At 49.4% G+C, this 115,343-nt stretch carries 112 protein-coding genes, 3 tRNA genes and 1 other RNA gene (1 of these 116 running past the window's edge); 61 read left to right on the plus strand and 55 right to left on the minus strand.

What is annotated here, in order from left to right; translation table 11 throughout:
* Nucleotides 1–17: 17 nt before the first annotated feature.
* Nucleotides 18–815 (minus strand): hypothetical protein, encoded by a 798-nt coding sequence (locus AAA857_RS00005; protein ID WP_338171774.1) that lies wholly within the window; start codon nt 813–815, stop codon nt 18–20.
* Nucleotides 816–897: 82 nt separating this feature from the next.
* On the opposite strand from AAA857_RS00005, the gene AAA857_RS00010 reads away from it, so the two are divergent.
* Both AAA857_RS00010 and AAA857_RS00015 read left to right on the plus strand, forming a co-directional pair.
* Entirely contained in the window at nt 898–1,926 is a 1,029-nt protein-coding gene (locus tag AAA857_RS00010) for a pyridoxal-phosphate dependent enzyme (RefSeq protein WP_338171775.1), read from the plus strand.
* A gap of 1 nt (nt 1,927) precedes the next feature.
* Nucleotides 1,928–3,079 (plus strand): PLP-dependent aspartate aminotransferase family protein, encoded by a 1,152-nt coding sequence (locus tag AAA857_RS00015; protein WP_338171778.1) that lies wholly within the window; start codon nt 1,928–1,930, stop codon nt 3,077–3,079.
* Nucleotides 3,080–3,244: 165 nt separating this feature from the next.
* Here the strand turns inward: AAA857_RS00015 and AAA857_RS00020 are convergent, their stop codons facing one another.
* Nucleotides 3,245–3,844 carry a hypothetical protein gene (locus tag AAA857_RS00020; RefSeq protein WP_338171780.1) on the minus strand — a complete coding sequence of 200 codons (600 nt, stop codon included), beginning with the start codon at nt 3,842–3,844 and terminating at the stop codon, nt 3,245–3,247.
* A gap of 172 nt (nt 3,845–4,016) precedes the next feature.
* Here AAA857_RS00020 and AAA857_RS00025 point away from each other — a divergent pair, with 172 nt between their 5' ends.
* On the plus strand, nt 4,017–4,901 hold the full coding sequence (locus tag AAA857_RS00025) for a hypothetical protein (RefSeq protein ID WP_338171782.1): 885 nt from the start codon (nt 4,017–4,019) through the stop codon (nt 4,899–4,901).
* Nucleotides 4,902–5,038: 137 nt separating this feature from the next.
* Here AAA857_RS00025 and AAA857_RS00030 read toward each other — a convergent pair whose 3' ends face one another.
* Nucleotides 5,039–6,274 carry a glycosyltransferase gene (locus tag AAA857_RS00030; RefSeq protein WP_338171784.1) on the minus strand — a complete coding sequence of 412 codons (1,236 nt, stop codon included), beginning with the start codon at nt 6,272–6,274 and terminating at the stop codon, nt 5,039–5,041.
* 266 nt (nt 6,275–6,540) lie between these two features.
* Between AAA857_RS00030 and AAA857_RS00035 the strand changes: the two genes are divergently transcribed.
* A complete protein-coding gene (locus AAA857_RS00035) occupies nt 6,541–7,656 on the plus strand; it encodes a DUF1996 domain-containing protein (RefSeq protein WP_338171787.1) in 1,116 nt (371 codons plus the stop codon).
* A 326-nt stretch (nt 7,657–7,982) separates the two neighbouring features.
* Here the strand turns inward: AAA857_RS00035 and AAA857_RS00040 are convergent, their stop codons facing one another.
* Nucleotides 7,983–9,824, minus strand: coding sequence for an ELWxxDGT repeat protein (locus AAA857_RS00040; protein ID WP_338171789.1), 1,842 nt, complete (start codon nt 9,822–9,824; stop codon nt 7,983–7,985).
* A 235-nt stretch (nt 9,825–10,059) separates the two neighbouring features.
* Here AAA857_RS00040 and AAA857_RS00045 point away from each other — a divergent pair, with 235 nt between their 5' ends.
* The 4 genes from AAA857_RS00045 to AAA857_RS00060 all read left to right on the plus strand — a co-directional run bounded on the left by AAA857_RS00045 (nt 10,060) and on the right by AAA857_RS00060 (nt 13,081).
* On the plus strand, nt 10,060–10,476 hold the full coding sequence (locus AAA857_RS00045) for a helix-turn-helix domain-containing protein (protein ID WP_338171791.1): 417 nt from the start codon (nt 10,060–10,062) through the stop codon (nt 10,474–10,476).
* Nucleotides 10,476–11,732 (plus strand): hypothetical protein, encoded by a 1,257-nt coding sequence (locus AAA857_RS00050; RefSeq protein ID WP_338171794.1) that lies wholly within the window; start codon nt 10,476–10,478, stop codon nt 11,730–11,732. The genes AAA857_RS00045 and AAA857_RS00050 overlap by 1 nt, the downstream gene beginning before the upstream one ends.
* Nucleotides 11,710–12,630, plus strand: a complete 921-nt coding sequence (locus AAA857_RS00055; RefSeq protein WP_338171797.1) for an SDR family NAD(P)-dependent oxidoreductase — start codon at nt 11,710–11,712, stop codon at nt 12,628–12,630. Before AAA857_RS00050 ends, AAA857_RS00055 begins: the two co-directional genes overlap by 23 nt.
* A 184-nt stretch (nt 12,631–12,814) precedes the next feature.
* Nucleotides 12,815–13,081 (plus strand): hypothetical protein, encoded by a 267-nt coding sequence (locus tag AAA857_RS00060; protein WP_338171800.1) that lies wholly within the window; start codon nt 12,815–12,817, stop codon nt 13,079–13,081.
* Nucleotides 13,082–13,131: 50 nt separating this feature from the next.
* On the opposite strand, the gene AAA857_RS00065 is transcribed toward AAA857_RS00060, so the two are convergent.
* The 5 genes from AAA857_RS00065 to AAA857_RS00085 form a co-directional block, all read right to left on the minus strand.
* Nucleotides 13,132–13,893 (minus strand): hypothetical protein, encoded by a 762-nt coding sequence (locus tag AAA857_RS00065; protein WP_338171802.1) that lies wholly within the window; start codon nt 13,891–13,893, stop codon nt 13,132–13,134.
* A gap of 492 nt (nt 13,894–14,385) precedes the next feature.
* Nucleotides 14,386–15,255, minus strand: a complete 870-nt coding sequence (locus AAA857_RS00070) for a hypothetical protein (protein ID WP_338171805.1) — start codon at nt 15,253–15,255, stop codon at nt 14,386–14,388.
* Between the two features lie 135 nt (nt 15,256–15,390).
* Nucleotides 15,391–15,663: an elongation factor 1-beta gene (locus tag AAA857_RS00075; RefSeq protein ID WP_338171807.1), complete on the minus strand. Its 273-nt coding sequence runs from the start codon at nt 15,661–15,663 to the stop codon at nt 15,391–15,393.
* Between the two features lie 219 nt (nt 15,664–15,882).
* Nucleotides 15,883–16,248 carry a hypothetical protein gene (locus tag AAA857_RS00080; RefSeq protein WP_338171809.1) on the minus strand — a complete coding sequence of 122 codons (366 nt, stop codon included), beginning with the start codon at nt 16,246–16,248 and terminating at the stop codon, nt 15,883–15,885.
* A 36-nt stretch (nt 16,249–16,284) separates the two neighbouring features.
* Entirely contained in the window at nt 16,285–17,022 is a 738-nt protein-coding gene (locus tag AAA857_RS00085; protein WP_338171811.1) for an RlmE family RNA methyltransferase, read from the minus strand.
* A 119-nt stretch (nt 17,023–17,141) separates the two neighbouring features.
* Here AAA857_RS00085 and AAA857_RS00090 point away from each other — a divergent pair, with 119 nt between their 5' ends.
* Both AAA857_RS00090 and AAA857_RS00095 read left to right on the plus strand, forming a co-directional pair.
* Nucleotides 17,142–18,080, plus strand: coding sequence for a thioredoxin family protein (locus tag AAA857_RS00090; RefSeq protein WP_338171814.1), 939 nt, complete (start codon nt 17,142–17,144; stop codon nt 18,078–18,080).
* Nucleotides 18,081–18,196: 116 nt separating this feature from the next.
* Entirely contained in the window at nt 18,197–18,466 is a 270-nt protein-coding gene (locus tag AAA857_RS00095) for a hypothetical protein (RefSeq protein ID WP_338171817.1), read from the plus strand.
* Here AAA857_RS00095 and AAA857_RS00100 read toward each other — a convergent pair whose 3' ends face one another.
* The 4 genes from AAA857_RS00100 to AAA857_RS00115 are packed head-to-tail and all read right to left on the minus strand — an operon-like array spanning nt 18,467 to nt 21,258.
* Entirely contained in the window at nt 18,467–19,000 is a 534-nt protein-coding gene (locus tag AAA857_RS00100; protein ID WP_338171820.1) for a hypothetical protein, read from the minus strand.
* An 18-nt stretch (nt 19,001–19,018) separates the two neighbouring features.
* Nucleotides 19,019–19,630: a vitamin K epoxide reductase family protein gene (locus AAA857_RS00105; protein ID WP_338171823.1), complete on the minus strand. Its 612-nt coding sequence runs from the start codon at nt 19,628–19,630 to the stop codon at nt 19,019–19,021.
* Nucleotides 19,631–20,302, minus strand: a complete 672-nt coding sequence (locus tag AAA857_RS00110) for a hypothetical protein (protein ID WP_338171825.1) — start codon at nt 20,300–20,302, stop codon at nt 19,631–19,633. It abuts the gene before it with no gap.
* On the minus strand, nt 20,299–21,258 hold the full coding sequence (locus AAA857_RS00115) for an NAD-dependent epimerase/dehydratase family protein (protein ID WP_338171827.1): 960 nt from the start codon (nt 21,256–21,258) through the stop codon (nt 20,299–20,301). The genes AAA857_RS00110 and AAA857_RS00115 overlap by 4 nt, the downstream gene beginning before the upstream one ends.
* Nucleotides 21,259–21,386: 128 nt before the next feature.
* Between AAA857_RS00115 and AAA857_RS00120 the strand changes: the two genes are divergently transcribed.
* Nucleotides 21,387–21,635: a hypothetical protein gene (locus AAA857_RS00120; RefSeq protein WP_338171829.1), complete on the plus strand. Its 249-nt coding sequence runs from the start codon at nt 21,387–21,389 to the stop codon at nt 21,633–21,635.
* A gap of 215 nt (nt 21,636–21,850) precedes the next feature.
* A complete protein-coding gene (locus AAA857_RS00125; RefSeq protein WP_338171832.1) occupies nt 21,851–22,741 on the plus strand; it encodes a glycosyltransferase family 2 protein in 891 nt (296 codons plus the stop codon).
* On the opposite strand, the gene AAA857_RS00130 is transcribed toward AAA857_RS00125, so the two are convergent.
* Together AAA857_RS00130 and pyrH are read right to left on the minus strand one after the other, a co-directional pair.
* Nucleotides 22,738–23,019, minus strand: a complete 282-nt coding sequence (locus AAA857_RS00130) for a DUF2116 family Zn-ribbon domain-containing protein (RefSeq protein WP_338171834.1) — start codon at nt 23,017–23,019, stop codon at nt 22,738–22,740. The genes AAA857_RS00125 and AAA857_RS00130 overlap by 4 nt on opposite strands.
* 9 nt (nt 23,020–23,028) lie before the next feature.
* Complete coding sequence (gene pyrH / locus AAA857_RS00135) at nt 23,029–23,736, minus strand: UMP kinase (protein WP_338171836.1); 708 nt, start codon at nt 23,734–23,736, stop codon at nt 23,029–23,031.
* A gap of 127 nt (nt 23,737–23,863) precedes the next feature.
* Between pyrH and prf1 the strand changes: the two genes are divergently transcribed.
* A complete protein-coding gene (gene prf1 / locus AAA857_RS00140; protein ID WP_338171840.1) occupies nt 23,864–25,111 on the plus strand; it encodes a peptide chain release factor aRF-1 in 1,248 nt (415 codons plus the stop codon).
* A 9-nt stretch (nt 25,112–25,120) separates the two neighbouring features.
* On the plus strand, nt 25,121–26,884 hold the full coding sequence (argS, locus tag AAA857_RS00145; protein WP_338171843.1) for an arginine--tRNA ligase: 1,764 nt from the start codon (nt 25,121–25,123) through the stop codon (nt 26,882–26,884).
* Here the strand turns inward: argS and AAA857_RS00150 are convergent, their stop codons facing one another.
* The gene (locus AAA857_RS00150; RefSeq protein ID WP_338171846.1) at nt 26,885–28,000 is read right to left on the minus strand and encodes a GTPase; all 1,116 of its coding nucleotides are present in this window, start codon (nt 27,998–28,000) and stop codon (nt 26,885–26,887) included. It abuts the gene before it with no gap.
* Between the two features lie 110 nt (nt 28,001–28,110).
* Here AAA857_RS00150 and AAA857_RS00155 point away from each other — a divergent pair, with 110 nt between their 5' ends.
* From AAA857_RS00155 to AAA857_RS00165, 3 genes are read left to right on the plus strand one after another with little or no spacing between them, the layout of a single operon-like run.
* On the plus strand, nt 28,111–28,554 hold the full coding sequence (locus AAA857_RS00155) for a hypothetical protein (protein WP_338171848.1): 444 nt from the start codon (nt 28,111–28,113) through the stop codon (nt 28,552–28,554).
* Between the two features lie 5 nt (nt 28,555–28,559).
* On the plus strand, nt 28,560–28,802 hold the full coding sequence (locus AAA857_RS00160; RefSeq protein WP_338171850.1) for a 4a-hydroxytetrahydrobiopterin dehydratase: 243 nt from the start codon (nt 28,560–28,562) through the stop codon (nt 28,800–28,802).
* 4 nt (nt 28,803–28,806) lie between these two features.
* Nucleotides 28,807–29,148, plus strand: coding sequence for a (2Fe-2S) ferredoxin domain-containing protein (locus AAA857_RS00165; RefSeq protein ID WP_338171853.1), 342 nt, complete (start codon nt 28,807–28,809; stop codon nt 29,146–29,148).
* On the opposite strand, the gene AAA857_RS00170 is transcribed toward AAA857_RS00165, so the two are convergent.
* Entirely contained in the window at nt 29,149–29,559 is a 411-nt protein-coding gene (locus AAA857_RS00170) for a translation initiation factor IF-2 subunit beta (RefSeq protein WP_338171855.1), read from the minus strand. It lies immediately after the preceding gene.
* A gap of 99 nt (nt 29,560–29,658) precedes the next feature.
* Here AAA857_RS00170 and AAA857_RS00175 point away from each other — a divergent pair, with 99 nt between their 5' ends.
* The 4 genes from AAA857_RS00175 (at nt 29,659) to AAA857_RS00190 (ending at nt 36,074) form a co-directional block, all read left to right on the plus strand.
* On the plus strand, nt 29,659–30,243 hold the full coding sequence (locus tag AAA857_RS00175; RefSeq protein WP_338171857.1) for an orotate phosphoribosyltransferase-like protein: 585 nt from the start codon (nt 29,659–29,661) through the stop codon (nt 30,241–30,243).
* A 9-nt stretch (nt 30,244–30,252) separates the two neighbouring features.
* The gene (gene lysS / locus AAA857_RS00180) at nt 30,253–31,857 is read left to right on the plus strand and encodes a lysine--tRNA ligase (protein ID WP_338171860.1); all 1,605 of its coding nucleotides are present in this window, start codon (nt 30,253–30,255) and stop codon (nt 31,855–31,857) included.
* An 89-nt stretch (nt 31,858–31,946) separates the two neighbouring features.
* Complete coding sequence (locus tag AAA857_RS00185; RefSeq protein ID WP_338171862.1) at nt 31,947–33,152, plus strand: hypothetical protein; 1,206 nt, start codon at nt 31,947–31,949, stop codon at nt 33,150–33,152.
* 63 nt (nt 33,153–33,215) lie between these two features.
* On the plus strand, nt 33,216–36,074 hold the full coding sequence (locus AAA857_RS00190; RefSeq protein ID WP_338171864.1) for an MMPL family transporter: 2,859 nt from the start codon (nt 33,216–33,218) through the stop codon (nt 36,072–36,074).
* Between the two features lie 27 nt (nt 36,075–36,101).
* Here the strand turns inward: AAA857_RS00190 and rnpB are convergent.
* An RNA gene (gene rnpB, locus AAA857_RS00195) (RNase P RNA component) lies at nt 36,102–36,398 on the minus strand.
* A gap of 55 nt (nt 36,399–36,453) precedes the next feature.
* On the minus strand, nt 36,454–41,448 hold the full coding sequence (locus AAA857_RS00200; RefSeq protein ID WP_338171866.1) for a hypothetical protein: 4,995 nt from the start codon (nt 41,446–41,448) through the stop codon (nt 36,454–36,456).
* A 99-nt stretch (nt 41,449–41,547) separates the two neighbouring features.
* Between AAA857_RS00200 and rpiA the strand changes: the two genes are divergently transcribed.
* Together rpiA and AAA857_RS00210 are read left to right on the plus strand one after the other, a co-directional pair.
* Complete coding sequence (rpiA, locus tag AAA857_RS00205; RefSeq protein WP_338171868.1) at nt 41,548–42,243, plus strand: ribose-5-phosphate isomerase RpiA; 696 nt, start codon at nt 41,548–41,550, stop codon at nt 42,241–42,243.
* 56 nt (nt 42,244–42,299) lie between these two features.
* Nucleotides 42,300–42,376, plus strand: a tRNA-Lys gene (locus AAA857_RS00210).
* A gap of 9 nt (nt 42,377–42,385) precedes the next feature.
* Here the strand turns inward: AAA857_RS00210 and sodX are convergent.
* From sodX to AAA857_RS00225, 3 genes are all read right to left on the minus strand, one after another.
* The gene (gene sodX, locus AAA857_RS00215) at nt 42,386–42,682 is read right to left on the minus strand and encodes a nickel-type superoxide dismutase maturation protease (RefSeq protein ID WP_338171872.1); all 297 of its coding nucleotides are present in this window, start codon (nt 42,680–42,682) and stop codon (nt 42,386–42,388) included.
* A gap of 9 nt (nt 42,683–42,691) precedes the next feature.
* Nucleotides 42,692–43,138, minus strand: coding sequence for a superoxide dismutase, Ni (gene sodN / locus AAA857_RS00220; protein ID WP_338171874.1), 447 nt, complete (start codon nt 43,136–43,138; stop codon nt 42,692–42,694).
* Nucleotides 43,139–43,202: 64 nt separating this feature from the next.
* Nucleotides 43,203–44,111 (minus strand): hypothetical protein, encoded by a 909-nt coding sequence (locus AAA857_RS00225; RefSeq protein WP_338171876.1) that lies wholly within the window; start codon nt 44,109–44,111, stop codon nt 43,203–43,205.
* A gap of 125 nt (nt 44,112–44,236) precedes the next feature.
* Here AAA857_RS00225 and asnS point away from each other — a divergent pair, with 125 nt between their 5' ends.
* Entirely contained in the window at nt 44,237–45,586 is a 1,350-nt protein-coding gene (asnS, locus tag AAA857_RS00230) for an asparagine--tRNA ligase (RefSeq protein ID WP_338171878.1), read from the plus strand.
* A 136-nt stretch (nt 45,587–45,722) separates the two neighbouring features.
* On the opposite strand, the gene AAA857_RS00235 is transcribed toward asnS, so the two are convergent.
* Both AAA857_RS00235 and AAA857_RS00240 read right to left on the minus strand, forming a co-directional pair.
* Nucleotides 45,723–46,484, minus strand: a complete 762-nt coding sequence (locus AAA857_RS00235) for an HAD hydrolase family protein (RefSeq protein ID WP_338171880.1) — start codon at nt 46,482–46,484, stop codon at nt 45,723–45,725.
* Nucleotides 46,485–46,506: 22 nt separating this feature from the next.
* Nucleotides 46,507–47,337, minus strand: coding sequence for a hypothetical protein (locus AAA857_RS00240; RefSeq protein ID WP_338171882.1), 831 nt, complete (start codon nt 47,335–47,337; stop codon nt 46,507–46,509).
* Nucleotides 47,338–47,439: 102 nt separating this feature from the next.
* Here AAA857_RS00240 and AAA857_RS00245 point away from each other — a divergent pair, with 102 nt between their 5' ends.
* On the plus strand, nt 47,440–48,381 hold the full coding sequence (locus tag AAA857_RS00245; protein ID WP_338171884.1) for a glycosyltransferase family 2 protein: 942 nt from the start codon (nt 47,440–47,442) through the stop codon (nt 48,379–48,381).
* Complete coding sequence (locus AAA857_RS00250; protein WP_338171886.1) at nt 48,368–48,700, plus strand: peptidylprolyl isomerase; 333 nt, start codon at nt 48,368–48,370, stop codon at nt 48,698–48,700. The genes AAA857_RS00245 and AAA857_RS00250 overlap by 14 nt, the downstream gene beginning before the upstream one ends.
* An 89-nt stretch (nt 48,701–48,789) precedes the next feature.
* On the opposite strand, the gene AAA857_RS00255 is transcribed toward AAA857_RS00250, so the two are convergent.
* The 3 genes from AAA857_RS00255 to AAA857_RS00265 all read right to left on the minus strand — a co-directional run bounded on the left by AAA857_RS00255 (nt 48,790) and on the right by AAA857_RS00265 (nt 50,015).
* Nucleotides 48,790–48,867 (minus strand) — tRNA-Pro (locus tag AAA857_RS00255).
* 34 nt (nt 48,868–48,901) lie between these two features.
* A complete protein-coding gene (locus AAA857_RS00260) occupies nt 48,902–49,342 on the minus strand; it encodes a hypothetical protein (RefSeq protein ID WP_338171887.1) in 441 nt (146 codons plus the stop codon).
* Between the two features lie 31 nt (nt 49,343–49,373).
* On the minus strand, nt 49,374–50,015 hold the full coding sequence (locus AAA857_RS00265) for a hypothetical protein (protein ID WP_338171889.1): 642 nt from the start codon (nt 50,013–50,015) through the stop codon (nt 49,374–49,376).
* 51 nt (nt 50,016–50,066) lie between these two features.
* On the opposite strand from AAA857_RS00265, the gene AAA857_RS00270 reads away from it, so the two are divergent.
* Complete coding sequence (locus AAA857_RS00270) at nt 50,067–50,357, plus strand: hypothetical protein (protein ID WP_338171890.1); 291 nt, start codon at nt 50,067–50,069, stop codon at nt 50,355–50,357.
* On the opposite strand, the gene AAA857_RS00275 is transcribed toward AAA857_RS00270, so the two are convergent.
* Both AAA857_RS00275 and AAA857_RS00280 read right to left on the minus strand, forming a co-directional pair.
* Complete coding sequence (locus tag AAA857_RS00275) at nt 50,358–52,262, minus strand: beta-CASP ribonuclease aCPSF1 (RefSeq protein WP_338171892.1); 1,905 nt, start codon at nt 52,260–52,262, stop codon at nt 50,358–50,360. It lies immediately after the preceding gene.
* 87 nt (nt 52,263–52,349) lie between these two features.
* Nucleotides 52,350–52,970: a proteasome subunit beta gene (locus AAA857_RS00280; RefSeq protein ID WP_338171894.1), complete on the minus strand. Its 621-nt coding sequence runs from the start codon at nt 52,968–52,970 to the stop codon at nt 52,350–52,352.
* A gap of 142 nt (nt 52,971–53,112) precedes the next feature.
* On the opposite strand from AAA857_RS00280, the gene AAA857_RS00285 reads away from it, so the two are divergent.
* Together AAA857_RS00285 and AAA857_RS00290 are read left to right on the plus strand one after the other, a co-directional pair.
* Nucleotides 53,113–53,757 (plus strand): hypothetical protein, encoded by a 645-nt coding sequence (locus tag AAA857_RS00285; RefSeq protein ID WP_338171896.1) that lies wholly within the window; start codon nt 53,113–53,115, stop codon nt 53,755–53,757.
* Nucleotides 53,757–54,395, plus strand: coding sequence for a ZPR1 zinc finger domain-containing protein (locus AAA857_RS00290; protein WP_338171898.1), 639 nt, complete (start codon nt 53,757–53,759; stop codon nt 54,393–54,395). The genes AAA857_RS00285 and AAA857_RS00290 overlap by 1 nt, the downstream gene beginning before the upstream one ends.
* Here the strand turns inward: AAA857_RS00290 and AAA857_RS00295 are convergent.
* The 3 genes from AAA857_RS00295 to AAA857_RS00305 are packed head-to-tail and all read right to left on the minus strand — an operon-like array spanning nt 54,392 to nt 57,092.
* Nucleotides 54,392–55,777 carry a tryptophan--tRNA ligase gene (locus AAA857_RS00295; RefSeq protein WP_338171900.1) on the minus strand — a complete coding sequence of 462 codons (1,386 nt, stop codon included), beginning with the start codon at nt 55,775–55,777 and terminating at the stop codon, nt 54,392–54,394. The two genes, AAA857_RS00290 and AAA857_RS00295, sit on opposite strands and share 4 nt — an antisense overlap.
* Before the next feature lie 26 nt (nt 55,778–55,803).
* Nucleotides 55,804–56,238 carry a hypothetical protein gene (locus tag AAA857_RS00300; protein WP_338171902.1) on the minus strand — a complete coding sequence of 145 codons (435 nt, stop codon included), beginning with the start codon at nt 56,236–56,238 and terminating at the stop codon, nt 55,804–55,806.
* A 17-nt stretch (nt 56,239–56,255) separates the two neighbouring features.
* Complete coding sequence (locus AAA857_RS00305; protein ID WP_338171904.1) at nt 56,256–57,092, minus strand: hypothetical protein; 837 nt, start codon at nt 57,090–57,092, stop codon at nt 56,256–56,258.
* Nucleotides 57,093–57,214: 122 nt separating this feature from the next.
* Here AAA857_RS00305 and AAA857_RS00310 point away from each other — a divergent pair, with 122 nt between their 5' ends.
* The 4 genes from AAA857_RS00310 (at nt 57,215) to AAA857_RS00325 (ending at nt 60,061) form a co-directional block, all read left to right on the plus strand.
* A complete protein-coding gene (locus AAA857_RS00310) occupies nt 57,215–58,000 on the plus strand; it encodes a lysophospholipid acyltransferase family protein (protein ID WP_338171906.1) in 786 nt (261 codons plus the stop codon).
* Nucleotides 58,001–58,167: 167 nt separating this feature from the next.
* Nucleotides 58,168–58,740 (plus strand): hypothetical protein, encoded by a 573-nt coding sequence (locus tag AAA857_RS00315; protein ID WP_338171908.1) that lies wholly within the window; start codon nt 58,168–58,170, stop codon nt 58,738–58,740.
* Between the two features lie 50 nt (nt 58,741–58,790).
* The gene (locus tag AAA857_RS00320; protein WP_338171910.1) at nt 58,791–59,585 is read left to right on the plus strand and encodes a thymidylate synthase; all 795 of its coding nucleotides are present in this window, start codon (nt 58,791–58,793) and stop codon (nt 59,583–59,585) included.
* Nucleotides 59,586–59,593: 8 nt separating this feature from the next.
* A complete protein-coding gene (locus AAA857_RS00325; protein ID WP_338171912.1) occupies nt 59,594–60,061 on the plus strand; it encodes a dihydrofolate reductase in 468 nt (155 codons plus the stop codon).
* Here the strand turns inward: AAA857_RS00325 and AAA857_RS00330 are convergent, their stop codons facing one another.
* The 4 genes from AAA857_RS00330 to AAA857_RS00345 are packed head-to-tail and all read right to left on the minus strand — an operon-like array spanning nt 60,062 to nt 63,293.
* Nucleotides 60,062–60,430, minus strand: a complete 369-nt coding sequence (locus tag AAA857_RS00330; protein ID WP_338171915.1) for a MazG nucleotide pyrophosphohydrolase domain-containing protein — start codon at nt 60,428–60,430, stop codon at nt 60,062–60,064.
* Between the two features lie 36 nt (nt 60,431–60,466).
* Nucleotides 60,467–61,318, minus strand: a complete 852-nt coding sequence (locus AAA857_RS00335) for an MTAP family purine nucleoside phosphorylase (RefSeq protein WP_338171917.1) — start codon at nt 61,316–61,318, stop codon at nt 60,467–60,469.
* Nucleotides 61,305–62,252 (minus strand): hypothetical protein, encoded by a 948-nt coding sequence (locus AAA857_RS00340; RefSeq protein WP_338171919.1) that lies wholly within the window; start codon nt 62,250–62,252, stop codon nt 61,305–61,307. Before AAA857_RS00340 ends, AAA857_RS00335 begins: the two co-directional genes overlap by 14 nt.
* Nucleotides 62,253–62,312: 60 nt before the next feature.
* Nucleotides 62,313–63,293, minus strand: a complete 981-nt coding sequence (locus AAA857_RS00345) for an SAP domain-containing protein (RefSeq protein WP_338171921.1) — start codon at nt 63,291–63,293, stop codon at nt 62,313–62,315.
* A gap of 168 nt (nt 63,294–63,461) precedes the next feature.
* Between AAA857_RS00345 and AAA857_RS00350 the strand changes: the two genes are divergently transcribed.
* The 4 genes from AAA857_RS00350 to pdxS all read left to right on the plus strand — a co-directional run bounded on the left by AAA857_RS00350 (nt 63,462) and on the right by pdxS (nt 67,653).
* The gene (locus AAA857_RS00350) at nt 63,462–63,935 is read left to right on the plus strand and encodes an RNA-binding domain-containing protein (protein ID WP_338171923.1); all 474 of its coding nucleotides are present in this window, start codon (nt 63,462–63,464) and stop codon (nt 63,933–63,935) included.
* On the plus strand, nt 63,910–66,231 hold the full coding sequence (locus AAA857_RS00355) for an aryl-sulfate sulfotransferase (protein ID WP_338171925.1): 2,322 nt from the start codon (nt 63,910–63,912) through the stop codon (nt 66,229–66,231). Before AAA857_RS00350 ends, AAA857_RS00355 begins: the two co-directional genes overlap by 26 nt.
* An 88-nt stretch (nt 66,232–66,319) precedes the next feature.
* The gene (locus AAA857_RS00360) at nt 66,320–66,595 is read left to right on the plus strand and encodes a ferredoxin family protein (RefSeq protein ID WP_338171928.1); all 276 of its coding nucleotides are present in this window, start codon (nt 66,320–66,322) and stop codon (nt 66,593–66,595) included.
* 68 nt (nt 66,596–66,663) lie between these two features.
* Complete coding sequence (pdxS, locus tag AAA857_RS00365) at nt 66,664–67,653, plus strand: pyridoxal 5'-phosphate synthase lyase subunit PdxS (protein WP_338171930.1); 990 nt, start codon at nt 66,664–66,666, stop codon at nt 67,651–67,653.
* A gap of 1 nt (nt 67,654) precedes the next feature.
* On the opposite strand, the gene AAA857_RS00370 is transcribed toward pdxS, so the two are convergent.
* Genes AAA857_RS00370 through AAA857_RS00395 form a run of 6 tightly spaced genes read right to left on the minus strand, consistent with a single transcriptional unit; the run spans nt 67,655 to nt 74,881 of the window.
* Nucleotides 67,655–67,894: a hypothetical protein gene (locus AAA857_RS00370; protein ID WP_338171932.1), complete on the minus strand. Its 240-nt coding sequence runs from the start codon at nt 67,892–67,894 to the stop codon at nt 67,655–67,657.
* 47 nt (nt 67,895–67,941) lie between these two features.
* Nucleotides 67,942–69,009, minus strand: a complete 1,068-nt coding sequence (locus AAA857_RS00375) for an NDP-sugar synthase (RefSeq protein WP_338171934.1) — start codon at nt 69,007–69,009, stop codon at nt 67,942–67,944.
* 12 nt (nt 69,010–69,021) lie between these two features.
* Complete coding sequence (locus AAA857_RS00380; protein ID WP_338171936.1) at nt 69,022–70,023, minus strand: hypothetical protein; 1,002 nt, start codon at nt 70,021–70,023, stop codon at nt 69,022–69,024.
* A 59-nt stretch (nt 70,024–70,082) separates the two neighbouring features.
* Entirely contained in the window at nt 70,083–71,618 is a 1,536-nt protein-coding gene (locus AAA857_RS00385; protein ID WP_338171938.1) for a hypothetical protein, read from the minus strand.
* 39 nt (nt 71,619–71,657) lie between these two features.
* Nucleotides 71,658–72,377: a metal-dependent transcriptional regulator gene (locus AAA857_RS00390; protein WP_338171940.1), complete on the minus strand. Its 720-nt coding sequence runs from the start codon at nt 72,375–72,377 to the stop codon at nt 71,658–71,660.
* Entirely contained in the window at nt 72,341–74,881 is a 2,541-nt protein-coding gene (locus AAA857_RS00395) for a hypothetical protein (protein WP_338171942.1), read from the minus strand. Before AAA857_RS00395 ends, AAA857_RS00390 begins: the two co-directional genes overlap by 37 nt.
* A gap of 91 nt (nt 74,882–74,972) precedes the next feature.
* On the opposite strand from AAA857_RS00395, the gene AAA857_RS00400 reads away from it, so the two are divergent.
* From AAA857_RS00400 to AAA857_RS00425, 6 genes are all read left to right on the plus strand, one after another.
* A complete protein-coding gene (locus AAA857_RS00400) occupies nt 74,973–75,491 on the plus strand; it encodes a hypothetical protein (RefSeq protein ID WP_338171944.1) in 519 nt (172 codons plus the stop codon).
* The gene (locus tag AAA857_RS00405; RefSeq protein WP_338171946.1) at nt 75,481–77,502 is read left to right on the plus strand and encodes a nucleotidyltransferase domain-containing protein; all 2,022 of its coding nucleotides are present in this window, start codon (nt 75,481–75,483) and stop codon (nt 77,500–77,502) included. Before AAA857_RS00400 ends, AAA857_RS00405 begins: the two co-directional genes overlap by 11 nt.
* The gene (locus tag AAA857_RS00410; RefSeq protein ID WP_338171948.1) at nt 77,499–77,996 is read left to right on the plus strand and encodes a GNAT family N-acetyltransferase; all 498 of its coding nucleotides are present in this window, start codon (nt 77,499–77,501) and stop codon (nt 77,994–77,996) included. Before AAA857_RS00405 ends, AAA857_RS00410 begins: the two co-directional genes overlap by 4 nt.
* 54 nt (nt 77,997–78,050) lie before the next feature.
* Entirely contained in the window at nt 78,051–78,353 is a 303-nt protein-coding gene (locus AAA857_RS00415) for a hypothetical protein (protein WP_338171950.1), read from the plus strand.
* Between the two features lie 106 nt (nt 78,354–78,459).
* Nucleotides 78,460–79,335 (plus strand): hypothetical protein, encoded by an 876-nt coding sequence (locus tag AAA857_RS00420; protein ID WP_338171952.1) that lies wholly within the window; start codon nt 78,460–78,462, stop codon nt 79,333–79,335.
* 65 nt (nt 79,336–79,400) lie between these two features.
* Nucleotides 79,401–80,558 (plus strand): formate--phosphoribosylaminoimidazolecarboxamide ligase family protein, encoded by a 1,158-nt coding sequence (locus tag AAA857_RS00425; RefSeq protein ID WP_338171954.1) that lies wholly within the window; start codon nt 79,401–79,403, stop codon nt 80,556–80,558.
* A gap of 6 nt (nt 80,559–80,564) precedes the next feature.
* On the opposite strand, the gene AAA857_RS00430 is transcribed toward AAA857_RS00425, so the two are convergent.
* From AAA857_RS00430 to AAA857_RS00455, 6 genes are read right to left on the minus strand one after another with little or no spacing between them, the layout of a single operon-like run.
* Nucleotides 80,565–80,825 (minus strand): hypothetical protein, encoded by a 261-nt coding sequence (locus AAA857_RS00430; protein ID WP_338171956.1) that lies wholly within the window; start codon nt 80,823–80,825, stop codon nt 80,565–80,567.
* Between the two features lie 9 nt (nt 80,826–80,834).
* Entirely contained in the window at nt 80,835–84,932 is a 4,098-nt protein-coding gene (locus AAA857_RS00435) for a thrombospondin type 3 repeat-containing protein (RefSeq protein ID WP_338171958.1), read from the minus strand.
* A gap of 48 nt (nt 84,933–84,980) precedes the next feature.
* On the minus strand, nt 84,981–85,220 hold the full coding sequence (locus AAA857_RS00440; RefSeq protein ID WP_338171960.1) for a hypothetical protein: 240 nt from the start codon (nt 85,218–85,220) through the stop codon (nt 84,981–84,983).
* Nucleotides 85,221–85,277: 57 nt separating this feature from the next.
* Nucleotides 85,278–85,688, minus strand: coding sequence for a biotin/lipoyl-containing protein (locus AAA857_RS00445; protein WP_338171962.1), 411 nt, complete (start codon nt 85,686–85,688; stop codon nt 85,278–85,280).
* A 4-nt stretch (nt 85,689–85,692) separates the two neighbouring features.
* On the minus strand, nt 85,693–85,884 hold the full coding sequence (locus AAA857_RS00450) for a hypothetical protein (protein WP_338171964.1): 192 nt from the start codon (nt 85,882–85,884) through the stop codon (nt 85,693–85,695).
* Nucleotides 85,885–85,893: 9 nt separating this feature from the next.
* Nucleotides 85,894–87,447 (minus strand): acyl-CoA carboxylase subunit beta, encoded by a 1,554-nt coding sequence (locus AAA857_RS00455; RefSeq protein WP_338171966.1) that lies wholly within the window; start codon nt 87,445–87,447, stop codon nt 85,894–85,896.
* Between the two features lie 135 nt (nt 87,448–87,582).
* Here AAA857_RS00455 and AAA857_RS00460 point away from each other — a divergent pair, with 135 nt between their 5' ends.
* From AAA857_RS00460 to AAA857_RS00500, 9 genes are all read left to right on the plus strand, one after another.
* Nucleotides 87,583–88,029 carry a cobalamin B12-binding domain-containing protein gene (locus AAA857_RS00460; RefSeq protein ID WP_338171968.1) on the plus strand — a complete coding sequence of 149 codons (447 nt, stop codon included), beginning with the start codon at nt 87,583–87,585 and terminating at the stop codon, nt 88,027–88,029.
* 11 nt (nt 88,030–88,040) lie between these two features.
* On the plus strand, nt 88,041–88,952 hold the full coding sequence (locus tag AAA857_RS00465; RefSeq protein WP_338171970.1) for a hypothetical protein: 912 nt from the start codon (nt 88,041–88,043) through the stop codon (nt 88,950–88,952).
* Entirely contained in the window at nt 88,936–89,559 is a 624-nt protein-coding gene (locus AAA857_RS00470; protein ID WP_338171973.1) for a hypothetical protein, read from the plus strand. Before AAA857_RS00465 ends, AAA857_RS00470 begins: the two co-directional genes overlap by 17 nt.
* Nucleotides 89,560–89,805: 246 nt before the next feature.
* Nucleotides 89,806–91,590 carry an asparagine synthase (glutamine-hydrolyzing) gene (asnB, locus tag AAA857_RS00475; RefSeq protein ID WP_338171975.1) on the plus strand — a complete coding sequence of 595 codons (1,785 nt, stop codon included), beginning with the start codon at nt 89,806–89,808 and terminating at the stop codon, nt 91,588–91,590.
* A complete protein-coding gene (locus AAA857_RS00480; RefSeq protein WP_338171977.1) occupies nt 91,587–92,789 on the plus strand; it encodes a glutamate--cysteine ligase in 1,203 nt (400 codons plus the stop codon). Before asnB ends, AAA857_RS00480 begins: the two co-directional genes overlap by 4 nt.
* Nucleotides 92,790–92,792: 3 nt before the next feature.
* The gene (locus AAA857_RS00485; RefSeq protein ID WP_338171979.1) at nt 92,793–93,833 is read left to right on the plus strand and encodes a saccharopine dehydrogenase C-terminal domain-containing protein; all 1,041 of its coding nucleotides are present in this window, start codon (nt 92,793–92,795) and stop codon (nt 93,831–93,833) included.
* Nucleotides 93,834–93,858: 25 nt separating this feature from the next.
* Nucleotides 93,859–94,533 carry a hypothetical protein gene (locus AAA857_RS00490; protein WP_338171981.1) on the plus strand — a complete coding sequence of 225 codons (675 nt, stop codon included), beginning with the start codon at nt 93,859–93,861 and terminating at the stop codon, nt 94,531–94,533.
* The gene (locus AAA857_RS00495) at nt 94,530–94,862 is read left to right on the plus strand and encodes a 4Fe-4S dicluster-binding protein (protein WP_338171983.1); all 333 of its coding nucleotides are present in this window, start codon (nt 94,530–94,532) and stop codon (nt 94,860–94,862) included. The genes AAA857_RS00490 and AAA857_RS00495 overlap by 4 nt, the downstream gene beginning before the upstream one ends.
* A gap of 14 nt (nt 94,863–94,876) precedes the next feature.
* Nucleotides 94,877–95,167 (plus strand): hypothetical protein, encoded by a 291-nt coding sequence (locus AAA857_RS00500; protein WP_338171618.1) that lies wholly within the window; start codon nt 94,877–94,879, stop codon nt 95,165–95,167.
* A gap of 70 nt (nt 95,168–95,237) precedes the next feature.
* Here the strand turns inward: AAA857_RS00500 and AAA857_RS00505 are convergent, their stop codons facing one another.
* The 5 genes from AAA857_RS00505 to AAA857_RS00525 are packed head-to-tail and all read right to left on the minus strand — an operon-like array spanning nt 95,238 to nt 101,077.
* The gene (locus tag AAA857_RS00505; protein WP_338171986.1) at nt 95,238–98,045 is read right to left on the minus strand and encodes a heterodisulfide reductase-related iron-sulfur binding cluster; all 2,808 of its coding nucleotides are present in this window, start codon (nt 98,043–98,045) and stop codon (nt 95,238–95,240) included.
* A gap of 15 nt (nt 98,046–98,060) precedes the next feature.
* On the minus strand, nt 98,061–98,927 hold the full coding sequence (locus AAA857_RS00510) for a cytochrome b N-terminal domain-containing protein (protein ID WP_338171614.1): 867 nt from the start codon (nt 98,925–98,927) through the stop codon (nt 98,061–98,063).
* A 9-nt stretch (nt 98,928–98,936) separates the two neighbouring features.
* Nucleotides 98,937–99,782 carry a hypothetical protein gene (locus AAA857_RS00515; protein ID WP_338171988.1) on the minus strand — a complete coding sequence of 282 codons (846 nt, stop codon included), beginning with the start codon at nt 99,780–99,782 and terminating at the stop codon, nt 98,937–98,939.
* Nucleotides 99,783–99,788: 6 nt separating this feature from the next.
* Nucleotides 99,789–100,232: a hypothetical protein gene (locus tag AAA857_RS00520; protein ID WP_338171990.1), complete on the minus strand. Its 444-nt coding sequence runs from the start codon at nt 100,230–100,232 to the stop codon at nt 99,789–99,791.
* Nucleotides 100,232–101,077, minus strand: coding sequence for a choice-of-anchor V domain-containing protein (locus AAA857_RS00525; protein WP_338171992.1), 846 nt, complete (start codon nt 101,075–101,077; stop codon nt 100,232–100,234). Before AAA857_RS00525 ends, AAA857_RS00520 begins: the two co-directional genes overlap by 1 nt.
* Before the next feature lie 189 nt (nt 101,078–101,266).
* On the opposite strand from AAA857_RS00525, the gene AAA857_RS00530 reads away from it, so the two are divergent.
* A complete protein-coding gene (locus AAA857_RS00530) occupies nt 101,267–101,566 on the plus strand; it encodes a tetratricopeptide repeat protein (protein WP_338171994.1) in 300 nt (99 codons plus the stop codon).
* Nucleotides 101,567–101,620: 54 nt separating this feature from the next.
* Nucleotides 101,621–102,535 carry a hypothetical protein gene (locus tag AAA857_RS00535; RefSeq protein ID WP_338171998.1) on the plus strand — a complete coding sequence of 305 codons (915 nt, stop codon included), beginning with the start codon at nt 101,621–101,623 and terminating at the stop codon, nt 102,533–102,535.
* Here AAA857_RS00535 and AAA857_RS00540 read toward each other — a convergent pair.
* A complete protein-coding gene (locus tag AAA857_RS00540) occupies nt 102,532–103,938 on the minus strand; it encodes a hypothetical protein (protein ID WP_338172001.1) in 1,407 nt (468 codons plus the stop codon). The two genes, AAA857_RS00535 and AAA857_RS00540, sit on opposite strands and share 4 nt — an antisense overlap.
* A gap of 83 nt (nt 103,939–104,021) precedes the next feature.
* On the opposite strand from AAA857_RS00540, the gene AAA857_RS00545 reads away from it, so the two are divergent.
* Complete coding sequence (locus AAA857_RS00545) at nt 104,022–104,423, plus strand: hypothetical protein (RefSeq protein WP_338172003.1); 402 nt, start codon at nt 104,022–104,024, stop codon at nt 104,421–104,423.
* Nucleotides 104,424–104,463: 40 nt separating this feature from the next.
* On the plus strand, nt 104,464–104,967 hold the full coding sequence (locus AAA857_RS00550; RefSeq protein ID WP_338172005.1) for a hypothetical protein: 504 nt from the start codon (nt 104,464–104,466) through the stop codon (nt 104,965–104,967).
* Here the strand turns inward: AAA857_RS00550 and AAA857_RS00555 are convergent.
* The gene (locus tag AAA857_RS00555; protein ID WP_338172007.1) at nt 104,956–106,422 is read right to left on the minus strand and encodes a 50S ribosomal protein L11 methyltransferase; all 1,467 of its coding nucleotides are present in this window, start codon (nt 106,420–106,422) and stop codon (nt 104,956–104,958) included. The genes AAA857_RS00550 and AAA857_RS00555 overlap by 12 nt on opposite strands.
* A gap of 187 nt (nt 106,423–106,609) precedes the next feature.
* Here AAA857_RS00555 and AAA857_RS00560 point away from each other — a divergent pair.
* The 5 genes from AAA857_RS00560 to rpoA2 all read left to right on the plus strand — a co-directional run.
* Nucleotides 106,610–106,683 (plus strand) — tRNA-Lys (locus AAA857_RS00560).
* A gap of 49 nt (nt 106,684–106,732) precedes the next feature.
* Nucleotides 106,733–107,383: a DNA-directed RNA polymerase subunit RpoH/Rpb5 C-terminal domain-containing protein gene (locus tag AAA857_RS00565; RefSeq protein WP_338172009.1), complete on the plus strand. Its 651-nt coding sequence runs from the start codon at nt 106,733–106,735 to the stop codon at nt 107,381–107,383.
* A gap of 12 nt (nt 107,384–107,395) precedes the next feature.
* Entirely contained in the window at nt 107,396–111,013 is a 3,618-nt protein-coding gene (locus AAA857_RS00570) for a DNA-directed RNA polymerase subunit B (protein WP_338172011.1), read from the plus strand.
* A complete protein-coding gene (locus tag AAA857_RS00575) occupies nt 111,010–114,195 on the plus strand; it encodes a hypothetical protein (RefSeq protein ID WP_338172013.1) in 3,186 nt (1,061 codons plus the stop codon). Before AAA857_RS00570 ends, AAA857_RS00575 begins: the two co-directional genes overlap by 4 nt.
* A protein-coding gene (gene rpoA2 / locus AAA857_RS00580; protein ID WP_338172015.1) for a DNA-directed RNA polymerase subunit A'' crosses the window boundary here: on the plus strand, nt 114,195–115,343 show its 5' portion. It continues 411 nt past the right edge of the window; 1,149 of the gene's 1,560 nt are visible here — the first part of the coding sequence; the start codon lies at nt 114,195–114,197; its stop codon lies beyond the right edge, outside the window. The genes AAA857_RS00575 and rpoA2 overlap by 1 nt, the downstream gene beginning before the upstream one ends.

Raw genomic sequence — 115,343 nt, forward strand, 5'->3', positions numbered from 1 at the left:
GCTCTGAATTGGAACCATCATTGTGCAGATGTCGCGTGGTATGTTTGGCCACCAATAGAGATCTGAGTCACGCGGTCTGTTGCCATGTTTCTGTACTCCTCTTTTTCCAGATCATATACTGTTTTCAGGTGATAATCTGATGGATTATACGCCATTTCATCACTGATCCTTTGTGGGTCAATTTCATCTCGACCTGTTTCCTTCCATACTCCGATTCTTGCCGTCATGTTTCGAAGCGTGCCTTCTCGTTTTTCAAACTGTACGTTAAAAACCGTATTCGGATGCTGAAGCGTCAATTCCAGTATACTTGACTCTGGGATAAATGCTCTACCAGAGGTTGAAGGTTGCCCGGGAACGTATGCTCTACGAGGGGGAGGTGGTGGAGGAAGTGAAGCAATCTGCTCTTTAGTGAGTATGGCATGAAGTGTCCTTGGTACTGCTGCAGAATCGATCTCAGTCCGACCTAAAAAGAGGATCATGCTGGCGATCATATCGGTGTGCAAAGGGCGGGAACGAGGATGTGTTGGACGAACACACGCATTCAGATTGTTGAGGTGAATTGGAAGATGGTCTTTGTTAAATCTCGATTTCTGTCCTAAATCCATAAGGGCGGCTTCAAGAGGAAAAATTTCAATCGTTTGTCCATTGATGATTCGTTGAAGAGAAACATTGTTTCCTACAGATATCGGGGTCCAAAGAGTCGTGTTAAGGATGGTTTCACACCAAACCAATGCGCGCAACACTGCATCGGTTCTCTTTTTGTCAACGGGAACTGTAGAGTTTAATCTTCCAAAAGGAGTTTCATGAACATTCATACGTCATTCAAGAATTCTACCCCTCATAAATGTAAAGTTGAATTTGAAAAGCCTGATGAACCTGAATTCAATGGCGTTCAACATGGCCCTCCCTCATGGCGTTTACGAAGATGTAGTTTCAGCGATTGGCCACACCCCTCTCATTCGTTTGAACAAGGTGACTGCTGACTTATCAGGCTCAGAAGTTTGGGCAAAACTCGAACGTTGCAGTCCAGGCGGCTCAATCAAAGACCGAATTGGCCTTGCTATGATTTTGGAAGCTGAAGAAAAAGGTTGGCTTAAGCCCGGTGGAACCATTGTTGAAGGAACCAGTGGCAACACCGGCATTGGACTAGCAATGGTTGCAGCACAACGGGGATACGATTGTGTCTTCACAATGCCCGATAAGATGGCAAAGGAGAAAATTGACTTGCTCCGTGCTATGGGCGCACGGGTGGAAATTTGTCCTACAGCGGTCGAAAAAGAAGACCCTCGGTCCTATTATATGGTCGCTGAACGGCTGAGCAAGGAGATTGAAGGAGCATGGTATCCTGATCAATATTCCAATCAATCCAATCCCAAAGCCCACATTCTTTCAACTGGACCAGAACTCTGGAACCAGACTCAAGGTGACATGACCCACTTTGTCGCTACCATGGGAACTGGCGGTACCATTACCGGATGCGGAAAATATCTAAAGGCGCAAGCACAAGAAAACGGCAAAGACGCTCCAAGAATCGTTGGTGTCGATGCTGAGGGGTCCATTCTCAAAGAATGGTTTGAAGATGGAACCATGGGCGTTCCTCATGGATACAAAGTTGAGGGATTTGGGGAAGACTTCATCCCTCCAGCAACTGACTTTTCTGTGATTGATGAAATTCGAATGGTCGATGACGAGATTTGTTTCCGTATGGCTCGACGTCTGGCTAAACAAGAAGGATTGTTCTGCGGTGGGTCCTGTGGTGGAGCGTTACAGATTGCACTGGACATTGCTGCTGAACACGATAAAGCAGGAGAAAAGGCAAAGATTGTTGTCATTCTCCCTGATGCTGGAAACCCATATCTTGGAAAAGTCTACAACGATGAATGGTTAAGAGATAATGGATTTGATGTCGATGGATGGGAGTGGTGAAATGACTGGAGATTCAACCCGTTGCGTCCATTCATCATTGGACCCTGAAGTGACGACAGGCTCTGTACACACACCTATTTTCCAAACATCTACCTACGTTCAGAACGATTTTGCTGACCATCTTGGATATGAATATGCACGTGGGGACAACCCCACTCGAAATGCTCTTCAACGGGCTCTAGCAGAAATGGAATCACCTCATCAAGAAGCATTTGGCTTTTGTTTCGGCAGTGGAATGGCAGCGATTACAACCATCAGTCAAATGCTCAAACAAGGCGACCATGTCATCGCATGCGACGACCTCTATGGAGGCACAGTTCGCTTATTTGACCAAATTGCTTCACGGTTCGGCATTGAAACAAGTTATTCTCCCTTGAAAAGCGGAGACCTCGGCAAAGTTGTTCGTGAGAACTCAAAAATCCTCTGGCTTGAAAGCCCGACCAATCCACTTCTCACCGTTCATGATATCAAATCACTGGCTGCAGAAGCAAAAGAACACGGTCTGATTGTCGTTGTTGATTCCACCTTTGCGACGCCTATTCTACAGCGTCCGTTCGAATTGGGCGCAGACATCATTGTTCATTCAACAACCAAGTACATCGGAGGCCACAGCGATGTCATCGGTGGATGTTTAATCACCCAAAGCAAGGAGCTTGCTGAAAAGATTTCATTCTTGCAAAATGCAGTAGGTGCAGTCCCAGCACCGATGGATTGTTTCCTCATCCTCCGAGGACTGCGAACACTGGCTTTACGGATGAACCGCCATTGCGAAAGTGCACAGGCGTTAGCAGAACGATTGCAGGACAATGAAAAGGTCACTCGACTCTTTTATCCAGGTCTGAAAAGCCACCCAACCCATGAAATCGCACAACGGCAAATGAATGCATTTGGTGGCATTATTTCCTTGGAGGTCAAAGGAGGGGAAGAGGGTGCTCGAAAGTTCGCAGCCCAGTTGAACCTGTTTGCAACAGCAGAAAGTTTGGGAGGAATCGAATCGCTCATCAACCATCCATGGACCATGACGCATGCAGCAATTCCAGAAAAGCAACGCTATGATGCAGGAATGACTCCGGGTTTGATTCGCTTGTCGGTTGGTATCGAGGATATGGAAGACCTATGGCAAGACCTTGTGACCGCTCTTGAAACGCTCTAAGCAGCATCGTTCAAGCACTGTTGGCCTTAGGAGATTGGTTCTGAATTGGGTTTTTGGTTTGTTACTACCAGGAATACTGGTGATCGTAGTTCGTTGATTTGGCCGAGTAAGACCCTTTGATTTTTGTTCATAAAAAAACGAAGAAGAAAAAGGCCGAGTCAAAGATCAAGGTTCATCTTCAAACGAAGTCTCTCGAGCCCGATGCATGGCTTCATCGCTGGTGAACCAAAAGGTAGGCGTGTCCCCCATATCTTTGTCCCAACGTTGAACAGCACGAGCGAACATTTCGCCTTCTGTGTAATTTTCGCACCACTTGAGGTACCAATCGGCTTGCTTGACCATGGCTTCGTCATCTGGGGCTGTGCGCTTGAGGACCTCGGCCTGAAGGGCGATGGTCATAAGCCAAATTGGAGCAAGAGCGTAGGTCGCAAAGGGGTTGCGCTCCATATCGACACTTCTCCACTCGGTCCACAGAGAGAACACTTGGTCGTAGAGAAATCCAATCAGGAGGACGGAAAACATCACCGTGAAAAAGATGCCTGCAAGTGCAAAATACGTACTTGAGATCCCAAGGATTTCCTCTGAAAAACATGGTCCTTGCTTGCATCCTCCCGAAAACCTCCATTCGATCAACGGCCAAACCAGCAGAGTGATGGTCGTCCCCCACAACAACAGGCTGACGACGGCTTGGGATTGTTGCATCCTCCAGTATTGCCTCATGGCCCATTTTTTGAAAAATGAACCCGCCTCAGGGCTTTCTGTCATGGTGTAAAGGCTGGCCCCATCATTAAAGAAGCAATCGCCTAAATTATTGCGGAAGGAATCAAGAGAGCCTTTTTTTATTTGTTCAAGTGTATATCTTTTAAAGAAACAACCGCAGTTGAGAAAGGATTAAGAATACGCGAATTGGCCATCAGTTAACGACGTGGTGAGAGGTATGAGAGTCCCCAATGTGAAATCATACCTCCGAAATGTACTGACCAGTATTCGAGTGCGATTGAAATTCCTTCGCCTCAGATTGAGAAACCGTTTCGCTTCATCCACCGTCCTTGACCCAGCAGGCCCTACAGTCTCCATGACAACCTACGGGCAACGCTTGAAAGATGTCCACATCGCTATCGAGACCATTGCAAAGGGGACGGTTCTGCCCTCGCGATTCATGCTCTATTTGGACGTAGAGGAGGATGTATTGCATCCGACCGAGGCCTTGAAACGACTGAAGAAACGAGGTTTGGAAATCCATCTGTCCGAAAACCTCGGCCCTCATACGAAAATTCAGTGGTGGATTCAAAACGCTCCAGAATTTTCTCGCCCTCATATTGTTGCTGACGACGATATATTCTATCCAAAATGGTGGCTGGAACGCATCCTTGATGCAGCACGACACGAACCAACATCAGTCATGGCATACCGGGCTCACAGAATGCTTCTCAGCGATGACAGGAAAGGGCTCACTCCCTATGAATCGTGGCCTCCTGGAATAAAAGGACCAAGTCATCTGAATTTCGCCACCTGTGTATCGGGAGTATTGTTTCCTCCGAATTTCTTAGAGATTATGCGAAGGGCAGGAAATGGATTTCGAGAAACATGCCCCCGAAACGATGACCTTTGGCTCACATTCCAAGCCATTGAACACGGCGTTGGAATTGGTTTAGTTACAGAGGAAAGCCTTCATTTTGACATGCTTCCAGGTAGCCAAGAAGTAGCCCTGCATTCAACCAATGTTTTTGAACAACAAAACGATGTTCAAATTCGTCAAACCTTCCTCCCGAGCACCTACGCCACGCTAGCAGAACACGACCTTCGTTTTCAGCAACGGTAAAAGACCAAGTTAGAAACCATCATCTTCGGATGAAGTTGGAGTTTTGATTGAAACCAAAAAAAAAGTCCAAAAACTGCACTTTTTATGGAGAAGAGGTCGACCCGGGGCGCCGTGCAGGACTCATCAAGGGTTCAGGCTCAACGGTCTTCAAACAGGCCCTCAAGCCCGCTGCGGAAGGCGGCCACAGAACGTCGATGGTCAACCATTCGGGTGTGATCCCGCGCCAATGCACCGTAACGCTCACGATCGTCGTACACGGCTCTCAAGGCTTCGATGACAGCATCAGCATCATGGCCGTCGTTCACCAGAATACCTCCTTCGCCCAAGGCTTCCTTTTGCGAGCCCACGTCCGATGTTACGCTTGGCACCCCAAACAAACCTGCTTCACCGATGACCCGGCCCCATGAACCGGTCGTCTCGAAAAGGATGAGGTGGAGATCGATGCCGGCAAAGAAGGTCGCAGCATCAACGTGGCCCACCACGCGTGCGTTTGGATGATGAGCGAGTTCCTGCGGGTATGCGCTGCCTCCTGCAATGTGGACTTCCGCCTCCGGCCAGCGCTCAAGCAACCTCGGAAGAAGGCGTTGATACATCCGCAACCCCTTCTCTGGGGTAACGACCATGATGCCGATTATGGGTGGTGCTCCATCTGGTCGCTTTGACTGCTCGGCCAAGCGCAAGGCGTTCACGTCGTCCATGCTCCCAAAGCGCCCTTCAAAATCGATTGGTAGGGGCACACTGTGACCTTTTTGAATGGTAAAGCGAGATCGAATGTCGGAGAGTAAACCTTCTCCTGCCGCACACACGAGGGCCGCGCCCTCCATTACGGGCCGAAACCGTTCCTCAAGGCGGAATACCGTGTCGTCTCGGACGAACATGACGTAAGGCATGCCACGTGCGGTGAACGCTTCTGCAGCTCCTGGCGCCCATTCGAGTTGGGTCAAACCTATGCCACCAGCGTGCTCCTGCTTGTCCAACCATGAACCGACACGAGATGCGAACTGAGGGCTTCGCCGACCGATGTGCCGGTCATGGGCCCACTTTCTGCGTCTCTGCTCGCCCCTTCGTTCCCGTAAGCCCCAGGCCACCTTCGACCAGAAACCTTCGATGGGCAGATCTGTGGTGGTGAGGTCCACTTTGGGCTCAAGCAGACCGATTTGTTCGCCTCGATCGTCACTTGCGAATGCGCTCACCGTCCACGCAGGATGCGTTGGAGCATCCGCAGCGGGCGACATTGGGACGAACGCTGGTGCGGTTTCGAGGGTTGGTCCAGGCGCCGCAATACCGTTCAGCAGGGCCGCCAACGAACGCTCTGCGCCACCTCCTGGTGGGTCAAGGTCCCGCACTGCGGCGAAGAGACGGCGGGTGCTCATGCCCCTGCCTTCGCTCCAACCCCTTTGAGCGTTGTGGGCTCTTTACAACCGTACGCACGAATACGGCCCACTGCAAACCCTTGTGAATTCGAATCTTATCTCCGTGGGTCAGTGAAGAGACCCTTGGAGATTGGCAAATGAAAATCCTCAATATCGGGATTATGCTAATGAACAATTTTCATGAAACTTATGTTGGAATTTTGATTTCCTTGATTCTGAAATCAAGATGTACGATACCTTATCAATAACCAACACGAGGGAGCCTCGTGGAGGAAACTGAGAATTTCCGAGAAGTCGATGTTGCTACGTCAGCGAAGTTCTTCGGCACCAAAATCACGTCCTTTTCTATTCTTCTAATGATTGTTGCAAGCATCATCGCCATTGATGCCTTCGATTGGTTTGAGGGAGACGAAGATGGTGAGGATGAAAGCGATCTCGTAAAGACGAACCCTCCTCCTGAGATCGACCTACAGCCAGGCAGAATTTATTCTGATGAAAACATCTACATCAACGAAGACGGAACCGGGAATTTTCGTACACACTGCACAGAATCCCATGTCAACAATGACGACCCTCTCGTATATCCCGGACAAACAGGGGCTGCTCACGAGCATGTTTTCTTTGGGTTCCCTGAAACGGATGCAAACACCACGACGGAACAACTGAGGAACGCAACAGATCAAACGACTTGCGAAGGAGTGGCTTTGAATCAAGCCGCTTATTGGGTGCCATCATTGTTTTCAGCAGATGGAACCAGGCTGGAATATGTTGAACCTCTCTTTTACTACAAAAGCGGCTACCATATTCCTGCGGAGCTTATTCAAGCCCCACCTGAAGGCTTGGTGATGATTGCAGGTCATGACAGACCAGAACCGCAAGACGTGATAAGTGCGAAGTATCGTTGCGAACATTGGGAGGCTCCTTCTCCTCAATTCGATGAGGGGGATCCAATGGATCATGTGCCGTATTTGCCTGAATGTCAACCAGGTGAATTACTCGAGTTTAGGGTCGTTTTTCCACAATGTTGGGATGGACAAAATCTCACCTCAGAAAATCAGCGCAGCCACATGTCCTATCCTATCCTCGCTGAGGCACCAAACACAGGCACGGGATATTGCCCGGACTCACACCCCGTAGCCATTCCTGAAATATCGTACAAATTTGCATTCTGGGTCACGGAAGAGACCGGTCCATCGGACACATGGTATCTCTCATCAGACATGAATGCATCACACCCGAACGGCTCATCTTTGCATGGCGACTGGATGAATGGATGGGACCCGGACATCATGGACCTCATCATCAACAATTGCATTAATCCCGGGTACGATTGCAGTGTTGGCCTTCTTGGAGACGGCACACGACTTCAAGAAGTAGAGTGAGGTATCAATCCCAGATTGTCAAATTCAAACATTATACACAACGGGCCCCCTTATGCACGCCTGCATTCACATGGGTACCCTCTGTGCATGGCCCACTGAGAGCCCTTGTAAATGATTGAGTAGTTGGAAGCCATTATGGCCATACCTTCGGACACATCCATATTCCAAACATTTACCGAATCCATCAAATGGAAATTTTAACCAAACTCATGTCAGCATTCGCATCTAGAATAATTAGATATTGTTCATTACCATGAATGAACGTCCAATTATCGAAAGGATAGCCATAAGTGTTCGCTGAATCATAATCACAGATGATATCAAGATTATGAAGTTGCCCATACATGATTAGTTTTGAACTTTGAACTGTTATGTCCGACACCCATCCCTCCAGAATCTCCGTCGGAATTAACATTTAGACAGAAAAAATTTCCACTTGCAACTAATTCAGAACCAGGATAGCAGTAGTTTGGAAGAGATACTATCTTTTCAGTTCCTGTTGTTGTTCCATCGCTCTCCCAAATTGCAGGACCATCGACATCGGTGGCTGTAAAATAGAGAGTGTTGCCAATGCTTCCAATAAGGAAGTAATTGGGCCAACTATTGGCATTTCCACTGTTAATATTTGTGACCATAATGGTACCAGCACTTGTTCCGTCACTCTTCCACAATTCAAATCCATTACCAGAATTGGCTTGGAAATAGAGAGTATTATCGACCACTGTGTGGTGGTTGGGGGAACTACTGCCACTTCCACTGTTGATGTCCTTAACCATCACCGTTCCTGAGGCAGTTCCATCGCTCTTCCACAATTCTGCACCGTTAATACCATCATTCGATGTGAAATAGAGATTGTTGCCCATAACTGTAGTCGAATAGTGATAAGCGTCCCCTGTCCCGATGTTGATATCTTTGACCATCATCGTTCCTGCGTCTGTGCCATCGCTCTTCCATAATTCGCGCCCGTGATCTCCATCATTAGCTTGGAAATAAAGGGTGTCACTAATGACTGTAAATCCTGTCCAATAGACCCACTCATACCAAAGTGCATCATTATCACCACTGTTTATGTCTTTGACCATCACTGTGCCTGCGGCTGTGCCATCGCTCTTCCACAATTCGTTTCCGTGGGTTCCGTCATTGGCAGTGAAATAAATCGAGTCTCCCATGGCTGTAATGCCTTGAACACGTGCACTTTCGCTTCCACTGTTAATATCGATGAGCATCGACGTGCCAGATGCAGTTCCATCTCCTTTCCACAATTCGTATCCGTTGATTCCGTCACTAGCTGAGAAATACACATTATTTTCATGAACCATAACTGAGCTAATCCAAAATTCAGAGGAGATGGTCTTTACAAGAACTGGCCCTAAAGTGCTATCATCTTTCCATAGTGTCCGCTCATTATTTACTTGATCATATACGAAGAAAAATACTTCTCCATTGAGGACATGAAAACCAGTAATGTTTGCTACATCATTTATGATTTCAGAAAAACTCTGTTCACAGCCAGTACTATCTATATTTGTTCCAGCAGGTGTGTTCGGGCATTGGTCAACATCGTTCATCACTCCATCACCGTCATCATCGAGTTGTGATTGTGAACAACCATCAGTATCAACGGTCTCACCTGTTGGTGTGAGTGGACACAGGTCAAGATTATTCATCACTCCATCACTATCATCATCGAGTTGTGATTGTGAGCATCCATCTGCATCAACAATTTCTCCAGAAGGCGTGAATGGACAGAGGTCGAGATTGTTCATCACTCCATCACCATCATCATCCAATTGATTGTCAGCACAGCCATTGGCATCAACAGTTTCTCCAGCGGGAGTGAGTGGACACAGGTCAACATCGTTCATCACTCCATCGTTATCATCATCCAGTTGCGATTGTGAACAACCATCGGCATCTACAGTTTCTCCAGCGGGAGTGAGTGGACACAGGTCAACATCGTTCATGATAAGGTCGCCATCATCGTCCAATTGATTGTCAGCACAGCCATCTAAATCAACTGATAATCCAGTATCGGTGTCTGGACACAAGTCATCAGCATCCACGACAGTATCATTGTCCAAGTCGACTTGATTCGATAAATCGGTACATCCAGCGAGTGAAACGGTTAACATCATCAAAGCAAAAAGAAGAGTTTGCAATTTCTTCATGAACAATCCACGCCTCATGAAGTAAATGAATGCAACGGGTTCCGTTATGCTCGCATACGTATACAACCGTAGCGAGTGTACTGGGGGACTGAACACCCATTGTACTCCTCCATAATGTCTCGAGGGGTTTGCAAGAACCCTTACGATTTAGTGGAAATGATATGTCGGAACTGTTGATTTCACTAACAATTGTGGTACCCTTGACTTGATAATTAGAGGCATTATCCAAAGGAGCATGGGCGATGCAGAAAGCAGTGGAGTAAAGTCAATACGAAGAAATCTGCGTAACGAAGTAGATAATCTGCTTAGTTTGCTCTCAAAATCAACTATGCTCCATACGTTGGTTGTTCTAAACTCAAATAAAGAGTCGATGCGATTTTCTGAAATTGAAAGGAGAGTTGAAAGTTCTGCTACGACCCTCTCAAGACGGCTGACTGAACTTGAAGAGTATGGACTCGTAACTCGCACAGAATTCACAGATTCTCAGGTAACCCGAGTTGAATACGCACTTACAGATGACGGTGTCGCACTCCACCCAAGTTTGGAATCTGTGTTTGAGTGGGTTCTTCATAGGTCATCGGATCCACGAATTCAGTCCCTTGAAACCCCATGCTCTACCCAAGTCACAACAGGATCTGGAGGCGAGGTCTGATGAAAAAATCAACCAAACCAAACGCTTGTCTCATGGTACTGTTTTTTCTTTCGATATCTCTAGCGGGATGTTTTGGTGAGTCTGAAGGTACATCAGGGGATGAGGAACTTGAAAATTCGGATGATGAACTCGAAATTCCATTCGTCGAACGAACGACTGAACATATCAAACTTGTCGAATCAAGGATACTCGAGTTGGACAACAACACAAGTGCTGAAATTAGCTTTTATCGGAATGAAGCATACACATGCGGACTGTCTGGACATTACACCTTTTTCGTCATGGAGCCAATCAATAATCCCGGTATTGAGGCTCCTCTGTGGACCTATCTTCACGGAGGTGGCTACGGGTGGTTTGATGAAAACCAGACATACCAAACTGTCAAGACCATCACTCAGAATACTTGGAACCATGAGGAATCATTTGACAAACTGATCAACCTACATTTGATTGGAAACACACACAATAACAACGACGAACTGATGAGTTCAACCCTTACACGACGAATTATCGACGGATACCGAGTTTTATTGGTATCACTCTGCGACCATGACAATTATGCCGGTCGTGGCGACCCATATCCGAATAACCCGAATTCATCCACTGATGGTGTTCTTCGAGAGGTGAATGGTCTGCAGGCTACGATGGCTGCAATGGATTACACCGTAGCCAATTACCCAACCAGTCAGGTTTTCGCTCATGGAACAAGCGCTGGCTCAATTGGTGTATGGAATGTAGCCATTGCATACTCGCACGAAGACATCCACCTTACTGCAGTCGTGGCGGATTCATGGACATTTGATCCCCCCCGTATCTTCGAGATGTTTGAAATCTATGTCGGTGTTGATCCTTATCCTTTCAACGGAGGAGATCTACGTAGCGATGGTATGGAGAAACTCGGGTTTGATTACGAGGGCTATGGCCTCTATCCTGAAGCGATGATTCGAAATGGATTTACTGAGGTGCCAATTATGTTCATTATCGGTGAACTCGATCCTGCCTGTGGGGGGAAATTACCAACGATTCCTGCAGCTGAAGAGGCTAACTTGAGTAATTGTCGTTGGATGTATGACAATTTGCGGCAGACGATTGATGCACAACCGAATACACCCCATATCTTGGATTTCGATCCCGACGGAGATCATGTTGAAACAAACTGGGCTAGAACACCAATCAACGACAGAGTCGATGCTTTCCTTGAAGCGATCTGGGCAAATAACCCTCCACAGGTATTTGTGTCAAACAGTACGAATTGATATTTTACTGGAAAATGGTGATATTTGTATGTCGAAATTGATGAAAGGAAAAACAGTTGTAATCACAGGAGCAACCTCGGGAATTGGATATTACAGCGCCCTTGACATTGCGAAAATGGGCGCTAGAGTTCTCGTTGTTGGTAGAAATTCTGAGCGTGCTAAAAGGGCTACAGAGAGCATCATCAAAGAAACAGGAAATTCTGAAATTGAGTTTATTGTTGGGGATGTTTCAACCATAAAAGGGGTGCAGCAATTGGCGGATGGCATCAGTCAAAGCGTTTCGAAAATCGATGTTCTCATCAACAATGCTGGTTACCTTGGAAATACTTTCAAGCACAGCGAAGATGGTTTAGAAATGCATTTTGCAGTAAATGTAGTTGCACCTTGGAACTTGACCTATGCTCTTTTGCCTGAGTTGAAATCCTCTCCATCTCCTCGAGTGTTGAACATCAGTGGCGGAGACAAGCCAACTGCGATTGATCCAGAAAATTTGCAGGCAGAGAAAAAGTTCAGAGGTTTAATGACATACACTCACTCAAAAAGCATCTTGGAAGGCATGTCGATTGCCCTCTCCAAAAGATTGGAGCCAGAGAACGTGAGTGTCAATATCGTTTTTCCGGGAAGAGCATCGACTTCAATGACACAATCATTGACAACGAAGGGGCTTCCTGGTCCAATGAAAATCATGATGCCATTTTTCAAATTATTTTTCCGAAGTGATGGTGGCAAGAGTGCTCACAAAGCTTCACAATCAACGGTATTTGCTGCAACTGATCCATCATTGGAGGGCGTAACCGGGCGTTATTTTGACACTAAATCGAAAGAAAAAGAACTCCATCCATCGGCTTATGACGAACAGGTGCAGAAGCAAATCATTGATGCAATTGAATGTTCTTGATACCTCTGTATACCCATGCAACACCCTCCGTACACCCTCTGTACAGGCATCTCATGGTAGGGTACCGATACAACAGGCATCTCACGCAAGGGTGTTGTAAGGGTAAAGATCAATCACCCTGAGTTTCACATATGGAAGGCGCTCAAGTCCCCCCCAGCAAGTAGTTTATGTTCAACAAGCACCAATGCTAAACGCAAAAAGCTCAGGTTTAGCGATAGTTCTAGCATTTCTTTGGCCAGGCCTCGATTATTTTTATCTTGAAGATGGTTCGGGTGGAGTCAAAAGAGCAATTGGGTTCCCTTTCTTGCTGTTTACAATAATCGGCATTCCCGTTGCATTAATCATTTGGATAATGGGGATTGCTTCTTCGTCAAGAAGAACAACAGAATTTAACAATAATTTAATGATGCTAAATCAAGGAACTATACCCAACCAACAAATCGTGCAATAATAAATCACACCAAAGATAAACCTTTCATTAAAATTTGAAAATGAATTCGATTAGTCATTAATTAAAATTTCATATTCCATGCCATTTTTATTATTCGGCATATCTAACTTATGAGGTAAATTGTAGTCTTTTGAAACATTTGAGTATTTGGAAAAAGTTAATTCCAATACAAAGGGCAAATCATCATCTTCGCGTAATGGACGGAAATTATTGGCATGAACATGAACTAAATTTAAACTCAATTCATTTATGAACGTTTCAATTTTGTTAAGATGTATATCAACATCATGAAACTCAAGCACTAAGCCAGTAATTCTCTCTTCATTAGCGACAATGTCATGCAAGAACCGATATTCAGATCCTTCTATATCAATTTTCAAAAAAATATTTTTACTTTCAGTTTGGTTTAAAACATCCATAAAAGTGCAGTGCTGCTCGTTTTTAATATTCAAGCCTACAAATTTTTGGATATGATTAACATCTGATTGAGAGAAAAATTTTCTATATTCTAAGAACACATTTAGCGAGTTCAGAAAGCGTTTAAAATTATAAATCCTTAATGTAGATCCCAAGAGGCGTCTGAAAAAAATTCTTCCACTCACACTCGCATCATATGCATTTATGGATACTTTTTTTTGGTTTAAGAAATCCTCTTCAAAACTCCAATCATCACTAATACCAAATCCTAAAAGTAGATCTGATTGTTCAATGTCTGATTTTGAAACGAGATAGCCACCATCATAATCCCTTCCAATTCGGACTAAATCCGTTGATTGCTTTATTGAAAAGAAATTTGGTAGTCGTGCTTTCATATTGTTACCGACAGAGGGGTGGGCAATAACTGTTATTGAATCGTTGACAATACCTGTTGCCCAATACCCATGTCCCTTTGCACGCAGTTTGTATCAGTCGTCGTGAACATATTTACTTGAACTATTCAGTTTGGCTTGCAACCAAAGACGTTCAAAAAAGCCGAGACGCTGTCCCCAAAAAATAGAAACAGCACACAGCGGGGACGGTCTTCCGGCGATTGAGCAGAAAGCAAAAATTGGTGATGCACAAACTTTTCTTGCGACTAAGCAGAAAGTGGAAGATGTTGATGCTCAAATTGGGATTTGCTCAATAAAGCAAAGGCTAGCGATGTATATGACTCACTGCGAACCATAGTGTACAAACCGATTGTGTGCAAGGGCCTTATGTAGACACCCACGTGAATGAATCATGATCGGTTGGGTAATTCAGGGCAATCAAAGGGAGAGGTTCGTATTCCTGAATGAATCGCAATGTCTGACTTCATTGAATGATCAATCATTTTTTATCAATCGAACACCGAATGCACCGAACAATAATGTCAAGACATAACCACCTATTGAGAGGTTCAATTCAATGGAAATACCCAGGGTGAATTTATCACCGTCTGGATTGCTCTCTCCCAAAGTACCTATGCCCACATAATACTCGCCTTTTTCTGGAGCCCATGTTAGCCCTGTAGTACCATTTTCGCCGACGATTTCATATTCGCTGTCCTCCGCTTTACATGTTTGACTGGTTGACATAACTCTTTCAATGGGTGGGATGCTGTCGCACTCCTCTTTTTTATCTGCATCAGCAATGACAAGGAAAATATCACTTCTATCCCATTTTACGGTCGCCTCTGCCGAAAGTAAGAGTGGAACCGGATTACCTCGGAGTGGTTCAGGGCCAAAAAATACTGTGCCCTGCGTGAAAGATGGAGGGGAGGCGGGAGCCTCACGTGGAGGGGAATCAAGTGAAACTCCTATGGTACCTACAATCAAAAGCAAAGTTGCAATTGCTGATATGGCGTAGCCAACTTTCCTGAGCGAACGATGCCTGATTCTCAGATCTTGCATTTCATTGAGCAAATCATTGTGAGCTTTACTTGACTTTTTGTCCTTTGGATTCATTTTTACTGAATCACGAAGAAGAGAGGCAGCCTTGCGGTAATCCGCTTTGGAAGTTGACTGTTGAGCGATGTTATGGGTTGCCTTGCCTGCGAGCCGGAGTGTGGTTTGGTGAGATCCATTCTGATCAATTTCTCTAAGGATCAAAAGAGCGTCTTCTGCTTTATTTTGAGTGATCAGTTTCTCTGCTTTTTTCCAAGCTTTTCTCTGTTTGTCCGACGCCGACAAGACGTCGATTTTCTTGTTGGCCATGAGGCTGCCTATTGCTGTGACGATTAGTCTAATTGGTACAATGATTGAGTATTCTCGAAAAGGTGAATGAGTAAGGCTCATTCGTTGACCGTCTCAAGTACGCACAGTGTGTGCTGCTTGGGGATAATTGAGGATTCAAATAAGGCCCATTGAAAGGACTTCAATTTCGCCAACACCGTGGATGTCGCTCATTTGTGCTTCAAAAGCATCTGCAAGACCTTCGCCGTCGTTCATTGTGACGTGAACTTGTACAAATTTAAGGCCGAAGGCGAGAGGCTTTGTCTCGACCTTCTGGACATCGTAGTTATCGGTTCGAAGGCCACGAATGGCTTCTGCGATTGCGTCGCTATCAACATCGTCAACATCCGAATCTGGGTTGACCTTGTATGTCATGACTACCATACCCATTAAAATCACCTCAGGGTCCTTCGAAGCCGCAGTTAGGGCATCGGTAGAGCACACCTTGATTGCGTACTCGTGGGCTGCGCCCGATTGGCTTGAAGCAACCAGGGCAGGGGAAAGTCGTGGAACCCTTTTCTGCAAGGGGAATGCCAGATGATGTGCAAGTAGATGCTCGTTCGCTCATAATAACGCCTCGGGACGATTCTGCCCACGCCCTCCCCTTCTTTATGGTTGCGTGAACGAACTTCTTTGAGAATGACTTCCAAAACGGCTCACTATTGACATACGGCCGGTTCTGCCGGTACTTACCACCAAGGCCTGTTCCCTAAGCCGACACCAACCGGATTCAATGCGAATGATGTCTCCAATGCGGACATCATCGACTTGCCCACCCCACAATACCAATCCAACAATACCCGTATCATCCCTTCCACAAGCGGCTGCAACCGGTCCAGTGTAGTGCTGGGATACAACGAGACGTTGAGGGTAGATTCGAAGCACAACCATTTCCAATTGCCTCACAGGAGCATTTGGACGTAAATTGATGATTCGGTTTACAGGTGCGGGCCAACGATGGTCATTGTTTGACATGAGGAAAAGGTTGAGCCTTAATGCTCTTGAAACCTTTCACTCCTTCTTTTTGCGGCGAACGGTGAATGTGGTTGAGGTCGGTGCAGGACCCTCCTCGATTTCATTTCCGCCGACCAAGACATCAACTGCTTCTTCGTACCGCTCTCGGATGGATTGCTTCGGAGACTTCCAGGGCATGTGATTCCTGCACACCAGATAAACTTCGGATGAGGAGTTTCGAGAAGCATCCGGAGAATAGCGGCGGACTGTGGAAAAGTGGGGTTTTACAGCATTAATCAATTCTTGCACTCCAACTCCTTGGAACAGTTTGGTCGTAAATGCGCCACCTTTCTTGAGAAGAGGCAGTGAAAAATCAAAGACATCGGCTACGAGAGTCATGGCTACTGATTGGTCCATGTCCCATTTCCCAGTGATGTCGGGAGAAATATCTGAGACGATCACGTTAATCAAGTCTCCACCAAGTTCCTCAAGAACACGCTCTTGGGTGTAGGGGTCGGTAATATCGCCAGTAAGAAGCACTGCCCCCTCAACGGGTTGACACGGTTCAAGGTCTACTCCAATGACATGTCCTTCCGGGCCAACCAATTCCACGGCGACTTGAGACCAGCCTCCAGGGAAGCATCCAACGTCGAGAATCGTATCGCCTTGGCGAACAAGCCCAAACCGTTCCTGTATTTGTTTAAGTTTGAAGGCAGACCGAGCACGATATCCGCTGGCCTTGGCTTGTTTCCGCCAAGAATCACGTTTGTGATTTTCAATCCAGTGGTCTGCCATATCCTACCTCTCCAAAGCGCATACGAGCACGATGCCCTCATGAATGCTTTTCTCAATCCTACCCAAATCCAAGCAATCAAGGCAGAAGGCATCCTCGCCGTAACCAAGGAGGACAAAGGGTGCGCTCATCAACAACGAAAAGATGGACCCTTATCGGGCTCGGCATCTACCTGGTAGCACTCTTACTGGTTCAACCGGTGACCGCAATCATCGTACAGTTGGACCAAGAATTTGCCGCCCCCGTGTCAACTGGCGAGGGGGGAAGAACCCTTCTTGTTGAGGAATTCACCGCCACATGGTGTTCGGTATGCTCCGAGGTTGACCCTGAACTCGAAACGGTTGCCGACAGTCACGGTTCCCGTATCGCACTTATCGCACTTCACCCCACCGATGGTGAGGATGCCTTCGGACCTGAAGCAGCAGCCCACCGAATTGAGCGAATGAAAGCCGTGAACCCAGGTATCGCATCAACACCAACATTTGTTGTGGAAGGTGGCTCGCCACGAGGCGGGTATGAAGCCTGGCAGGATGTCCAACGTGACATCCTCAACACTGAGTTAGAACGGCAGCAAGTAACTCCTCTGGCGTTTCAAGTACAAGCAACGGATTCGGGATACAAGGCAACCGTTCTCAATGCAGAACCCTTGACCCGTAACGGAACGCAACTGACCTTCCTCGTTCTGCAACACGGGGCAGAAGTTCCAGACCGAGGCGTGAACGTCGGAGGTCCCACACGAGACCGAGTGCTTCTTGGCATAGCTGAATGCAATCTTGAAACCGGAGCAATCTCAGCAAACCTTGGTTTGTTAAACGCAACAGCGAACGATGAATGCAACACCGACTTTTCGATTGAGTTTCCAAATTATGAATCCTGGAGCGTAGTTCTTGTGCACGAACATACGCTTGATGCGCTGAAAAATGGATCTGAGCCAATGTCGTTAGGGGCTGTTGAAATGGCGCACCGTTCAATTTCAGTTGAGCAATCTTCAACCGCAACTTGGATTCTTATCGGGCTTTGCACCGGATTAAGTTTGGTTGCTATTTATCGTAAAAAGTAACACAATGCTGATTCAGCCCCCTTATCACCCCGAAATCGGGTAATTAACCCCGATATCTGTCAATTGCATGTGCATTTGAAGCGAGGTTTGATAAACTTCAGGACCAATGTATAACCATGACAAACACATGGGAAGACATCACATGGGAAGAAGAGGCCCCCCTCAAGGAGTGGGTCATCGAGTATGTAGCCAAGGTCGGGGACGAATCCTCACACCACCTCACCATACTCTATGGAGAAGAAATCGAAGATGTTCAGCGTCATCTGATGCATGAACTAAGAACAACATATCTCGAAGCGACCGAAATTGAAGTCACCGTCCTTCGTATGGAAGTGATTGACCAGGAGCCGAACGCATTCCACTTTGACGGGACGTACACGCCCTGATCACGCTATTTCTCGATAAATGAGTTCAATTTTTTGACCGTCTTCCAACACATGGTTTTGGAACGTAGTGACCTGTTCTCGGTTTTCATTTCCCTCAGAATCTTGCGTCGTGACAAACATGAGGAATTCGTGACTGTCATCCGTTCGGTAATCATCAAAACCGGTTTCGTCAAAGTGCTTGCCCCATACGTCAAAGAACGCCTCAAGGGGTGCTTCAACACCTTGCTCTTTCAGTTCGATGTGAATGATGCCGTTCGTACTGTGAGTGTGAAGTTGGCGCATGGTGCAGCCCCCGTCGTTAAGGCCGACATCCCCTGGAACCTCGACAAATTCATTGTTGACCGAGAGAACCAATTCGGCATGGTAGTGATCAACGTAATCACCATGCCCGCCGAGGCAATCTTCGGCGAGTGGATGCTTTTCGTCAGCGGTTGAGAACACTTCACTCGAACCGTCACTCTGGCCGAGCAACACGCCCATAGCAACAACAGCTCCTACGGTGAGAAGCAACCAGAATACGGTATCGGATTTCATGCAAAGGCCTCTTGACAATCAAACATCGGCGTCGGTGGTTGTATCGTCGTTCCATTCTCCACGCTCATGCATGCGAGAGATGGTCCAGAAACCGAACAAAGCAATGACGTTGGCAACGTGAGCGGTGGTGCAGTACTGGCATATCTTCCCCATGGCTACCTCGTAGGAGATCAACAATCCAATCACCGGCAGACCGAGTAGGGTCAGATACATTCCATACTTGGAATACCGTTCGGCCCATAGAGCATCGGGTTCCTTAGAAATTGAGTTCGCCAGGAACATCAGTACGCCAAAAGCAACCATTCCAATCATACCCCAAGATAGGCCAAACAATGGATCGGTGTTGTAGGCAACATTTCCAAGGACATCATCGCATGAAAACACCGTTGCGCTTGAGCAAACTGAGCCCCCTTCACTGATTTTGTTTGAAATCCAAAGGGTGTGAACAGAGATTGCAAAGCCGACCAGAAGAACGATATTCAATCCCAAAAGCCGTTGCCGGCGAGGAATTTTCAACTTTGGCCAATTAGCAGAGAGGGTATTGCCCAAGCTCGAACCAAACGATGTTAGCAGTAGCGTCCCGAACAAGAGCGGCACGATGTAAAGCATCAAGATGATATTAGCGTCCATTTACTGTTCACCGCCTACAATTCTTATGATGGCATCCCCTACTTTTTCACTGGGGTTTTCAGATGAGACCCAAGCCACAATACCATCGGGTTGAATGAGGTAATATGCTGGTGTTCCTGGCACCTTCCATTCATCCATGTTGTCCAAGTCCAAATCGTCAATGTACGTGAAATAGTGAGGATTACCAGGACGGGTTGTACAATCGCCCTTAGCGCATGTTTCTTCACCCGATTTATCTCTAAAGGCAATGATTTCAGACCGACTGCTTTCGTGACCTGGAATGTTGAGTTCACCGACATTTGCGACGAAGTTTACGACTGGACCGTCCCACTTCTCAGCTCCTGTCTTGGAAAAGTAATCTGCAGCTTGGCCTGTTTCAGAGGCGGAATCCCAGCAGAATCCACAGTCCGTGTCGATGAATTCAACGACGAGCCACTCGCCAGTATCGTCACCTGCTGACCAGTTATCAACCAGCCAGTCATCCATATTAAATTCGGTCCAACCGGTTCCGTTGTAACTTAGACCTTCCAACGCAGGTGCGCGTTGTCCTTCCTTAGTCCCGCTTGCGATGGGGTCGGTAGTAAATGCCAAAAACATGATTGAGGCAAAGAAAAGTGCCATGATTTTGATGGCTGTGTCGGTTCGTATATCGGCTTCTTCATCGTATTTCATGATTCATTCCCCATTCCAATTTCGTCGAGTAAAACAGATGCAGTATATCGAATCGCATCCTCGCTGTTCATGCGGACATCAAATCCACTTTCTAACATTTTGTCAATAGCAAGACGAGCACGAGGCACATCTCCAGCCCAACCTCGGTCACCACCGGTGTATTCGATGCTTGCATCATTGCATCCAGTGACCTCAACCACGATTTCAGCAATCCGACGAACTGAAGCAGTATCGTGGCTTCCGAGGTTGTAGAGATTGAGCGGCTCATCGGTCTTCCCCATCACGTGGAGAATAGCATCAGCACAGTCTCCAACTTCCATGTAGGACTTTTCTTGACGACCGTTACCTAAGACCTCAAGTCGGGTTGGGTCGGCTTTGAGTTTGTGAATGAAATCAAAGATCACACCGTGTGTACCTCGTGCTCCGATAATGTTAGCAAAACGGAAAATCCATGCTTGGAGCCCGAACGTACCAACCCAACTGCTGATCAATCCTTCTCCAGCTTGCTTGCTGGCACCGTACAGCGAAATCGGCATACAGGGGCCGTGATTCTCAGGAGTGGGGAGTGGTGCATTTTCGCCGTAAACAACGGAACTTGAGGCAAAAGCGATTTTCTTGACATCGTTCAGTCGCATGGCTTCGACGACGTTGTATGTGGCGATGGTCCCTTGTTGAAGGTCGGTATCAGTGACTCGAGTACCAAGGCGAATATCGGGATTAGCAGCCAAATGGAAGACGCATTCAATCTCCATTGACATGGCCTTCTTGACATCTTCAAGATGACAGACGTCACCGTGAACCATCGTTGCCGAACCCGATTTCAAATGATGAGAAATGAACGATTCTTGACCGCTTGAAAGATTGTCCAGAACAACCACATGGTCGCCGCGTGCGACCAAGCGGTCAATGAGGTGGGACCCAATAAAGCCAGCTCCTCCGGTTACCAAGGCTCGCATAGTCAAAGCACCAAGGGCGCCGGTATAAGGGGTTAGGTATTGAGTTCTGTAACACTCATGCAAGTCATTCATAACCGTTGACGAGCAGCGATTTGGCTCTGAGAAGATGTCTCGGAGGAGGTGAAAACGTGAAGAAAAACGCAACCATGAACGAAGATGAATCGGTCGATTCCAATGTATTGGTCGGGTATGTCCGCCGCAGCAACGCTGGAGGGGCTCTCAAAGTATCCATCAATACGGCGGCATTTGCTGATTGCAACACTTACATGACAAGCGATGGTCAATCCTATGTCCCCCTGGTCATTTCCATCGCCGCCCTTAACAAGGTGCTGTCAGGTGATCGTGCGGTAACAACCATCGCCCAACTGCATGACTGAGGAGAGCATTGAACCTATGTCAGACTTACTTGATCTACCAAGATGAAGTCAGCGCCCGTTGGTCGTCTTCGGCCGGCCATCGGGCCCCATGCCCGTATTTCGGGAGGGATTGGATGAAAAAACGAACACACCTATATAGAAGGGAGAATCGGGTTTTATTTGTGACAACCATCACTGACACGGAGCCTTCCAAGAGGCCTTTCGTCGTTGCGGGCATGCCCATGTACAACGAGGAGGAGACCATTGGCTCGGTTGTAATTCGTGCTCTTCGCCACGTCGACAAAGTGGTTTGTATTGATGATGGTTCATCTGACGCCAGTGCTCGAATCGCAGAGGCATGTGGCGCAATCGTCGTCAGACATCGTATCAATCGGGGATACGGCGGGGCGCTCAAAACACTCTTCATGGAAGCCTTGGAAATGGACGCTGATGCCTTGGTTTTGTTGGATTCAGACGGACAGCATGAAACCCATGACATCCCCAACATGCTCGAACCGATTCTTAGTGGAGAAGCGGATTTCACCATCGGCTCTCGCTTCGTAGACGGGGGCGGTGGAACGGACATGCCTGCATACCGTAGACTTGGTATCAAAGTCATTACAGCAGCATCGAACCTTTCAAGCGACCTTGACATCAAAGACACTCAATCTGGATTCCGTGCATTCTCACGCATGGCTCTGGAACGACTTCGATTTGACTCCGAAGGTATGGAATTGTCTCTCGAAATGTTGGAAGACGCTCGGGAAAAACAACTTCGTGTTCTCGAGGTCCCCACCATCATCCGTTATGACGTACCCAAGGGTTCCAATTTCACAGCCGTATCCCACGGATTTACGGTCCTCACATGGGCCATGCTTTCACTGTCTCAAAAGAAACCACTCTTGGTATTGGGAATCCCTGGATTTGGACTTCTAGCAACCGGAGCAGCCATGGGGATGCAGACCGCTCAAGGATTCACCACTCAGCTTGACAGTGTCATCGGAGACGGTATTTCTGCTGTCTGGATCGGGGTCTTAGGACTGGCATTGATGGCCACAGGCCTGGTGTTGCAAAGTGCACGTGGATTCTTACGCCACCTTCTTGTCCGTGAATTCGGACTGGACTAACCCAACAATCGTATTGCAAGCGAAATCAGATAGGGCGCTGCAAAGAGCCCAAAGAAGATGAACATGAAAATCCTCACCGTTCGTTGGTTTTTGTCGTCTGCAATGTTTTTATCGATGCAATCTTGTTCTTTACACACCCTTGGTTCGGAAGAAAGAGGGATGGGCTGAAAGCAGATACGGCAGTGCTTGTGAGGTTGCATTTTATTGTTGGAGAGCGACCCCGCAAATTGGCTGGATTTTTTCGCTACCATTTCCTTCACTTTCTTTGCATTCACCATAACGCTCACCTATGCTTTGATGGTCGTACCTACGAAAGGCTTGCCTTCTAAGGCATCGTCAAGAAGCCCGATATCTCTGCCGTCAAGTACCGCCAAATTCATTCCCGAGTCCATGGCTGCTTGAACCGCCATGGGGTCAACGACCGCAGAAGCGCCCGGCTCAAGTGGAACCCCCACCCCGGTTATAGCGCCGAGTTCATCCAGTGTGATTTCGGTCAATGCTTCAGCATCGTCATGATGACGTGGGTCTTTGGAATAGACGTGTGACACGTTCGTAGCGATGATGCAGTGACGGGCTTGGACAGCGCCTGCCAAACGAACAGCGACCGTGTCGGTGGTATGTCCAGGGACCGTACCGCCCATCACGACAACATGGTGCGAATCCATCAGAAGTCGGGCATCTTCAATCGTATGCGGGATGGTAAGGGCTACATCGCATCCAATCTCAGCAAGAATTTGTTGGAGAACGGTAGCATTGAGTCGAGTGGCTGCAATTCCGATTTCGTCAAGTCGATGGGCCGATGAAATCATGGGGGCGGCGAGTTCAATTCCTTCACGAGCAGGGAGACCTCCACCGACCACTAAGGCCAGTTTCCGACCGTTTCCCTCCAAATGGACGACGAGTTGCCTGAGACGAGCCATCCAGGTTTCCCGCTGAGCCGCTTCCTCCGGACGGAGAAGACTACCACCCAATGCAACGACATGGCGAATGCTCATGACTCCTGTGCTACGCGGCCATCCTTTCATCCTATCCCCGAACAAGGGCTGTCAAACCCTAGGACAGAACAAAGGCAGGCGAGGTTTGAAGTGCCCCACCTAGACCCACACATGGGAGGCGTAGCAAGTGGCGGACGATGCAAAACAATCAGCGCGACGGCTCCGTCTCAAACTCGCTTTGGAAGAACTTCGTGAAATGAAGGGATTCGGAACAGAGCTTGTCACATTGATCATCCCACCTGACCGCCAGGTTTCAGATGCTCGCCAAATGCTTCAAAACGAACACGGTCAGGCTGCAAACATCAAATCAAAAGGAACGCGTAAAAACGTCCAAGGTGCTATTGAATCCGCCCTCTCCACCCTCTCCCGTTACAAAAATGCAGGTGAATTCGGCATCGCCATCTTCGTTGGCTCAATCATCATCGGCAACAACAAGAATCGTATGATTAGCGTCGTCATTGAAGACCCTCCCGAACCCTTGCTGTCCTTCCGTTACCGATGTGATTCAAAGTTTGAATTAACACAATTAGAGGAAATGCTCATCGACAAAAAATCCTACGGTTTGTTTGTGATTGACCGCTCGGAAGCAGCCTACGGGATCGCTTCAGGAAAACGGATTCACGTGCAGGAACATCTTGTTTCCAACATCATGGGCAAGCACCGACAGGGTGGTCAGTCTGCCCAACGTTTCGAACGATTGATTGAAGAGGCTGCACACAACTTTTTCAAACGAGCCACAGAACATGCTAATGCGTATTGGCTCCCGCATTTGGAAAACATCCAGGCCATCATTATCGGTGGACCTGGCGCAACCAAAGACTTCGTGGTGAAGAACGATTACTTCCACCACGAAATCGTCAAAAAGATTGCTAAAACTCACTTTGACGTCGGCTACTCAAACGAATCCGGTGTTCGGGAACTCGTTGAAAATGCAGGAGCAATGATGGGTGAAATTGAATTGGACGCTGAGCGCCAAACCATGAACCGATTCTTGGAAGAACTGATACGCCCTCATCCGAAAGCAACCTACGGTGAAATGATGGTAAAACGTGCATTGGATGAAGGTGCAGTCCACAAATTGTTGTTTTCTGAAGGATTGAAAGCAAAGGATTTGAAGGTCCATTGCAAAAAGTGCAAGCATGAATGGGACCAGCGGGTCAAGAAGGCCAGCGAGGATATATCGTGCCCCGAATGTGCAGCATCCGGTGAGGCGATGAGAGTGCTTGAAACCGTTTCAGTCTTTGACACGCTAAGCAAGAACGCTGAAGCAAGCAATACAGAAGTGATCATTATTTCAACAGACACTGAAGAAGGATCTCAACTGATGCTTGGATTCGGTGGACTTGCAGCAATATTGCGCTATCCTTGGATGTGAAGTGATCTCATGCAGATGCTAAAGCGAATCGTTCAACCCCTCATCATCGAAGCCCTAACGAACATGGGCGTAGAACAAATGCCTGTTGAAAAGATGCTTCAACCGTCAAGAGAACTTGACCAAGGCGACCTCGCTCTACCGTGCTTCCCTTTTGCAAAGCGGTTGGGAATGGCTCCTGCTGAAATCGCAGAACAACTCGCACAACATGTTGCAGAACATCCTGCAATTGGAGAAGTGAGCGGCGTGAACGGCTATCTAAACATCCGAGCAAATCCAGCATGGATTGTAGAGCAATTGATGGAATTTGGAACTCAGGGCTCCCATCCATCTCCAAACCGCAGTGTTCTCATTGAGCACACCTCAGCAAATCCAAACGGTCCGTTTCACGTTGGCCGCGCCCGCAACGCCATTTTGGGCGATACGTTGGTTCGACTGCACCGGTTGTTTGGAAACGATGTCACGGCTGAATACTATGTTGATGACATGGGCAAACAAGTCGCTGTTCTCGCTTGGGCATTGGAACACCTATCGGCTGAAGACGTGGAGGCTCAATTGGTTGGTCGAGAGCCAGTTAATCCCTCCTGGAAAGGAAAGGCAGACCATGAACGGGTCCGATGGTACCAAGCCGCACAAGCACTCCGCCAAGGAGAAGAAGCCGCTGAAGAAATTGAGAAGAGCATTGGAACGATGGTCCATGCAAGTGAAAACGGTGATGAGGCCGTACTCGCTTCGTTTCAAGCTGCATACCAGCCGGTATTGGAAGGAATGCTCTCCACATTGGGCCGCCTTGGAATTCACTTCGACCGATTCACCAAGGAATCCATTTTTGTGACCAACGGTGATGTTGGCCGCCTCATGGAACGACTAGGAACGCTTGAAATCAACGGCGAAGCCGACAATGGAGCTCAATACCTCGACCTCGGCGCCCGTGGACTGAAGGGTAAAACTGAATTCTTTTACCGACGAGGTGACGGCTCCTCGCTTTATGCTACCCGTGACATTGCTTACCACATGTGGAAATGGACCCAAGGAGGTGACCTCATCAACGTGCTTGGTGAAGACCATAAACTTCAAGCGAAACAAGTTGGAATGACACTGGAGGAACTTGGAGAACAACGCCCAGAAGTTGTCTTTTATTCATTTATCAAACTCCCAGAAGGGAAAATGTCAACCCGTCGTGGAAACGTTGTCTTCATGGATGATTTGCTGGAGGAAGCAAAAGAGCAAGCAGCGGTAGTGGTCCGAGAACTTCGTCCACATTATGAAGATGAAAAGATCGCTACCATCGCAGAGGCAGTAGGCACCTCAGCGGTCCGATTTAACATCATCAAGGTAAGTCCGGAGAAAGGATTCACCTTCCGCTGGGAAGACGCACTTACCTTTGAAGCGGGTTCAGCACCGTTCATCATGTACAGCCATACACGAGCGTGTTCAATTCGCAAGCGAGTTGAAAGCGAAGTCGGGCCAATTAACACCGTCCTCAAGGGAAATACTGAGCCTGAGAATGAATTCTCTGATGGCTTGGTTGCCCTCCTTAGGGTTCTCGCTGTCCATCAAGACCGAGTGGAAAAAGCAGTCAATGACCATCGCCCCCATTTGTTTGCCGAACACATGCTCCATCTTGCCAACGCATACAATGCATTTTACCGAGACTGCCACATCCTTACCGATGGCGAAGTGAACGGATTCTACCTGTGGCTTTCCGAACTTGCACGAAGCATCATGAAAGATGGTATGGAAGGCCTTGGCCTTGTAGCCATTGAAGAAATGTGATCATTGGTCGTTGCGGTGCCATCCTTCTGGAAGGGCCATTGGATCGTTGGGCCGAGCCGCTTTCACTTTACGAACGATTTCAAGTCGCATGGAATCCATCCCGACGAATTCAGTTGCAGACATCGTAATTCTTCCTTTAGGGTCCAACAAAAACGGCAACTCAGGTTCACCTTGACCGCCGTTTGCGTTCCACTCTTCCTCAGCCGCTTGAACTTCATCCCACATTTCAGGGAGCGGTTTGAGCAAATCCGCTTTGGAGGTAACCACCAGTAATTCGGTTTCAGGCAGCAAGGTTTCAACTTCCTTTAACAAACTCATTTGCTCTTCATAAGACGTGCCACATGATTCGCTTTCATCCACCAAAAAGAGGACCAGAGAACCAACGTGTTCCAAGGCGGCAATCGCTTGCATCTCGATGTAGTTTCGTTCATTCATAGGTCGGTCCAACAGACCTGGCGTGTCAACCAGCTGATATTGGAGCCTGCGATGGACAAAATGCCCAACGTGAATTTGCTTGGTTGTAAATGGATAATGGTTGACTTCCATGTTGCCCGAACTCAATGCTGAAATGAAGGCAGACTTACCAACGTTAGGCGCTCCACATACCACAACACAAGGAAGAATTGGGTCGATTTTAGGAAGGCGCTTCAGTGTCTCTCTTGCCTCGCTTAGCCAAAGTAACGAAGAACTTACTTGTCGCATGATGGATGAAATACGTCCGTAGGCTTCCCTTCGAGCATCGTGCATTAATTCGGTACGGCCCGTACGAATAATCTTCTTAGCATTCTGTGAAGCAATCCGTAATACTTGCTTCCCAGCCCATTGAAGGGCTGCGAGGTTTTTACGATAATCATCGCATCCTACACAAGCATCGATCATTGCAATATCAAACAAAGGCGATTGGTCAAGCGATGGCCAAGCAGCCACGAGTTCAATGAATTGATTGGAGATGACATCGGCTGCGGTTTGGACCATACGGGTCATCTGTTTTCGCACACGAAACACACGAACAGGGTCGTCAACTCGGTCAGCCGCTTTCTTGGCTCGAGAGAAGGCTTTGTCGAGCAATTCGTCTTCCAGTAAGACGGTGCTCAACGTTCGCCAAGATACTTTCATGTTCTTCCCTCAACTCATGCCCGTGGCCCGCACTTCAAGAAGTCACCCGTCCATTAGGCCTCTTTAATATGAAAGGGGAGGTTCAAGTACGCTCGCCGATTCACCAAGACATGGCGAAGAAGAAAACGGGAACCGGACTACCTGAATGGGCGCAACCAATGTGGAAGGACTTGGGTTCACCCGACCTTGACGAGTTAGCATCGGTTCACACTGGAGACCTTCTTGAACGCCGTCATGGGCTTCGCAAGGATGATTTCATCGAAGTCCACATGAACGTTCAAGCATTCAGCGACCCTGAAGATGCTTACATTCGAGGCAGACTCCTCTCCAGCGGTAAAACCAGTTTGGAAATCCTCGGCGAAGACGGTCGCAGTCATTTTGTGGCTCGTGAAGTCATCGTTCGAATCGTACTTGTAGCGCACACACGGCCAGCGTACATCGATGATGATCATTTGCTGGCTTACGAGCGAGAAGACATGAAGCGTCGTTCAACCCTTCACGAAAAGGTGGAGAAGCAGACCAAAGGGAACGACGATTCACATCTCTGGGGTTGAAATCAATGGACCTTCCAGAGGGTTGGGAGGAAATTGACGGACGGCTCATGCATGAAGCGGCCTTTGAGGATTTCAAACAAGCCAAATCCTTTGTTGATGAAATCTCCGACATCTGCGAGGAACATGCTCATCATGCAGACATCCACTTTGGATGGGGCTATGTCGTGATTGAATTGATGACCCATGACGAGCAGGCGATTACAGAGAAAGACATCCGCCTAGCCAAAGCGATTAACGCACTCAGGTGAGCATATGCCGAAGGACCCAAAAGGACGCAAAGAACCAGGTTTCATGCGCCATGCATTCGTCTGTGCGCACGAACGACCCGAAGGAGCGGCTCGACCATCGTGCCTCCCTAAGGACAGCATGAGCATGATGCGAGAACTCAAACAATCGGTTCGTGATAAGGGCCTCAAGGGCGTTCGAGTCCAGAAATCCGGGTGCCTCGATCACTGTGAATTCGGACCGACATGCGTTGTTTACCCCGAAGGAACATGGTATTCACTTGAAGCGGACGGCGCATTTGATGCCGTTCTCAAACATCTGGAGACGGGTGAAGTCCAGGTGAAGTTCACACTTGACCTCAGTGAGTGATCACAATTTGACTGGCCGAGTCGCACCGCATGCTTGACACTTGAGCAGGGTGGTTCTGTCTTCACGGATGAAATGTGTATCCGGTGCCGAACATTGACTGCACTTGATGTAAGTGTTCACGTAGCTAGCAATCGTGTTCTTAATTCGCTTTGGAGGGATTCGCCCCTTAAAGCGTGCACGAGGGCCGTCACGGGAACCGGATGTACCCAGATCGTTCAAGATGTATTGGTAGACGTGGTTTTCATCCCTGTCCATCATCGAAACAACATCGTTGAAGTTACGAAAAATTGTGTTTGAACCCTCGATGAGGATTTGTGGAGCAGGCAATCGCCAACGTGACCGACTGGAGATTTCCTCTGGAATGTTCTCACGGGCACGGTCAAGGAGGGACTCGTAATCAAAGTCGGCCATGATTCGTGGCCGGCCTCCCACCCTTCAAGACTTTCGCCCAGCGAGGTATTTACAGGAAAGCATTCATGTGGGTCAAACCAACCCGTTGAAATGAGCATCATGGTGTTAAGCATTGAAGAACTGAAGGTCCTTGCAACCAATCTACGAAAAGAGGGGTTGAACACTCAACAAATAGCAGATGAATTGTCCCTTTCTCAAGACACCATTACTTGGCTGTTGACCGGAACCGGAGAAAAAGACCGGCCGAGTGATGTTCGTATCGGTTGGAGAACGCTTGGAGTCCGCCCCCACCGCATCGCGTCGATTGGAGCCATTATGGCCGATGTTGCCGATGAAGAAATCGGCCACGACGACATTGATACCGTGGTTGGAATTTCCATCAATGGAATCGCATTTGCTTTTGAGGTCGCCCGCATGCTTGAATCGGACATGACCGTTTTCCGCACGACTGATGAAGGAGCAGGTAGCGGTTCACTCTCTACAAAATACGGGCAGGTCGCTGGTAAACGAGTGATCATCATCGACGACGTTCTCTCATCCGGAATGACAATGTCAAAAACCATCCAATCCATTCGGGATGCAGGCGGCGATGTTGCCCTTGCAGTGGTTCTTGTCAACAAAACAACTCGAAACGAAATCGATGATGTACCTCTTCGTGGATTGATTCGTGCCGTTGCTGTGTGAGATGATGTCATGCACTGGTCCGACGTCATCGCGAAACGGCTCGCTGAGAGTGGTAGCGACCACATTATTGCAACCGGAATCACACCGAGTGGCGAATTCCACATTGGCCACCTCAGGGAAATTCTCACGGGAGACATGATTACACGGGCAGCCCGTAGAGCAGGACTCAATGCAGAATTGGTTTTTGTCGTAGATAATGCGGACCCGTTGCGCAAGGTCTATCCTTTTTTGGACCCATCCTATGAAGAATTTATTGGCCACCAACTCGGTGCAATCCCTGCCCCAAACGAGGACGGAAAGCCCGATTGGGACCGCTTTAAGAGCGAAGGCTGGTCGTATGGCGACCACTTTCTCGAACCTTTTCTCAAGGCCCTCAAGCAAATCGGGGTTGAACCTCGGTTAATTCCAAACCTCACATCGTACAGAGAAGGGAAATTTGCAGACGCCGCCAAAAAAGCATGCGATAACCCCGATGCGATCCGAGAAATCATCGAACGAGTATCTGGAAGAGAACTTCCAGCAGATTGGTTTCCCTGGCAGCCGATTGACTCCAAAGGTTCACTCGATGGCCTAACGATCACTGGATACGAATATCCGATGGTCACGTGGACGGACCAACACGGTTCAATGGGACAATCCGACATTACCAAGGGTGAAGGGAAACTGCCTTGGAGATTGGATTGGCCGGCCAAATGGGGATTCAATAGCATCACCTGTGAGCCGTTCGGAAAGGACCATGGGGCCGCTGGTGGCTCGTTTGCGACGGGAGTTGAAATCGCTGCCTTTTTCGGCCATGAACCGCCTCAATCCTTGGTCTATGAATGGATCAGCCTTCGTGGGAAAGGAGCGATGTCATCCTCGACTGGAAACACGGTTGGGCCGATTGAGGCGCTTCGCCTTGTCCCGCCCGAAATCCTTCGCCTTTTGATCGCAAATTCCAAACCGAATAAGGCTATAGAATTTGACACAGGAATGGGTTTAGTCAATCTTGCTGACGAATATGAACGACTTTCTTCAAGGGATTTCGTCGAAGAACGTTCCAATGATACATTGAGCAGAAGGCAACGCGTCCAAATTGAAGACGCAGAAGCTGCCCTACGACTGTCCATGGTATCTGCTGGAGAGCAGGCAGAAGCGACTTCAGTGAGTTTTCGACACCTCGCACTTCTCGCTCAAATCAAACCGGATGACGATGGAATTTGGTCATCGCTCAAAGAATCAGGGGCGATCTCGGGACCAACATCGGTTCTCTCCGACCGACTCAAGAGGATGCGAGCATGGATTGAATCCAAACACTTCCCCGAAGAAATGCGAATCATGATACTCACCCAACCGGATGAGACATCCCTCTCTGGATTGGATGATGAACAACGGAAGGTCATACCCCATATTGCTGCTGAATTAGACGCTGCTGAATGGACGGCCGAGGGCATTACACTCGCCTTCAAAAATGCAGCATTGCATGCTGAGGCACCCATGCGCTCCATGTACAGAGCGTGCTATGCGATGTTTATGGGAAGCGAACGTGGTCCTCGTTTAGCCCCCATCTTAGCAAATTGTGTTCGTGAAGAAGTGTGTACGTTGGCCAAGGCTTGCGCTGCCCAATTATCGTAATCGCCACATCCATGCACCCACTAAGAAGCGGTCCTGCATCAAGAGTTTGAGACATACCCTTCAAAAGGAGTCACTTACCTTGGGAGCATATGGGAGGGGTGTATTGTCCGACATGTGAGGCAGGTGTTGAAGTCACCGCCAAATTCTGCCTCTCCTGTGGACACGACCTGTCACTTCAGGGCCCAATTACCGCCACTGGCCACGATTTAAACCAACTCAAGGATGTTATTCGTATCCGTGACGACCTTTCGATGGCGCAAAAATTTGACATGATTGCCCAAGTTGAAGATGGAGCCGACCCCATTGCACTCGGCATAGCCGCAGCAGCTGATGTTGGAGAAAGTGCATTGAACGAAGCATTTGAAGCACCGACCTCAGCAATGGAAATCGCCCCCGCCCTCCAAAACATCAACTGGGGAAACTCGGCAGCAGATGCTGCCATTGATGCGATCGCATCCTCACAAGTTGGTGACTTGAAGGCAGCGGGAACCTTTGACCTCGAAAACGAGGTATTTGTTGAAGCGATGGACCTTGGCCTGAAAGCGAGTATCCATCTCATACAAGCCTCACAAGGTGACCCTCAAGCGTTAACCTCAGAGGCATTGAAGAGCGTACCAATCATGGTCCCTCCAAAGAAGAGCTTTTGCCCCAAATGTGGTTCGGACATCCATGCAAATGCATTGCTGCAATGGAAGAAGTGGACCGAAACCGCTCATTCATTCCTCGCAATGCAACTCGAGGCGTCCATGAAAACCTCTCTGATGTACCTTTCTTCAACCTACCAAGATAAAATTCAAGACCTCAAGGACCAACTTTCCGATGCAAAGAGTGCCACTGCACCGGCTTCCGAAGTGGATGAGGAAAAGCTTCGCAAGAAGATTGAGAAAGAAATTCGTAAAGAACTTGAAGCAGAAGCCAAAACATCTGCTTCATCGTCCAAGGGCAAAGGCGCTGCGAGTACCGCCTCCAAACCAAAGAAAAGTTCAGCCCCAACAAAACCCAAAGCGAAATCAGGAGGCATGTTTGGCGCTAAGAAGCCGAAGAAAACATACGAAGGAGAACCAGGAGGTAAGGCCGAATGGTTCCTCGAAGAGGCCTTGGACACCGTCTACGACCCGCATGGAACCGGTAAACCCATCAAAGCAGCCATGATTCTTGCAAGATCGTCTGAAGGTAACGTTCGAGTTCGTGATGTTGTGCGCGCCTATGCAGTAGAAGGAATGGATGGAATCTCAGAACTTGCACATACAAGTCCACTTACGGATTACCTCATTCAAGCCTTTGACGCTTGTTGAGAAGGAAGCATTTGATGCTCGTTCTACGGAATGATTCTTGAGCCACCGTTGTATGGGAGCATCATGAAGAGCGAAGCCTCCGGCTTGGAAATCGTTCTTGAACAACTCTCACAGGCCAATCAACGTGTAAAACAATGGGCCAATCTACGCCTTGATGGCCTCTATTCCAATGTTTTGAAATCCCCTGGAACCATACTGGTATTGCTTCTCGTCATCACCGGTATTTTTGCCCAACAAGGGATGTCATTTCAACAGCAAATTGACGATGACGTGGAGATCTTCCTCCCCGATGGAGCCCCTTCGACCGAGCTTCTCCTTGAAGTTCGTACTGAATGGTCCACTGACCTTGCCATCATCTACATACAAACGCCCAATGCGTTCAACACCGCCGATTCTACGAACATCACTGAGGAAAACTTCCTGAAAGAAATCAGTTGGATTGAAGGGGATTCCACCAACATTAACAGCGACTCTCGAGGAAGAGGAATCGATTATGACAAGTTTGACCACGGCAGGAAAGACGGTGTGCTTTGGATTATTTCTCCTGCTCAAGTCATCAAGGAAATCAATTCATCCGATGGCCGTTTCAATACCGCCCTCTGCGCCAACATTGTCAACGAACGTGTACCGCTATCGATTGATTGCAGTCAAGACCAAACTGGGGGAGAATACAGCATTCCTGACCAAGACCGGATTGACCAAATCATAGAAGAATCCGAAGGAGGATTTGACTCGTTGTTCAAGGATACGAACGACATGGATCCAACGGTTGACAGCGATGGCGATGGAAACTACACCAATGACATGGATGGAGATGGTATTTGGGACACAACGGCCATTGTTGTCGGCATGCACCATGACCCAAGCGTGACCAATGAATTCAGTGATTTTTCAGAACTTTTAAAACACTTCCAGGAGGTCATTGATAACCGGCCAACCGACTATCAAAATACCGAAATGACCGTGACGGGATTAACGAAAGTCCTCGAAGACATATCGGATGCAATCTATGAGGACCTGTTGATGATTCTACCGTTTTCAGTATTGTTCACGATCCTCATCATCACCTTCCTGCATCGGTCTGCAAAAGTCGTCGTCATCACTGGAACTCCGATTATGATGGCTCTTGCAATTACCTTCGGTACGTCGGTCATTCTTGACATCACGCTCACACCAATGATTGTAGCCACCTTCCCGATTCTTATCGGGCTCGGAGTAGATTATTCCCTCCACATGGTGAATCGCATCGAGGAGGTGCGGCGAAAGGAAATAGACAAGGCTCACGATGAAAACGAACGTAGGCGAAAGCGAGGGGCGCATGAATTGGAAGTACCCGACCTCTGGGACCTTGATTTTTACAAATCCTGTGTGATGGAAATGACCCGTTCAACCGGTGTTGCTGTATTCCTATCCGCGCTTACTACCATCGTTGGTTTTTCAGTACTCATCGCTCCTGCAATCGTCCCCATTTCTCCAATTCGATCCGTTGGAATTACACTTGTTATCGGAATTTTTTCAACCCTTATCCTCAGTATTATCCTTGTACCAACCCTGTCTTGGTTGCTGAAATTCAACAAAAGAAGCAATCCATCTGTTTGGAGAAACATCGGCAAATTGCCGGTCCGAGGATTCCTCGTATTGCTGGTAATCACCGCTGCAGTCACCTCCTACGGAATCGCAAACCTAGACGAAATGAACAAACCCATCACTGGTTCATCGGAAGCTCCCGACGGAATCGATTCCCTCAACTCCCTCGCTGAGTATTCCCGTCAATTCAGCAGTGGACAAACATCACTGTTCATCTACGATGCTGCTGAACGGCCCAACCTCAACGGAACAGAAAACATCAGAGACCTCCCTGTTCTTGATTCAATGGATTCCATAGAAGGTGCCATCGACCAAGTCGATGAAACATCAACGACAAGCATCATCACGTTCCTCAAAACAATACCTGCAACAATAACCCTCGCCGACGGAGTGAGTGTAGGCGACGGCTCTCTCTGGGATTTACTTCATGACCCGTGTTGGGACAGTCAAGAAATTTTAGACCTTAACTGCCCTGGATGGACCTTGATCCCTGTTTCGGAACGCGAAGCCCTAAGAAAAGACATGGTCAACGTGGCTTTTGACACGTTGTCAGAAGAGGTTCGTTCAATGCTTCTCAATGAAGACGGAGACAAAGCCATCGTCTATGTGACTCAGCCTTACATGAATCTCAACGTAGCGGGAGAACTAAGGGATGAGATCGATGAAATTCTAGGCGATGGGCCTATATTACTCAATACAAGAACTTCCTTACTTACCGGTGGACTCCCTGTATCTCTAGATATCAACGATGGAATTCATGACACACAGAGCAAAACAACGATCATCACGCTGCTCGTCCTTACGATTCTTCTTGCGATTGTATTCCGCTCCCCAAGACTAGGGATTTACACGATGATTCCGGTGGCCGTGGTCATCTTATGGCAACCACTTCTCATGCAAAGCGGGGACGTTAATGTTAATATTTTCACGGCGATGATCGGGACGATTGTCTTTGGAATTGGAGTCGACGATGCCATTCACGTCATGCACAGAATACAGGAAGAGGGGGAATCGCCTCATGGCATTGCATCTGCGATTGAAGAAACAGGGCAGACCATTTTTGAAACGACCATCACCACTGTTTCAGGCATTGGAGCGGGGTTCTTGGCGGCATTCCCTGGTCTTGAGAATTTCTTCATGTTGATGTGTCTCCTCATCATCTTTGCATTCCTCACAAGTTCCTTCCTACTGCCGGCGATCATTACAGCAGAACATGTTGCGAGAGCAAAGATGAACGGCCATCCCTCTTGGATTGACTTTGGAGATGGAATCGCAGTTTCGCAACCTGAGGTCATGAAATCACTTGACGCCATAGTCATTGAAGAGCCCATTTGATAATTCGGTTGTATTTGTTGAAGTGGAGGGAGTAGGGAGTAAGCCCCTTTCTGTTCCCTTTCGGTGATCGCATTCAACTGTGCGTCCTACCTGTTCCTCGTCGTGCCGAGTTAACGGAACGGTTTGGACTTGCTCCAGCGGGGTTGCTCGTCTCATCGACAACAAGGCAATCTCGGTCTTTCAACGTCATCGTACACACCTTGCATCGTTCGTTTCTGCAGCATTAACCCAACCATTTCTGTTTGCTTCCTTCTGTCAGCCGCTTGCACTACGGAGAGGGGACTTTCCTCAGAGTCGAACTCTGTCAGCGATCCTCCTACTCCCTCCATGCGGAACTGTTAGCCTCTCGCATTTCAATGCGCCGTTGAAAGGAAAACATTCACTGATAGGGATTTTCACCAGGTGAAGAAACCTCAGCAGAGGCACCATATGGACCCTTTTGATTGGTTGGTTCTACCTTCTGGCGGGGAGGAGTTGGTCGGGAAGGTGCTGTGGTTAATTCCGGAACCGATTCTCGGCGCAGTCCATAGACAAGGAGACCAATGAGGCTCAATGACAGCAATCCGACGACGACCAGCAACGATGAATTCACACTCGCTATACTCCCTAACACACCCTCAGTACGAGGCTCGTCCACACGAACCGTACTGGATTGAACCGAAGGGCCGTTAACGATGTTAATTTCGAGCCACATCGTACCGTCACGAGTTGGTTTCCATGAGTAATCGTAGAGTACGGTTTCACCGCTTTGAATCGTGAGCGTTTGGGCATCAAGTTGGGTCCTGGCCCCGGTTGATTCAACAAGATTTACGATGACCTGGGCCTCACCATCTGCGAGACCGAAGTTGGAGATCATGGTTGCAATTTCAACATAATCGCCTTGGTGAATATCAGATTTAGGGTCCATCTCCACCTTTGAGAAGGCATACTCCGGAACCCGTTGTTCGAGCGACCAAACTCGAAGAGGCGAGTCTATGTCATTGAAGACCTCATTCACAGGATGGCCGGCCGCATCCATTCCGGTAACCCAAATTCGCAGTTCAACAGAGCTTGTGCGGAACACAGGAAGCATCAATTCATCCAAATCCAACGCAGCTCGAACAGGTATGGATGTACCTGAGAGTCTTTCACCCAATATCTCAAGGGCAATACTTCCGTTATCATAAACATATGAATTAATGCCGAGTCCCGCCTCATTTAAGGACCAATGGAGGCGAAGTGTGGATTCATCCAATTGTGAATTTTCATTCAAACGCAGTTCAAATTGCAAGCCTTTCCAATCCTCTTCCTTGAGCTCGGAATTGGCTGATGGACGGTCAATTGCAGTCACACTCGGGGCTTGATTGTCAACAATAAACCAAATGAAAGCCGAGTTGTCTCCTCGGTAAATCGCCCCATTAGGGGCGTCGAACAATCCTCCAGTCAAACCGTAGGTATTCTCCTGTAGCGGAGCCATAACGGTTCCAAAGAATGAACCGTTAACTGTTTCAAGAACCACTGAATTTTCGCCTAAATTCATTTCCACATCAAGGTCCTGCTGCAACGAACCTCCTGTTCTGAACCACATCAGTGAACCTGAAAGGTCAAACGTGGTTCTGGGTTTGACCCAGTAGCCAAGTGAATCGCTTGCTTCATCGCCAAGTTGGATTGACAATGAGTTCTCATCAAACACAACTTCGCTTGAGAACTTCCACCCTAATTTTTCAAGAGTGAAGCGGTTTGATTGTCCTGATTGGTCCAACATGATGATGTTTGGAATACGGAGCAATGAGGTATCTGCATCGTAGCCCCATTCAATTGAGAAATTGGCTTCAAATGCACCGTTTCTTGAGAATAAGTCTCCTGCTTCAGTCGGTACCAGTCGACATGATTCCACATTGACGTAATTATGAGAGGAGGAGCAGATACCCGTTGATTGGTTCCAAGAGATGGTCGCAGGAGTCGGCGTATTTGAGGCCAGTGAAAGATGAATTTCAGCGAGGTCAAAGATTCCATTCTTTTCCCAAATAGGGACGCTGATGGTATTGGTTTCCCCCGGATGCATCCATGGATTTACCCCTTGCTCCCATCCAACGGTTGCTGCTCCAAGAGAAGGTGCTCCGTTATCGTTGATTTGAACGTGGAAGAGAGGAGTTGAATACGATCCTGAATCCATCATGAGGTGCCCTGCACTGTCTGCGACTTCCAACCAACCCACGAAGTAATCTCCGAGTGTTGCATCCGATGTGTCCAAGAGCAACGTATACTCATCCATCAGCAAGGTGAGATTTTCTGGTTGCATGAGGTCGAGAGAATGGATTTCTTCGAGGTCCATTGTGCCGTCCTGATTGGCATCGTCCATCCATGAGAGCCAAACGTGAGCCTTCGCATGAGTTGGAAGGTGAGGACGGTCACTGATGGTGAACGCCAAGGAAGTAACGGGGCTAGAATCACGATTGTCGAAGGTCTCAACATCGGAGGAAATGAGGGTCGGCGCAATGTTATCAAACAGGAAAGTGAATGATGTTTCAACCTCATGAACAACACTTTGCCCTCTGAGAGGAATCACTTCAACGCCGAGGTCAATTGAGGTTCTTCCTGTTGGAATGCTGTAGGGGAACAGCGCGACGCCGTCGGAGTATGAAGAGGTCGTAGCGTATTCCGCTCCATCGACCATGAACCGAACCAACGCCTGTCCTGTACGCGGTGACCCTTCGTCAACGCCTTCAAATCCGAGAACCACTTCAATGTTGATGAAATCCCCAGCACGAAGGTAATGGTGGGTTGGAGTAGAGCGAATTCCATTGCTGGAGAGAACCGACCACGATTCAAGTGAAATGTCATTCTCAACACCCTGGTCGTTTCCTAAACCAAAGCTTGCTGAAACTGGTAGCATTGGACCCGTGGGTGCAAGGAAATTGACGGCCATCACGGCAGAGGGTTCGTCATCCCAAGAATCTGGGAATTTGAACCGATGTTGAATTTCTAAGAAACTGCCCGCTGAGGTCGCACCAATTGAGCCGGACTCGCCGTCATCAAACCAGATGAGTGGGATGCCGCTTGTCGTGCACGATGAGATACTGACTGGAGTGATTGGAAGGGCGTTGACGGGGCAACGAATGTTCGTCTGCTGGCTTGGACCGAACAAATTCAATTCAACATCCCAAGAAGATTGCTCTGCATGTGTGAGAGCGTCCGACACACCAATCCCCGCGAAATCGAACGTAGCAGCTGTTTCAATCCAATCGTTGCTCGGAACAAGCGTGTTTGATACGTTTTCTACAACAAAGGAGACGGGCTCAACTGAGGCTTGTGTTTGCAGATCAGTGACAGTAAGGGAAATTGCTCCTGTACCATCCATCCTGACGGGCAGAGCGATTTCTTTCTGCCCTTGGACAGCAACAACCGAAGATAGGGCATCGTTCAATCCGATGACAAGTGGATGGACGGCATTGAAAGAGAGGGTCATTTCCGAGTTGTACGGGCCAAAGACTCCACCAAGGAGGACGTCTCCCGAAGACAATGAAGAACCAATACGAATCTGTAGGTTTGCCATTTCTAGCGAAGGGAGGCCAACGGTGTTTGATGCGGTTCCAAGAGCGGTATTTAGCGAGTTCAGTTCGGTTTGAGTAAGAGATACAACCTCCAAATCTTGAAGGTTGGACAAGCCACGATTAAGGATATCTTGGCCGTTGACTGACATGGCCATAAACGGGCTTAGAAGTTCCAATTCAGGTGATGCAAGTGCGAACTCAAAAGCATCCACTCCATCGGTAGGTAGCGCGACATCAAAGTTAGCAGAGCCTGATGGTGATGTTGCGATGGTCTGCCACATCCTACCGTTCAACAATTCATCTTGTAACCCTAGCGAACCTAAACCGTTTCGTTCCATTGACCATTCAGGAGTGCCATCAAGGCCGACATCAAAGCGAAGGCCACGAACAACTGAAGTCCGTACGAGTTCCACCTCAAATGCGTCCCATGTATAGGTCCCACCGGTGCTCTTCATACGGAATTGAGCCATGAATGCTGGAGCATCAAGGTCAAGGTTTCCTTCTGAGTCCAAAGTCAGCCAAGTAGAACCTCCATCGATTGAAACATCCATCACTCCGGGCCCGATGACACTGTTTGAGGATTCTATGGATGAAAAACCACTTCTGACATGGAAGGTTTCAGACGTAACTGTACCGCTGCTGCTAATGGCTCCACTGGTCTGCCATGAACCCGATTGTATGTCCCACCCGTCTCCTGTGGGATCCTTATCGAATGTTTTCATGAGATGGCCATCGAAGGAAATGCTACGGATCTCGCTCTCGTCACTCCCGGAACCTTGCACCATGTGCAGTTTCATGCGGACAGAGGGGTATTCCATCCAATCGATCATCCCAAAATCCACCTGAGTTGAAGTCATGTGCTCAAAGCCCGGGACAGGAAGCATCGATTGTGCATCCAAGAGTTGCCACTCAAAAACAGCCGATGAGGCAATGCTCGCATCCATGTGCATGTAACCGTAGGTTTTCTCTTCACCTCGTCCTAAATCCCCGGGTCCAAAAGCAGGAGATGTCCAGTTACCTTCACCGGTTCCCGAACCACTCGTGGGCGTGATGACGATGTCATCAACCCAAGCCGTGTCTGAACCCGAACTAACGCTCCCGTCTTTCAAATATTTCCAAGTCAATGTTTGAGCAGTAGCGGGAATCGTGAAGGTTTGCTGTGCGTTGTTCACCGTTCCAGACCAGCGTTGCGCATAGCCGCTGAATCGTGAACAACCGGTATTGTCAATGCAAAAGAGCAAGTAATCATAATTGGATTCGGATGAAACGCTGTATTGGAAGGTTCCAGATGAAGCTGGGAGTTGAGAAACATCAAGCGTCATACGAGATTCTTGATTGTTGGAGATGGTGCCCGCTTTGGCCAATTGTTGCCCGCCGAGACGGGTATCTGCAACAATAGCCCAGTTTGAAGTTCCAGCCAAACTCCACTCGGGTTCAAAAGTTCCAGATTCGAAATCGTATTCCCAATCTTGAGGGAGGATCATGAGCGAAGACGCGTTGACGTCCATGCCGTCGTATACCGAGCCTTGGTCAAAATCGCCAACTTCGTTCCATGAAGTAGCGACTGAATCGCTAAGGTCTGATGCTTCAATATCAAGACCTAACGATTCGACTGCGTGGCCATCTGGGACGCTAATCGTGACTCTTTGGTTGGCTCCATCAGGCCATGAACCAACGGTCAAAGTGGTTGCTTGACCGAGAGTTGACGCCTCAAAGTCTGCCGAGGGACCGTCGTTTGACAACGATTGGACCGGTTCAGGGTGAAGTACTGGAACCAATGACAACAGAAAAAGTATGACCAGCCCGGCTGCAATGATTCCACTGCGGTGCGCTCCCCTCATAGGTCAAGTCATGAAATCAAAGGTCTAAAGCCTTCGGACTGAGATACTTGAGGATTCTTGTTGAAGAAATACAATAGGGCGGGTGCATAAGCACACGTTATGGACGTTGAAGCGCTCAAAGCTGAAGCAGGTATCGCCGCATGCAGGTATGTCACAAGTGGAATGAAAGTGGGCCTTGGCACGGGCTCAACTGTGAAATACACCATCTTGGAACTCGGCAGAAGAGTTCGAGATGAGGGATTAGAAATCGTTGGCGTCCCAACATCTCTTGCAACCGAACAGCTCGCAAAGGAGCAAGGAATTAAGCTCTGTGAACTTGATGAATTGGACGGACTGGATGTAGTCATCGATGGAACAGACGAGTTTGACCCAGAATTTCAACTCATCAAAGGTGGGGGAGCAGCTTTACTCCGGGAAAAAGTCGTAGCCCAATCCTCTGCAAAGATGGTCGTTGTAGCCGATGACCGCAAAAAGGTCGACTGCTTGGGAGCCTTCCCACTTCCGATTGAAGTCACCCCGTTTTCCTACGGCACCACGCTCCAAGCCATCCAAGAGACACTCGGGTGTGAAGCGAGCATCAGACAGGGAGAAAACGGACACCTTGTCACCGATAACGGGAATTTCATCATCGATGCTCAAACCGGTGCAACCATCACTCATCCTGCCCAAACCGAGGGAGAACTGCTCCACATTGCCGGGGTCGTACAGGTAGGATTGTTCACCAACATGTGTGATGTCGTGATCTTAGCCGGTGTTGATGGCGTTTCGGTTTTAGAGAAGGAACACACATCATGAACCGTTGCTTTAGCACGGGCATGAACCGTTAAATAGGCGGGGCGGAAGGCCGAAGTGGGCCTGTAGCTTAGTCAGGTAGAGCGATGGACTCTTAATCCATCGGCCGCGGGTTCGAACCCCGTCAGGCCCGCCATTCAAACCGTCACTCCAAGAGATAACCGACAATGGCTGAGCGGTGAACTGGGCCGAAGTTGTGGGAATCTTCCGAACCAAGGGGGTCCGGTTGGTCTCCAACCAAAAAAAAGCGCCCATCGGGCTCCACTGAATGAACCCGTTTGACCACGAGCACGTCAAGTTTCAATGGATGCTTTGCTAGAACGACAACTCCGGCATCCACATGGTGTTGATCTAAGAGATGAGCAAAGGTGAGTGTATCTCCGTCACTGAACGTGGGCCACATGCTGTCGCCTTTGATACGAACCTGAAACGGTTCGGACATAAATGGGCCTCAGGAAGCTCGGATCCAGGGGACTTCTCGTCCCTTGACGGCCCAGAACATGTTGTGAATTGCTTCACATGCATCCATGAGTTCTTGGGCGTGATGAGATGAAACTTCAACTTTGCAAGCAGAGCAGAGTTTAGCAGCATGCCAGAAGGTATCGTGCAAATCTGGGTTTCCTTCGAGGTGCTGAGGTTTGAAGAAATCGGTCCATAGAACCAAGAGTTCATCTTTGCACTTTTGTGCTTCTTCTTCTTTGATGGCTGCATAACGAGACATGGTGTTGAGGTAGGTAGCCATTGCAGGTCCGTCAGAGGTTTCAGGGCAGGTGAGGCCAAGCATTTTTTTGGTCATGGATTGAACGGCTTCAGCAGCAACACGAGCACTTGCAGGGTCGTAAACGCCACATGGTCCATCACAGTGTGCTTCGGCTTCAATGAAAGGGGTTGTCTTCATGATTCATCCCAAGGGTCGCCATCATATCAATGTGATTCTTTCACCAAGGTGGAGAATGAGCCATCTACGAAACGGTAAATGCGGTTCCACTTTCACCACGAAGAGCATCAAGGACGGAACCTGGGGTACAGAAAATAGCTTGGCCTTCATTCAGAGCTCCAACATATGAGCACAAGGCGGTGACCTTTGGAGCCATCGAACCAGCAGGGAACTCCCCCGCCTCGTCCATTTTCATAGCCTCAGCCACTGACAAACGGCGCAGAGCCTTGGCCTTGGGCGTACCAAATCCGGTGTAAACCGCATCTGCGTCGGTTGAAATGATGAGCGCATCTGCCTTGAGGTCGATGGCTAACCTCGAGGAGAGCAGATCTTTGTCAATCACTGCTGGAACTCCAAGATGATGCCCCTCACGGTCGACCACAGGGACACCTCCACCACCACCACAAATGACGACGGCTTGCAATTCAACAAGTTTGCGAATGACGTCCAATTCAAGAATCTGAAGGGGTTTGGGGCTTGCAACGACTCGGCGAGGCCCATGGATGGTTTGTGCAATGTCCCAATCAGCAGACATGACGGTTTTGGAATCAAGAATCGGACCAACAGGTTTGGTCGGAGTTGCAAAAGCCGGGTCGTCCCCATCCACCAGTACCCGAGTCAGAATCACAGCGGTTCGTTCGGGGCGAAGCCGACGCTGGAGAATACCTTGTAGATTCATAGAAAGTTCGTGCCCAATCATGCCCTGAGTGGCCGCCACCCACGATTCAAGAGAATGTACGCCGTCTCCATCCATTTCCATGAGGTAGCCCACTTGTGGCCCGTTCCCATGGGTGATAATGACCGTCCAATCCATTTCCAACATGTCGATGACATCGCTCATAACCCGTGCGAGAACTTCAGCGCTGCTGGAAGATTCTGCTTTTGGAGGTTGCAAGGCATTACCACCTAAGGCATAAACCGCCAACTTTTTCATGGACTTTCATTCCCGCCGATGGTTTTGACCCTTTGCACGATTTAATCACAAAGCCATTGATTTCTCTCAGTCATGGGAAGGGTGACATTGAATTAGACGCCCCGAATGGAACAACAGGTGCGAGTATGACCAAGACCGTATGGATTGGAGATGTGCAAGATGGATTGCATGATGGACAGACCGTTGAACTGAAAGGATGGGTTAAGCGTACTCGAGGTTCCAATAAAATGCGATTCATCGTTTTGCGTGACTCAACTGGAGACATCCAATGCGTCGGTAAAAAAGACACCATTGGAGAACCTGCTTTTGAGGCTCTAAAAGAAGCACTCATTGAATCCAGCGTGATACTGAACGGAACCGTAAATGTTGACGAACGATCACCGGGTGGACATGAACTCGTGGTCGAAACGGTTGAAATTGTCGGGGCTGTTGACCCAGAGCGCCCGTTTCCAATCAATAAAGAAGCCCTTGAGGTGGTTGATGAAGACGGAGAACCCATGCCTGGTGGTTCAGAATTCCTGCTCAATCACCGCCATCTTTACCTACGCACCAGCCGCATGACCACGATGTTGAAACTGCGAAGTTCTGCATTTGGCGCCATTCACAACTATTTCAGAAATGAAGACTTCATTGAATATCAGGCACCCAACTTTGTGGCTGGGGCAGTTGAAGGCGGTTCAACATTGTTTGAAGTCCCTTATTTTGGGGAAACCGCATACCTCACACAATCTTGGCAACTCTATGCTGAGGCGGCCATGCCTGCCCTTGAACGGCTTTACACCATCGCACCCTCATTCCGTGCAGAAGAATCCCGTACTCGCCGACATCTTACTGAGTTCTGGCATGCTGAAATGGAAATGGCTTGGGCATCCAACGATGAGATCATGGCTCATGGTGAAGGCGTCGTACGCCACATAGCACGTACACTTCTCGAAGAACGGGAGGCTGAACTTGCGTCAATTGACCGTGACCTGGATCTGGTGGCGCGTTATGCTGACAATCCGTATCCAAGGATGCGTTATGATGAAGCTGTTGAAACCCTACAAGGAATGGGCGTTGATGTCAAATGGGGAGATGATTTGGATTATTCTAAGGAAAAAGTACTCACACAGGACTTTGATGTCCCTCACTTCCTCACACACTACCCCAAGATCGCCAAGCCGTTCTACCACCGTGTTGACACTGAAGACGAAAAATACGTTTTATGCCACGACCTCCTTGCACCCGAAGGTTACGGTGAAATCATTGGAGGAGGCGAACGCACATGGTCTGAGGAGGAAATTCTGCGACGACTTGACGAAGAAGGAACGCCTCATGAACCGTACCAGTTCTACATTGACACCCGTGCATACGGCGGTGTGCCTCACGGTGGATTTGGTCTTGGCGTTGACCGAGTGGTCAGTTGGCTCTCAGGGGCATCCCACATTCGGGAAGTCATTCCGTTCCCCCGAACATCACGCCGTGTCACGCCGTGATCAAAGCAGCGGCTTGCCGCATTCAGGACAAGGCAAACCCGGAAGAAATTCTCCAAGTAGAAATCCGCAATGCGGGCAGAGCGAAGTCAAGAAATCATCTCCAAACACCATGATGCTCACACCACGAACGGTTTCTTCAAGGTTTGGGTATCGACAGGGACTCACAAATCCGGTCCAATACAAGGCCCAAATCCTTCTCTTCAATGACAAAATGAGCGTGCTTTTTGGGCTTGTCATCCCATGGATTGAAGAGGATTGCGCAACTGCTTTCATGAAACATTCCAATGTCGCCTGATGAATCACCAACAGAGGCTGTATGCTCTTTTAAGACGTTTAAACGACGTTGAAGCATCTTAACAACCGAGCCCTTTCCGTCCATTTGAACTTGATACCGACCGTAGTCGTTGATAAGAGAGTCACCCGATTCCAGCGGAGTGGAAGCCAACCAGCCATTGGTAAAGACATGCAACTTTGAATCCATTCCACCTGCTTGTTCACGAGCGGTGTGGCGGTCGATTCCCCCCCACCGCCTCCGCCAAGGCTGATTCGAGGGAAAGCAAGCCGCAATGTCTCTCGCAGTCTTTTGTAAGCCACCACTTACAATGGCCACGTTGACGCCTTGGGAAAGAAGGTGGGCAATCAGGAGTTTCCAGCCCTTCATCATCGGCATGCCTGCCATCAATGAGCGGAGATGGTCGTCTGTGATCGGGTGGTCGAAGGAGGATTTGATGAGCGCCAGGTCCAGTTTGATCCAATCCCACTCATCGAGTTTCCCTTGGTTGTAAAGTTCAAAGGATTCATCGTTTGAGATTCCGAGCTGGTCGTAGACAAACTGCCATGTCGACAAATGGTCGACCAAAACTCGGTCCATATCTAAGCATACCAATTTCTCGACCATGTTCTTCATCTCCACAAGAAATTCAGCTTTGCTTTGGCCAGTTGTATTGGTGTTGTATTCGTTCAACTTGCTTCCCCATGATGTACAAAATGATCGCCACCATCATGGCAAAGAGTCCGATAAGCGTCATAGCAATGGTTGCAAGCGTCACGCCGATTGAGGTGCTGTTAAGTTCGGTGAACATCGTAGCTAAATCTCCTGACAAACGGTATCCAAGAACAAAGAGAACCACACCGGGAATCCCAAACAACAGGAGCGGATGCTTTGATTCAAGCATCCAATAGAACAGTTGTGCAAATCGGGATGCAGTAGCGAGAGACTCACGTTGTGGAAGATTAATGGGGGCTTCCGCTTCAACAAAACGAACCCGCAATGAGGCGGGCACATCTTGTTGTGTGGCCAGGGGCGACATGCCTGCAAGAGCCAGGCATCCGTCTTCACTCAAGACAAGATGTTGCATTTCTGTGGATGCGAAGACAACATCTTGGTCATCTTGAGGGACAAGTGATTCATGCTTGTAGGTATAGTGGATGTCCCAAGGTTCTCGAGCACGGTTTACAGAGAGCGGTAAATCGGACATTTTCCAAGCGCGTGAAACTTGTAGAATCAAACTCTTCCCGCTCGTTTCTTCCTGCTCCCGAAGATAGGATGCGATGGACTGCGGTGATAAATCCGAATTGTAGTGGTATACTGTGCATCCTACTTCCTGAGCCAATTCAACCGTTTCATCGTTTGAACCGGTGTCCAGAACGATGACATTTGCGGCCACTTCCTTGCATCGAACGATCAACGATACAACACGCAATTCAATGTCCCGAGCAACCAGAACGAGGCGATGAAGGGACTCAGTCACAAAGTGGCCTGTTAGGGATGACCTATGAATCCTGTTCCCCTTGGAGGCAAGACGATAGCGTTTCAAGCGTACTTTCATGAGAAGCCGACTGTAGGAGCAACCATGCAACACGGCTGGAGTGTGGGTGTCGTCGTGCCTGCTCGCAACGAAGAATTGCATATTGCAGGTGTTCTCGAAACACTTCCGTCATTTGTTGACCTTGTTGTGGTCATTAATGACGGCTCTACCGATTCAACGGAACGGTGTGCCAGAGAAGCCGCATGTTCCGCCAAAGTCATCGTCCTCAACACCCAGGGAATTGGTGTAGGTGGTGCAATTGATCGGGGGCATCAATGCCTCTTGGAACAACTTGAGCCACCCTTTGCAAGTACGGTTATGGCTGGGGACGGGCAGATGAACCCTGGGGATTTAGAGGCGATTCTTACCCCGGTGATCTCTGGTCGCTATGACCATGTCAAAGGGGACCGTTCACTTCATCCAAAGGGTTACAACAAGATGCCGATATTACGAAAAATCGCTTCATTCATATTGGCTTTCTTCACATCACTCGCTGCAGGACAACGCATCAGGGACCCGCAATGTGGATTTACAGCGACCTCCCACAGAGTCCTCCAATCCTGGAACTGGGAGAAGTCCTGGAGTGGCTATGGATATCCAAATTTTTGGCTTATTCAACTCGCAAAAAAAGGTTGGACCATCGGTCAAATACCCGTTGAATCCATCTATAGAAAGGAAACATCCGGGATAAAACCGGTCTCATTTTTCATCCGAGTCGGGGCGATGATGGCGGTAGAACATCACCGTCGAAACGGTTCATGGATCTGCTCCAAAGAAACACCGATGCCTACGTACGGAGCATTGCTCGCTTATTCGCTGGGGTGGGTGCTCTTGTTCAATGGAACATTAGGAGCAATGGGCTCCACTGTTGGAATCAAAGGATGGCAGTCTTGCCTTGCAGGAATGTTCTGCTGGTTCGTTGCACACCTTTTTGATAGAATGGCGACTGTGGCGAAACAGAAGGTGAACAAACGTGCGACGACATGATCGAAGAAAGACACCACGAAAGGCGCACGCCCGTCATATTCTCGTCACCAACAAACCGGATGCAAGAGAGTTACTTGAAACGATTCAAACGTCTAAAAAGCCGTTCAAGGTCTTCAAAAAACTAGCGAAGAAATACTCCAACTGCCCAAGCGCTAGCAAGGGTGGCGATTTAGGGGAATTCATTGAAGGGCAAATGGCGCTGGATTTTGAAGAAGCGGTTTGGTCTGCAGAACTTGAAGCCCCACCAAAATCGTACGTAAAAACTCAATTTGGATTCCACATTATTTGGGTTCACTCCGTTGGTGAATACCAACGCTAGGGTTGCAAACCTGAGACATAACCCCCGAACGTACTTTTGACCGAAGAGATGTCGGCCATACAACGCTTACGCGAGGATTGAGGCATTGATGGTGGGCGTACCAAGATTTGAACTTGGGTCCAAGCGTCCCAAACGCCCGAGTATAGGCCAAACTAACCCATACGCCCGTTATCCTTGGCCACGAGGTCTAACCTATGAACTTCACTCAAGGAACTGCCAGCGACCTTCGCCTGTTCGGAGCACTAATCCTTCTTGTTCAGCACGCTCCATGAGGCCGTCAGCGTCCATATCAGCATGTTTTGATGCGAGAATTGAATCGACCGTGATACGCCCAACGGAATTGTCTTCATCGCACCGGCGTCGTACCTGTTCAATCAACACGTGGGGAGAGGGGGCTTGTGGTTGGTCAAACAACAATTCGTTTCCGGACAATTTTTCTCTCAAAGCATCCCGAAGAGGTTCGGGCGTGTTTGCAAGGGCGACTTCCAACCGGAGTTCAGATGAAGATGATGCTCTAAAGCACACTTCTGCCCCCTCACCGATGCGTTGTCCACAATGCGGACACCGTCCGGACACAGAACGATGGCCGAAACATAACTGACACCCAGGGCATCGAATGACCAACCAATTTTGTTCGCTCATAGTTCTTCACTTCCGTGAGTACACATAAAGTTCACAATGTGAAATCATGATTGTTCTGAGGCTGACCTGGTCGCCGCGCCGGAGCTGCAGGAGCCTTTGTGTCAACACGCTTCTTGGGGTCCTCGGCTTTCCGAGTCAAAGCACCACGAATTGGTCCTGTTCGAGTCTTTGCTCCAAACGTCAGGGAGTCCGGTAAAATCAAGGCTGCAATGGCCACACCATGATGGTCTTGACCCGCTGTAACTTCGTCAACTGCTACATCGAACTCAATGACTTCCAAATCTCTACTCGCAAGTCTTCGTTGAAGGTTTCGACGCAATAAGAGAACTGTTTCCTCGTAATCAAGAGCCGTTGTTATGGTCGCAACAATGGTGCATTCATCACCTTCAGGTGTCACACAAGAAGCCCAAGCCACCCCCGCTGACGCAGAAGAGCCGCTCCAAGCATATGCTGTAGCGAGATGGCACTCAACCAGTGAACCCATTGGGAGTGGGCGAGGAGGTGTTGCACCAAAGCCGAGCGGCAACATCGCACCCTGGGCTTGAATGATGCGTGCATCACCCAAACCGAGTTCGACCAATCCTTGATCAAAAGCATCTTCTGCATTTTCTCCCCAAGGGGCTACTGCTGTCATCAACCAACCGGGACACGATGGCCCTGAACTCCGCTGCATAACGGTACACTGTCGCAACGGGTTCATGAACAACATGGTGCTACGATTACCATGGCCACAAACCCAAGACGCATCATGATCGGCGCAGCCTTGGTCAATGTATTGATGTGGATCGGAGCTGTTTTCTTAGAAAGTAAGTACTCGCTCGCATTGGTCATTGCGACATTGATCGTCACTGTAATCGGAGCAACTTTAACGATTTGGAACTCGGATAAATCATCAAGTGGAACTTCAACGATTGGTGGCCAAGGCACTCATTTCGGAACTGCACTACGCACTTCAAAGGTCAACGAACCACTGCCTGACCCGATGGACTATGACATCGAGATGCCTCTGTCGTAATCACAGGAGCCGTACGGTTTCAAGGTTCTTAGGAGCGTATGTTCGGCAGCGGTATCGCTCTCTCAACGTGTGACCGAGTTCGTTGCATTTCTGATAATCTCCGTGATGGCAGATGATGTTGCGCGGCTTGGGGTTCAACTGGTCTACGAAATCGAGAAGTTGTCGGCGGTCTGAGTGGCCGGAGAAACCGTCAATCGTAACCATTTCGCATCCAATCTTGACAATTTCTGTTTTTCCGTTAATCATCATTGGAACTTCTCCGAAGCCCTTTTGCAAACGACGTCCAAGGGTTCCTTCTGCTTGGTAACCAACGAAACAAAGAGAGTTTCGCTCCTCATGAGCCCAGTTCTTGAAGTACTCCATAACCGGACCTCCATTGAGCATTCCTGACGTAGCCAAAACAATGCATGGCGACGGGTCCATGACGATGCTTTCACGGAGTTCACGACCCTTAACCGGGCGGAACCATTCGCTTGTAAACGGGTTTTCCCCATCGTCTTTCAACAGGGACTTGCTCAAAGCATTCGTGAGGTATTTTGGATGCGATGCGTGAATGGCTGTGGCTTCTTGAATCATACCGTCCAGCCAGACCGGAACGGGTTTTACCGTACCTGAACGGAAGAGTTCATCGATGGCGATCATCACTTCCTGGCTTCGCCCTACAGCGAACACGGGACAGATGATCTTACCTCCACGCTGCAAGGTCCTTGAGACAATGTCTTGCAATTCTTGATTGGCTTCTTGACGAGAAGGTTGGTAGTCGCCAGAGGCGCCGTAGGTTGATTCAATCACCAGAGTTTCAACACGAGGGAATCGAGTATTGGCCGCATCAAAGAGCCATGATTTCTCATACTTTTGGTCCCCACTAAAGACGATGTTATGCTTGCCGTCAGCGATGTTCAGATGGACTGCTGATGAACCTAGAATGTGACCGGCGTTGGAGAACGTCAACTTCACATCGGGAGCAATATCGGTTGTTTCTCCCCAATCGACGTCAACTACATGCTTCATGCACATGCGTATGTCTTCCATATCGTAGGGAGAGCGCTTTCCTTCCGCTCCACCTACTTTGAGGTAGTCTGTTTGCAACAGCAGCATCAAGTCACGAGTAGGGGGTGTGCAGTAAACTGGACCCCTGTATCCATACTTGAACAAGACCGGCAACATCCCAGCATGGTCGAGATGCGCATGCGTCAGTACGACAGCATCAAGTTTCTCAAGAGGAAGAGCTTCTGGCGCGGTAAAATAAGGCATAGGGTCGGTGTCCGATGCGATGTTAACACCGACGTCAATCATGACACGTGATTCGTTAGTCGTTACAAAGTGACACGCTCGGCCTACTTCGCGGTAGGAGCCGAGGGCAGTAACACGCGCCCAAGTCGCACCAGGGCGAGTGGGTCGGTGGATGTTCAGGCCGAAATCTTTCAGGAGTTTACGTCGCTCTTCTGCTTTTTCTTGACGGTAGCCGCGAATGTCGTGCACGGTCTTTGAGAACAGAGGCGGGGTTCGCTCTACCTTGACAGACCAGCCGGTCTCATCTCGGACCTTACGAGTGTTTTCCCCACGACGGCCAACTGCCGTTCCGGGGTTCTTGCATTGAATGGTGACTTCACGGTAACATCCATCGAAATACATTTCAGTAATTTCTGAATCTTCGGGAATGATTTTTTTAATGATCTCTTTTGCATCGTCAATGTCCATAATAGCATCAACAGGAGAACGAAGTACAATCTTTCTTTTAATTCGCTTCGCAATCTTCCCGATAAGGCCATCACGGCCACCGAATTGATCCATTTCAGTTGTAATGATGGCGATGTTGCCCGCTTCAAGGTCAACGGTGTAATCGATTGCTTTTGGCACAATCTTTGCGATCTCATCTTTCAGTTCTTTGTAGGTCATTTGCATAGTATCTACCTCTATCCTGCGTCATCACACTGCCTGTGACATGCCCAATAGGGCGAATGCGGAATGTCCGCAGGAATTGGAGGAGGCTCACTTGAGGAGCTTTGCTATGTCTTCTTGAGAGACTTGTTGATAGCCAGATGAGGGTGTAATAACTGCTAAGTCCATACCGTTTCCGGAGGCTGCATCACGTTGGCCTGACGCGTAAAGGGCGCGGGCTGCCAGTTTTAATGCATCCGATTGGGACATGCCTTCGCTGAACCCATCTTCAAGCACACCGTACATGTAAGGAGAACCGGACCCTGTTGCACAATATGCGTCGGGAATTGAACCACCAGCGGAATCGATGGAATAGACATGACCACCGTCGGCGTCGACGCCCACGATGAGCAGTTGAACCCAGTGAGGGCGCCCTGATAGAATGTTAGCAGTGAGTGTTGCAGCACCTTTTACGGTCATTGGTTGTTGCCGACGAAGTTCAAACAGAGCAACTTCAGCAGTGAGTGTTCGGGAGAGTGACTGAGCGTGTCCGACGAGACCGGCCGTTGTGAGAGCAAGGTTATCTCCTATTTTGAACAACTTTTGCACGCTTTTGTTAGCGATGAAATGTCCCATTGTGGCTCGATGATCTGCTCCAACAACTACACCTCCTTTGAAAGTGATTCCTAAGGTACTTGTTCCGGTTTTGAGGACGCCCTGTTGTTCGGTCATGATTTTCCCTTCCGTTGACACTCTTTGAACCTTGAGGCTCTAGATTACGGTTGGTGACGTCCTTTATGAAGGTCACGAAATGTCGGAGTTGGGGTCCAAACCCCGTTATTGACCGCTGAGACGGGAATGAAGGGGAGTGTTGATGAAGCCCCTCCATCTTGGTCGTTTTGTGCGAAGAAAGAAGGCAAAGGTTCCGGACGAGGCTCAATCCTCCTTGGATCGATTTTCAGGAGCCCCTGAAGAACCCCCTATTCGCACTCCGGCAAAGGAAACAATCGTTCCAGTCATGCCGGATTTGGACCTCCTTGAACAAGCAGAGAACAAGTTATCCATGCCCCAAAACGAAGAAGCTACTGGAAACGATGAACTGCGAAGGTTCCGTATGCCGAGTTCCGAGCATGAAGCAGTTTCCAGCCCCCCGACGTCATCAATGACATTCCATGATTTAGACCTCATGTACCCAAATGCACCCGTTCCCGTTGAAGAAGACGGGATGGTCATGCACAATGCAACACTCCATGACGTGACGGGATGCCATCAACTCATGGATTGGGTCGCTGAGGGTCACGGCTGCATTGTCGAGATGAAACGGCTGATCAAACGCAAAACCGAATTTACTCAAGCATTGAATCGCCTTCACACCTTCATCGAAGGGGACCTCCATGGCCAAATTATTCAGATGACAGAAACACGACTGATGCTTTTACCGGAAGGCTGCCGTGGCCTCAAGGGAACAGAAATGGAAGGATTTGCCGTTGATAGAAGTGAATTTACGGATGTGAATTGATGGACGAACAGGACATTGACATCCCTTGCCCGATCTGTTCGGTAAGCGGCACGGTCAAGATGATTGCTCATGTTGATGAAATTCCATATTTTGGAGAACACACGCAAGTAACTGTTCAATGCCACGAATGCGGATGGCGGCAAACGGATTTCATCCCAGCCGAAGGAAAAAAGCCGGGTGGCTGTTCATTGTTTGTGAATTCATCCCAACGACTCAGTGCGCGAGTGGTTCGCTCTTCGTCGTGTACCGTCCGAATACCAGAACTTGACCTTCAAGTGAATCCGGGTGGGAACTCAACAGGCTACGTATCGAATGTGGAGGGGGTTTTGAATCGTTTTATTGACGTCATCAATCTAGTAAAGCGAGGTCATGAGGCTGAAATTCTACGAGCAGAGGACGATACCAGTCGCCTGGAACTCATCAATGAAATGGGTTCGTTGAACATGATGCTTTCAAGGCTTGAATCACTGAAAGAAGAAGAGATTGATGAACCGATCACTCTGGTCCTTTTGGACCCTCATGGACATTCGATGATCCTCCACTCGGACACGGTTGACAGGGAACTTACCGACGAAGAACTCGCAGAATTGCCCGTTGGGCCGGACCCTGCCGTATTTTCAGCCGAAGAATTGGATTAAACCGAATCTGTTGCGAGGAAATCGTTAAGCAAATGCGCTGTCTGATCCCGCATCTCGTGGAGGTTCGACATCCATTCTGTGGCTCGGTCAATACACAGCTGCTTCATTTCACCGGCAAGAATGTTGCCGGCTCGGTAACCTGCATTGATTTCAGCGAGGTAGGTGTCATCGTCTTCAAAGAAATACATCATGTACTGGTAGGCTACATCAATGTCTGGGTTTCCACCAAGCCGGCGGTGCTCCTCAACCGTTGCTTGGCTGCCTGAAAAAGCCCGCTTGATTTTCTTCTCTACGGTCCCAACATCGTCCTTGAGAAACAAGGTTGTCTTGGGTTTACTGCTGCTCATCTTATCCCCGGTCATTCCGACGGCAAAGTGATGGTAGGTAGAGGAAGGTGCGAGAAGCCCTGGACCGCCCAATTGACGCTCAAGGAATAACAAAGCCATGCGAATACCATGTTTGTCTCGTTGTGTTGCGGAGGGGACGTGGACCGTTCCTTGCTTTGGGCTTGACATGATATCGGAGAACCCGAGGTTCATCAACGACTCAACGATTTGAGAGAATACTTGCTCGACTTTGGACCGGTCAATCCGACCGTTAGGCATCTGGCCGAATACAGCAGCGTTTTCATCGTGAACTGAAAGGCTGATGATCAAGCCTCGGGATGAGGCGTCTTTGAGATTGAACCAATTGGTCTTGCTTGCAAGACCACGAGTTAATCGGAGATGAGGGTCTTGGTCGACGCCAACTGGAACAACAATCGGACGAAGACCGCCATATTCTTCCGTTTGCGGATGCAAAATATCCCCCACTTGAACCAACGGCGCTTGCACGTGGGCAAGGTTGGTTTCACCGTTGAAGCCATATATGGCTTCAAATTCATTCAGATTGGTACGTTTCCCCAGTTGGAAACCGAGTCGCTGAACCACTGGCCGCCTTGATTGAAAGTACACGTTTGTCTTTTCAGGGTCGAGACCTAGAGCCGCATAATTAGCGATGTATTCCTCAAGGGCAATCTTACGACCTTGTTCAAGTCCGACACCTCGTGTAGCCTGGCTTTCCAAATCTGCAACGGCTATGGTAACATCTCCACCTTGATGTTGGAACCATTTCACTTGTTCAATGACCATTGAGTGCCCGAGGTGCATCTGACCACTGGGCATGAGTCCAGTCAGCACACCAAAGGGGTCTCCTTTTCGCTGAGATTCTTGGACTACATCGAGGTCGCGGTGAGCAAAAACAATTCCGCGACGATGAAGACGAGACGGTTCTGAAATCGTTGTGGGGTTCAGGGGAGTCAAACCAAACTGGTCAATGATACGGTCATAATCAGTCGACTGCGCACTTCCCCACGGATCGATGGTGATGTCCTGGTCGCCCATGGTGTTTGCCTCCATGTGATTGTCGATTACTCTTCAGCATCAAGGCTTCGCTTCATCTGTACAGAATCCGGTTGTTTCGATGGTTCCGAACCTGCACCGAAAAATTGGCTAAGAGGGCCAATTCCTTCTCTTCCGAGAACGGCCATCATACCCACCGTTGACGCAAAGGCGACTCCAAGCACAGCATAGGGCATCCATGCCGCACCTTCTTCTGAAGAACGTGGCGTTAACAGCCAAGTAAACCGTACATTATCGTCGCCAAGGAAACGTTTTGACCATTTGAACAAGTCACTCGTTTCATGTCCTGCAATGGTTACTGCTGCTGAATGATTGTTCCAAAATTCGGTCAATCCGAGTACATCATATTCGAGTTCTGAGTCGTTGAAATGAAGTTCAACGGGCTCTCCGTTCTTTACCGAGAGGAGGACAACACCGTCGTCCTGCTGCCGCCAACCTTGCATCGCATTTGTTTCGCCCTCTATAGAAGCGCCTCATCTCCGGATATCAGGACCTTTGAAACATCCGCAGAACTCGTATTTAATTTCCAAGTCAACGGTAGATTCCAACCCACAAGTTCACCGGAAGTGCAAGCTTCTGTGACGAGTGATTCAAACCTCAAGATGGAACCTTCATCGGTAACTTCCGAACTATGGCTGAATTCATAGCACCGATGGGCGGACCAATACGACCATGCTTCACCCCACGTGGTTAGCCAAACATCCTCCGCATCATTCAGATAGGTGAGAACTTCACGATCGTGACGAACGGTAGCATCGTTAACGCGACCGATCCAATACAGATTGACAAGGCCTCCTTCTGAAATTTCTTCTTGAATGGAATCAAGAGAAGCCATGCCCTTTTCCAAACTTCCACCTCGTCGCCCAAGATTATACCAATCCCATACATCCTTTGGAGTATCTGTAGAATTCAGCCATGCTGAGTCTTCGAGTTCGTTTTCGTCACCATGGACGGCAAATCCTTGGGAAGCAATTCGCTCATGCTGAGCCATGGTCAGGGTTGATGGAGTATAGGTTGAGAGGGGGTGGACGCCCCATTGGCTTGCGTTGATCCGTTCTGTGATGTATGACTGGCAGGATTGGGCTACTGCACCCGGGTCGTTGTACCAACTCAGCCCCGGCATACCATAGCACCCAAATTCATCTCCCAACTCCAGTCGGTCTGTGCCGTATGATGTCTGCAACCATCCATCTTCATCCCACGCACTCTCTGCAAGAGCCACAGGATGGAACAGGATGAGAACCAAGGTACTGGTGAGCAAGACGGACAGTCCTCTACCCTTCGCAGCATCTCGCATGGTTTTGGCTTCACGATGTAGCCTTTGACCGTTGTCGTTGGACCGTATGACCTGCTCAAATGTTCATTTGGCCCACAAGAGAGGAAGAACAATCAAAACCAAATCCACCGCATGTGTGGTTCATGGAGCATTCCGAAGGGGTGGAAAAGGGGTGGCTTCAACTCAAGGAACATTGGGAAATACTCCCCTATCCACCCTCGGTTTCTTCGACGCCAGCATACAGCATCCTCCGAATGTTCCTCTCTCCATTATTGCGACCGTTGTTACGCTGGAAGATCCGTGGGGCGGGAAACATCCCGAGAACAGGGGCGACCATTCTCGCTGCAAACCATCTATCTCACGTTGACCCCATCGCCGTGATTGCTGCCGCACGTAGAACAACTCACTACCTTGCGAAGGACGGGCATTTTAGCAAACCTTTGGTCCGATTTGTAATGAAGGCGACTGGACAAATAGAAACGCAGCGCGAAAAGGGAGGGAACGAAGCACTGGCGAGTGCAGCAACCGTTCTTTCAAGTGGTAAAGCACTCGGAATATTCCCCGAAGGGACGCGGTCCAAACGGACAGAGGAACCGTTTTTGTTACCTGGGAAAACAGGGGTTGCACGGTTAGCTGCCGCCTACCCTGACGCCAGCGTTGTACCTCTCGCCATCAGAGGTTCCCGTCAGTTTATGACGCCCCAGGAACATAAACTTCCCCGCTTATGGAGGCCCCTTAGCGTCAATGCGGGAGTTCCGATTTCTTGGTATTCTTGGCTTGGACATCAATCGGGAGGCAACCATACCTTCGAAAGTCTCAACGCACTATCGACGCTTGAAGTCCATGAGGTTCGGGCAGAGTTATCCCGATTGTATCGGAACTTTACCGACCAATTGATGGAGTCACTCAAAGCGCTTGGTGCTCCCTGAGACTTTATCTAATGTTGGCGTTGCATTCTTGTGTGATTGAAGTAGCGACAGCCTTAGGTCTTGTAAAATTCCCGAGGAGTACACTCCAAGAAAAAATTTCAGCTGAGGTTCGGGCGTTTGAATTGCTTGCAAACGTGATTGAACAGTCATGCGAATGGTATGTCCGCATGAACGATAGAAAACAAGTTGTCATCCATACCTACGATGATAATCCGAGCCTCATGATCGACCCCTGTGCTACGGTTGAACGATACTACAAAGACGGTAACGAGCACTTGGTCAATTACATGTTTGATGGCTCTATGATGGCGTCGCCCTGCGTTGTTGTAGCCAGCGATGCACCGACATGTGCCATCATTGACACCGTCATATCGCTTGTTTTGCTGGCGGATTCTGGCTGGCCCGCAAAACAAACACCGGTTACATTAGCCTTGATGCGTAAAAATCTACGTGATAGCATCAGGAATGTCCCGCATGGTTCAAACATCACCGAGGAGGATTATGAACGTCTTGAATGCATCAATGAACTCCTACAGCACGGCGTCTATCAAGATGCCTTGGAGGCCATTGGGGAGCATTCACGGAGGTGTTACACGTGCAAGGGTTGGACGGATGAGGAAGTCCAAGTCCACATCGAACCTTATCTAGTGCGTATTCCAAGCGATGAAATCAATGCATACCTCGCCTCACCAAGCGACCCAAATGATACAAGATTCATCGCTCATGTCGCCTTGGAGTAAGGTAAGAAGCCTCAAGTGCTTTCGGCGGTGAACGGCCGTTAGGTGACAAGATGAAAGCGTACTTGGATTTGATGCGGCACATTTTGGAACACGGGGTTGACAAGGGCGACCGTACCGGTACCGGAACAAAATCTGTGTTTGGGTACCAAATGCGATTTGACTTAAGCGAAGGATTCCCCATGGTCACCACCAAAAAACTCCACCTTCCATCCATCGTCCATGAACTGCTCTGGTTCATCAAGGGTGATACAAACGTCAAGTATCTTCAGGAGAACGGCGTTCGAATTTGGAACGAATGGGCTGATGAAAACGGAGATTTAGGGCCCGTTTATGGAAAGCAGTGGCGTAAGTGGGAGGGTAAAGACGGTGAGGTCATTGACCAACTCCAACAAGCAATCGAGGCCATCAAAACCAATCCGAACAGCAGGAGAATCATCGTATCGGCTTGGAATGTTGGTGAATTGGAAGAAATGGCGCTCATGCCCTGTCATGCCTTTTTCCAATTTCATGTGGCTCAGGGGAAGTTGAATTGCCAACTCTATCAGAGAAGTGCTGATGTGTTCCTTGGGGTGCCGTTCAATATTGCATCCTATGCACTTCTGACTCACATGATGGCTCAGGTGTGTGGACTTGAAGCAGGGACCTTTGTTCACACGCTCGGTGATGCACACTTGTACAACAATCACCTTGAACAAGCTGCGTTGCAAATCACCCGGGAACCAATGATTCTTCCACGATTGAAGTTGAATCAAAACATTTCATCCATCGATGAATTTACCTATGAGGACATGGAAATCATTGGCTACAATCACCACCCTCACATCAAAGCTCCAATTTCAATCTAGGTGATGACATGATTTCCATGATATATGCCTGCGATGAACAAGGTGCCATCGGAAAGGATGGGGATTTACCATGGAGGCAATCCACTGACCTTCAACACTTCAAGAGAATCACACTCAATAAATCAATTGTCATGGGTCGAAAAACTTGGGACAGTCTCGGAAAAGCACTGCCCTCCAGGCGCAACATTGTGATGTCAAGAAAAGGCGTTGACAACATCGAGTGCATGACCTTTGAACAGGTTTTGGAACTTGCGGAGAATGAAGAAGTTATGATCATTGGTGGAGGAGAAATCTATGCTCTATTTTTAGAACACGCCAAAGAAATCCATCGGACCATCGTTCACACCGTTGTGGAAAACGCCGACACATTTGCACCCGATATCTCCGATGTTGGCTTCTACTTACTCGGGGAGCGACACGTCAATTCGGGAGAACGGGATGAACATGCAATGACCTTTCAGCATTGGATTGTTTGATCATTCGGGCCGGTACTCTGTAACACGAATGCCGAGTCGTCCTTGAAGGGCTTCTCGCTTCATGATTCGCTGATACTTCTTCTCAAAAGCAGCTTTGAGGTCAATCTCCATCGCCAGACTGTGACCCATGAGAAGAATAAGGACATCAGCCATCTCTTCAGCACATTCATGGAGCGGTTTTCCTTTCGTAATTGCGGCTGCTAATTCTCCGAGTTCTTCGATGGTGAGGGCCATCCTGTACCCCATATCATGACCGTTTTTCCCTGCGAAATCATGCTTGTGATGAAAGGCTGCAACACGTTTCATCATCGATTCCCATTCATCTTGTGGTTCATGATTCATCCATTGGTCAACGTTGCGTCCTTCCATATCGGAGGCTCTTGTCGGCAAACCAAGAGGTTTGCGTCAAGACAGAAGTTCGAGCAAGCAGGCCCAAATGGGTTCCAAGCGGTCGTTTGCTTGTGCTGAAACTTCCTCGTGATTGAGATCTTTGGTATCATCCCCCGGTTCTCTACCTGCCCCCCAGTTTGAGGAGATGCAAACGGCCGCATACGGGAGATTGAGTTCTTTGGCGAGCTTCGCTTCTCTCGGCATCGTCATCCCAACCATGTCGCCACCAAGCAAACCAATGGCATTGACCTCTGCCTTTGTTTCAAACTGAGGACCTTGAGTTAACCAGTATGTGTAACGCATTCGTTCAGCAGGTTCGAACCCTTGACTCGTTCTTAAAGCAGCATCGAGCCGGTCATTCATGGATGCATCAAACGGAATGGTGACGGAAGTAAACACCGACTCATCATCGTGGAACGTAGAAGCAACACCCGTGAAATCGATGTATTGTTCGGCTAGACCCACCTTCCCAGGCGGAAAAGACGCATCAATTGCGCCAACCGAGCAAACCGCCATAACTCCGTCTAAATTTGCATCGTGCATCGCACGCATGTTGGCTCGATGATTGATTTGATGGGGAGGGCAACCATGCCCGCTCTCATTGTGGTGGCGTTGGAGAAAAATCAATTCTTTCTCTACGCCTTGAGCGTCAAGGGTGATGCAGGTCAAAGGAACGGGGCCATAGGGCGTATTCGTTTCAATAAGTTCTCTGCGAACAACTGTAATCCCATGCTCTGAGAACCGTTCATCAAGGTTCATGTTCACCAAACCCGTGCCCCCAATAATTCCCAAACGCAACATACCACGCTGAGCGAGCACCACCATGTGAACCCTGCGGAAGGCTGACGGGCGTTCATTCCCATCCATTCATGCTGTTGATGGTTTGGACCGCCTCAACGACATCCCCGTCTTCCCACCAATCAACCGCCACGAATGTTGGACGCTTGCCGTGCTGCTGCCAGCATTCCTTGGCTCGAACAACGAGGAAATCCGGATTGTTTGCTTCATCCCCCCGAGTTGGGTCTGACAAACCAAGAGGACCACTCAACCAGTTATTCATGTGATAAACGGATTGTTTCGGGTCGCCACGCAGCGGGTCGCAGTTCATATCTTCAGGATTCTCTTCAGCAAAATTTGTGGTCCAACTGTGGGTTAAAAAATCGTGAATCCATGGGTAATTGATATCTGCTGATTGTTCCCAGAAGACGACAAGTGGGTGTTCTGAAGCAATCATTTGCTCAAGTGTTGGCCATGGGGAATTGAGCTCGTGAACAAATGCATGCTCGGTCAGTCCGGATTCAAGAAATACAGCAGCAAGATGTTCTGGTTGGACGTAATTTTCCACCAATAATGTAACGACATCGTTTGGAGCATCTTCCATAAGCGCTGCTAGAGAAGACAACCATGAAACTGCATCAATGCCGCCATAGATACAAGGGCTTGTCCCACGGTCATCATCGCCATGACACAACCGGACGTTTCCCTGACTTTCGTCGTTGAGATTTTCATAATGTGTATCGATCATAAATGCACGAACGCCAGCGTTCCATTGAGAAACAAGGCCGGTTTGGTGATTGCTTGCAGGGTACATGATTCCATCTTCATGTGTCGCAAAAGCATTGTGTGTTTCAGGAAACGTCACATCGTCATACGATCGAGAACACAAGTCAACCTGGCCGTTGCATTCGACTCCTTCCAACAAGGGTTCCTCAATTCCAGATGACGATTCAATGAGGCCAGTAGTACAACCTGGGAGAATGAAGACAATGAACAACAGAAGTGCAGAGGTCCTGTTGCCCATAACATACGCTCTATTGACTCAATCAAAAAACCCGTCGGTAACCTCAGATGAGGTTTTGGTTCACTCTGATAGGCGTGTGATGAGGTCTGCCTTCTTTCCAGAGACAGGCTTTCCAGCGGCCTTGAGAAGTTCCTTGAGTTCAGCGACGGTCATCTTGTCATAGGAAGGAGCGTCTGCTTCTACCTTTTCTTCGACAACTGCTGCTTCTACCTTTTCTTCGACAACTGCCGCTTCAACGACTTCTTCGGCTGCAGCAACAGGTGCTGCTTCCTCTGGAGCATCTTCAACGGTTTCGTCGCTTTCTGCGTCTTCACCATCATCTTCATCGGCCATAGCTGCAGCGAGAGCTGCAGCCTTCTTGGCCTTGAATTCAGCATCATCACGAGCTTCTTGCGCATGAATTTCGTCAAGGGTCGGTCCGGAGGTTGTCACAACACCGTCTTGCAAGAGTTGGCTCTTTCGGATAGCGACGGAGCGGACTGGATAAATTGGTTTGACGCCCTTTCGGATGTCCTCTTCCAGCGAACCGTCAAGAATTGCATCTTGTACCGATGCATAGGTATTCTTAGCAGCGAATGCGATGATGATCTCTCGGGTTTTGGTACGCATGTCCTGCTTAACCGAAGTTTGAACGCGCTGTTGCGTGATGATCAGTGGCTTCATTCGAACCAAGTAACCGTCTGTGGTGACGACGTCCACGACGTCGTCAACCTTGCCACGGTACCGGCGAATTTGACGGCGAATGTGATCGGTTTGGTGGTGGTGGCCGATGAAAGTCGTCAATGCATCTTGTCCAACACATTCCGTCACTCGGAATCGAAGGATGACGTGCATCTTCGAAAAATCTCCGCCGAATTCTTGTTGAGTCATTTCGTAAACACGACCGATGATATGCTCATCGGATTCACCGATTGTTTCGCCAATACGCTTGAAATCCCAAGGGTGTCGAGGTGCTCGGATGGTGTACCATCGCTTTGTCTTCCACTTGTCCCGTTGCTTACGTGCTTGTGCACGTGCCTTTGCACTGATTTTCTTTGCCATATTGTTCAACTCGGTTCGTGTATTGCGGGGGCTACCCCACTTGCACTCCGCCCACTAACCTCCCCTATTTGAATGAGCCTCATCATCATAATCTCACAGCATTGAAAGGATTGTTCTGTTTGGACGCAGATTCGGTAACCTCATGACCCCCAAGGTCACCCGCAGGATGTGGGCCTGCATCATATCACCTGGAGAGCAACGGCGAGTGCTGTTGACGATGTTGATGCCGTAGCAGACGCCGTAGCATGGCTTATCGGCGACGAATCATGGGTTGAGGTGGAACGAACAACGTCACACTTCGGCTCGGAGATGCACATGGTTGCTGCTTTTTGCAAGAAAAAATCTGCAGCGCTAGAGTCCTTTGCTCGTCTTGGGCCTGACAACTTAGCATTCCTTTCCAAAGAGTTTGACGCTCGAATGGATGAAAGCAATACCCTGCATTTCAGGATTGACATGAATGCACTCATCGCTGGAAAGGTGATCCTATCGGATGCTTCGAAGCCTGATACCATCAAAGGACAAATCAAAATCGAAGTATATCCGGGACAAACCATCAAGACTGAATTTGATTCAATTCTTGCCAAAGCATCCACCCACCAACCTTCAAATCCTGGTGATGGGGTCCTCCTTGAAAGGAAGTGATGGCATCAATACCACTTCAATGAAAGCAATCGTCCTCACTGCCTTGATGTTCGGGTCAGTCATTCTGGTACAAGCTGAGGCATCTGAAGAACAATCGATTCCACTCAACCATGCACCGGAATGCAATGCACAACGAGAACATTGGACCGTTGGTTTGATTTCATGTACCAATGAATCCCATGGCGGCTACACTCTCTTTTCTCCATTCCCATCCAATACCTCCTACCTCATTGATGAGGAGGGGCGAGAAATTAACTCTTGGCGCTCACCAGGAGAACATCGACCCGGTGCATCAGCATACATGCTCAGCGACGGAAGTCTCCTCAGGACTGGCAACATTGGAAACGAGTCACCAGGCAATTTCAGCGGTGGCGGCATTGGTGGGACAATAGAGCGAATCGGATGGGATGGCACACTGATGTGGTCTTGGGACTACTCATCCACATCGGCGATCACCCATCACGATATTGAACCCCTACCCAACGGAAACATTCTGGCCATTGCTTGGGAAGACAGGAGCGAGCAAGAAGCCTTGCAAGCCGGAAGGGACCCAGCAATAGCAAGCGATTCGCCCGGAGGTCAAGGCAACATTTGGCCCGACCAAATTATTGAAATTGAACCGGTTGGTTCAAACGATGCAAACATCGTATGGCGGTGGCATGCATGGGACCATCTCGTACAAGATTACGACCCCACCAAGGACAATTACGGTGCTGTGGAAGAGCATCCTGAGTTGTTGAACATCAACTACGTCACTCAATCCGGAAACCAGGCTGGGAGGGCTGATTGGATGCACTGCAACAGCATTGATTACAACGCCGAATTGGACCAAATAATGATTTCATGCAGAGGGATGGATGAATTTTACATTATTGACCACAGCACGACCACAGAGGAAGCTGCAGGACATGAAGGTGGGACATACGGGAAGGGTGGAGATTTCCTTTACAGGTGGGGAAACCCTCAGGTTTACAAAAAGGGCCTTTCAAGCGACCAACAACTCTTCGGTCAGCACGATGTTCAATGGATTGAAGAGGGGCATACGCAGGAAGGAAACATCATACTCTTCAACAACGGTGCTGGGCGTTCAACTCCATACTCGACCGTTGAAATTTTAAATCCCGACCATGAAAATGGCCATTACTCCATACTCACAAACGGGACATTTGGCCCCTTGGCCCCATCGTGGACCTGGAGTCCAGAAGGGATGTATGCGCCCGTTGTCTCAGGCGCTCAAGGATTGTCGAATGGCAATGTCATGGTCACGATTGGAACCATGGGCGCCCTCCAAGAAGTCTCTCCCGATGGAGAAGTGGTATGGTCGTACATCAATCCAATCGGAGCCAACGGCACGTTTCAACAGAGTCTTGAGTTGCCGCCTGGAAACCTTGCAGGAACAACGGCGAATATGTTGTTCAAAGGTTACCGATACGAAGCAGATCATCCCGGTCTCGCAGACAAAAACCTAACCCCGGGGTCTTACCTCGAACATTGGACCGATACCTGTCCAGAAGAATACGCTTGGAAGTGGGACAGAGATGGAAACGGTTGCATCGACGATAGTGATGCAGATGGAATCATGGACCCGTACGACCGATGCTGGATTGGAGATGATTTGCTCGACCTGGACCAAGACGGTCTTCCAGATGCTTGCGACGCCTTCGTAGATTCCGATTTGGATGGAGTGAGAGACAGCGAAGACCGTTGTGAAGGTTTTGATGATGGAACAGACCAAGACAACGATGGGGTTGTGGATGGATGTGATGACCTCATCGATTCAGATGGAGATGGGACAGCCGATGCTCTCGAACAGTGCCCAGGGAGTGACGATTCTGTCGATTCCGATGGCGATGGAGTTCCGGATGGTTGTGACTCAACCCCGTCGGGGATAACAACGACTGACGGCAACGATAGCAATGCAACACTCAACGTATCCATCGAGGAGCAGCAAAACAATTCTGAACCAACCCCAACATCCCGTTCTGGTTTGTTTGAAGAAATAACTTCACGTTCTGCACTCGGCTATCTCCTGATGGCGATTGGAACCTGGATGCTGATTTACCTCGTAATGACTGGACGCTCCAGGGACGACCTCCTGCCGAACGAGGGACGAATCCTGAATGAAAACGGTTCGACTTTAGCACAGGCTGACCACTTGGAAAAAACGCTACCAGAACTCAGCACTCCCGATGCGGATACCCCGCGACCGTTACCGGCCACAGGCTTGCCCGAAGGTTGGACCATCGAACAGTGGAACTTTTATGGACACCAGTGGAATGAGATGAATGAAGAGTAAAAGTTCCTGAGTTTCGACGGCTGATGGACGATGTTAACTTTACAAGAAATTAAGTACACATCCCTCATGGGGTGAATGAGGAATACCCATGCCACACGTCGTCACATCCGCTTGCGTTGATCACAAATACCAAGAATGCGTTGCTGTTTGCCCTGTTGAAGCCTTCAGGGAAGCTGACACTTATTTGGTCATCGACCCCGATGAATGCATTGACTGTGGCGCATGCATCCCAGAATGTCCCGTTGACGCAATCTTTGCCGACACCGATGTCCCTGATGGTGAAGAAGCGTGGATTGACCGAAACGCCGAAGAATCCATTGATGCTGAAATTGCAGAAGGGGACTCACCAGTCCTCGCTGATTGAAGACATACTCCATACGGAGCCAAACCAAGCGTCATAAAGGTCGTCGTTATCAATGAGGTGTGTCACATATGAAAACTGACTTCTCAACCCTCCGTCAAGGAAGCGAATTGCTCAAGCGTGGGTTCGCCCGCATGCAACAAGGTGGCGTCATTATGGATGTTGTTGATGCTGAACAGGCTGCGGTTGCAGAAGATTCGGGTGCCGTTGCGGTAATGGCCCTTGAACGGGTGCCAGCAGACATCCGCAAGGCCGGAGGCGTCGCCCGTATGAGTCATCCAGACATGATACAGGGCATCTTGGACTGCACCTCCATTCCAGTTATGGCGAAATCCCGAATTGGACATGAAGGAGAGGCTCGGATTCTCGAGGCTATGGGCGTTGACATGGTTGACGAAAGCGAAGTCTTGACACCCGCTGACCCTTACTTCCACATCAACAAACAGGACTATGAAATCCCATTTGTTTGCGGAGCAACCGGCTTAGGAGAAGCAACCCGAAGAATTTGGGAAGGCGCTGCAATGATTCGGACCAAAGGAGAAGCTGGAACCGGAAACGTCGTAGCAGCAGTCACGCACGCACGCTTGATCGACCAAGAGATTCGCCAAATACAAACACTCGATGACCGAGGACTTGACTTGGCTACTGAAATGATCATGGAACGCTACAGAGTACTTGCCGACCATTCAACCCTTCCCGGAACGCACCAAATGACACCGTTTGGACCCATTGATTCCACCATGCACGATGGAATTCGCAGCGTCCTTGACGATGTGAACCGACTTGGTCGTCTTCCCGTCGTCACCTTTTCGGCAGGGGGGATAGCCACTCCAGCAGATGCATCGCTCATGATGCGTATGGGAATGGACGGTATTTTTGTGGGTTCAGGAATTTTCAAGTCAACCGATCCGAAGACCATGGCTGATGCAATTGTGATGGCAACCGCCCATTACGATGATGCAAGCAAAGTCGCTGAAGCAATGGCTATGATGGCCGGAGAACCAATGAAGGGCGACGAACTTGAAACCTTAGAAGTCCGAATGGACCAACGCGGCTGGTAATTCAGTTGAGTGGGTCGGAAACGCCTTCTTCACCAAGCGTCCATTTGAGTGTTTTTACAACGCCCTGCAAAGCCTTGTGATTGCGGGCAGATTCCTTCATACCCTGCTTGTCTTTGTTGGATTTGCATTCCTCATACCATTCCTTCCACTGAATCATCTTGACAGTTGCTTTGTCAAGCATGGTTTCAATCTCTTCCCATGTGCGGTCGTAACTGCGTACGGGTTCAGTGGCTTTTGACATGTGCTTCGGGCCGATTGCGTCCTATTTATGGGCTATGCCGACAAGTGTTACTCCGGCGGTGGTAGAAGGGCTGCATTGAAGGAGTCACCAGCAGAAATTGTTTCACCGTCTCCTACAACACAATTCGTAAGAGAAGCGCCCGTTTCGACTCGAACATTCTGTCCAAGAATCGAATCGACTATCGTAGCACCTTCGCCGACATGACATCCTTTCATCAAAAGAGAGGAGGTTACGGAAGCTGAACTTTCAATCGCACATGACTCGGAGATCACCGAGGACGTGGTCATCCCATCAACCGTCGCTCCTGCGATAACAAAGCCATCGTTACCGACCCAAGAACCTTCAGGCAATGAAAACGGGAGATCATCATACTGCTTGAGTAATGTTTCTTGTGCCCTTAGCAACTCCTTAGGGTGTCCTACATCAAACCAAACCCCGTTGATGGTTTCAGCATACATGGGCCAACCCTTCTCCAAAACGAGAGGGAACAGTTGCTTACTAAAGTCGAATTTTACCTCTTGAGGAATCAACTCAATCACTTCTGGCTCAATGATGTAAAGACCAGCATTGATCACGTTACTAAACGCTTCATGCGGGGCTGGCTTTTCCTTGAAACGACGAATATATCCCGACCGTAGAGAGCCATCAACGTCACCGTCTTTGGATGAGGAGAGTCCAACAATCCCAAATTCAGATGGGTTTTCAACTTCCCAGAGTGCCATGGTGACTTTCGCTCCACTGTCGCGATGTTGCTGGAGGAGGCGTTTGATATCGAATGAGGCCACTGAATCGCCAGAACCTACAACACACGTGGCCTGAATTTTATCACGAAGAAGACCCACGCTTCCGGCAGTTCCCATCGGAGTTGCTTCCTGATTTACGGATGCTAGAAGCGAGCCAGAGCTCGCGTTGTTCCAAGAGTTAACATGAGATTCAAGTTGTTCCCCTCGGTAACCGGTCGTAACGATGATTTCATCAATACCCGCATCGACCATGGCCTCTTTTACAAAATCGATAACGGGTCGACCGAGAACTTCGACCATGGGTTTTGGCCGTGTTAAGGTAAGAGGCCTCAGTCGTGAACCTTGGCCACCGGCCATGATGATTCCAAGCATCTGCGAACCACCTCAACGGCGACGGATTGGACCAAGACGGCGCATGTTCTTCTTCTTTGAAGAAGGGGTCGTGCGTGTAGCGGATGAAGCAGTGTCGTTTTTGCCCAAACCACCAAACATCAATTCTCCATCTTTCAAAAGGGATTGAACGAGGCTTTCTGCGACTTCATCGGACTCTGCACCTGTCTTCATCTCAGCCCTCACGGCGTTGTTGTGTTCAGAGATCCAAGACTTCCGTTCTTCAACCGCGAGATTGAGTTGTTCACGGGCTTTGTTTACATCGACCATGAGTTCTTCGATTTTAGCGTGGATGGTGTTGGCCTTCTCGTGATACTCTACAGACTCGAGGTGATGTCGGTCGCCTTCAGCTTTCAAGAAATTGCGGTGGTCAAGACCTTCCTTGTACTCCGCCCACTTAGCATCGGCACGTTGCAATGCCTCAACAAACATTTTGTGAGCATCATCAGCCTCGGATTTCAAGGTTTTAATGGCCTCGTCAAGGTTTGATAGGTCCACGCTGACCATCTCGAATTTAACCACTTCAGGTTCCAATTCACTCACACGGCGCTTCATTCGCTTGATGCGCTCCATGGTTTCTTTCTCTTTTTTGGTACTTGAGGAAGTGGTTTGAAATTTCTCTTCTAGTGAATTGATTTCGCTCATGAGTTGAGAGTATTCCGCGGTTGCAGATTTCTTATCGCCTTTCTCACTTCGTCGTCCTTTTGCTTGCCCAATCAGTTCACGGAGTTGTGCTTGAATGGTATCACGCTTTGCTTTGTGGAGGTTGCGCTCTGCATGGATTGCATCGAGTTCAGCTTTCATCAAGTCCAGCTTCTTTTTGTGCTCCCGGTACTGCTCTTGAACCGCGTTCCGCTTCTGAGCAACAGCCTTGCCCTGTTCTCGTTGGGAATTACGGTTCTCACGCATCTTGCGGACCCTGCCCTCCATCGTCTGGAGTTGGTCCTGAAGTTCTGCATCAGGGTTGGGTTGGCCATCGTCTCTCTGCCCGCGCATGCACTGTCCACTTGGTTGTGCATTTCAAGCCTATGGATTGAAGGAACAATCCATGACGGTCAAAACGAGCCGCTAAAGATGTGGTAGATAAACAAGAAAAACGAGGCCGTAAGGCCAAATCCACCGAAGATGTAAGCCACGAAGGAACCCGTCGTACGCAGCCATTGGCGGAATTCAGACCGGACACGAACATTGATTTGACGGCCAAGGAGCAATTCTCCGTTGGTTTCTTCCAAACGGACGGAAACTGTGGCATCTCCATGAGTGATCGGGATGAGGGTCTGCCACGACACAGTGCTGTCTTTGAGCAAACCAGACATCTTACCCAATACGTCTTCATTCCCTTTTGCTGCGAGGGGCAATGCCTCGCTTGACCACCAATATTTTTGACCAGGCTCAAGGCGATAGGTTAGTGCCAGGTCTTTTGGTTGAAAATTCGGGGTTTGGATGCGGAAGACAACGGTTCGCGTTTCATTGGACAAATTGTGAAATAATGTGAAAAGATTTGCTTTTTCCGAGACTACATTTTCCATGTCCACCTCGAAAATGAGGTCCTTCAGAGCGGGAGAACGACCGGACTCCAAGTCCTGTTTCAAACGGTCCACCATTCGGAAGAAAGCAGGACAAGTTTGAGAGATAATCCCAATGAGGACGAGCCATGTTTCCAAAGTGAATACTTGATGAGAGAAAACGAATTCCATGCCCTTTTTGTTAAGAATTTCACTCAATTCTGACTCAAGTGTTTTCCGATCCAGTCCAGTAGCATGACGGTAAAGGGTCATCAGGAACTTTTCATGGGCGAAATGTGAATTGATGTTTCCTTTGAACCCTGATTCAAGTTCTTTGATATAATCATCGTATTGGGAACGAAGAAGCGGGTCCATATGGGTTTTCAATAGGTCATTGAACACCATGTTCAGTGTTGAGGGATGGACTGGAGGAGAGTATGCTGAAAGAAGACCGGTTCGGTCAACCATGTTAAACGGCGTAGAGCGAGTTGGTAAATGCTGACCTACTGAGAGTACGAGAAAAGATGTTGAGGCAAGAAGGAACAGTTTTCCGAAAAGGCTGTTGCTTTCAAAGTAGAGCACCATCAAAAGCATGGCTGCAGAAGATACGGCAAAGATAAGCGAACGGGTGTGATGGGACATCGAACTTTCGAGTTGATAGAGAAGTCCATCGTAGCCGTGCAACGATTGTACCGAGCGGTGTTCGTTGTTTGATGCATCCACTTGCTCATGGAATTCAAGGAGAGAAATCCCAACACGGTACCGGTGGAATCCGACCGCAAGGATGAATCCGAGAACCACGACGAATGAAAGACTGGCCATTGCTGTTGAGAACGTCATACCCAGGTTCGGTTCAATGTTATCCGCCCACCAAGATGGGGAATCTTGGGAAAAAGCCCATGTTGCGAAGTATGTAAAGGTCGCAAACGCAGGCAGAAACATGATCAAACGCAATCCTGAACTGACGATTTGTCGGTCGATGGCGTGGATGATGGATTCGGCTGGTCGGAATCCAAAGCGACCTCTCGAAGGAGCTTCATCATCGGTTTCGAGAGGAACAAGGTCGTCCTCACCGTCCTCTGCCATGGGCTGGGTTGGGCAATCCCTACTCTAAAGTGTTCACACCTATTCCATTGATAACTGGACAAATATGGCTTTTGACCATTCTTCCGAGAGCATCAGATGTTTCCCCTCAACAATCAGGTTGCCCTCATCATCACGGACAACCGTTGAACCAACAGCAAGGCCACTCGATTGGAGACCGTCAATGATGTTTTTAGGCAACAGGAACGCGAGAATTGAGCCGGTTTGATTTGGTTCAAGTAAATCAAGGGAGAATGATGTTGGATGAATCGCTATCCTCTGCTCTATATCTTTTGTAGGCGCCGGTATTGGTCGCCCACTCGGGTCGACCATCACGCCGCCCATCAAACGGGAAAGCGCAACTTCGAGGTCATCATCGATGGCGTGTTCCAGACGACACGCAGTTTCATGGGCATTACCATCAAACGGAAGGGATTCAAGAAGAACTTCTGCAAGACGATGCCGCCGTTTCATTTTTTGACCGTGAACCAGTCCGGATTCTGTCAGACTTGCCCCTTTGTATGGAATGTATTCCAAATATCCGCGAGCGGCGAGCCGTTGAATCATTTCAGTTGCGGATGCAGGCGCCACACCAAGGCGTGATGCAAGGTCACCCGTTCGTACTCTTTGAAGCGGATCCTGTTCGTAAAACTCATACATGGTTTCCAGATACTCATCTTCGAATTCTTGAAAATGGCCTACCACATACATGCCTCCTGTGAACTCTACTTGCGGTCCTTTGCTTTGAAAACTTTCGTACATGCGGGACAACGCACAGAACCCTCATATGAACCTGGGATTCGTAGCGTTTGAGCACAGTCGGGACATGAAATTTCGATCTTACCGTCCTTAGATGCCTCTGGTTTGGAAGGCTTTTCTGTCGGCTCAACTGATGTTGAATCCGAGGGCTCATCTTCACGTTCCGATTGGACCTCGCCATGAACCTCGAATTTGTTGGAACAATCTGGACAACCTACCGAGCCCGAGTAATCTGCAGGAACGCGAAGGCGACGGTCACATTTTGGACACTGAACCTCCACTTTTTCTTGGCTCGAACGGGAATTGGACGGCTTGGGACTTTGGGACGGTTCAGTTGAATCGTCAACTTCAGCAGTGGATTCTTCACGGTTCATTCTCAGCCGTAAAGCAAGAGCAATCACCGTACCTGATACGATTCCCCAGACGATGGCGCCCCAAGGCAGAGAATTGGATTCCTCTGCTGTGGATTCGCCCGAAACGAAGGATTCCTGAACCGTCACGAGTTCTCCATCAATGGACCAAACAGCATGGATCACAACATTTGAGCCCTTAGGCCATACCAAATCCACTTCTAATGTTGAAGTTTGTGAAGTCCCCCAAGTGGGAGAATTCACCGTAGCGAGAATTTCATCATAAGCATCTTTCAGAATAATTTCCCCAGTGGTGCTAGAGATAGGGCCGGATTGGTAAAGTGTTAATCGGAGGGTAGCGGAATCGCCCTCCACTGGAAGAATGGGAACTGGAACAGGGTCCATTTCAATCCAGTAATTTGTTCGTTCGGTAGGGACTGATGCCGTCGTTGAGAGGGCACCCGGCCCGATGGCCCAATCCGTTGAAGAAACCTTGAGCACGATTTTTTCTGCTGTTATGTGACCGAATGTGAATGCTTCAGTGTGAGTCCCTTGTTCCAAAGTCCGAGTGTATTCATAGAGGTAAACCGTCGATTCAGTTGTTTCATACCCCAACTGAACGAAAACATCACGAGGCTTGCCTTCATCCAGGTCAAAGCTGATTTCAAAGCCAACACCGGACTCTTGGGACCAAGTGAGTTGATCGATGTCAAGACCGATGGATTGTTGCTGGTTAACTGGAAGAGTGAAATTCCCTCCATAAACCCCAGCCAGACTACCGTCATCGCTCTCTAAGGACCATTGAAGCGAATGTTCACCTGAGTGAAGAAAGAGGAAACTCGAGGAGACTTCACCGGCTTCTCCTGAATCTAACGTGACCCAATCACCTGTCGAAGGTTGATTCCCCAAGCTACCATCTTGGTCCACCAAGACCATTCTCACGCGCCCCTCGAGGTCTCCAACATTTCGAATAAGCATGTTGGCACGAAGAGCATCACCTTGATGCCAAGGCCCTCCTGTGAGGGAGGGAGTGGTGGACCCCGCAGAAGCAAAAGAGGCTGATTCGATCTCTACAGTGAGTTCATGAGGAAGCGTTGATGAGGCTGAAATTCTTCCTTCTTGGAGCACACACACGACGGTTACGGGCTTTGCAGTCATGTTAAACTGCCAGATGACAAACGTGCCTGATGGAACTGCAGTTGAGGTTGTCAGAAGAATCTGGCTTGGAGAACTGCATTGTATGATGCCACCAAAATCAACATCACCTGAGTTCGTGACGTTCAGTTCAAAAACCAAGTCCTCGCCAGCATTAATTTCCACTGCGTTTGAGGAAAGGACGGTTGTGAGAAGTGGAAGTGGCGGAGGGAGAATCATCACACTTCCGTTTTGCGTGTGGGCTCCGTTGTCTTCGCCCAAGGTCCCGTTGAGGGCAAAGGACCATTCCATACTGCCTTCGGCGAGTTGAAACGATGATGTGACCGTTGCGTATGACGAAGACATTGCATCGACGCTCATACCTTGAAGGATGATCGATTCATTTTGGCCACCATTTTCAATGTGAACATCAACCGAACCGGACCAATTGACATCGCCTTGATTGATAACTGGGAGTTGGAGTTGAATGAAATCCCCATCATTGACCGATAGGTTTCCTGTTGGCGCCCCGAGAGAATCAATTCCCTGAGAAAGTAAACTTCCTGCAGCCCCCAAACCAATTGATAGCGGACGAAGCCGTTGGATGGTTCGCGAAAGGTTAAGCGACTGAGTGCTGTTCTCAACGCCAACGTCCCCACTCAATCCGAGATGGATCAAACTGTAGCCATAATCCAGTGAAGTCAGGGTAACGGTTATGTTACGCTGCTCAAGCGAAGCGAGGTTGACGGTTTGACTTGGAAGAGATTGAAGAATCGCGCCCTCCAATGTCGTGACGGTCACGTTGAGGTTCAAGTCAGCAGACCCACCATCGGTTTCGTGAAGTTCTACCGTAAAGGAATAATTTTCAGAAGAAAATGTGTCGTAATCCGTGAGACCAAGACTGTTGATGTCGATGACGCCCGCTCCAGCTACAGCGTGCGCAGAGGGCACCATAGAGACCAGAAAGAGGGCAACGATGAGGAGAGGGACTCGCCTCTCCACTGCTACATCGCCTCCGGCCATGGTCATGGTTGTTTGAAGGGGTTCTTCACCTTCACGCCGAAAGATGTTGTGAGGGCATCTTTATTCAACATTGAACTGCCCCCCGCAATCAATGCAGGACGAGCGTTTGCTGGAAGTCGCGCCCGATGTCCTGATTCGGGCCATCCTACATCGCCGAGAACGGCTTGCTGAAATGATTCCAAAGCAGCTCAACGCGCGCAAAGATGAGAAGGAAATCGCGGAGGGGCTAGCACGGGATGCAAAACAACGAAGGGACCTCCAAAAATCGGAACTCGAAACCTTTTCAGAACAACTCAAATCCCTCGAAGAAGGTACGCCTGAGCATCAAGAACTGCTCGTTCAACGCGAGCAATTTATCAAAAAAGCAGAACAATCAGAACATGAATACCTTGAGAATGAACTTTTTCGCCGAAGAAGTGACTCGCGCACCAAGCGACTTACCATGGCGTTGAATGACTGTCAACGCTCAATTGAGTACTGGCAATCCGTTTTAGAACAGGGGTTCGACCATTTGCTCGTTGACGCACAAAGGGTGAAGCAAGGAGGGGCCTCAAGTTACGCCCTATCCCGGCAAAAAAAGACAAACAGGGGCTCTCAACATGAATCGTGAGATTTGCCCCCACACCGGTTTTTCAGCTGCACAACAGAAGCAGTGGCCACTGTTGCATTCCCATATGCTCGGAACGCTTGAATTAGGAGACATCGATGCCATCGCCCCCGATTACTTGAAAGGCTTGTCTGAAGAAATTAAAGCATCCATCAGCACTTCAAGAATGAGCAACCAAGAGACGAAAGCAAGAGACCGAATCTATCAGCATCTGAAACGGAACATCGAGAGGAAACTTAACGGAAGCCAACTCCATGCCTTTGGGTCAACACAGTCTCGGACCTCCCTGGGTGTGGGCGACTTGGACCTGTGCCTGGTCGTCGATGCCCCATCCCCACGAAAAATCCTGAACAAAGTTCGAAACATCTTGAATGATTTGGACATGACTGAAATTGAAGTGATTGGGCGAGCGAAAGTACCCATCATCAAATTCAAAGATCCTGAAACGGGGCTCCCCATTGATATCTCAGTCAATAATGAACTTGCTTTATACAATACTGAATTGATACGTGCCTACGCAGACACCCATCCGATGGTTCGCAACGGAGTCCTTTCGATCAAATATTGGGCGTCATCAAGAGCCATCAATCAAGCGTTCATGGGTACGCTTTCATCGTACGCATGGACCCTCCTTGCCATTGGAAGCATGCAGGCTGACCCACAAATTGGCCTGCCCAATCTGCAAAAAAATGCGGAGCCAAATGTTCTTGATTTAGATGACACCTACGATGTTGGTTTTCACTCAAAACCTGTATCGCCCTGGAAACCAAACATGGACCATGCTACATGCTTTGTTTCATTCATCCGAAGGTTTGTTTTTGATTGGCCATTTGAGCACGATGTCGTTTCAATCCGAAACGGTGGGACCGTTTCACGAAGCGAAAAGGGTTGGGCAGAAGGAGAACCCGATGCATGGACCCTCCTACCGGACCACCTGGACCGGAGGCTTGGAGAACACAGCATGCCGATTGAAGACCCATTTTCATTAAACCACGACCTGAGTCGAGTGCTAAGGCCTTCTGGATACCTCACCATTCGGGAAGAAGTTCTCAAGGCTTGGGTCGGCATGCTCAATGGGGCAACCTGGACTGAACTGAGTAAGAAAGAAAAGAGTGCTGAAATTCAACCTTTCGACCTCTTTGCAGATTTACGAGACCTGTCAATGGACAAGGTCAATGCACTCCACCAGGAAACCGTGGACCAACTCAATAGGTCTGAGGAAGATGGAAAGAAGTTGAGTTCGCAACGGCGTTCCATAGGCCAAGCCATACAATTTGCACTCGGAAAACGAACGACCCCCCCCGAAGGGTCCATTGAAGACGAGGAAACGGTGTCTACCGAGATCAGTGAGTCCAAATCCCAATTGGACGAATTGATCAAGAAAAGAGATGAACTGGTGAACAATATCGTGATCTCATCACCTAAAGTCTCCGAAACCCTTCGACAAACCTTTGGCCGAATCACAGAGCAATTGGACATCATGAACATTCCACAGCTTGAGCGGGAGCAAGAACTTGTATCACTCTTCTTTGAACTTCAAGAAATTCACCCCATTGCAAAGGAAGTTGACCGACTTAACCGGGAAATTCATTACATCAAAAAACCCCTTCACGGCAACATCAAGCATCTCAACAAAGCCGAGAAAAAAATCAAACGGAACATCCGCTCCAACCGGAAAGCATCAAAGTCGCTTCGACGCGAAAAAGGTCGACTTGAGTCATGGATGCGGATCAAAGAGGGAAGTAAGAAACCACGACGAAACGACCGCAGTCCAAAGCATCAACCCCGAGGGCCAAAACCGAGTGAAGTCAAGAAGAAAATGAATGCAGGTGAAGCGCTTTCAATGGATGATTTGAGTACGTTGCTGCAGCATGGGGGAGTCCTCAACATGAATGCCGGCAAGGACGACCCTCGGTCACAACGAAAAGGGAAGCGGAACAAGAACAAATCCTCAAATTATCAAGTTCGCCGAGGTCAACGGGGTCAGGGCAAAAAGGAAACAAAGAGGGAATGAGACTCGTGTCATCGCCTGTTTGGACTCAAGGCATTGAACCGAAACACATGAGTCCGGATGCATGTCGCCAAGTCCTTTCTCTGTTCCTCAAAGAGACCGGTGAACAATATTCTGATGCATCAGTCCGTCATTTACCCATACCAAACTGGGAAGGGAATTTGATCCTCAAAGAAGAAACCCAAAGCGATGAGAGTCCAATTATCGGATTGTTGTGGGCCACTCCCTTCATGGATGACATCGTCCGAGTTGCTGCATTTGTGATACATTCCGAGAGGCAAGGCAGCGGACTTGGAAGCGAGGCTTGGAATCGATTCGTGGATGCTGCCCTCAAGGCAGGATACAAGCGCGTTCAACTTGAAGTCAAAGCCACCAATACGAGGGCTCAACGATTTTATCAACGGCGCGGTCTGACGGTTCAAAAAAACCTTGAAGGATACTATCAATCCGGTCTGGGATACATGATGCGAGGGCCTCTTCTTCACTACGTTGAATGAGTGAAAGTCTTATTCGCTGTCGCAGTTGATGGATGAACCATGCTCCAGCGAACAATGAAGCCGCTTGTGGAAACTGCCGGAGTAAAAAGCGTCACTCTGTTTGAGAACGATGGTTTCGTCATCTACCGTTCCGAGGATGACGCAACCAATGAAGACGGACAAATGTCGCGTTGGATCTCTGCACTGAACGCCTCTTCGAAATCAGACCGCCTTACCTTCATTATGGAGCATGGTTCAGTCATCCTCCACCGTGGTAAACGCCTTCACCTCGCCGTGCACTGCGGACCCTCAACCAATCTTGGAGAGGTTCGCCAAACTGCCGAAACATGCCATGAATCGCTGCATAACCTGGCCTAGCCAGCAACACATCTGCGTCAATCGGTCCATGAAGGGTTAAATGGGGGAGCAAAGTCCCCGTGGATGCGGGAAGATGGGAATCTTCTGCGACCAGGTGAGATGAACAATGGCAGAACTCAAAGATCTTCTGAACGAGCGACGAAAAATGGTTGACGAAAAGGCCACGCATCACCGCGAAATTCGAGATGATTGGAACGAGAAAACCAAGGAATTTACCTCAATCCGAAACGAACTCAACAACGAAGTCCGTGAACTGATTGTTCAGGTTCGTGAACAACGTGAACTCAGAGACAACATGAACGAACGAGTTCGTGACAAAAAGAAGGAACGAGAAGATGCAAATCAAATGGTTCGAGATGCAAAAGATACCATCAGAGGCACTCAACCTGAAGCACCTCCGCAACTGGACAAGCGTGGACGACCAATCCGCCCTGACACCGTACAGTCTTTGACTCGGACCATGGAACGACTTGAGCGTGAATTTGAACAAGGTAAGCACCAGGGTAAAAACGAAACCAAGTACTTCAAGAAAATGAAGGAACTCAGTGCAAAGCGTCGGAAACTAAAGGATTCTCAAACCGCAAGCGGGGAAACTGAAGGAAACGAAGCACTGCGAGAAGCCATGGCCAAGCAGGATAATGCTCACAACGCCGTGAAGGAAGCGGCTGAAGCTGCTCAGAGTGCTCACGATTTGATGATTGAATGGAACTCAGAAGTTGACCGACAACGTGAGAAGGCCGAAGCCGCTCACCGACGGTTGCGAACTTCGAAGAAGGAAGCCGACAAGGAACACAGTTTGTACATTGTATCTCTGCGATGCCTCCACTCAATTCAAGACATCTTGCGAGCCATGCGAGGAGCAAGTGCCGGACAAGGCCAACGCCCAACCGCAAGCAATGAAACTCAAGATCTGATGGCAAAGTTGCTCTCTGGTGAAACACTTTCAACAGAAGAATTGATGCAACTTCAGCGTTTTGATTGAAGAATGAAATGGGGAACACCTCAAAGACCCCCGTTAACAGCAATCAGTTTAGCAAGGTGAGCCTGATGATTCAGAACGACGAAATTGCTGAAATCGTAGAAGAGTATGACCGCCTTAAATTGCGGATCGGCATGACTGCATCGCATTCTGCCTTGGACATCTGTGACGGTGCTATTGAAGAGGGCTTTCCAACCGTGGCTTATTGCAAGGAAGGACGCCACAAAACCTATGCAAATTACTTCAAAACCCACCGGAGTTCATCGGGCCGAGTCGTCAGAGGGATGGTTGACAAGGCCATTGTTCTCGACCAATTTAACGACGTGATGAAGCCGAGCATGCAAGCTGAAATGAGGAAAAGAAACGTCATTTACATCCCAAATCGGTCGTTTACTTCGTATTCCAAAATATCAGATATTGAAGACAATTTCCGCGTCCCGATGTTTGGGTCAAGAAACATGCTCCGCATGGAAGAGCGAACGGAAGAACAAGACTATTATTGGATTTTGGAGAAAGCAGGACTCCCGTATCCTGAAGCCATACCTTCACCCGAGGAAATTGATTGTTTGGTGATCGTCAAACTCCACCACGCACAAAAGAAACTTGAGCGTGGATTCTTCACTTGCGCATCGTATAAAGAATACCAAGAGAAGTCTGCCGCACTTCTCGCAGAAGGTGTCATCGACCAAGAATCACTCGATGGTGCCCGAATTGAACGGTATGTCATCGGCCCAGTCTTCAATTTGAACTTCTTTTACAGCCCCCTCGCTGAAAAAGGGGAACGTTTGGAACTTCTGGGCGTTGACTGGCGATTTGAATCGTCTCTTGACGGACATGTCAGACTCCCTGCACCACAGCAAATGACCATGCCGCTCCATCAACAAATCCCTGAGATGACCGTTGTTGGACACAACACTGCGACCATCCGAGAATCACTCCTTGAGAAAGCCTTTGAGTTGGGAGAGAAATTCATTGAAGCAAGCAAAGAACATTACGACCCGGGAATTGTGGGTCCATTTTGCCTCCAAACCTGCATTGACAAGGACATGAACTACTACATCTACGATGTTGCACCTCGTCTGGGTGGAGGCACCAACGTCCACGTTAGCGTAGGCCACCCCTATGGAAATGCAACATGGAGGAAGCCCATGTCAAGTGGACGACGTATTGCAATGGAATTGCGAATGGCCGCTGAGCAAGATCGTTTGCTCGAAGTTCTGACGTGATACGAACTACTCAACGTCATAGAACACTTCATCCTTCATATCGTACCAAGGATTGATGCCAATGTCGGATGACCCGTCATAATGACCTGTTGTTTCAACGAAATAATACATGACATTGGATTTTCCGCCTTCACCAGCGTACCCATCTCCAGAAAAGTCATCCATGGCGATACCGGTTAGAATTTTTCGCGTGGTACCCCAAACAAAACCAAGATACAATTCATCTGAACCAGCAGCGTTCACCACACCTTCGCTGGGAACCTTCATGAAAAGCACTCACGATTGGTATGGAATCCATTCTTGTGAAGCTGCGTCAAAGTACGACAAATTGCCCTCAGCATCCTTGGACCAGTGCACTCCGTTCTCTTCCCATTGCTCAGAGACAGACTCAATGGATGGAAGTGATTTTTCTTCATTTGCCGCAAATTGTTCCGATGCTGCATCAGGTGAAGAAGCGGAATCAAACATGGTTGAAGCATCATCCGGTTTGCGCATAAAGATAAATCCACCACCACCAACGAGAGCAAGAATCAGCAATGTGATGATGCCGTAGAGCATACCGTTTCCAGATTCGACCGCCTCTGCGACGGAGCGAGTGCCATCTTCAGGGTATGCATCCATGCTGTCCGCAACTCCATCCCCATCGGTATCCACTGACAGATTTGAATCAAATTTGAAATCGTCTTCTGCATCGCTCACACCATCTCCGTCCGAGTCCAACTGCAACAATGCACAACCGCTCGTATCGATCAGTTCTCCGACCGGTGTGTTCGGGCAGTTGTCCAGATGATTCTTAATGCCGTCTTTATCATCGTCTTTTTGCTGTTCTGCACATCCATCAAGGTCCACAGGCTGAGTTGTGGGGGTGTCCGGACAGAGGTCCATATTGTTCATGATGTCATCCATGTCCTCGTCCCTTTGAGACGATGAACAGCCTTGATTGTCAGGTTGCTCACCGGTAGGAGTGACGGGGCAGAAATCATTTGCATCAGAGATTCCGTCATTGTCAGCATCAAGCTGATTGGTAGCGCAGCCGAGAAGATCAACGGTCAATCCGTTCCCTGTTCCAGGGCAAGTGTCTACATCATCACTTACATCATCGCCATCGGTATCCTTCTGAGAAGGAGCACAGCCTTGTAAATCTGCGATTTCGTTGGTTGGGGTTGCATCGCAGATATCACTGGCGTCAACGACGTTATCACCGTCTGTATCACGCTCGTTTGCTGCACAACCTACACCGTTAACCGGCAAACCTGCGGTCGTAGTAGGACAGTCATCGCGGTCATCAGTGATGTCATCCTTATCGGTGTCAAGTTGACTGAGTGCACATCCTGCTGCGTCAATTTGAAGGCCAAGTGGAGTGTTTGGACATGCATCAAACGCATTCATGACCATGTCATTATCATCGTCTTCTTGACTTGAGGAACAGCCAACATCGTCGACCTGCTCTCCAGCAGGCGTGTCGGGGCAAGCATCAGTAGCGTCGTCTATTCCGTCCAAATCTGCATCCAATTGAGAAGCCGCACATCCAGTTGAATCCACAGATTGTCCAGGTGGTGTTCCGAGGCATTGGTCACCGTTCACCCCACTTGCGTTGTCACCGTAGCCGTCGTTGTCTTGGTCGGCATGCTGAGTTGGGTCGTTCGGGAAAGCGTCTCCATTCAATCCAGCAGCATTGTCACCGTATCCATCGCCGTCTAAATCCGACCATTGCGAGGAATCGCTGGGGAATGCATCAGGATCTGTGCCTGCTTGGTTATCACCAAAGCCATCTCCATCTTCATCAAACCATTGCGTTGAGTCGGTCGGGAATTGGTCGCCATTTGTACCGGTTGGATTGTCTCCGTAACCGTCTCCATCGGCATCTTCCCACTGAGTGTTATCCGAAGGGAATTCGTCAGGTGATGTCCCTGCAGGATTGTCACCGTATCCATCGCCGTCTGAATCGGACCATTGAGAGGAGTCGGTCGGGAAAGCATCTCCATTTGTCCCAGACGGGTTATCACCGTAGCCGTCTCCGTCAGAGTCTTCCCATTGAGTGGAATCCGCTGGCCAGGCATCGGGATAGTTGCCGCTGGCGTTGTCCCCATAGCCATCTCCGTCGGAATCTGACCATTGAGTCGAATCGGTCGGGAAGGCATCAGGGTAGGTCCCATTTGCATTGTCACCATAACCATCACCGTCAACATCCGACCATTGAGTCGAGTCGGTCGGGAAGGCATCTGAAGAATTGCCGCTAGCGTTATCTCCATAGCCATCTCCATCCATATCTGAATATTGGCTCGAATCGTAGGGGAAGGCGTCAATGTCGTCGTTGTATCCGTCACCGTCGCTGTCTTTCTGGTCCAGTGCACATCCGTAGAAGTCGACTGTTGCGCCAACCGATGTGTTTGGGCATTGGTCAACCTCGTTCGCAACACCGTCATTGTCGTCATCCAAGGTGAGCATGAAACAATCGGAGTCACCAATCAGTTGTACATTCACTGACGAATAGAGGTCTGCAAAGACGCAGTATGTTCCCGAAGAGGAAGGGGTTGTGTAGTTGAAGTATGGAAGGGACATGTTTTGTGCGGTTGCAGTCACTGAAGTCATGGTCGAAACTGCGAGGTTAGCACCAGAAGAATCCTCAACTCGGTATTGATACTTGTAACTGTCACCCGTCACCAAATCCAATCCTTCAGCACGAACGTTGTTCGTTGCAGCAGTTGAACTTGCAGAGTACGAATTGATGACCAAAGCAGGAAGTTGCGGAACGAAATCACTAAAGTGAGCCCCGGTGACGTTGTCATTGGTATCAATATCGATAACCGAGTTGTTGAGGGAGAGTTCGACGTAGAACAAGTGGTCGTTCATTGTGGTTGGTCCTGCCCAAGAGATTTGATGATTGATTGAGGTGACGGTGGGCGTGAAGGTCCAATCGTCCGAGTCGATCATGGAGGCGTTAATGGCGGCATTTGTATCATTGGAAACAGATAAATTGTTCTCCCATTCTAAATAATCCAGAACGATCCAACGCATGGAATAATCCGTGCCGATGGAAAGATTGGTCAGCGAAATATCACCCGTTGTCGATGACGTCGGAGACGCCACGACCATTTCAAGATAAACTTCATCTTCGTCGCTATTCAAGGCCATTCCTGAAGCATCACTGAGTGTGGATGATACCATCATAAGGGATTCATCAAAGGTTGCCTGCGTGGTGATGTTCACCATGTATGTGGTATTTGTAGCATTGAAGGTACCGCTGGATGAGGAAGTCCAGGCCTCGGTCTCATCGAGGTACAACTGTCCGTAAGAGGAGTTGTACGAATAATTCGTTCCGATGGTGAGCCCAGAGAACGAAAGAGTGGCTGAGGTTCGGTTATTGATGCTCACATCAACACTTTCCACACTTTGGCCACCACCTGGGTTATCGGTGGAAAGTTCAATGTCATAAATGTTCGATGTTGCGGTGGTAAATTGGTACAAGAAAACCCTCAGATAGGATGTGAAATTTGTCGTTGCTGTAAATGAAGCTGCTTCGTTATCGGATCCAGAACCAAGCGAACCAAATCCAGCTAGACTAAGGGAACTGCCGCTGGAGTCCATCCACTGCCCATCAATGTCACCGTTAGCATGAGTGAAGGTCAAGTTCACGTAATAGGTGACTCCTGAGATCATATCGATTTCAAAGAAGTCTTCGTCACTGGATGAATGAATGGAAAGGCCTGAGCAAAACAACGGAAGCAGTGAAGCAGACGTCGCTGCTGTCATGGAGTCATTGGGTTCAAGGATGTCTGGGGCGGTTGTCCCATTTCCTGAACAATTTGTGATGGAACTTCCGCTACCACCGGTACCATTACCTCCTGTGCCGCTACTGACGGTGAATTTGTTCAAGGTAAGATTCCAAGTACCTGCACCGGCATATCGGTAAATTTGGATGTAGACCATTCCTCCGGTGGACCCAGTGGTATTTGTTGTGAGCGTCTCAGGATTGTAAGCGTACGAATCATCCAAATAATTCAGCGAGGAATCGAAAAACAGAAGGTCAAAATCATTGGTGACGGTTGTTCCATTTGAAAAGGTCGTCGACGACGGGAATGAAAGTGAGGCTGAGAGTCCTTGAGTTGCGGACAATGCAACTTTCAGGTAATCTGAATCGTCCCCGTAGTCAAGTTCACCGTTTCCGTTGTAGGAGCCTGAGAAGATGTAATTCGTGATGTTCACCGTCGTATTATCCGGTAAATCACCACCAGAATTGAGGTCGTTCTGGTTTGGCCCAACCGCAGAAACACTTGGAGCGCTTAATGCCACAAGGGAGGATAAAACCAGCAAGAAGACAACTGAAATGGAACTTGCTGAGCGTTGGTTCTCAAGATTAGGATGTTGCGCCATGGTTAACCTAGGCATAGAAGGTATATCAGCCTCACCACTGCGCAATCATTAGATTGCTGTAGGGGCAACGTGCCCATCTTTCTTGTCATCGGGCTTGCGGACTCGGGACCATACCCCACCCATGAGTTCATCATGGTGGTTGGAGCAATAATGGAAGCGGCGGTAAGCCTCTCGAAACGAGTAGGCCTTCTTTCCGGTTGCTACGAGATATCCCTCTGGGGAAAGCCGAGAAACCACGGTCCCCTCTTCTCCGCATCCGGGTAAATCACAGACGGGTTCTTTGGGCATATATCAGTCAGCCCTTCTATGCTTGATTAACTCTTGCCTCTAACCAGCGAAAAAGAATCATTCTTCCGCTTCGGGTTCGGGAATAGGCTCGATTACGACGAGGGGTACATTTGCTTCGATTGCCTCTCCTTCATCGCAATGAACTGAAATGACGGTTCCCGTCACAGGTGCTTGGATTTCATTTTGCATTTTCATGGCCTCAAGAATGAGAATGACTTGACCTTCTGCAACTTCATCACCCACTGAGACCTCAACGGTAACAACTTTTCCGGGAATATTGGCTGAAACCGTTCCCGATTTCTTCTTCTTACCTCCACCCGACCGACGTTGCTTTGGTGCAGGAGGGGCATCGGGCATTTCAATCTCGTAAGTTTTTCCTTCAACAGTTGCCTTCCAAGATGTGCCTTCACCCTCGAGTTCTACTTCGTATTCCGTGCCGTTGACAATGACCTTTCGTGTTTCTGACATGAGGTTACCTCCATGGTGAGCGTTGGCTTCGAGCGTGCATGAGAGACGAGCGGCCAGTAACCATTCGTCGATGATCTTGGGACCAAGGCATCCCCGGGCGACGGGCTATTTCGGCTGGGTCTTCACCTTGTTGCCTTGTAGCGGCAAGCACAGCAGCAATGGCTGCCATTCGTAATTCATCGTCTTTTCCAGCCATAATTTCAACTCACAAGGGAATATTTCCATGTTTTCGGGCGGGACGAAGTTCTTCCTTGTCCTTGAGCATGGCAAGCGCCCTGCACAAGCGTTGGCGTGTTTGATTCGGTTCGATCACATCATCAAGATAACCCAGGGCTGCTGCCTTGTATGGATTCGCAAATGTTTCTTTGAAATCCTCAGTCAACCGTTCTCGCTCCTGTTCCGGGTTGCGGGAATGAGCGATTCGGCGACGATGAATGATTTCAACTGCCCCATCAGCACCCATCACGGCCAACTCAGCGCTGGGCCAAGCCACGTTGTAGTCGCCTCGAATGTGCTTACTGGACATCACATCGTACGCTCCGCCGTACGCCTTACGAAGAATGACCGTTAACTTTGGAACGGTAGCCTCAGCGAACGCATAGAGAAGTTTTGCACCATGTCGGATGATTCCACCCCATTCCTGATTGGTCCCCGGCAGGAACCCAGGTACATCCTCAAAGGTGAGAATTGGAATATTGAATGCATCACAAAACCGAACGAAGCGAGCTGCCTTATCGCTGGCATCAATGTCGAGGCAACCTGCGAGAACTTGTGGTTGATTGGCCACCACACCAACGGTATTCCCGTCCAAGTGTCCAAATCCAATAACGATGTTTCGCGCCCATTCGGATTGAACTTCCATAAAACCACCGTCGTCAAGGACTTCAGTGATTACATCCACTACATTGTAGGGCTTTGATGAATCTTCAGGAATGATGCTGTCAAGTGCGTCGCACAACCGGTCTCTTGAATCGTTGGTTTTCTTGACCGGTGGTCGTTCAAGATTGTTTTGGGGGAGCAGGTCGCACAAGTCACGAGCCATCGAAATGGCGTCTTCATCGTCAGAGGCAGTAAAGTGGGACACGCCTGATTTTGACCCGTGGGTTGACGCTCCTCCGAGGTCTTCAAACGATACGACTTCATTGGTTACGGTTTTGATAACCTCTGGTCCAGTGATGAACATATGCGCTGTTTGGTCGACCATGATGACAAAGTCCGTGATGGCTGGAGAATAAACTGCGCCTCCAGCACACGGACCCATAATCACTGAGATTTGAGGGACGACGCCAGAGGCTCTTACATTTCTGAAGAAAATTTCTGCATAGGAACCAAGCGAAGCCACCCCTTCTTGAATTCGAGCTCCGCCTGAATCGTTCATTCCAATGACGGGGCGACCGGTTTTGAGCGCCATGTCAAGGACTTTGCAAATTTTAAGCCCGTGCATTTCACCGAGTGAACCCCCGTAAACAGTGAAGTCTTGAGCAAAAGCAAACACTTGCCTTCCGTTGATTGTACCGTGGCCGGTAACGACCCCGTCTCCGGGGATCACGTTCTTGTCCATGTTGAAATCACGACATCGGTGTTCAACCAAAGCATCAATTTCTTGAAAACTCCCGTCATCCAGAAGCATTGTAAGGCGCTCTCGAGCAGTCATTTTACCCCGGTTATGTTGGGCTTCGACACGTGCTTGACCTCCTCCAGCCTCACTTCGAGACTTGCGATTTCTGAGGTCTTTTAGACGGTCTTCTGTACTTGACATGGACTTCCCCCTTCGGATGGATGAAAACGCCGCCCTTATGCGTTGCTCTTGTAAATCCGTGAAAACGGCTGTTGAGGCCGGATTCAAGTTTGCCCCAAGGGGTGTGTTGATAGGGAGGCGCCTGTTCCTCAGTTCATGGCCCAACCGCTACGTATTGTTGTCGCCAAACCCGGACTTGACGGTCACGACCGTGGAGCCAAGGTCGTTGCCCGTACGCTTCGTGACGCTGGCCATGAAGTAATCTATACTGGCCTTCGCCGGACTGCGCAACAAATCGTTGAGACCGTTCGAGATGAAGATGCCCGATTCTTGGGGCTTTCATCCCTTTCTGGCGCCCATAGCCACCTCTTTCCAAAAGTGTGTGAATTGCTGGTGAACGAGGGACTGGAAGACGTGATCGTGTTCGGCGGAGGAATCATTCCCCATGAAGACCGATCTGAACTGTTCAGTGCGGGCATCAAAGCAATCTTCGGACCAGGAACGCCAACCTCTGAAATCCTTGAGTTCATCCAACATGCGAACGCTATGAGCGATGCTGGAGTTGGCCAAGGAACCGACTGGCATTGGGAATCCAAGGCATGAGGTGACCTCACATGCAAGACGAAGTTGCTCGTGCGCTCAACGGCGAACGTCGAGCCCTTGCACGAGTGTTGTCCGCCATAGAAAACGGAACGTTTACTCATGAGGGGACTGACCCGTTTTCGCAGAGGGATACCGCTGAACCAACATGGCGCACCATGGCCATTACCGGCGCACCAGGTGTTGGAAAATCAGTCTTAGTAGATGCACTAATGACGCGTTGGGCTAAGCAGGGTCACAAACTCGCTCTGCTCGCAGTCGACCCAAGTTCCCCTCGAACCGGCGGCGCCCTTCTTGGCGACCGAGTACGAATGACTTCTGTGGACGACCCGGAAATCAAAGATCACGTCTATGTCCGCTCAATCGCAACACGGGCAGCTTCTGGAAGCGTACCACTGATCGTTGAGGACATGGCTTCGTTCCTTCACGCATGCGGGTGGAATCGAGTCCTCATTGAAACGGTGGGCTCCGGCCAATCAGAATTGCGATGTGCGGCAGTAGCCGACCGCATCATCGTCGTAGAAGGGCCTGCTAGAGGAGATGGGATTCAAGCCGAAAAAGCCGGGTTACTCGAATTGGCGGACGCTGTACTCGTCAACAAAGCAGACCTTGACGGGGCGCAAAAGCATGCTTCGGAACTTCAAGAATCCTTCAACCTTGGACAAAGCGAAGCGCCCCCTGTTTTGCTGACATCGGGCCTACATGGCATCGGAATTGAACCGGCATCCGACCTGTTGCTTCACCTCAAGGCATCCGACCGAGCAACCCGTGCACGAATGAGAGAGCGATTGCTTGCGAGTCATGAACGACGGCTTGTGACTCATCCATCATACAATGAATGTCTTGACCTTCTCACAGAGGGTACAATTGATATTGAGAACGCATTGACTGTCTTGTTAGGGGACACTGATGAGCGGTCAAGTTGAATTAACAAACCCGGTTGAAACCTCCGTTGGTGGAATGAATGGTCACATCCTTCGTAGAGTCATTCATTTGAGCATGGCTGCGATTCCACTTCTCTACTTTAGACTTGGAGATGACGTGGCCTCTAAGGTCAGCATGGAATTGGACCAAGTCGTTGCGTCCGTCGTCCTGTTTGCACTTATAGCGGAAAGCATTCGCTTGCGGTATGGAATCACCATTTTTGGACAGCGCGATTACGAAGCGAAACAGGTATCTGCTTTGGCGTGGGGGGCTTTTGGGATTGGAATGGTTTTGCTGCTGGTACCCCATGAAGCCTATGCATACCCACTGATTATCTCACTGGCCTTTGGAGACCCGCTCATGGGAGAATTACGCAGAAAAGGAATTGGAACACGCCAAGTCATGGTTGTATCAACTGGAGTCATCCTTGCAATTTGGCTTGCATGCTCACTGCAATTTGACACCCCGATTTGGATTGCATTGCTTCTTGCGCCTGTCTGCATGATCGCTGAATGGCCACGATTGCGGTACATTGACGACAATGCCACCATGCTTCTCATACCGCTTGCTTTGGTTCTTTTATTGGACCCGTTTGCACAAGTGATGTGAGACATAAACAATCCTCTGCATCGAATTCGCTCAACATATTCAAATGGGGGGCATTCTTGGTTTCAACAGAGGAGAGCCCATGTCAGATGAGTCCCAACATAACGACCCGCCCCAAATTGCGTACTACGTTGGTTTTGGACTTGCAATTATTTTTCTCGCAATAACAATGTTCCGTTACCCACTTTGGTGATTTTTTCAACCAAGGATTGAACATTCCTTGAAAAGGAAGGCCAGTTACCGAGACTCATGTGCGGTATTGGCGGGATGCTGGGCAACCCCGATATCGCCGTTGCTCAACGAATGAATCAACTCCAATATCATCGAGGGCCTGACGGTCAAAATGTTTGGTCCGATGAACGCGTCGCTTTTGCTCACACACGCTTGGCCATCGTGGATGTTCACGGTAGCCAACAACCGATTCATGGTTCAAAAGAACGCACACTCATCGTGAATGGAGAGATCTACAACCATCGTCAACTCCGCTCGAATCTCAAACATTACCCGTTCACCACATCGGGAGACAGTGAAGTCATTCTTGCTTTGCATGACCGGTTTCTTGCAAGCGGTCAACAGCGTCCAACCGCAAGCGACCATGCCTCATGGCTGGAACAGCTCGACGGAATGTTTGCAATAGCGCTGTGGGATGGGTTGAATCAACAACTTATTCTCGCCCGAGATTCCCTCGGAATCAAACCATTGGTCAAGACTCAGGTAGAAGGTACACTCTTGTTCGCCAGTGAAGTAAAAGCGCTGCGAGCGGATGAACGACATGTCCCCAAACTGGACGAGGTTGCCCTTGCTGCACGGATGGTTTGGGAATACCCACTTGATGCTACAACGCTGCTCAAAGGAGTCACACAGGTACACCCTGGGACGGTTGAAACATGGGAGCTGAACGATGATGGGGAGGCGTTCATGTCAGGTAGAGCTACCATTCGACAACAAATCGTGTCCCCTGAGCCCTCATGGAATCCGGCAACTCAGGCACCAGTGCTCCTTGATTCGTTCGTATCCAGCGTCCAACAGCGATTGATGGCGGATGTGCCCGTTGGTATCGTTTTGTCCGGAGGACTTGATTCGAGCCTTGTTGCAGCCGTTGCTCAAGAAGCGGCTTCACGAGCGGAACAACCCGTACCCGAATGTTGGACGGTAGCAGAAAGCGAAGATAATCCAGATTGGAAAGCGGCGGAACTGGTCGCCTCGCATTTTGACCTCCGCCATCATCAACACATCCTCGAACCCGATGCGTTTGAACGCGCATTGCCGAACTTGATTTGGCACGGAGAAGACATTGACGTAACGGTTCTGTTTTTCCAACCCCTCTTTGAGACGATGGCTGAAAAAGTCAAAGTGGGACTGTGTGGCCAAGGTGCTGATGAATTGCATGCGGGCTATCCTCGCTACCGAGACCTCACTCAGCACGCTCATCTTCTGCGTCAACGGCTCCGGTCCCTTCCCCCAACCGTGCAAACTTCGCTAGAAGAAGGGCCACTCACCGAGGATGATGGCTGGTTTTCACCCCACCAACGACCTGAGGAGCAGGCCAAGGACCTTGACACGTTCCTCCAGTTTGAATTGGATCATGGCCAACTTAGTAATTTCCAATTGCGCCTTGTTGACCGCCATTCCATGGCTCATTCGCTTGAAGTACGAGTACCGTTTCTAGGAGCGCCTCATCTCAATGCCGCCAACAGGTTGCCAATGGAGTGGAGATTGCCCTCAAGCATGGAGGAAAAGGCAGCCCTTCGAGAAGCCGCAAATCTCACTGGACTCCCCAAAGAAATTGTCAGGCGTCCAAAAATGCCGGCAGGTAGAGCAACATCTCCGACCATGCTGCAAACGTTCCTTAACGAATTCTCTTCAGAAACAGAACAACTGGTTGCCAAGTACGAACGCCTCTCACCGGTCTTCAAAGGACAGTCTGAACTTGCCCTTGGACTAGGACTGTTCGAGTCCATGCACCTTATTGAAGGTGGAAGAGTCAAGAGGGTCGGAGATGTCAGCACCCTACTCAGCGAGGTTTTACCATGACGTATGTACACGACATAACCGCCCTGCTTGAATCCAAGCGGGAATTGATTACGAATTGGATGAGTGCGAAGCGAAAAGAAGTACCCATTCCGATTTATGGAAGTGTTGACATTAGAGATGCTGGGTGGAAGGTTGGTGTTGTTGATGCCAACCATTTCCCTGCAGGATTCAACAATGTCGCAAAGGAAGACCTTGATGCTCTCTCGAACCTGTTCAAAACTCACATCACGCGTACTCAACCAAACTGCACATGGGTGCACATATATCCTGAAAGCCACACACGAAACCAAGGTTATATCGAAAACATAGCGACGATTCAACGATTGATCAAGACGGCGGGATTCAAGTGCACCATTGGGTCGCCAGAACTTGAAGAATTAGGCTCATTGAAAGGGATTTCGGGGCCGTTAACGCTTGACCAAGTGGCTCTGAACGGAGACGGTGATCTATTGGTAGGAGGACTGAAACCCGACCTTATCCTCCTCAATAACGACCTCACCAATGGAAAATTGCCGGGACTTACTGCACCCAACGTATCCCCGCCTGCTGCTATGGGGTGGCATCAACGAAGAAAATCTGAACATTATTCATGCTTGCAAAGATACGTTGACGAAATTGCAGAACTTCTTCAGATTGACCCATGGCATTTGATGCCCGAATGGTTTGTCTCGGAAGACAAATGCCTTACTGAAATCGGGTGCCGTACGAAACTTGCTGGTGAGATTGATTCATTTCTTGCAAACATCCAATCCAAATACGATGCTTTGGGAATTGAAAGGCAACCTGCTGTGGTTATGAAGAACGACCGTGGGACCTACGGATTAGGAATCATGGTATTGACATCGGGAGACGCAATACTAAACCTCTCCAATCGCAAAATCAACAAACTTCGTTATGCAAAGGGAGGCGCTGACGTGGATAATTACCTCATCCAAGAAGGAATTCCCACCTCCATGCTTACCGAAGAAGGCGAACCTGTTGAACCAGTTGTGTACCTTGTTGACGGTGAGGCCGCTGCGTGGTTTTACAGAATTAATCCTAAAAAATCGGACATGGATAACCTTAATTCACCAAGCGCACGGTTTGAGGATTACTCGAACTCCGGCCACATGTACGGAGAACACGCTCACGGCTGGCATGCGCTTCTCGCAGAATTGAGCATGCTGGCCATGGGTGCTGAGTCGAACATTGAGCGGTGAACCATGATGACGACAATCCATTGCCTTGGAAGCGGCTTAGTCGGGGCTTTTGTTGTACGGCATCTGGTAGAATCAGGCCACGACGTTCACGTGTACGACCTCAAACCGAATTCTACGCAGGGAATTACCATGCACGTTGGAGACATTACCCAAAGGCTTGACATGCTTCCCGATGGGTTGGTGGTCAACATGTTGCCTGGCGATATTGGAGGAGGGTGTACTGAGGACCTTGTTCGCCTCGGCAGAACCCTTGTGGACCTTTCCTTTGCGGAAAAAACTCCAGACCGTCTTCACGAACTCGCCGTTGAATCAAATGCCACCGTTGTTTGGGATGTCGGAATTGCCCCTGGCCTCTCCAACATGTTGCTCGCTGAAGCACAAACCAAACTTGGAACATTTAGAAATGCTGAAATCCGTGTCGGTGGAAATCCTTCTCAACCTGATGACGATTGGTCTTACATGGCACCGTTTTCGCCGGCAGATGTCATTGCAGAGTACACACGGCCTGCCCGTGTGGTGAGAGAAGCCACTGTAACGACACTGCCAGCTCTTGATGAGCGACACCTCATTGAAGTCGCGGGGAAGGGGTCTATGGAGGCCTTTCTTTCCGACGGGCTAAGGTCCCTGCTCTTCACAATGAAAGCGGATGAAATGTCAGAATACACCGTTCGTTGGCCAGGCCATATTCAACGCTACATTGACGAGCGAGACGCTGGAGAATTGAACCTCGATTCACTCTTGGAATCATGGACTCTTGACAAAGATCGCAGTGAATTCACATGGATGGAAGTCAAGGCAGAAAATGATGCTCAGAGATTTATTTGGCGTGTTGAGGACAGCGGTTCCAAAGGCGACTCATCCATGGCCCGAACAACCGGGCTCGTCACTCTCGCAACCGCCCTCACCCTATGTGAAAACACTGACATTCTCTCACCTGGGGTTTACTCCCCCGAAGAACTCCCCTCGCCATTTCTGGACCGAGCCCTTTCTTTGATGGTCAAAAACGGCGTGAAGATTGAGCACCATATTGAGCGGTCAAACTGAAATGGAGAACCTCATCCCCTGTACCATGAACCGCTCGCTTTGGTACGTTGGGACCATTGCGATTGGCCTATGGATCTCAGCAACGGCCCTTGGAGGTCTACTCCCTGATTCTCTGGCGGAATGGCCGGTCAACATTTGGTGTTGGGCACTCTTCGCACGAATCTATGCGTCAACCGACCAAAAAGAGCGTATCGAGATGCTTACGGTGGTTGCTATTGCGACACCAATGGAGTTGTTTTTCTCAGAAGTTTGGCTTGTTTATGAATATCAGCGGGACCTCATGCCGCTCTTTGTTCCAGCAGGGCACTATTTTCTCTTTGATTTCGGTAGACGAGCTGCTCTTCGATTGAAGATTTCTTGGGCTATGCCCCTTTTGCTACCCTTCATACCCATGGTGCTGTATGGCCTATGGACGGGAGGAGATACATCTGGAATATTCCTTCTTCTTCTTGTCCTTGGATTCACGCAGTGGGGGCCTCAACCTCGCCTCTACGCTGCGATGGCATGGGCTGCTCTTGCAATGGAGTTGCTTGGAACCTATCTTCAAAATTGGACGTGGGCCAATGAGGTCCCATGGACTGGATTAACCGCTTGGAATCCACCTCTTCTTGTAGGGGCATTCTATTGCTTTGGAGACGTGTTGGTCAACTTGACCGTTGCCAAGTTTGAAGGGGAACCTCCAACGGTGGTGACAACATGACCAGCCCTGATGAGTTGCGTCGCCGGCGAGAAGAAGAAGCCATGCGAATCCGCACGGCTCTCAATCGCCAACGAGGTGAGCAACGCGCCAATACAAAAGGAGGCGAAACAACCGTCGCCTTCGTTGAAGAACGGAAATGCATCGGTTGTGACCAATGCACCATCGTATGTGATGATGATGCGATTGAACTCTATTTTGTTGATGTCAAAAGCCCGCTACTTTCAGTGGAAAGCAATCGCAAGGCCAAAATTATTCGAGACCCCTGCACGGGTTGCAGGCTGTGCGTTCTTGCGTGTCCAACGGACGCAATCACCATGATTGACCGATGAGGTAGGATGATAGTATGTCAAAGAAAGGAAAAGACCCATCAGCTCAACGATTTGGCGGGGAGTTCGGACCTTACCGTAACCCAGGCACCACTGGAGTAAGCCTATCAACGTTCAAGACGCTCGTTTGGACATCAAACATTGGAGGACTCTTCTTGGTTGCACTTTCACTTGAGTTGCTGATCTACTATCAGAATTTCACCTGGGGATTTATTTCTCTATTGGCCGGAATCATCGTTGCTCTCTTCCCGTCAAACTACGAAATCGTAGGTATGAACGAGGATGAAGAAAACGAATCGGACGACTAAAAACGAATCCATTCGTACCGTCGTTACCGCATCCTGAGGATGCAACGAAGTTCAACGATTCACTTTGACTTCAAGCTTCAACAGTTTCGCCAACGTTGGACTCAACTGCTTGCGCCTTCTTTTCGTTAACTTGACGAGCAAGGAATGAAACGACATCCAAAATTTCAATGTCTTCGTATGCTTCATCGCCTTCAAACTTGAGGCACTCAAAGTGAGAGACACACTTGGGGCATGATGTGAGCATGGTTTCAGCTCCCGTTGCACGAACTTCTTCCATTCGGGAAACTCTCAAGGAACGAGCGTCTTCATTGCAAGACATCATACTGGAAACACCGCAACACATGGCGTCTTCTCCATGGTGTTCCATCTCGACAATCTCAACACCTTCGACCGCATTGATGAGGTCCCGAGGCTCGTCGTAAATTCCCATTTGGCGGCCAAGACGGCATGGATCGTGGTATGTCACCGTGGTTTCTTCGGACTTCAGGTTCATGTCAAAGCCTTGTTCAATGAGGAATTCGGTGGTATGCATGACTTTGACGTCTTCCAACTCATAGTCTCGGGCAAACGTTCTGAAACATTCTGCACAAGAAGAAACAAGCGTGTCAATACCAGATTCGTGGATCTTGCGTTGGTTGTAAGCCTTGAGCTTCTCAAAGACTTCATCGAGGCCTTGCCACTTTTGGTCGTGACCACAGCATTTCAAGAAGTCACGGCCCAAGTAAGAAACATCGGTTCCCATCTCTTCAAAGAGCGTGAAAGCCGCAGTGGTGGAGTCGCCCAAATTCATGGTACCTTCGTTAACGTGTGAGAATACCATTTCTTGGTCAAGGTAGTCAACACAACCAGGATAGTAACCAATGTTCGATGTGATGGGGTAATCTTCGGTTGCGATGAATTCCACATCAGCCGCTTCGTCGGCTTCCGCAGAAAGAACTGCCTGTAGGACGGTGTGAGGTATCTCGGCTTGTGGACCACCGACGATGAGACTTCGGCGAATATCAACGTATGAGTCGTAGTCAACAAGTTGTGGACATGCATTAGTACATGCTGAGCACGTGAGACAGGAATACATCGGTACACCGTCGTCTTCGTTGTTCCAAGTGTTGTAAATGATGTTCAATTTATCTCCACCGTTAAACAATCGAACCGGGCAAGCATCGTCACAAAGGTCACAGCCGTAGCATTTGTTCATCTCAAACTCATAGCCACGGGCCATGTATCGCAACAAGACAAAGACAATGGCTCCAAAGGTAACGCAAGGAATGAACATAGCATACGTCAACTTTGCATCCAATGATTTAGGGTTGGTATGGTAGGTTGGGTTTTCAATCGATGAGAAGGCTGAGCCACCAAGTGCCATTTCTTCGGCACTGGAAAGGTTCACGGTGTGGCCTGCAAGTGTTGCAGGAGCATTTTCATCCCAGACGAGGAGCGGCTGGAAAGATTTCATCGAGAAACTGGTTTCGGTCGTGATGCTGTCATTCAGGGCAAGGGCTCCGTTGACGGTAACGTCGTAGGTGTAGGAGTATGTACCGACAGTCAACTCGGTCGTAGCGCCTTCGCAATTGGAGAAGGATACAACCTCAGAACCTGCGGCGTTGGTCACAACAAGTGTGGTAGTCACCATGCTTTGAGTCGATACACCGTTGATCTTCCGCTCGCTTGAACGGAACTCACATGCGAAATCCGAAGTGAGCGACTCAAACTCTTCTGGGTGACCATCGGGGAACGAGTTTGTATCTTCAGTAACATCAAAGGTACCGTTGGTGCTCCAGCCTTCGCCTCCGTTGAAGGTTTGTGAGCCTGCGGCAGCATTGATTCCATTAGCTGCGTCCTGATGCCCGTTTGCATCAGCAAAGTCCGTGATAATGTACCTTGCAGGTTGGTAAATGTTCCAGTTCAAGAATGCTGTAGTCGGAACAACTCCCGATTCAGACCAGCCTCGGTCATCAGTAAATTCATTGGTATCGTGGACATGAACGTCAACGGGTTGAGTTCGCATCGCTTCCAGTTCACCGTAATCTTTGATGGTCAGGAGACCTTTGGCATCCCAAAACCCATCGTCGTATGTATCGAAGGTAGCAACGGTTGCTGCTGTTGAGATAAGCAGAGCGCCAACCAAAAGTTGACGGCTCTTAGCCACGTTAAAACTGGTACCCCAAGCACGAACGAGGAGTCCTCGACCTACGAAGTAAACGACAATCCACATCAGAACCCCGGTCATCACCCACGGTATTGAATTGAAGACTTCTGCAATCCACGGTTCCCGATAACCACACAACAAATCGCCGTGTGAATCTAATTTACAGAAATCAGACCTGTTCTTTCCGTAGAGTTCCAAGAAGATGTTGATTGAAAACACAGAGATGAACCAAATGTGAGCGAGATAAACTGCACCCGCTGCAGCGAACCATGGGTCTTCTACAGGTCGCTTTTCACGGCCACCGAGGAACGGGGGAAGTGCGAGAATACCCACTGGAATTCCAGTAAGTGCAGCGCCCCACCATGCAGCGTTCCAAGGGAACATGGGTTGACCAACAATTTCCCCTATGAAACCGGTAGGTACCACGAATTGAGGCAAATATTCGCCCCATCGCAAGTATCCGTATGAGAACAGAACATACCAGTCCGGGAAAACGAACCCTGCTTGTGCATAGGGGTCAGCCGCACCGTGAAGCGGTGGCGGAATGAGCCATGCATAGAACAGAAGGATCGCAAGCATCGATGCGAAAATGATGCTGTCGCGAAGAACTTCATGTGGCCAAAATCCGTGTCCTGTTCGGGTACGCTTACGCTTCTCTTCAGCTTCCTGAAGGTGTTGCTTTTCCTCCATATACATGGAGGCGACTCTGCCAAAATTATCGATTAATCCCATATTTTCCCCTCTGTATCAATGCGGCTCCGCAATGCCTTGTACCCAGACAATAAACAAATGTATGATGATGAGCGTTGTAACGATTACAGGTAAGATGAACACGTGAATGAAGTACATGCGTGTAACCGTCAAAGGAGTCAATTCAGAGCCAGAAAACAGCAATGTTGCAACGTACTTTCCAACCAGCGGACTTGAATTGGCCAAGTTGATTCCAATAATTGCGGCACCGTATGCGAGGCTGTCCCACGGCAAGAGGTATCCAGAATATCCGAATACGATGGTAAGAGCCATCAAGGCAACACCGATGAGCCAGTTAAGTTCACGTGGGTTTCGGTATGCACCTGTAAAGTAAACACGGCACATGTGCAAAAAGACGCTTGCAACCATGAAGTGGGTCGTCCAGTGGTGAACCGCCCGGAGGATGTAACCAAAGGGAAGTTGTGTCATGATGTATTCCATGCTCGCATAGGCGGGAGATGGATCTCCTTCTCCGCCGGGAACATAGTAAATTCCAAGCACGGTTCCTGTAATGACCAAGATAATGAATGAAAGGAAGGAAATTCCTCCAAGGCAGTAGAGGGGGTACCAGTACCAAATGATGCGCAGTTTGTACTTTTCAGCGTGAGTAAGGGGCATCTGACGGTGCATGTTGTAATATGCGCCTTTGGACATGTTCCAGTAGTCCTGGAGACGGAATCGAGTATCAAGCCATGAAAAGACCCACAAAAACGACCGTTCGGCCACGCCCATCTTGCCGGTCGATTCTACAGCACGTAGAATGTCACGGCGGGGCATGTCTTGATTTTCCTTGCGCAGTGTAAACGCAACAAGAACCACCAAAAAGGCGATGAAGAACCAAAGAATCCAGAACATTGTCGTCATCATATCACCTCAGTCACAATATGTGTACCAATCCACGTAGTCTGTAAGACCTTCCAAAACATCGCCATTCAATTGAATGGGAATGATGGGGAGGCCCACCGGTGCTGGCCCGCCTGAACGGCGGATTCCAGCGTAGTTGAATGTTGCACCGTTGGACCGGTTACGGTTTGTGTTCATTTCAAGAACGGTTGGGTCAAAACGAGAGGAGTGGCAGATGCAGAACAGTTTGGTTCCGCCATCATCTCCACCGCCGGGAGTCCATGAGTCCTCAGTGTAGGAGTTTGAAACGAGTTGCCAACCTGGGATGCAACACAAGTGCGTACAACGACCAAACACCATGACGAGGTCTTCGCTTGGCATCAAACGAGGATCCGCTTCAGCGAGGTCATCAAAGTGGCCAACGTATTTCCCAGTTTCATCAATACCTTCAGTGAACTGGAAGCGTGCTTTTCCATTGGCATCGGGGGTGCCTGCATACTTTGAATGTTCAACATACATGACAACGACAGGAACTCCGTTCCACACGCCAGAGGCTCCAGCTGTTTTTGTTGAGGATGCTGCGGCCTCGGCCACAAAGGAACTCTTGGTCATCGATTGCAGGTGTTGCGCACCGTACCAGGCAGAGTCTTCACGGCCCTTCGCCCAGAACTTAACGGCCAAATCCCCGCCGCCACCGCCGCCAGGAGGCAGTAAAATCGAAGCAAAGCCGAGCACACCCAACGATGCCGTGAGGACACCTGCAGCGGTATTGAATCCGTAGCGTAGGAATTGACGACGATTGATGGTAGTAGCGGCATCAAGAAGATCTGCTGCGCCTTCACTGGGTGCTGGTTTGAGTTCGTATTCACGCGCCATGTTTCATCACCACTTGTACTCCCGCCAATCCTTCATGTGCTCAGGAACAAACTTGTTCTGAGAATGCTTTACAATGATCGTATCAGGTAAAACAAATTTGAGATAGATTACGCCGACCATGATGAGCGTGGTAAAGGTCATGGCGAGATGGAAGGAGAGTTGTTGTTGATCCCAACCCTTTGCGAGGCCGTAAATCATTGAGAAACTCCAGTAGCAAATCCAAAACAGACCCCAGCCCAAGAAAAACATCGTGAGGTAGGAGCCTCCAGAAGGGGCAAGAGAAGCACTCACGATGGTTCCGGACTCCGCGAGATTGAATACGCCATGGTCGATGGCGGAGGTCATTTGGTCTTCGGTCAAATTCACGTCTTCCAAAGCAGTCCGTGCATCATCGATCGATACCGAGCCATCGGCGACGCCTCGCAACAAAATTGTGATTGTGTCGTCCATCACTGGTCACCTCTTCGATTGAGTTTGTAGCGCAACCTGAGCTGGTTGCTTCGGCCTTTGTAGGATGTAGAGAAGCCATAGCGGAGAAGCAGACCGGCAAAGACGATAACTCCGATCACAGCACCGAATCCAAGCAATCCAAGCCAGTGGGCACGCAACTTAGCACCCATGTGGTGGAGGTCAACGCCATGATGGTCAGGCTCGGGAGGGCTGACGTTTCCATCGCCAGCAAAGAGGGTGCGGGTGCCGAGCGCAGTTGATGCGTCGTCGCCTTCAGTAAGGGCGAATTGGAGTTGATTCCATCGGTCCTCGACGCCCGGCCCTTGGTCTCCGTTGACCGAGTTGCCCGAAATCCAGAAGGTTGCAGCGCCAGCTTCTGCTTCCGCTGGTGCCACCCAATCAAAAGTCCATGAGCGATCGCTGGTTGCGGCTGATGCTTCCGTGTGAGTAAGTGTCTGTTCGTCGACGGTGCCGTCGATTTCCCAGTTTTGGACGTCGTCTCCGGTCAGCGTTCCGAGGGATACTCGCATCGCAAATCCTGCCGTGTAAACGCCCGTGGCTTCCGGTCCGCCAATCAATTGGAGGCGGAGGGTGTAGGTTTCGCCGGCAACCCAGCCGTAGGGGACATCGTCAAGGATAATTTGGACGGAGTTGTCTGCGACCTCATTGTGGCAGAGGCAGCCAGATTTAGCAACGTCGTCAATTTCAACGGCGCCGTTTGAACCCTGGTGAGATTGGGGGCCACCAATGCCCCCGTGGTAGGAAGATGCGAGTGCTGGAATGACCAGAAGAAGCCCTACCAAGACCAATAGGGAAGTTCGGGACGTTCGTGTGGTTTTGAGCATAGCCTCACCCTTACATGTTTCCGACTTGTACGGACTCCTTAAACATTGTCAGCAAAACGCCACAAAAATTGCGGCGCAGTGTAGCGTTTGTTCACGAAAAATGAACAACAGGCCCCCAAGGCTTATTTTGGCCGGTTTGGCGGGGAGGAGGTTTGATGGAGGGCGACCCGTTCGGAGAGGATGAGACCCATGGGAAATCATACCTTCGACAACACCTACAATCTCTCCGACAAACAACTCGAGTTGCTTGACGAGGCCGAGGATTTGATGCTCAAGGGAGCCCTTGGGGCAGCTGAAAAAATACTTCTTGGAATGCTCAAAGGCGACGAAGAGTGCATCCCTGTTCTTTCGAACCTTGGCCACTTGTACGGCCGATATTTATCGGAATTTGAAAATGCAATTCAATACTACGACCGGGTTCTTGCCCTCGAGCCCGACAACGCTTGGGCAAGGGATGCAAGACGCCGATACCTCCGCTACGTGGATTAAAGTCCAACACCGCGCACACCAAAGTTCAAGGAGATGCTTCGGTCATTGCCGCCCATGGACCCCTCCAACATCCTGATTGCTGGGGTCGGGGGAATTGGCTGTTCGTGGGCACACCAAGCCTACAAGCGCTGCGGGAAGGGGGCCCATCTTGCTTTGATTGATGCAGATGACAGCAGTTTCCAGACCGGAGAAACCATTCATGTCCTCCGCCTTGGACACGCCCTGGACAGCATGGGTTGTGCTGCCTTACCGCCGCTTGCTGAACAACGAATGAGAGGACTCAACAAATTGACTCAGCAACTCCTGAAGGACACCGAGCTGGTCATTCTTCTCACCGGCCTCGGAGGAGGAGTCGGAACCGGAGCCGCCCATGAGTTTGCTCGCCAGGCACGACAATCAGGAGCCATCGTCCTCGCCGTTGCCGGCCTACCGTTCGAGGCCCAAGCCACTCGTCTGGCTCTTGCTGAAGACGGATTTGACCGGCTGGAGCGCATCGCTCATGTCACGGTCCGATTGTCGCTAGAACGCCTTGCTCGCCAAGCACGAGAAAAGGGTCAGAGCTGGCAGATGGGCGCCGAATGGATCGAAGACTTGGTAGACGGATTGGTTCGGACCCTCATGCGAATGGGACTCATCAATCTGGACTTGATGGACTTAAGGGCCATCGTGGACCAAGAGGGAATGGCCACAATGTTGGTCGGAATTGGCCGCCCGGATGACCCAAAGGGAATCTTGGAATCAGCCCTAAAGGCACCGCTTGCTGCGCTCGATGTCGGCGGTGCGAAAGGATGTTTGATTCAGGTTGAAGGTGGACTTGGAATGACCATTGGCCAAGTTGATGCAGTAGCCGAATTGTTTACTTCAGCCCTCGACGACGACGCCCAGGTTATTCTCGGAGCCCGAGTCAGTGAAGATTTGGTCGATACGATTCGAGTCGTCACGTTGCTTTCTGGAATCAAGCCAGCTTAGTCGTCAACCAACTCAATGACGTCTTCTGCACTCCATTCAACGCCCTGGCCGATGTCCTTTGAGTTGTTTTCAGACCACTCCTCGCTTACGGCAATACCGGCTGAACCACCGGCCCCCTCCGCATCAACGGAGCCGCTGGAGACTGACGGGTCATCTCCACGCCCGCCGTCTTTGTCCGACGTGTCCTCTACGGGAACTTCACGAATCGTACGCATGATTCCCACGGTCGAATCGTGGTCGGCAAGCACACTCATCAAGACCCTTCGTTGCATCCACATGAACGTGAGAATCACAACGATATGGCCGGTGATCATGACGTAACGAATGTCAACAAGAACGGTCGTCAACATGGCTACACTTCCGGCATAAGCATAGCCAAAGGCAAGTCCAATCGGCAATGCATTGTGCTCATCTACCAACCGATATACGGATTTGTAGGAACGCGAAGTCAACCCCCATATGGCCATAAAGACCGTCGAAATCATCAATACCAATTCCTCAACCAACATGATTGGACCTCCAGTGGACATGACAGTATGACGCCAAACGGTCAACAAATGCCATGTAATCAAGGCTTGAGTTAGCAAGAACCAGCGTGAAGAAAAACGATGCAGGGAGCGATGTCTTGAGGCCACAACTCGAAGCTTCCAAGTCAGAAGGGTAGAGGCCAAAAACAATCCTGCAAAGGCGAGAAAGAAAAGGCCATTTTCAGCGACGTCCTGAGCCAATCCATCTCCCTCTCCTTGAAGGAATTCAACACCGGCAAGAATCAATCCTGAAAGAACGACGAGCAGCAAAAGATGAACGCCGACCACGAGATTCAGGCCTCCGTTTCGTGGACCATCATCGGGCAATCGAAGAGCGGCGACTGAAGACAACCAGTGTCCAAAACTTCTCCCTTGCATCACCGCCCAGAATACAAACAAACTTCCCATCACAAACGGTAGCGATTCAAGTATGCTTTCTCCAAGGCCGTCACCACCCAATACTGCGAGCAGCAACAACATCCAACCCAGTGAAAATGCTAGGGGAAGCAAACAGATTCGGAATGAGAAAAAGAACCGCTTGATCCGACCCGCCTCAACTGCATCGGTCAAATCTGGAAGGCGTGTAAGTCGGTCAATTCGTTCGTACTTTGACAGCAACCCCATAACGAGGTAACCTCCTGTTAGGGATAAGAACCCCATTGCACTGAGTCGTTCGGCGCCTTTGGTCGACAGAAGATAGAACAGGGATGAAATAATAAAAATGAGAATCACGTGAGGCAGCGTTTTTACGTCCAAAAGCACCTTGATTAGGGCACCTAACGACGGATCGTTACCCTTCAACTCGCTGAGTTTTGTTGAGGTCCCCTCGCCCTCTTCCTGCGCCGGAAGGGAGGTCCCAACTTGTCTCTCGTCCACAAAGGCTGGTGGTGGTTGACCTTTTTTCATACTATGGTAAGATTTGACTCAAAGGTCATGAAGCAGGAATGTTTGGAACAGCCATGGCCAAACGGTTGAGCAAGGCGCTAAGAGGCAAACGCCGTTGGATCGGCATTCTTGTCAGCAGCCGATATCAAACACGGCCGTCATTGAACGGGCTCATCGCATCGGTTGCTTCCACCTTTCAATCAGAACGACCCATCAAATTGATGGAGTTTCATCCCAGTGAGAGCGATACGGCCAAAACTGCATTGCAACACCTCAATACAACGACCGAACTGACCGCCAGTGATTTGGGGGTAGCCATCTTACAAGTCCCTTTGGAACTAACAAAAGGAATACGAGCACTGCTCGAAACCGAAGATGCAATCCGAAGAATGGAAATCAAATGCATCACGACCAGCGGGAAAATACGCCTGGTCCGGGAACGAATGGCCCTTCCCAAGCCATCAAGGAAGGGTTAGGGAGCCTAACCTTCATGGTCGGTCATCGATTGGCCACTCCATGGGCGGTGGAGGAACAGCACCAAAAATGAAGATGAGCGATGCGCTCATCCTCACAGGAGTCACCGTTCTACTCGGTGGGCTCTTCATGGTTGCATGGGTCACCCCCGTCGAGCATGCAGAGGAAAGCCCACCCTACGTCAACGGAGCGTCAATGTGGGCAGGGGATTCGTTTGAAATCGGCATTACCCCAGAGAACGACACCGCCGTGCGGTTGGTGTTGAAAGCCGAAGACGGAACGATTCTAAGCGCTCAAAACATCGACATTGCAAGCGGTGAAACAAAGTCGATAGCCTTAGAGATTGACGAGGGAGGTTATTACACCTATGAAATCGATACCAAGGGCGTTGGGGCGACGTTTGACCTCGACATTGACCGCAAATACATGATCGATATGCTGCCCTTCCCAATCGGAGGACTGATCTTAGCATACGGTTTGTACCAACGCGAAGGTACTCAAGATGAAAATGAAAATGAAATCCTCGATGCGGAACTAGATGTTTGACCATTCCAACTCATCGGGGTCGTCCAACAAAATATTCGCACCCAACTCTGTTTCGAACCGGAGGGACCCGTGGTTATTTAAGCCCGAAACATGGACTTCCCCACCCCTATAGAGCACAGGCCCCAAGGCCAACGAACCGAATACCAAGGCCTCATCAAGGTCTTTTCCGGACGGAACAGTCAACGGAATTATTGGCGCATCAAGAACTTCAAACATTGAGGCCACTACTGCGTGAAGTTGACCAAGAAGGTCCTCCCCCTCTGCAAGTTGACTCAGCTCAGCAAGACCTGCAAATTTTGAATCGGAAGGAGCCGTGACATTGAGACCGATCCCGAGGACGGTCCGTTGCCCGCTGCCCATCGTCCTCCCTTCAAACAAGACTCCAGCACATTTTTTCCAAGGAGTTGACAATGAAGAACGTACGTAGAGGTCATTGGGCCATTTTAGACAGATGCGGTCTGGTCCAAATGAATGAAACAATTTCAAGAGGTTGTATCCAAGATGTACTTGGTCAGCCGGCTTGTGAAGAGAATTGGTCCCATCTTCGACGACCCAAGAGGCGGCCAAAGCGCCCGTCAGGGACTCCCAAGTCCGCCCTCTACGACCTCGACCCTGGTGCTGGACATCCGCCGTACAACGGACTCCGACGGCGTATGAATTCTCCAACAAAATGGCATTGGTACTTTCAACAACCGCCTCATGCATGCATTCCTTTCCAGAGTAAGGGTGCCACATAGCGATCAGAACAAGCGATTCTCCGTCTTCGAATTCCTTTTCTGACAAGACTCGGGCAGCCAACCCGTGCTTCCATGCAGTTGAACACGCATGCCGGCCATCGAGCAGGCTTGAGACGACTGCAAGGGCGACCCCCTTCTGTTTAAGCAACTGTCCGCTAGCAAGCCGTTTCACATAACGAATGAAGAGCCCTCTTTCGTCGCTATCAATGAGGGCTGATTCTTCCATCGGGCCCAAAACATCCTCGCCCATCTGCGGTTGAGGCAAGTATGGAAGATTCCACATGACAACATCATAATGAGCGTCTCCCCCCCACTGATTTGAAACACCATCAAGTTCAGGACCTGGCCCTCCCTCCAATACCGTGATTGATTGACCGTACAAAGAGGCATGATGCCGTGTGCAAGCGACTGCAAATGGATTGACATCACAAGCAACAACCCTCCACCCCAAAGTGGCCGCATGGATGGACACTGCCCCGCTGCCGCACCCGATCTCAAGACACGATGTTCCGTGAGGCAGACCCAAGCGATGGAGCGCTCCCGCCAAGAGGGATGTATCTTCTCTAGGAGGATAAACTGTCACGGGCAAATCAAACTCAAACGATTGGCGTGTTGGCGAGGTCCAAACCACTTTTTGAGCAGGTCGTTCGAGGCGCTTAATTTCCTCCTCGGCGGCCTCGGCGCTAAAGTTCGGACCTGTTTTCACAAGGCTTCCCAAACCAATCCACCACAAGAGCCTATGCGTCCATCAAAGCCGATGTCGGCCCAAACAAGGTCAAAACGCAGTTTTTATCACCCTATGGCGGAAGTCATAATTCAACGGGCGCCTTGAGTGCAGGTCACTCACTCCCCGAAATGTATAATAACACCTTGAAGGTCGGACGAAAAGCCCAAGTTGCTACTTTGGGCCTGTAGCTCAGTCAGGTAGAGCGTCGGACTTTTAATCCGATGGTCGCGGGTTCGAACCCCGTCAGGCCCGCCTGCTGAATCTACCGGCTCTTGTGCAAGGGTGTTCGCGGGGTGTCAGAATGGTAGTAAAAAGTGCAACTAAAAAACGCTTAATGGAACTGGGAGTTTCTGAGGATTACGCTCACAAACTTGCCACGGACCGTAACATGACCGACATCAAAAACTTGGGCCATGATGAAGTGGCCTCTGTCCTCGGTATTTCCAAAGACGCAGAAGAATTCGTCACCACAATGAACATCATTGCAGAACAAGGCTCCCGCCGACGTGCTGCTAAGAAGAGCAAGAAGATCACCATCCGTTCAAAGGCCATTGATGACTTTGACCGCCCAGAGATTACTTCTCGCTTCAACGCACTCAATCACATTCTCGTACCTCACCAAGAACTCATTGGAGAGCCCAACATCTCTGAAGAAGACCAACTCGCCATCGAGTTGTCAGAACTCGCCCCATGGGATATGGTACAACCTGACATCGAGACCGGTGAAGACCGCCTCGCCAAAGAATTGCTACCCAAAATCCTGATCACCGACCCGGTCGTCCAGGTCATCAAAGAACTCGCAGAAGCAGAAGACATGGCCCGGCTTGCGGCTAACCCCGACCACAAGCCATTGGCGGCTGGTTGGATTGCTGACCGAGTTTTGAAAGTCGTCCGCCAATCCCCATCGGCAGGACGCACAATTGCCTACCGGCTGATTGTGGAGGGGAACTGAGGAGAGGATAACATGCAGGAAATCATTCAATCATTTTTCAGAGAACGAAGTTTGGTCAACCACCAACTCGCATCATACGACGACTGTATCCCAGCTACGGAGAACTCACTCTCCCGCATGGAGAAGATCATTCGCAACATCCGTGTTGGAACCGACGAGGATTTCAACGACGATGAAGGCGGATACATCAAATTGGACGTAGCCGACCAAGACATTGTCATCCGAATCAAGAACGTGAAGCTCGGCAAGCCAATGGTCAAAGAAGCCAACGGAGCCCTCAACGACTCCACGCCAATGCAATGCCGACTGCGAAAGCTCACCTACATGTCTCCTGTTTCAATGGATTTCACCATCAAGCGAAACGGCGTACCATCCCCTACCGAGAAGGGCGTTCAAGTGGGATCCATGCCGATCATGGTTCGCTCAGAACGATGCAACCTCCACCCCAAGCACATCGCTGGAGACCGTGTCCTCGCACCCACAACCTCTGACGAAGACAAGGCAAACTGGCATGACCTCCTACGCAAGAAGGGCGAAGACCCTCTTGACCCTGGTGGCTACTTCATCATCAACGGAACTGAGCGAGTCCTCATCTCAATGGAAGACCTTGCACCAAACCGTGTTACCGTTGAAATCAACAAGCGATATGCTAAGCAAACTGAAGTCGCAAAAATCTTCTCTCAGAAAGACGGTATGCGCAAACCACTCACCGTCGAAAAGCGACGTGATGGAATGCTCATGGTTAAGATCAGCACGGCTGGAACCACTGCAATCCCTGTCGTCCTCCTCATGCGAGCGCTCGGCGTTGAAAACGACCAACAAATATTCCAAGCAATCGCTGGAAACACCGATTCATTCAAGTTTATCGTTGCCAACATCAACGAAGTCAAGGACAACGAAGAATACGGAGTTGAAACCAAAGACGAAAGCCACGAATGGCTTCAGAAGAAATTCGCTGCTGGACAACAAAAAGAGTACCGAGAAGCTCGGGTTAACCAACTTCTTGACCGTGAACTTCTTCCTCACTTGGGAGACAACGAAGAAGACCGTGACAAGAAGGCCATCTACTTGGGTCGAATTGTCCGCCAAGTTTTGGAAATGGCCATTGAAGGACGAGACCCCAACGACAAGGACCACTACGCCAACAAGCGTGTTCGTCTTGCAGGAGACCTCATTGAAGACCTCTTCCGTGTCTCCGCAGGCCAACTCTCCCGTGACCTCAAGTACCAACTTGAGCGACACCACAACCGAAAGCGTGAACTCAAGATTACTTCCTGCCTTCGCCCTGACGTCTTGACCTCAAAAATCATGCACGCACTGGCAACAGGTAACTGGGTCGGCGGACGCTCTGGTGTAAGCCAACTCCTTGACCGAACCACCTATCTTGCGGCCCTATCCCACATGCGCCGTGTCACATCACCGCTCGTTCGAAGCCAGCCTCACTTTGAAGCACGTGACCTCCACCCCACGCAATGGGGACGTCTGTGCCCTAACGAGACTCCTGAAGGTCAAAACTGTGGACTGGTAAAGAACGCTGCACAAATGATTGACATTTCAGAAAACATCGATGAAGTCGAAATCCGAGAACGACTTGACGAGTTGGAAGTTTACCAGCCTGACGACTGGACCGATGGTGACCGCATCCACGTGAACGGTGACATTTATGGAATCCATAAGAAAGGACAGAAATTGGTCATGCACTTCAAGTCTGCTCGACGTCGTGGTGTGATCCCATCTGAGGTCTCCATTCGCCACGACAAGGAGAACAAAGACATCTTCATCAACACGGACAAAGGACGTATTTTGCGACCTGTTCTCATCCTTTACGACGGTGCCCCTCGCTTAACGCTTGAGCACCTATCAAAGTTGACCAGCGGCGAAATGAATTTCCGCTCCTTGGTCATCGAAGGAATCGTTGAGTGGATTGATGCAGAGGAAGAAGAAGACCTCTACATCGCTCCACGCCCGTTCGTTCTACCAGAAACCGTCCCTGAAGGCGACTCTGCTGGCCTTGCCGGTCGTACCGTCAAGAACGAAGACATTGAATGGATGAACCTTGGAGAACCAGGTGCACGAACCGCTCACCTACGAGCCAACGTCCGCATGCCCAACGGCGACTGGAACACGACCGAGTTTGAAATCCCGCTCCTGTACACCGAAGAACACACACACTGTGAGATTGACCCACAACTGGTCCTTGGGGTATGTGCATCGCTCATCCCATACCCAGAACACAACTCAACACCTCGTGTTACTGGTGGAACAGCAATGGTCAAGCAATCGCTTGGACTACCGAGCGCTAACTACCGAATGCGACCGGACACACGCGCTCACATCTTGCACTACCCTCAGCGCTCAATTACCAAAACTCGAGCAATGTCAACTACGAACTTTGATGACCGCCCTGGCGGACAGAACTTCATTGTCGCCATCATGTCCCTGCACGGATACAACATGCAAGACGCAGTCATCATGAACAAGGGTTCAATTGACCGAGCCCTTGGTCGTTCAACCTTCAACCGCACCTACAATGCAGAACGTCGCAGATTCCCTGGTGGACAAGTCGAAGAAATCGAAAAGCCCGGGTCCTCGAAGCAGGAAATCAAGGGACTCAAGACGCCAGAAGCCTACATGCACTTGGAAAACGACGGACTACCTGTTCCTGAAACCGAACTCATCGGCGGAAACGTATTGGTTGGAAAAACCAGCCCTCCTCGTTTCCTCGAAGAAACATCCGGTGGAGCCTTCTTGATGGCCCAAGAACGCCGTGAATCTTCAATGCTCGTTCGCCACGGCGAAAAAGGATGGGTCGACAACGTGTACGTCACCGAATCCCTTGACTCAGGCCGCTTGGTCCGAGTCATGGTTCGAAGCCACAAGATCCCTGAAGTAGGCGACAAATTCGCTTCTCGTCACGGACAAAAGGGTGTCATTGGACGCTTGGTTGAACCTGAAGACATGCCATTCACCCCTGATGGCGTCGTGCCCGACCTCATCATCAACCCTCACGCCATTCCTTCAAGAATGACCGTGGCCCACGTTCTGGAAATGATCGGTGGTAAGGTTGGAGCTATGGAAGGCCGCCGTGTTGACGGTACTGCATTCCGTGGTGAAAAGGAATCCAGCCTTCGTGACGGTTTGGTCCGTAATGGACTTGACCACACTGGTCGTGAAACCATGATTAACGGTGAAACTGGTGAATCATACCCTGCCGACATCTTCGTTGGATGTATTTTCTACCAACGATTGCACCACTTGGTATCGTCTAAGATTCACGCCCGATCCCGTGGACGTGTTCAAATCTTGACTCGCCAACCAACCGAAGGACGGGCCCGACAAGGTGGTCTGCGATTTGGTGAGATGGAACGTGACTGTTTGATTGCACACGGAGCATCGATGGTCATCAAAGACCGTTTGCTGGACGAATCCGACGGTATTGACATGTATGTCTGCGCTCAATCCGGGCACATTGCCTGGTACGACCCGAAGCGTGGAACTTACGTGAGCCCCATCCATGGAGATGGAGCAGAAGTCTACAAGGTACAGACTTCATATGCATTCAAGCTACTTCTAGACGAAATGAAGAGTTTAGGAGTGGCCATGCGCCTTGAACTGGAGGACCGAAGATGAGCCGAAAAACGACAATGATTCCCAAGCGGATTGCACAAATCCGATTTGGACTGATGGACCCTATTGAAATCAAGAAAATGTCTGCAGTCGAGGTGAAAACTGCTGACACCTACAAGGATGACGGCCACGCATACAAGCAAGGACTAATGGACCCTCACATGGGTGTTATCGAACCTGGACTCATCTGCCCAACCGACGGTTGCAAGTACGACGAATCCCCCGGTCACTTTGGACACATCCAGCTTGAACTGCCTGTGATTCACATCGGTTTCGTTAACCTCATCAAGACGGCCCTCAAAGCAACCTGCAACACCTGCAGCAAGATCCTTCTTCACACAGAAGAAGGTACCAGCCCGTCCAACCCAGAGCACTCCGAACAGGATTACTACCGAAACCGTATCCGTGACGTCATGACGAAGCACGGTGTTGGATCAACTGAATTCTCGAAGATGATCAAAGAAGTTGAGAAGGTCACCTCTGGTACCAAGCGCAAGGTGTGCATGCACTGTGGCGCAGCCCAAGGAAAGATTGTTCTTGACAAGCCTACAACCTTCAAGGAGAAGAGCGAAAGCACAGAACGAAAGCTCAACGCTCGTGATGTTCGTGAATGGTTGAGCAGCATCCCTGCTGACCACCTCATCTTCATCGGAATGGACAAGCAGAACCGACCTGAGTGGATTGTTCTCAAGGTCCTCCCTGTACCACCCATCACCGTTCGACCGTCCATTACATTGGACAGTGGAGACCGCTCCGAAGACGACCTCACACACAAACTGGTTGACGTTCTTCGTATCAATCAACGCCTGCGTGAAAACCGTGACTCCGGTGCGCCTCAATTGATTGTTGAGGACTTGTGGGAACTTCTACAGTACCACATCACGACCTACTTTGACAATCAAACATCAGGAATCCCACCAGCCCGCCACCGTTCAGGTCGTACACTCAAGACCTTGACACAACGACTCAAGGGTAAGGAAGGACGTTTCCGAAGCAATCTTTCCGGTAAGCGTGTTAACTTCTGTGCACGTTCGGTTATTTCGCCTGACCCATACCTCAGCGTGAATGAAGTCGGAGTTCCAACAAAGATTGCAAAGGAACTCACCGTCCCAATCCGAGCTACTGCTCGTAACCGAGAACAAATGCGGCAAATGATCCTTCGTGGACCTGATGTTCACCCTGGCGTGAACTACATCATCCGTGGCGACAACCGACGTGTCAAGATCAACGCACGAAGCCGACTTCTTAACGCTGGTTTCCGATGCCACAACCCTGAATGCAATGAAGACACCACGCAGCGAGCTGACCTCCATCAAGTCATGCCTGCCCCGAACTTCCTCCCAGGAATGGTTATTCAGAAGCAGATTTCACTCAGCGGAATGGATCAAAGCATCGAAGAAGTCACTTACGCTGTTAACGATGCTGCAACACTATTGAACTTGCAAGGCATCGACGAAAGTGGTAAACCACTTCCTGAAGATGACCCTCGGGCAATCCTCCACTACCGTTGGATGCACGAGCTTGCACAAGCTGACAAAGCAGACCCAGAGCCCTTCCCTGCCCACCTGGAAGTAACCTGCCCTCACTGCCTCAGCCCTGTTGACGAGTTCTACGGCGAGCGTACCCAAGTTGAAGACCGTCTCGCAACGGTTGACCGCTACGGTAACCCGAAGCCTGGTCTCCAAGTTGAACGCCACCTTATCGATGGCGATGTTGCTATCTTTAACCGACAACCTTCGCTCCACCGTATGTCAATGATGGTTCACGAAGTTCGTGTCATGAAGGGTCATACCTTCCGATTTAACCTCGCAGTTTGTACTCCATACAACGCTGACTTTGACGGTGACGAAATGAACCTCCACGTGATTCAATCTGAAGAAGCACGTGCTGAGGCTAAGATTTTGATGCGTGTTCAAGAACACATCCTCACGCCTCGCTACGGCGGTGCTGTGATTGGTGGTATACACGACCACATTTCCGGAGCCTACCTCCTGTCCCGACCAGGAACGCTCATCAAGCAATCCAACGGATTGGAAATGCTTGGAAACATTGGATACACTGGAAAGCTTCCTGAAATTGTCCAGGACGCTAACGGTGCAGACTGCTTCCGTGGGCAAGACTTGATTTCGCTGATCATCCCCGATAACATCCACCTTCGGTTCCGCAGTCGTTCTAACGACTGGGTTATCGTCAAAGACGGTCATGTTGAAGGAACCATGGACAAGCGAGCCATTGGGGCTGAAGACGGTCGTCTTTTGGACGCCATCGTACAAACCAACGGTCCTGAACTCGGTGCTCGTTTCCTTGACGAATTCACACAAATGTCCATCGCTGCTTGTACGTCCCTAGGATTTACAACCGGTATCGATGACGAAGACCTCTCTGACGAAGCTGTTGCTGCAATTGATGCTGCAAACGCAAAAGCCAGCGATGAAGTCGACGCAGAACTGGACAAGTTCGGAGCAAACGGCAAGAACTACGAAGCCCGTCCAGGGCGAACACCCCGAGAAACCATGGAAGAAAACATCATGCAAATGCTCGACAAGGGTAAGGAAGAAGCTGGTGAATACGCAAGGGACGAGTTGAACAAGTCCGGTTCTACCAACGCTGCTGTTAACATGGCTATTTCCGGTGCTCGTGGTTCCATGGACAACTTGACCATGATGGCTGCATCAATCGGACAAGCAAAAGTTCGTGGAAAGCGCTTGGAACGTGGATACGATGACCGTGTCCTACCTCACTTCAAGCGTGGTGGCCGTGGAGCACCAGATCGTGGTTTCATCGCATCCTCATTCAAGCGTGGATTGAAGCCTACGGAGTTCTTTATGCTCTCTGTGTCCGGTCGTGAGTCTCTGGTCGATACCGCTGTCCGTACTGCAAAGTCCGGATACATGCAACGCCGACTCATCAACGCAATGGACGATTTGAAGGTCTATGATGACGAAATGCTCTCTGTTCGAAACACTGCAAATCGTATCATCCAATTCAGCTACGGAGAAGACGGAATTGACCCGTCCCGTGGCGTGCACGGGTCTCCATTCAACATCGACGTCATCGTTGATGCTGCTCTTGGAACATCCGGTGGACTCGAAATTGATCGTGACTCCTACGAACGAGATATCGTTGAAGAAGATCTCGGGGCATGGGAAGATGACGCTGAAGAGAACGATGGAGGTGAGAACTGATGGTCGTAAAGAGTGCAACCAAGAAGAAGCTCATGGATTTGGGTATTGCAGAAAACTTCGCACACATGCTTGCAGACGACCGAAAGTGGGACGATGTCAAAGTCATGACCCAAAACGACGTCGCTAAGTTTTGTGAAACCGATTCAGACACCGCAGGAACGATTCACGCAACCATTGTAGCCGCTACCCAAAAGGGTCGTGATGCAAGCAGTGAGGCAACTGGGCCGGTCACAAGCGTTCGTCTACGAAAAACAACACGCCGAGCTCGCACCAAGACCGTAGTGGCCATTGAACCCTACGATATTGATCGTAAGATGAAGGCCATTGAAGACGAGTTGGCTGATGACCCTGTGTTCAAGTCACTTATGGCGGCAGCTGAAGCATCAGGATCAAGCCGCTTCACGAACCGTATCTTTAACGATCTGACCGTCGCATGTCACAGCCGTGGAAAGAAGAAATTGACCAAGGCTCAAGCAAAGAAAGTTATTGATGAATCCATCGTTGCATTGGATCGGGCGAGTATCGACCCTTACGAAGCAGCCGGAATCATTACCGCACAATCGATTGGAGAACCTGGAACTCAGATGACCATGCGTACGTTCCACTATGCTGGTGTTGCAACGGTTAACGTAACCCAAGGTCTGCCACGTATCATTGAGATCGTAGACGCCCGTAAGGTACCACAAACACCTACAATGACCATTCGAATGACTGCTGAACAAGAGCAAAACGAAGGTGCAGCAAAGAAACTCGCTGCCGCCATTGAAGTAACAACAACCGTGAACATTGCATCGTTGGAAACAGACGTCGCTCAACGACGACTGGTTCTCAAACTCAACAAGGGTAACCTCAAGCAAAAGGGAATGACTCCTCTTGAAGTGAAGGACAAACTTGAGCGAGCTACACGGCTCTTTGTTCAAACAGATAAGCCAAAGAATCCTTCAACTCTGACATTGATTCCTGGTGTCCATAGCGAAGATGACCTCGCGGACCTCGGAGAGAACCCACCATCGTACACCATGCTGTTGCAACTTGAGGAGAAAATCCGAGACATGCGACTCAAAGGAATCCCTGGTATCGAGCGAGCAAACGTCCAACTGGATGACAAGACTGGCGAGTACTACCTCTCAACGATTGGAAGCAACCTC

The sequence above is a fragment of the Candidatus Poseidonia alphae genome (assembly GCF_943787815.1).
GTDB classification, from domain to species: domain Archaea; phylum Thermoplasmatota; class Poseidoniia; order Poseidoniales; family Poseidoniaceae; genus Poseidonia; species Poseidonia alphae.

Excerpts from the sequence above, each read along its gene's own strand:
- AAA857_RS00285 (WP_338171896.1), top strand. The coding sequence starts at position 53,113 with ATGAAGCCCCTCCATCTTGGTCGTTTTGTGCGAAGAAAGAAGGCAAAG.
- AAA857_RS00430 (WP_338171956.1), bottom strand. The coding sequence starts at position 80,825 with ATGAAGGTTCCCAGCGAAGGTGTGGTGAACGCTGCTGGTTCAGATGAA.
- AAA857_RS00175 (WP_338171857.1), top strand. The coding sequence starts at position 29,659 with ATGGTGTTAAGCATTGAAGAACTGAAGGTCCTTGCAACCAATCTACGA.
- AAA857_RS00265 (WP_338171889.1), bottom strand. The coding sequence starts at position 50,015 with ATGCAGCGGAGTTCAGGGCCATCGTGTCCCGGTTGGTTGATGACAGCA.
- AAA857_RS00410 (WP_338171948.1), top strand. The coding sequence starts at position 77,499 with ATGAGACTCGTGTCATCGCCTGTTTGGACTCAAGGCATTGAACCGAAA.
- AAA857_RS00485 (WP_338171979.1), top strand. The coding sequence starts at position 92,793 with ATGATGACGACAATCCATTGCCTTGGAAGCGGCTTAGTCGGGGCTTTT.
- AAA857_RS00075 (WP_338171807.1), bottom strand. The coding sequence starts at position 15,663 with ATGGGTATGGTAGTCATGACATACAAGGTCAACCCAGATTCGGATGTT.
- AAA857_RS00575 (WP_338172013.1), top strand. The coding sequence starts at position 111,010 with ATGAGCCGAAAAACGACAATGATTCCCAAGCGGATTGCACAAATCCGA.
- AAA857_RS00010 (WP_338171775.1), top strand. The coding sequence starts at position 898 with ATGGCCCTCCCTCATGGCGTTTACGAAGATGTAGTTTCAGCGATTGGC.
- AAA857_RS00530 (WP_338171994.1), top strand. The coding sequence starts at position 101,267 with ATGGGAAATCATACCTTCGACAACACCTACAATCTCTCCGACAAACAA.
- AAA857_RS00380 (WP_338171936.1), bottom strand. The coding sequence starts at position 70,023 with ATGCGCGGGCAGAGAGACGATGGCCAACCCAACCCTGATGCAGAACTT.
- AAA857_RS00335 (WP_338171917.1), bottom strand. The coding sequence starts at position 61,318 with ATGGATGGGAATGAACGCCCGTCAGCCTTCCGCAGGGTTCACATGGTG.
- AAA857_RS00360 (WP_338171928.1), top strand. The coding sequence starts at position 66,320 with ATGCCACACGTCGTCACATCCGCTTGCGTTGATCACAAATACCAAGAA.
- AAA857_RS00495 (WP_338171983.1), top strand. The coding sequence starts at position 94,530 with ATGACCAGCCCTGATGAGTTGCGTCGCCGGCGAGAAGAAGAAGCCATG.
- AAA857_RS00290 (WP_338171898.1), top strand. The coding sequence starts at position 53,757 with ATGGACGAACAGGACATTGACATCCCTTGCCCGATCTGTTCGGTAAGC.
- AAA857_RS00045 (WP_338171791.1), top strand. The coding sequence starts at position 10,060 with ATGGGCGATGCAGAAAGCAGTGGAGTAAAGTCAATACGAAGAAATCTG.
- AAA857_RS00235 (WP_338171880.1), bottom strand. The coding sequence starts at position 46,484 with ATGGTCGAGAAATTGGTATGCTTAGATATGGACCGAGTTTTGGTCGAC.
- rpiA (WP_338171868.1), top strand. The coding sequence starts at position 41,548 with ATGGACGTTGAAGCGCTCAAAGCTGAAGCAGGTATCGCCGCATGCAGG.
- AAA857_RS00330 (WP_338171915.1), bottom strand. The coding sequence starts at position 60,430 with ATGGAAGGACGCAACGTTGACCAATGGATGAATCATGAACCACAAGAT.
- AAA857_RS00480 (WP_338171977.1), top strand. The coding sequence starts at position 91,587 with ATGACGTATGTACACGACATAACCGCCCTGCTTGAATCCAAGCGGGAA.
- AAA857_RS00295 (WP_338171900.1), bottom strand. The coding sequence starts at position 55,777 with ATGGGCGACCAGGACATCACCATCGATCCGTGGGGAAGTGCGCAGTCG.
- AAA857_RS00245 (WP_338171884.1), top strand. The coding sequence starts at position 47,440 with ATGCAACACGGCTGGAGTGTGGGTGTCGTCGTGCCTGCTCGCAACGAA.
- AAA857_RS00425 (WP_338171954.1), top strand. The coding sequence starts at position 79,401 with ATGATTCAGAACGACGAAATTGCTGAAATCGTAGAAGAGTATGACCGC.
- AAA857_RS00095 (WP_338171817.1), top strand. The coding sequence starts at position 18,197 with ATGACAAACACATGGGAAGACATCACATGGGAAGAAGAGGCCCCCCTC.
- AAA857_RS00500 (WP_338171618.1), top strand. The coding sequence starts at position 94,877 with ATGTCAAAGAAAGGAAAAGACCCATCAGCTCAACGATTTGGCGGGGAG.
- AAA857_RS00200 (WP_338171866.1), bottom strand. The coding sequence starts at position 41,448 with ATGAGGGGAGCGCACCGCAGTGGAATCATTGCAGCCGGGCTGGTCATA.
- AAA857_RS00050 (WP_338171794.1), top strand. The coding sequence starts at position 10,476 with ATGAAAAAATCAACCAAACCAAACGCTTGTCTCATGGTACTGTTTTTT.
- AAA857_RS00310 (WP_338171906.1), top strand. The coding sequence starts at position 57,215 with ATGGAGCATTCCGAAGGGGTGGAAAAGGGGTGGCTTCAACTCAAGGAA.
- AAA857_RS00225 (WP_338171876.1), bottom strand. The coding sequence starts at position 44,111 with ATGAAAAAGTTGGCGGTTTATGCCTTAGGTGGTAATGCCTTGCAACCT.
- AAA857_RS00125 (WP_338171832.1), top strand. The coding sequence starts at position 21,851 with ATGCCCATGTACAACGAGGAGGAGACCATTGGCTCGGTTGTAATTCGT.
- AAA857_RS00490 (WP_338171981.1), top strand. The coding sequence starts at position 93,859 with ATGAACCGCTCGCTTTGGTACGTTGGGACCATTGCGATTGGCCTATGG.
- asnB (WP_338171975.1), top strand. The coding sequence starts at position 89,806 with ATGTGCGGTATTGGCGGGATGCTGGGCAACCCCGATATCGCCGTTGCT.
- AAA857_RS00390 (WP_338171940.1), bottom strand. The coding sequence starts at position 72,377 with ATGTACGAAAGTTTTCAAAGCAAAGGACCGCAAGTAGAGTTCACAGGA.
- AAA857_RS00450 (WP_338171964.1), bottom strand. The coding sequence starts at position 85,884 with ATGGCTGGAAAAGACGATGAATTACGAATGGCAGCCATTGCTGCTGTG.
- lysS (WP_338171860.1), top strand. The coding sequence starts at position 30,253 with ATGCACTGGTCCGACGTCATCGCGAAACGGCTCGCTGAGAGTGGTAGC.
- AAA857_RS00340 (WP_338171919.1), bottom strand. The coding sequence starts at position 62,252 with ATGGGCAACAGGACCTCTGCACTTCTGTTGTTCATTGTCTTCATTCTC.
- AAA857_RS00370 (WP_338171932.1), bottom strand. The coding sequence starts at position 67,894 with ATGTCAAAAGCCACTGAACCCGTACGCAGTTACGACCGCACATGGGAA.
- AAA857_RS00100 (WP_338171820.1), bottom strand. The coding sequence starts at position 19,000 with ATGAAATCCGATACCGTATTCTGGTTGCTTCTCACCGTAGGAGCTGTT.
- AAA857_RS00395 (WP_338171942.1), bottom strand. The coding sequence starts at position 74,881 with ATGGCCGGAGGCGATGTAGCAGTGGAGAGGCGAGTCCCTCTCCTCATC.
- AAA857_RS00105 (WP_338171823.1), bottom strand. The coding sequence starts at position 19,630 with ATGGACGCTAATATCATCTTGATGCTTTACATCGTGCCGCTCTTGTTC.
- AAA857_RS00060 (WP_338171800.1), top strand. The coding sequence starts at position 12,815 with ATGCTAAACGCAAAAAGCTCAGGTTTAGCGATAGTTCTAGCATTTCTT.
- AAA857_RS00070 (WP_338171805.1), bottom strand. The coding sequence starts at position 15,255 with ATGGCCAACAAGAAAATCGACGTCTTGTCGGCGTCGGACAAACAGAGA.
- pdxS (WP_338171930.1), top strand. The coding sequence starts at position 66,664 with ATGAAAACTGACTTCTCAACCCTCCGTCAAGGAAGCGAATTGCTCAAG.
- AAA857_RS00445 (WP_338171962.1), bottom strand. The coding sequence starts at position 85,688 with ATGTCAGAAACACGAAAGGTCATTGTCAACGGCACGGAATACGAAGTA.
- AAA857_RS00155 (WP_338171848.1), top strand. The coding sequence starts at position 28,111 with ATGGCGAAGAAGAAAACGGGAACCGGACTACCTGAATGGGCGCAACCA.
- AAA857_RS00550 (WP_338172005.1), top strand. The coding sequence starts at position 104,464 with ATGGGCGGTGGAGGAACAGCACCAAAAATGAAGATGAGCGATGCGCTC.
- AAA857_RS00030 (WP_338171784.1), bottom strand. The coding sequence starts at position 6,274 with ATGAGCACCCGCCGTCTCTTCGCCGCAGTGCGGGACCTTGACCCACCA.
- AAA857_RS00440 (WP_338171960.1), bottom strand. The coding sequence starts at position 85,220 with ATGCCCAAAGAACCCGTCTGTGATTTACCCGGATGCGGAGAAGAGGGG.
- sodN (WP_338171874.1), bottom strand. The coding sequence starts at position 43,138 with ATGAAGACAACCCCTTTCATTGAAGCCGAAGCACACTGTGATGGACCA.
- AAA857_RS00170 (WP_338171855.1), bottom strand. The coding sequence starts at position 29,559 with ATGGCCGACTTTGATTACGAGTCCCTCCTTGACCGTGCCCGTGAGAAC.
- AAA857_RS00005 (WP_338171774.1), bottom strand. The coding sequence starts at position 815 with ATGAATGTTCATGAAACTCCTTTTGGAAGATTAAACTCTACAGTTCCC.
- AAA857_RS00405 (WP_338171946.1), top strand. The coding sequence starts at position 75,481 with ATGAATCGTGAGATTTGCCCCCACACCGGTTTTTCAGCTGCACAACAG.
- AAA857_RS00505 (WP_338171986.1), bottom strand. The coding sequence starts at position 98,045 with ATGGGATTAATCGATAATTTTGGCAGAGTCGCCTCCATGTATATGGAG.
- AAA857_RS00305 (WP_338171904.1), bottom strand. The coding sequence starts at position 57,092 with ATGCGAGATGCTGCGAAGGGTAGAGGACTGTCCGTCTTGCTCACCAGT.
- AAA857_RS00420 (WP_338171952.1), top strand. The coding sequence starts at position 78,460 with ATGGCAGAACTCAAAGATCTTCTGAACGAGCGACGAAAAATGGTTGAC.
- AAA857_RS00385 (WP_338171938.1), bottom strand. The coding sequence starts at position 71,618 with ATGGCAGAGGACGGTGAGGACGACCTTGTTCCTCTCGAAACCGATGAT.
- sodX (WP_338171872.1), bottom strand. The coding sequence starts at position 42,682 with ATGTCCGAACCGTTTCAGGTTCGTATCAAAGGCGACAGCATGTGGCCC.
- AAA857_RS00020 (WP_338171780.1), bottom strand. The coding sequence starts at position 3,844 with ATGACAGAAAGCCCTGAGGCGGGTTCATTTTTCAAAAAATGGGCCATG.
- AAA857_RS00115 (WP_338171827.1), bottom strand. The coding sequence starts at position 21,258 with ATGCGAGCCTTGGTAACCGGAGGAGCTGGCTTTATTGGGTCCCACCTC.
- AAA857_RS00325 (WP_338171912.1), top strand. The coding sequence starts at position 59,594 with ATGATTTCCATGATATATGCCTGCGATGAACAAGGTGCCATCGGAAAG.
- AAA857_RS00080 (WP_338171809.1), bottom strand. The coding sequence starts at position 16,248 with ATGTCAAACAATGACCATCGTTGGCCCGCACCTGTAAACCGAATCATC.
- pyrH (WP_338171836.1), bottom strand. The coding sequence starts at position 23,736 with ATGAGCATTCGCCATGTCGTTGCATTGGGTGGTAGTCTTCTCCGTCCG.
- AAA857_RS00165 (WP_338171853.1), top strand. The coding sequence starts at position 28,807 with ATGCCGAAGGACCCAAAAGGACGCAAAGAACCAGGTTTCATGCGCCAT.
- asnS (WP_338171878.1), top strand. The coding sequence starts at position 44,237 with ATGACCAAGACCGTATGGATTGGAGATGTGCAAGATGGATTGCATGAT.
- AAA857_RS00160 (WP_338171850.1), top strand. The coding sequence starts at position 28,560 with ATGGACCTTCCAGAGGGTTGGGAGGAAATTGACGGACGGCTCATGCAT.
- AAA857_RS00525 (WP_338171992.1), bottom strand. The coding sequence starts at position 101,077 with ATGCTCAAAACCACACGAACGTCCCGAACTTCCCTATTGGTCTTGGTA.
- AAA857_RS00300 (WP_338171902.1), bottom strand. The coding sequence starts at position 56,238 with ATGCAAGGTTGGCGGCAGCAGGACGACGGTGTTGTCCTCCTCTCGGTA.
- AAA857_RS00085 (WP_338171811.1), bottom strand. The coding sequence starts at position 17,022 with ATGGCAGACCACTGGATTGAAAATCACAAACGTGATTCTTGGCGGAAA.
- AAA857_RS00460 (WP_338171968.1), top strand. The coding sequence starts at position 87,583 with ATGGCCCAACCGCTACGTATTGTTGTCGCCAAACCCGGACTTGACGGT.
- AAA857_RS00260 (WP_338171887.1), bottom strand. The coding sequence starts at position 49,342 with ATGAGCGAACAAAATTGGTTGGTCATTCGATGCCCTGGGTGTCAGTTA.
- AAA857_RS00535 (WP_338171998.1), top strand. The coding sequence starts at position 101,621 with ATGGACCCCTCCAACATCCTGATTGCTGGGGTCGGGGGAATTGGCTGT.
- AAA857_RS00520 (WP_338171990.1), bottom strand. The coding sequence starts at position 100,232 with ATGGACGACACAATCACAATTTTGTTGCGAGGCGTCGCCGATGGCTCG.
- AAA857_RS00315 (WP_338171908.1), top strand. The coding sequence starts at position 58,168 with ATGAACGATAGAAAACAAGTTGTCATCCATACCTACGATGATAATCCG.
- AAA857_RS00130 (WP_338171834.1), bottom strand. The coding sequence starts at position 23,019 with ATGGTGAATGCAAAGAAAGTGAAGGAAATGGTAGCGAAAAAATCCAGC.
- AAA857_RS00270 (WP_338171890.1), top strand. The coding sequence starts at position 50,067 with ATGGCCACAAACCCAAGACGCATCATGATCGGCGCAGCCTTGGTCAAT.
- AAA857_RS00190 (WP_338171864.1), top strand. The coding sequence starts at position 33,216 with ATGAAGAGCGAAGCCTCCGGCTTGGAAATCGTTCTTGAACAACTCTCA.
- AAA857_RS00015 (WP_338171778.1), top strand. The coding sequence starts at position 1,928 with ATGACTGGAGATTCAACCCGTTGCGTCCATTCATCATTGGACCCTGAA.
- AAA857_RS00345 (WP_338171921.1), bottom strand. The coding sequence starts at position 63,293 with ATGGCAAAGAAAATCAGTGCAAAGGCACGTGCACAAGCACGTAAGCAA.
- AAA857_RS00185 (WP_338171862.1), top strand. The coding sequence starts at position 31,947 with ATGGGAGGGGTGTATTGTCCGACATGTGAGGCAGGTGTTGAAGTCACC.
- AAA857_RS00275 (WP_338171892.1), bottom strand. The coding sequence starts at position 52,262 with ATGCAAATGACCTACAAAGAACTGAAAGATGAGATCGCAAAGATTGTG.
- AAA857_RS00545 (WP_338172003.1), top strand. The coding sequence starts at position 104,022 with ATGGCCAAACGGTTGAGCAAGGCGCTAAGAGGCAAACGCCGTTGGATC.
- AAA857_RS00320 (WP_338171910.1), top strand. The coding sequence starts at position 58,791 with ATGAAAGCGTACTTGGATTTGATGCGGCACATTTTGGAACACGGGGTT.
- argS (WP_338171843.1), top strand. The coding sequence starts at position 25,121 with ATGCAGATGCTAAAGCGAATCGTTCAACCCCTCATCATCGAAGCCCTA.
- AAA857_RS00470 (WP_338171973.1), top strand. The coding sequence starts at position 88,936 with ATGAGCGGTCAAGTTGAATTAACAAACCCGGTTGAAACCTCCGTTGGT.
- AAA857_RS00150 (WP_338171846.1), bottom strand. The coding sequence starts at position 28,000 with ATGAAAGTATCTTGGCGAACGTTGAGCACCGTCTTACTGGAAGACGAA.
- AAA857_RS00570 (WP_338172011.1), top strand. The coding sequence starts at position 107,396 with ATGCAGGAAATCATTCAATCATTTTTCAGAGAACGAAGTTTGGTCAAC.
- AAA857_RS00025 (WP_338171782.1), top strand. The coding sequence starts at position 4,017 with ATGAGAGTCCCCAATGTGAAATCATACCTCCGAAATGTACTGACCAGT.
- AAA857_RS00565 (WP_338172009.1), top strand. The coding sequence starts at position 106,733 with ATGGTAGTAAAAAGTGCAACTAAAAAACGCTTAATGGAACTGGGAGTT.
- AAA857_RS00455 (WP_338171966.1), bottom strand. The coding sequence starts at position 87,447 with ATGTCAAGTACAGAAGACCGTCTAAAAGACCTCAGAAATCGCAAGTCT.
- AAA857_RS00355 (WP_338171925.1), top strand. The coding sequence starts at position 63,910 with ATGGGGTCCTCCTTGAAAGGAAGTGATGGCATCAATACCACTTCAATG.
- AAA857_RS00040 (WP_338171789.1), bottom strand. The coding sequence starts at position 9,824 with ATGAAGAAATTGCAAACTCTTCTTTTTGCTTTGATGATGTTAACCGTT.
- AAA857_RS00400 (WP_338171944.1), top strand. The coding sequence starts at position 74,973 with ATGCAGGACGAGCGTTTGCTGGAAGTCGCGCCCGATGTCCTGATTCGG.
- AAA857_RS00110 (WP_338171825.1), bottom strand. The coding sequence starts at position 20,302 with ATGAAATACGATGAAGAAGCCGATATACGAACCGACACAGCCATCAAA.
- AAA857_RS00465 (WP_338171970.1), top strand. The coding sequence starts at position 88,041 with ATGCAAGACGAAGTTGCTCGTGCGCTCAACGGCGAACGTCGAGCCCTT.
- AAA857_RS00515 (WP_338171988.1), bottom strand. The coding sequence starts at position 99,782 with ATGGCGCGTGAATACGAACTCAAACCAGCACCCAGTGAAGGCGCAGCA.
- AAA857_RS00065 (WP_338171802.1), bottom strand. The coding sequence starts at position 13,893 with ATGAAAGCACGACTACCAAATTTCTTTTCAATAAAGCAATCAACGGAT.
- AAA857_RS00280 (WP_338171894.1), bottom strand. The coding sequence starts at position 52,970 with ATGACCGAACAACAGGGCGTCCTCAAAACCGGAACAAGTACCTTAGGA.
- AAA857_RS00415 (WP_338171950.1), top strand. The coding sequence starts at position 78,051 with ATGAAGCCGCTTGTGGAAACTGCCGGAGTAAAAAGCGTCACTCTGTTT.
- AAA857_RS00435 (WP_338171958.1), bottom strand. The coding sequence starts at position 84,932 with ATGGCGCAACATCCTAATCTTGAGAACCAACGCTCAGCAAGTTCCATT.
- AAA857_RS00510 (WP_338171614.1), bottom strand. The coding sequence starts at position 98,927 with ATGACGACAATGTTCTGGATTCTTTGGTTCTTCATCGCCTTTTTGGTG.
- AAA857_RS00375 (WP_338171934.1), bottom strand. The coding sequence starts at position 69,009 with ATGCTTGGAATCATCATGGCCGGTGGCCAAGGTTCACGACTGAGGCCT.